The organism is Nonomuraea typhae (assembly GCF_009760925.1).
Classification (GTDB): Bacteria; Actinomycetota; Actinomycetes; order Streptosporangiales; family Streptosporangiaceae; genus Nonomuraea; species Nonomuraea typhae.
In genome coordinates this window covers 1-111,058 of record NZ_VRLV01000009.1, presented here as the reverse complement: position 1 = coordinate 111,058, position 111,058 = coordinate 1, and the positions used below count along the sequence as shown (strand labels likewise).

The following is a 111,058-nucleotide window of genomic DNA, read 5'->3' as shown; positions in this document are numbered from 1 at the left end:
TCCCGGCAGGCCGCGGCGAACCGGCGGGCGACCCGGTCGTGCCGGGCGAAGGAGAGGGCGAGGGAGAGGGACAGGGAGGGGGCGGGGGTGGGCAGCGCCCCGGAGCCTGGACGGTGCCGCGCCGGATCGGCGACGGGCTCGGGCGCGAGGGCCGGGCCGCGGGGAACCCATCGGGGCGTGGCCAGCAGATCCAGGCAGATGCCTCCCGCGGTCCGCGTCAGCCAGGCGCGCGGCACCGCGATGCCGGCGCGTTCGTCGTCACCGAGGGCGTACCAGCGGCGATAGGTCTCCTGGACGACGTGCTCGGCCGTGCTCTCCGAGCCGAACATCCACGCGGCGATCTCGAGCAGGTGCCGCCGTTCGTCGAGCATCTCCGCCAGCGACTCGGCGCCCGCCTCACTCACGGCCTGCCGCCGTCGAGCTGCCAAGCGAACGCTTCCCAAGCGAACGGTTCCCAAGCGAACGGTTCCCAAGCGAACGCCTCCGAACGGAACGCCTCCCAAGGCAACGCTTCCGAAAGGAACGCCTCCAGACGGGAACGGCCGGCGCGGTCGTCGGCCAACCAGGTGATCCGCACGATTCCTCTGTTCCTTCGATGTCAACAGGTAAGACCGGTCAGCCCGCCGAGGTGTGACACCGGGTGCGCGAGCGTGCGTACGCCTCGACCTTGTCCGGGTTGACGATCCACATGAGGTGATGGATCCCGTACGGCGACGCCTCGATGGCCAGCAGCGTGACCCCGCCCCGGCCACGGGGAACGAGGAGCCCGGTGTGCCCGTTCAGCTCGACCCACGCGATGTCCGAACCGGGCCAGAACCGGGGCGCGAACGCGGTCATGAACCTCGCCACCCGGTTGCGGCCCAGCAGGGGGAACCGCGCCGCCCCTCTGAGGCCGTTGCCGTCGGAGGAGCTGACGACGTCGGCGGCGAACAGCTCTTCGAGGGCGGCGACGTCGCCCGTCTGGGCAGCGTCGAGGAAGGCTTTCAGGAGCCGCCTGTGCTCGAGCTTGTCGATGGGCTCACGCCGTACCGCGGTCAGGTGTTTGCGGGCCCGGCTCACGAGCTGCCGGACGTTGACCGGGCTGAGCTGGAGGATCTCCGCGATCTGCGGGTACGGGTAGTCGAACGCCTCGCGCAGCACGTATGCGGCGCGCTCGTTGGGGGTGAGCCTTTCGAGCAGGAGCAGGAGGGCGAGTTCGAGCGCTTCGCCGCGTTCGGCGCCCAGGGCGGGGTCGAGGCTGGTGTCGACGGGTTCGGGCAGCCACGGCCCGATGTACGCCTCGCGGCGGGAGCGGGCGGACTGGGTGACGTTGATGGCCAGGCGGGTGGTGATCAGGGCGAGGAAGGCCGGCGGGTTCTCGATGGCCGTGCGGTCGGTGTCCTGCCAGCGCAGCCAGACCTCCTGCACGACGTCCTCGGCCTCGGCCACGCTGGCGAGCATGCGGTAGGCGATGCCGAACAGCCGCGGCCGCAGCTCGGTGAACACCGACGCGGCGCGCTCGAGCCCCCCGGCCTCTCCCGGGTGTTCGGCATGCATGTCTACCTGCGCTTTCACTGCTTTGGCCGCACTCTACCCGCGTTCCTCACGGAAGCCGATCTCCCGGTGGGTGCCGTCGCACAGCGGCTTGTTGCCGGACTGGCCGCAGCGGCAGAGCGTCATCCGGTTGCGGTCTCCGGCGGCCGGCCGTCCGATCGCGTGACCGGGACTCCCCCGGTCACCCACAGTGCGCCGGCCAGGCCGTCCTCCTCCTCCAGAACCGAGATGGCCCGAGGAAGGTCGGGGTTCTATCGTGTCGCCGCCGCGTTCGAGGGCGTAGGTGTAGGAGCCGGAGGGGCAGTGGTGCGGCTCGCCGGTCTTCCAGGTGAGCGCGTCGTTCCCGGCGGAGACGATCTTGCGTTTGCGCCGGAGGGGGACGCGGCCGTACACGATGTATGGGCCGTCGCGGAGCACGACGATCCGCTGGTGGTCGCCGGAGCTGGCAGCATCTCGGGCGTGTCCAGCCGTGGATGGCCGCCGACTGCGTTGAGCAGGTTCGCGGCCGGCGCCAGATGCAGCATCTCCTCGGCGAAGACGCTGCCGACCACCTGCACGGCTTCCGGGTTGCGGCCGGGGTCCAAGGAGTACAACGCGCACAGGTACGGCGGCAGCGTCGCGTGTTCCAGTTCGATCGCCCATTGCAGGGGCTCACGAAGGCTCTCGAGCGTGTCGATGCGCGCCTCAGGCAACGTCGCCGCCGGGCGAGCTCGTTGAGAAACTCGTGCTCGCCGCTTGGGGCGCTCATGTCTCCTCCATGGGATGTCCGGGGGCTGCCGACTAAGACAGGGCAGCCTCCGGACTTGTGACACGGCTACTCGACGAGTTTGCCGACGGTCGAGACCTCGCGCATGAGCGCCGCGATCTCAGCGGGAATCGGCGGGATGGCTTCGCGCTGCACCGATCCGGGGCCGGACCACACGAAGTTGACCTGCAGCGCGGGGTCGAGTTCCGGGTAGTCGGAGCGGTTGTGGCAGCCGCGGGTCTCGCGGCGCTCCAGCGCGGTCTCGATCGTCGCCCGTGCGGCGAGCGCCGCGGACTTCAGGTCGAAGGCGTGCGCCAGGTCCTGGTAGCCGGCGATGTCCGGGTGCACGCCGACGGCGGCGATGCGCGCCTCGACCGCGTCCAGTTCGGCCAGGCCCTTCCGCAGGCCGTCCTCGTCGCGGACCACGCCGGCGTACTCGGTCATGATGTCGCGCAGCGCTCGCTGCAGCGCCCGCACGTTCTCCGGGCCGTCGGCGGCGAGGAGCGCGTCCACCTCCGCCCGCGCCGCGTCGAGCGCCTCGGCGGAGCGGCGCTGGGCGTCCAGGCCCGCGGAGTAGGCGGCCGCCGCCTGGCCGACGATGCGGCCGAAGACGAGGAGCTCGATGAGGGAGTTGCCGCCCAGGCGGTTGGCGCCGTGCAGGCCGCTGGCCGCCTCCCCGATCGCGTACAGGCCGTCGACGCCCGTGCCGTGGTCCTCGGGCCGCACCCAGACGCCGCCCATCGAGTAGTGCGCGGTAGGCGCGATCTCGATCGGCTCCTTGGTGATGTCGAGCATCTGCAGTTCCAGGAGCGTCTGGTAGACACGCGGCAACCGCTTCATGATCGTCTCGCGCGGCAGGTGGGACACGTCCAGCCAGACGCCGCCGGCCGGGGTCCCGCGCCCCTCCTTGATCTCCGTGTAGGCGGCCAGCGAGACACGGTCGCGGGTGGACAGCTCCATCCGCTCCGGGTCGTAACGCGCCATGAACCGCTCGCCGAGGTGGTTGCGCAGGATCCCGCCCTCGCCCCGGGCGGCTTCCGAGACGAGCGTGCCGGCCGCGTTCTCGGGTGCGATGAGCCCGGACGGGTGGAACTGCACGAGTTCGGGGTCGCGGATACGGCACCCTGCGAGTACGGCGAGGCGGAACGAGTCACCGGTGTTCTCGTCACGCCGGGAGGACGTACGCCGCCAGATCCGCGTGTGGCCGCCAGCCGCCAGGATCACCGCGTCGGCGTGGATGACGTAGCGGCGGCCGTCAGCGAGGTCGAACCCGTACGCGCCGAAGACCGCGTTGTCGCGGACGAGGATGCGCGTGATGTAGACGCTGTCGAGGATGGGGACGCCGAGTTGGGCGGCCCGGTTGATCAGCGTGCGCTGGATCTCGAGTCCGGTGTAGTCGCCGGCGAAGGCGGTGCGCCGGAAGGTGTGGGCGCCGAAGAAGCGCTGGGAGATCCGCCCGTCCTGTTCTCGCGCGAACGGCATGCCGTACCGCTGGAGGTCCTCGATGCCCCGCGCGGCTCCTTCGGTGACGATGCGCACGGTCTCGGGGTTGGCGAGGAGGTAGCTCTCCTTGAGGGTGTCCGCGGCGTGCTGCTGCCAGGAGTCCTCGGGGTCCATCGTGGCGAGGGCCGCGTTGATGCCCCCGGCCGCGAGCGAGGTGTGCGCATCCGCTTTCGGGCGTTTTCCGACGGCGAGGACGTCAACGCCGCGCTCGGCGAGTTCGATCGCGGCCCGCAGCCCGGCTCCTCCCGTCCCGATGACCAGGACGGACGTGGCGATCCGGTTCTCTGGCGCGTGCATGGTGCTCCTCCGGCCCATCGACGACTGCTATCCAGCAATAAGACGGGACAAGGGGGCGATTTTGTGACATCAGGGCCAGGAGGAGTCCTGATCGGGGTCGCCGCCCTCGGACAGGAGGCGGAGGTCGGATTCGACCATCATGGCGACCAGCTCGTCGAAGGAGACCGTGGGTTCCCAGCCGAGTTGCACGCGCGCCTTCTTGGGGTCGGCGCACAGCAGGTCCACCTCGGCCGGCCGGTGGAGGGTCTGGTCGCCGACCACGTACCGCTCCCAGTCGAGCCCGGCGGCGGTGAAGGCGGCTTCGACCAGTTCGCGGACGGACTTCATGCGGCCGGTGCCGATCACGTAGTCCTCGGGGGTGCCGGCCTGGAGCATGAGGTGCATGGCGCGGACGTAGTCGCCGGCGAAGCCCCAGTCGCGGCGGGCCTCCAGGTTGCCGAGGCGGAGTTCGGCGGCCAGGCCGAGTTTGATGCGGGCGGCACCCAGGGTGACCTTGCGGGTGACGAACTCGGCGCCGCGGCGTGGGGACTCGTGGTTGAACAGGATGCCGGAGACGGCGAACATGCCGTACGACTCGCGGTAGTTCTGGGTGAGGAAGTGGCCGTACGCCTTGGCCACGCCGTACGGCGAGCGGGGATGGAAGCCGGTGCGCTCGGTTTGCGGGGTTTCGGCGACCTGGCCGAACATCTCAGAGGACGAAGCCTGATAAAAGCGGATCTGGCCGGTGGAGCGGACCCCTCCGCCCCTGGAGACGCCCGAGCACACCCTGATGGCCTCCAGCATGCGCAGCACGCCCATGCCGGTGACCTCGGCCGTCAGCTCGGCCTGCTCCCAGGACATGGGAACGAAGGAGATGGCGCCCAGGTTGTAGACCTCGTCGGGCTGAACGCGTTCCACCGCCGAGATGAGGGAACCCTGGTCCAGGAGGTCGCCTCTCACCACCTGGACGTCGGCGAGGAGCTTGCGCATGCGCGACACCCGCGGGTTGGCCTGGCCCCGGGCCAGGCCCCAGACCTCGTACCCCTGGGCGAGCAGATGCTCTGCCAGATAGGAGCCGTCCTGGCCGGTGATGCCGGTGATCAGAGCGCGCCTGGCCAACGGGTCCTCCAACTATCGCAACCGCGTCCGTTGGGACGGGAATGTACAGCTATGCACTTGGAACAGCACCACGTCGACTAGAACAAGTTCCACCGAACTACGTTCGGTCACGACAACGTCGCAGTTGGCGAGCCCTGTACGGCCGGGTAGGAACAATTCCAGATGACCTACCGAATGGTAGCCTTTTCCAACTAAGGTCATCTTTCACGGTACACGCCCGACTCAGGTGTCTACCGGCGGAGAAAGGGGTGTCCGTGAATGACACGCTACGGATCGCGCTGCTGTCCTACCGCAGCAAGCCGACCTGTGGTGGGCAGGGCGTCTACCTTCGCCACCTGAGTCGCGAACTGGTCGCCCTCGGGCACCATGTAGAGGTCTTCTCCGGCCAGCCGTACCCGGAACTCGACGAGGGCGTGATCCTCAACAAGGTGCCGAGCCTCGACCTGTACCGCGACGAGGACCCGTTCCGTACCCCCAAACTGCACGAGTACCGCGACTGGATCGACTGGCTCGAGGTCGGGACCATGTGGACCGCGGGCTTCCCCGAGCCGCTGACCTTCACCCTGCGCGCCTACCGGGAGCTGAAGAAGCGCGTGGGCGACTTCGACGTGGTCCAGGACAACCAGACCCTCGGGTACGGCCTGCTCGGCATCCAGAAGCTCTTCCCCGTGGTCGGCACCATCCACCACCCGATCAGCGTGGACCGGCGCATCGAGCTGGAGGCGGCCCAGGGCGCCAAGAAGCTGAGCATGCGACGCTGGTACGGATTCGTGAAAATGCAGGCCAAGGTCGCGCCGCGGCTGAGCCCGATCCTGACCGTGAGCGAGTCGTCCCTGGCCGACATCCACCGCGACTTCAACGTGCCGCAGGCCAACATGCGCCTGATCCCCCTGGGCGTCGACACCCGATATTTCCACCCACGCCCCGAAAAATCGCGGAAAAAGGGTTCGATCGTTGCCGTCGCCTCCGCCGACTCTCCCATGAAGGGCGTGGCCACGCTCCTCCGGGCGGTCGCCAAACTGGCCACCGAACGCGACGTCACCCTCACCGTCGTCAGCAAGCCCACCCCGGGCGGCCCCACCGAGCAGCTCGTCCAGGAGCTCAGCCTCCAGGACCGGGTCCGCTTCGTGCACGGCATCTCCGACGACGAACTGGGCGAGCTGATCGCCACCTCCGAGATCTCGGTCGTCCCCTCGCTCTACGAGGGCTTCTCCCTGCCCGCCGTGGAGCACATGGCCTGCGCCACCCCGCTGGTGGCCAGCCGTACCGGAGCGCTGCCCGAAGTGGTCGGAGACGCGGCCATCCAGGTCAAGCCCGGCGACCCGGAGGAACTCGCGGCCGTGCTGCGGCGCCTGCACGACTCCCCCGAGGAGCGCGCGGCGGTCGGCGAGCGCGGCTACGACCGGGTCATGGAGCGCTACACCTGGCACGTGGTCGCCAAGAGGACCGTCGAAGCCTACCGAGAAGCCATCAATGCAAACCCAAGCGCAGGAGCTCGGCCGAAGAGAGCGAGGAACGAAGCCAACGGAGGCCGAAGCGGGCGCGACAATCAGAATGGAGCGCGCTGACCGTGCTGACCGTCGACTTCGCCAAGCTGCCCGTCGGCCCCGGAGTTCGCGTTCTCGACCTTGGCTGCGGCGGCGGCCGGCACGCCTTCGAGGTGCTGCGCAAAGGCGCCGACGTGGTCGCCTTCGACATGGACCAGGCCGAACTGGACAACGTGGCCGCCATGTTCGTGGCGATGGACAAGGCCGGCGAGGTACCGGTCGGGGCCACCGGTGAGACCGTCCAGGGCACCGCGCTCGGCATGCCGTTCGAGGAGGCCAGCTTCGACCGGGTGATCGCGGCCGAGGTGCTGGAGCACATCCCGGACGACATGACGGCGATGGCGGAGATCTTCCGGGTGCTCAAGCCCGGCGGCACGGCGGCGATCACGGTGCCGAGCTTCCTGCCGGAGCGGATCTGCTGGGCGCTGGACGAGGACTACCACACGGCCCCCGGGGGACATGTCCGGATCTACACCCTGGCCGAGCTGAGCGCCAAGCTGAAGTCGACCGGCTTCGAGATCGGCCCCCACCACCACGCCCACGGGCTGCACGCGCCCTACTGGTGGATCAAGTGCGCCGTCGGCGTCAACAACGACGAGCACCCGCTGGCCAAGGCATACCACGAGCTCCTGGTGTGGGACATCATGAAGCGCCCCGCCGCCACCCGCCTCGCCGAGGCCCTGCTCAACCCGATCATCGGCAAGAGCGTGGTCCTCTACGTGCGGAAGCCGGCGGCGTGACCATCGGACACGGCATCACCTGGGAGCAGGTGGTCCAGACGGCCGAGAGCATCGCCGCCATCCAGCAGGAGGACGGCGGCGTGCCCTGGCCCGAGGGGCACGTGGACGCGTGGAACCACGTCGAGTGCCTCATGGCGATGGCCGTCGCCGGTCTGCACGAGCCGGTCGCCAGGGGCTACGACTGGCTGGCCCGCCACCAGCGCCCCGACGGCTCCTGGGCCATGAAGATCCAGGACGGCACGCCGGTCGAGCGCGGCGGCGAGTCCAACCACGCGGCCTACATCGCGGTCGGCGTCTGGCACAACTACCTGGTCACCGGCAAGGACCCCGGCCGCCTGTGGCCCACGGTCAAGCGCGCGCTCGACTACGTGGCCGGCCTGCAGACCGAACGCGGCGAGATCGTCTGGGAACGCGACGCCCGGGGCGTGCCCGCCACCTACGCCCTGCTGACCGGCTGCGCCTCGATCCACCAGGGCCTGCGCTGCGGCGTCCTGCTCGCCGACCATCTGGGCGACCCGCAGCCCCATTGGGAGCTGGCCGCCGACCGGCTGGCCCACGTGCTGACCACGCACCCGGAGGCGTTCGCCGACAAGAGCCGCTTCTCGATGGACTGGTACTACCCGGTCCTCGGCGGCGCCGTCCGCGGCCAGGCCGCCAAGGAGCTGATCGAGCGCGAGTGGGCGACGTTCGTGGTGCCGGGCCTGGGCATCCGCTGCGTCTCCGACCAGCCGTGGGTGACCGGCGCGGAGACCTGCGAGCTGGTCCTCGCCCTGGACGCGCTGGGCGAGCGCGACCGCGCGCTCGGCCTGTACGCGGACGTGCAGCACCTGCGTCACGAGGACGGCTCGTACTGGACGGGCTGGCAGTTCGCCAACCGCAAGCACTTCCCGCACGAGCGCAGCGGCTACACGGCCGCCGCCTCGATCCTCGCCGCCGACGCGCTCCACGACTTCACCGCGGGCGCGGGCATCTTCCGCGACGTCCACACTCCCGCCGTCCGTTCCTTCACCCCCGTATGCGGCTGCAGCCTGTACGGCACAGCCCAGGTCACGCCACCCACCGACGTGCGCTGACGCAGGTCGGGGGGATCGCTTCTCACGTCGGACGAACGCGCCGCCGCAACGGCCCCCGCATGACCGGCCGACCGCAAGCGGTTTTGCCGACTCTTTGGCTGCCCATGCGGAGCGGCGGCGGGGAATGCCGCATTGGGCTCACTAGCTTCGGGAGTGGCCGTACGAGGCGTCTTCGGGGGAAGCGTGGGCGACACGGGCACAACTTCGTTCTTGGATCAGGTCAGGACCGAGCAGACACCCTCCCCGGCACGTGGCCTGTGGAGGTTTCTGGAGAAGGACCCCATCGAGGCGGATCTGGGGCGGCGGCGGTTCCGTCTGCGAGCCGGGCAGGCGCCCGGGGTGCTGACGGCGGCCGAGAAGTCGTACGTTCTCGGGTTCAACGCGGTTCTCTCCCAGGAGATCCATGTGGTGGGCCGCCTGCCGTACGAGCAGCAGCCCTTTGGCTGGGAGGGCGCGGCGGCGGCGGCCACCGCGCTCGACCTGATCACTCTGACCCGGGGCCGGCGCCTACACGAGCTACTAGCCGGCCCCGCCCAATCTCACCCGTATGCCGCCCATGTGGGGGCCGGGCGGGCGCACGCGTTGCTGCGGCTGCCGCCTACCTGGGGCCTGCGGCGGGCGCATCCGCTGCTGCGCTGGCTGGCGATCGACGGGTACGGGTTCCAGCGCAGCATGGTGAAGGCCGATCTCATGGTCGGCGAGCGGGCCATGCCGGAGCTGGCGCTGCGGGCCCACTGCGCGATCTTCGACCAGGGGCTGGGGCGGCTGCTGTGGTACCACGACTGCGCCTCGCCGGACGACGTCGCGGCGCGGGTGGCCGCGTACCCGGTGCCGCGCCGGGCCGATCTGTGGAGCGGGATCGGCTTCGCCGCCTGTCACACCGGAGGCGCGGAGGCCGACGAGCTCGAGCAGTTGGCGGTCTACGCGGGTGCGGACGGGTTCCGGCAGCACCTGGCGCTGGGGGGCGCGTTCGCGTGCGCCGCCTGGATGGCGGCCGGTGTCCTGCCCGAGCACGCCGAGGTGGCGGCGCCCATCCTGGCCGGGGCTCCGGCGGAGGAGGCGGGCACGTGGCCGGATGCCGCCCTGGTCGCCCTGGGCCATGATCCGCACACGCACGACGACTTCCTGAGCTGGCGAGCGCAGACCCGTCGCGTGTGGGCCCGCCGCCACCGGCTCGACGCGCCTGACTAGGGAATATACCCCTGTAGGGTAGATGTTGCTCGACGCAGGAGGTTGAGCACATGTATGACGTGCACGTGATCGAGACGTCCGGGCTCGGTGACCGGAGCTACCTGGTCACCGACGGGACGGTGGCGGCCGTGGTGGATCCGCAGCGGGACGTGGACCGGGTCCTCGCGCTGGCCGGGGAACTGGGCGTGCGGATCACCGCGGTGGCCGAGACCCACTTGCACAACGACTACGTCTCCGGCGGCCTGGAACTGGCGCGGCTGACCGGGGCGGTGTACGCGATGGCCCGGGACGACGAGGTGGCGTTCGACCGCCTGCCGCTCGGGGACGGGGACGTGCTGGAGGTCTCCCCCGCTCTGCGGCTCCGGGCCCTGCACACGCCCGGCCACACCTTCCACCACCTGTCGTACGTCCTCGAGCACGAGGGGGCGCCCGTCGGCGTGTTCACCGGCGGCTCGCTGTTGTTCGGCACCACTGGGCGGCCCGACCTTCTCGGCCACGAGCACACCGAGACCCTCGCCCGCCACCAGCACGCCTCCGCGCACAGGCTCGCCGACACGCTGCCCGACGGCGCGGCGGTCTGGCCCACGCACGGCTTCGGCAGCTTCTGCGCCGTCGGCGCCGCTGCGACACCGGCCCGGGAGAGGACGCTGGCCGGGGAGAAGCTGGCCAACCCGGCTCTGCGGCTGGCCGAGGACGCCTTCGTGGCCGGCGTGCTGGCCGGTCTGGACGCCTACCCCGCCTACTACGCCCACATGGGCGCCGTCAACGCCGCCGGCCCCGCGCCCGTGGACCTGCGCCTGCCCACGCCCGCCGACCCGGCGGAACTGGCCCGGCGCCTGGACGCCGGCGAGTGGGTCGTGGACCTGCGCTCCCGCACCGCCTACGCCGCCTCCCACGTGACCGGCACCGTCAGCCTGGGCCTGGACGGCAGCATGGCCACCTGGCTCGGCTGGCTGACCGAACGCGGCGCGCCGATCACCCTGCTCGGCGCCACGCGGGACGAGGTGTCCCGGGCCCACCGCGAACTGGTCCGCATCGGCATCGGCCAGAGCGCCGTGGCCGTCGGCACCCCCGAGGAACTGGCCCCGGACCGGCTGAGCTCGCTGCGCCGCGTGACCTTCACCGATCTGGCGAAGGCGCTCGCCGGCCCGGACGCGCCGGTCGTGCTGGACGTCCGGCTCGGCGGCGAATGGCGGGACGGGCACGTGGACGGCTCGATCAACATCCCGCTGCCGGAGCTGACGCGGCGGGCCGCCGAGATCCCGCCGGGCGAGGTGTGGGTGCACTGCGGCACCGGCTACCGCGCGACGGCCGCCGCCTCGCTCCTGGCCCGGGCGGGGCGCCCGGCCGTGGTCATCGACGACACCTTCGCCACCGCCGCCGACCAGGGCGTCCCCTTGTCCGCATGACGATCGGGAGGAGTCAGACGCGTTCGAGGATCCGCAGCGACCCCTCGGCCCCGACCTCCTTGAACTCCCCGGAAGCCAGCGCCCGCACATACACCTGGTACGGCGCCTGCCCCCCATCGGCCGGATCCGGGTAGATGTCATGAAAAACCAGCGCCCCGCCCGCCATCACGTGCGGCGCCCACCCCTCGTAGTCCGCGGTGACCGGCGCCTCGGAGTGACCGCCGTCGATGAACAGCAGCGCCAGCGGCGTGTTCCAGTGCCGGGCCACCACGGCCGACTGCCCCACGATCGCGATCACCTCGTCCTCCAGCCCGGCCCCGGCGATGGCGGCGCGGAAGGCGGGCAGCGAGTCCATCTTCCCGAAGCGCGGATCCATGAGGGTCGGATCGTGGTGGGCCCATCCGGGCTGGATCTCCTCCGACCCGCGATGGTGGTCGACGGTGAACACGACACTCCCGGCCTGCCGGGCCGCCGCGCCGAGGTAGATCGCGGACTTGCCGCAGTAGGTGCCGATCTCACAGATGGGACCGTTTCCGGCATACTGCAGAGCCGCGCGGAACAGGGCCAGCCCTTCGGCCGGCGGCATGAATCCCTTGGCGTGCTCGGCTGCGTAGCGCAGCTCAGGCGGCATCGTCATGGAGCAGCACCCTAGTAGAACCGAACAACATTCCATTCCCCTCTTGTCGGCGAATCTGGAACCTGTTCTACTGGGCAACGTGAACCAGCGTGCGCGCATCACGATGCCGGAAGAGGACGTCACCGCCCTCATCGAGAGCTCACAGAAACTGCAGCTCGCCACGATCAACCCCGACGGCACCCCGCACCTGGTGACCATGTTCTACGGCCTCGACGAAGGCCGGATCGCTTTCTGGACCTACGGCAAGGCTCAGAAGGCGATCAACCTCTCCCGGGACCCGCGGGTCAGCTGCCTGATCGAGACCGGCGAGCAGTATGCGGAACTGCGCGGCGTCCTCCTGTACGGCGTGGCCAAGCCGGTGGACGACCCCGGCCGCGTCCTCGAGGTCGGCATGCAGATCGCCCGCAGGATGACGCCCGGCGTCCCCGACGAGGATCTCCGGCCGTTCGTCGAACTGACCGGAAGAAAACGCCTCGCTTACGTGGTCGAGCGCACCAGAGTGGTCTCATGGGATCACAGGAGGCTCACATGAAGGTCAAGGTCGACTACCTGGTGTGCGAGGCCAATGCCGTGTGCATGGGACTCGCCCCCGAAGTGTTCGAGGTGGACGAAGAGGACAACCTGCACGTCCTTCTCCCCGAGCCACCAGCCGACATGCAGGACCGGGTACGGCACGCCGTACGGTCCTGTCCCAAAGCCGCCCTCTCCCTCGAGGAGTGACTCGAGGGGCAACCCAGGAGGACACCCCCATGCGCGCCGCGATTCTGCACGCCGTAGGCGACGACAAGCTCGACCTTCGCGACGACGTGACGCTGGCGCCGGTCGGGCCGACGGACGTGCGCGTCCGGATCCGGGCGACCGGCGTCTGCCACTCCGACCTGTCGGCCATGACCGGCGTGCTGCCCCAGCCCGTGCCGCTCGTCCCGGGGCACGAGGGCGCGGGCGAGGTGGTCGAGGTGGGCGAGCACGTCACCTCGCTCCAGCCGGGCGACCACGTGATCGTCAACTGGCGCCCGTCGTGCCAGGAGTGCGACCTGTGCCTGGGCGGCCAGCCGTACCTGTGCATGAAGTACGTCATCGAGAGCTTCACCAAGGGCAACTTCCGCATCGGCGGCGACACGACGGCCTTCGGGCTGGCGGGGTGCGGCACGTGGGCCGAGGAGTGCGTGATCCCGTGGCAGGGCGCGATCAAGGTCGATCCCGAGGTGCCGTGGGAGGCGGCGGCGCTGATCGGCTGCGGCATCACCACGGGCGTGGGCGCGGCGGTCAACACCGCCAAGGTACGGCCCGGCTCCACGGTGGCGGTGATCGGCTGCGGCGGCGTGGGCCTGTCGGTGATCCAGGGCGCCCGTGTCTCCGGCGCCCGGGTGATCCTGGCGGTGGACCCGCTGACCTCCAAGCACGAGCTGGCCAAGAAGGTCGGCGCCACGCACGCGGTCACCCCCGAGGACGTTCCGGGCGCGCTGGCGGAGCTGACCGGCGGCGCGGGCTTCGACTACGGCTTCGAGGTGGTCGGCAAGGCGGCCACGATCACCAGCGCGTGGCAGATCACCCGCGCGGGCGGCGACGTGATCGTGGTCGGCGCCGGCGCCGCGGACGACATGGTGCAACTGTCCGCCTTCAGCCTGCTGTTCGAGGGCAAGAACCTGCTGTCCAGCCTGTACGGCGAGGCCGACGTGCGGCACGACTTCCCCTATTTCGCCAAGCTCTACAAGGCCGGGCAGCTCGACCTGGAGACGATGATCAGCGCCAGGATCAGGCTGGCCGACCTCAACGACGCCGTCGCGGCGCTCAAGGGCGGCGAGGTGCTCCGGCAGATCGTGGTCATGGACTGATAAATCCCGAAAAAGGGGCCGGGCCTCCCGGCCCCTTTTCACGCCCGGATAGACGTCCATCCCACCGGCCCGAGGCGATCCACCGGAACATCGTGCGCGGGACGATGCTCACCGACAAGCCCGCGACCGGCCGGGCACTTGGCGTGTGCCGCCCGAAACGACTACTCCACCACGAGGTTGACCGGGATGTTGCCGCGGGTGGCGTTGGAGTAGGGGCAGACCTGGTGCGTGGCCTCCAGCAGCGCCTGACCCTGCTCGGGGGTGATCTCGTCGGGCAGTTCCACCCGCAGCGTGACCTCGAGGCCGAAGCCGCCCTGCCCGTTGGCGAGCAGGCCCACCTCGGCGGTCACCGCGACATCCGTGACGTCGAGCTTCTGGCGCTTGCCGACGAGCTGCATGGCGCTGGCGAAGCAGGCGGCGTACCCGACGGCGAAGAGCTGCTCGGGGTTGGTGCCGGCGCCCTGGCCGCCGAGCTCCTGCGGAGGGGAGAGCTTGACGTCCAGCTTGCCGTCGGCGGTGATGCCGCGGCCGTCGCGGCCGGAAGCGGTGCCGACCGCGGTGTACAGGGCCTTGCTCATCGTGGACTCCCTCGACAGAAATGGAGACAGACAGGTCTGTCTATCTCAGGCTCGATAGTAGACAGACCTGTCTGGTAGTGTCAAGGACATGAGCAGCCCCGCCCGCACCCGCATCCTGGAGACCGCCACCCGGCTCTTCTACGCCGAGGGCATCAGGGCCGTGGGCATCGACCGCATCATCGCCGAGGCCGGCGTGGCGAAGGCCACCTTCTACCACCACTTCCCCGCCAAGGACGACCTGGTCACCGCCTACGTCGACGACCAGGCCAGGATGCAGCGCGAACTGGCCGACAGGCTCCCCGCCGCGCCGCCGCGCGACAAACTGCTCATGATCTTCGAGCGCCTGGGCGAGGCCGGCAGCAACCCCGCCTACCGGGGCTGCCCGTTCATCAACGCCGCGGCCGAGTTCCCCGACCGCGCCCACCCGGTGCGCCGGGCCGTCGCCGCCTACCGGCGCTGGTTCGGCGACCTCATGCTCGGCCTGCTCAAGGAGGCCGAGCACGCGACGCCGGAGCGGACCGCGGACATCCTCATGATCGTGCGCGACGGCGTGGCCGTGGGCTTCGACCTCGACGACCCGGCCGCGGTCCGCGCCTCCATCCGGGAGAGCGTCACCAGGGTGTTGTCAGCCTGAGGTCGAGAAGGCCGCGTCGAAGGCGGTCGCCGGCGGGGTGATGGAGTTGACCGTCCGGATGAACGCCAGCGCCTCGCGGGCGCCGTCCAGGCGGTCCATGCCGGCGTCCTCCCACTCGATGGAGATCGGGCCGGCGTAACCGATGGCGTTCAGGGCCCGGAAGCAGTCCTCCCACGGCACGTCGCCCCGCCCGGTCGAGACGAAGTCCCAGCCACGGCGCAGGTCGGCCCAGGGCAGGTGCGAGGAGAGGCGGCCCCGGCGGCCGTCGCCCACCCGCACCCGGGTGTCCTTGCAGTCCACGTGGTAGATGCGGTCGGCGAAGTCCAGGATGAAGGTCACGGGGTCGATGTCCTGCCAGACCATGTGCGACGGATCCCAGTTGAGGCCGAAGGCCGGGCGGTGGCCGATCGCCTCCAGCGTGCGCTGGGTGGTCACGTAGTCGTAGGCGATCTCCGAGGGGTGCACCTCGTGCGCGAAGCGGACGCCGACCTCGTCGAAGACGTCCAGGATCGGATGCCAGCGGTCGGCGAAGTCCCGGTAGCCGGCCTCCACCATCGAGGCGGGCACCGGCGGGAACATCGCCACCGTGTGCCAGATCGACGAGCCGGTGAAGCCGACGACCGTGTTCACGCCGAGCGCGGCGGCGGCCCTGGCCGTGTTCTTCATGTCCTCCGCGGCGGCCCGCCGTACGGACTCGGGGTCGCCGGCGCCCCAGATGCGGGCCGGCAGGATGGCCTTGTGCCGCTCGTCGATCGGGTGGTCGCAAATGGCCTGACCGACGAGATGGTTGGAGATGGTCCACACCTTGAGGCCGTACTTGTCGAGCTGGTCGAGCTTGCGGGTGACGTAACCGGGATCCTCGATCGCGGCCGCCACGTCGAAGTGGTCACCCGAGCAGGCGATCTCCAGCCCGTCGTACCCCCATTCGGCCGCCAGCCTGCACACCTCGTCGAAGGGCAGGTCGGCCCACTGTCCGGTGAAGAGCGTGACCGGTCTGGTCATGGGATCTCCTTGTACGTGCCGTTGCTCTGCTCGACCGCCTCCAGCACCCGCTGGACCCGCAGCCCGTCGGCGAACGAGGGCGAGGGGTCGGTTCCGGCGGCGATCGCCTCCAGGAAGTCCTTGATCTCGTGGGTGAACGTGTGCTCGTAGCCGAGCCCGTGCCCCGGCGGCCACCACGCGCCGGCGTAGGGATGGTCGGGCTCGGTGACCAGGATCCGGGTGAAACCGGCGCCGCCCTCGCTCACCCACAGCTCGTTCATCGCCTCGAAGTCGAAGTACAGGCTGCCCAGCGCGCCGTTCAGCTCGATGCGCAGCGCGTTCTTGCGCCCGGTGGCGAAGCGCGTGGCCTCGAACGTGGCCAGCGCCCCGCCCGACATCCGGCCGACGAACACCGCCGCGTCGTCGACGGTGACCGTCCCCATCTCGCCGGTACGGCCGGCGCCCTCGATCGGCCGTTCCTTGACGAAGGTCTCGGTCAGCCCCGTCACGCCGACGACGCGCCGGCCGGTGACGAACTCGGCGGTGTCGATGATGTGCGCCCCGATGTCACCGAGCGCGCCCGAGCCCGCCTTGTCCTTGCGCAGCCGCCACACCAGCGGGAAGTCCGGGTCCACGACCCAGTCCTGCAGGTACTGCGCCCGCACGTGCCTGATCTCGCCCAGCCTGCCCTCGGCCACCAGCCGCCTGGCCAGGGCGACCGCCGGCACCCGCCGGTAGTTGAAGGCGACCATGCTCCGGCCGGCCGACTCCGCGGCGGCGGCCGCCATCCGTGAAGCCTCCTCCACGGTGTTGGCCAGCGGCTTCTCGCAGATGACGTGCTTGCCGGCGGCCAGCGCGGCGACGGCGATCTCGGCGTGGGAGTCGCCGGGCGTGCAGATGTCGACGATGCCGACGTCGTCGCGCTCGATCACCGCCCGCCAGTCGGTCACCGCCTCCGCCCAGCCCATCCGCTCGGCCGCCGCCTCGGTCGCCTCCTTCGACCGGCCGCAGATCACCCGCATCGACGGGGTGAGCGGCAGGTCGAAGAAGGCCGAGACGTTCCGCCACGCCTGGGAGTGGACGCGCCCCATGAAGGCATAGCCGATCATGCCGACGCCGACGGTTCTTTCGGACATGCAACCCCCGATCAGGATTCGAAGCCGAGAGGCAGGTACTTCTCGACGTTCTCCTTGGTGATGGTCTCGGATGCCAGCGTGATCGACTGAGGCACTTGGTTCTCCACGAGATCGCCCATGCCCTTTCCCTGGGCGATCAGGCGGGCGAGCTTGATCGCCGAGGAGGCCATCGTCGGGCTGTAGGTGACCGTGGCCTCCAGCACCGAGCCGCCCGACTGGATCTCCTTCATGGCGTTGAGCGATCCGGCGCCGCCGACCATGAAGAACTCGGTGCGCCCCGCCTCCTTGATCGCCGCCAGCACGCCCACGCCCTGGTCGTCGTCGTGGTTCCACAGCGCGTCGATCTTCTTGTGGGCCTGCAGCAGGCTGGCCGCCACCTGGTTGCCGGTCTCGACGGTGAACTTGGCGTCCTGCTTGGCGGTGACGCTGAAGCCGTACGTCTTGAGCGCGTCGGCGAAGCCCTTGCTGCGGTCCTGCGTGAGCGGGAGGGTGGCGATGCCAATGCCCTGGATCTCCACGATGACCGGGTTCGTCACGCCCTTGTCTTTGAGCTTCTTGCCGACGTGGTGGCCGGCGGCCACGCCCATGCCGTAGTTGTCGCCGCCGATCCAGGTGCGGTAGGCGAGCTTGTCCGGGAAGACGCGGTCGAGATTGACCACCGGGATGCCGGCGTTGGTGGCCTGCAGGGCGACCTGGTTGAGCTGCTGGCCGTCGTTGGGCAGGATCACCAGCGCGGCGACCTTGGCCGCGATCAGCGACTCGACCGCGGAGATCTGGGCGTTGATGTCGTTGGTCGGCTCGACCGGCTTGAACTCGATGTCGGCGTACTGCTTGGCGGTGGCCTCGGCGTTCTTGGCGATGGCCGCGATCCAGCCGTGGTCGGCGGCGGGGGCCGAGAAGCCGATGACGACCTTCTGACCCGGCTCGTCGTTGCCGCTCGCGGCGGGGGCGGGCGCCGGAGCCGCGCTGGAGGGCGCCGCGGCGGGCACGTTCGAGGTGCATCCGGCGGCCACTAAGGCGACCCCGCCGATCAGGAAGCCACGGCGCGCGACGTTTTCTGTCATGGTGCTCTCTCCTTGAGGTTCCGCCGCTGGAGAAGGACGGCGACGACGATGATCAGGCCCTTGGCGATCAGCTGGTCGCTGGTGTTGAGGCCGTTGAGGATGAACAGGTTGGTGATGAGCGTGAAGATGAGCAGGCCGAGGATGGATCCGACGAGGGTGCCCCGGCCGCCGGTGAGGAGCGTGCCGCCGATGATCACGGCGGCGATGGCGTCCAGCTCGTACAGGTCGCCGTGGGTGGAGGAACCCGTCGTGGTGCGGGCCATGATCAGGATCGCGGCGATGCCGCAGCACAGGCCCGACAGCGCGTACAACGCCATCGTGTGCCGGCGCACGTTGATCCCGGCGAGCCTGGCCGCCTCGGGGTTGCCGCCGACCGCGTAGGTGCGGCGGCCGAACGTGGTGCGGTTGAGCAGGATCCAGCCCAGCACCACGACCAGGGCGAAGATGTAGACCAGCAGCGGGATGCCGAGCACCCGGGTGGTGGACAGCTCCACGACGGCGTGGTTGCCGCTCTGGATGAGCTGGGTCTTGCGGTCGGACATACGCTGGGCCAGGCCGCGCGCGGCCACGAGCATGGCCAGCGTGGCGATGAACGGCACCAGCCGCCCATAGGAGACCAGCAGCCCGTTGACCAGCCCGGCCCCGGTGCCGACCAGGATCGCGCAGACCGCCATGACGAACGGCCCGTACGACTGCGTGGCCAGCGTGGTCGCCCACACCGAGGCCAGCGCCATGATCGCGCCCACCGACAGGTCGATGCCGCCCCCGATGATGACGAACGTCATGCCGACCGTGATGACGCCGATCGTGGCGGCCAGCGACAGGATGCTGACCAGGTTCGAGGCAGTGGCGAAGTTGCCGGGCTTGGTGACCAGGCCGACGATCGCCAGCAGCACCAGCGCCGCGACCAGCCCGAGGTGCCGGGTCGCCCCGGCCCGCCCCAGCCACGTCTCGCGTACGGCGGCGCCGCGCGTGTCCACCTTCACGCCGCACTCCCTTCCATGATCATGTCCAGCACCCGGTGCTCGTCGAGCCCGTCGGCCGGGCCCTCGTGGATGACCCGGCCCTCGCGCAGCACCAGCACCCGGTCGGCCAGCCCCAGCACCTCGGGCACCTCGCTGGAGACCAGCAGCACCCCGATCCCCTGGTCGGCCAGCCTGCGGATGACCGCGTAGAGCTCGGCCCGCGCGCCCACGTCCACGCCCCGGGTGGGCTCGTCGAGCAGGAGCAGCTTGCGGTCGTCCAGCAGCCAGCGGGCCAGCACGGCCTTCTGCTGGTTGCCGCCGGACAACGTCTTGACCGGGCGCTCCGGGTCGGGCGGGCGGATGCCGAGGGCGTCCACCAGGCGCGCGGCGGCCTCCCGCTCCCGGGCGCGGCGCAGCCAGCCGAAGCGGGCGAAGCCGGGCAGCGTGCCGAGCGTGATGTTGGCGGTGACGCTCTGGTCGAGCAGGAGCGCCTGGGCCTTGCGTTCCTCGGGGGCCAGGCCCATGCCCTGCCTGACCGCGTCCACGGTGCCCCTGACCGGTCTGCCGCCGAGCAGAACCCTGCCGGAGGCGGGACGCGCGCCGTACACCGCTTCGAGGATCTCCGAGCGGCCGGAGCCGACCAGGCCGGCCAGCCCCACGATCTCGCCGGCGTGCACGGAGAAGGAGACCCCGGAGAAGGCGCCCGGGGCGCTCAGATCCTCGACGCGCAGCACCGCGGGGCCCCGGCCCGAGGCGCGGGGCGGGAAGACGTACTCGACGGTGCGGCCGGTCATGAGGGAGACGATCTGGGAGGTGGGCGTCTCACTGGCCGGCAGGCCGACGGCGACCGTGCGGCCGTCCTTCAGGACCGTCACCCGGTCGCCGATCTCGCGGATCTCCTCCAGGCGGTGGGAGATGTAGACGACGGCGACGCCCTGGGCGCTCAGCTCGCGGATGATGCGGAAGAGGTTGGCGACCTCGTCGTGGGCGAGGGCGGCGGAGGGTTCGTCCATGATGATCAGGCGGGCGTCGTGGGAGAGCGCCCTGGCCATGGAGACGACCTGCTTGGCGGCCGGGGAGAGCCGGCCGACCTCGGTCGAGGGGCGGATCTCCGGGTGGCCGAGCCGGGCGAGGATCCCGGCTGCGGCCCGGTGGGTGGCGGACCGGTTGACGAAGCCCGCACGGGACTTCTCATGGCCCAGCAGGATGTTGTCGGCCACGCTCAGCCCGTCCACCAGGTCGAGCTCCTGGTAGATGGTGGCGATGCCGAGCCTGATCGCGTCGATGGGGCTGCCGGGCCGTACCTTCGCGCCGTTGAACTCGATCGTGCCCGCGTCCGGCTGGTGCACCCCGGCCAGCACTTTGATCAGCGTGGACTTCCCGGCGCCGTTCTGGCCGAGCAGGCAGTGAACCTCGCCGGCCCGCACGTCGAGATCGACGCCGTCCAGCGCGCGCACGCCCGGGAACTGCTTGACGACTCCCCTGATGACCAGCATGGGTCCTCTCAGGCGTTGATGATCCGGTTGATGTTCTCTGGCGAGAGGTAGTGCTCGATCGCGAGGATGCCCGCGCCCAGCGCGGCGGCGTTCACTCCCGTACGGCTCGGCACGATCGTCAGGTGGTGGGTGGCCAGCGGCAGCGACCGGCGGTAGACGGTCTCGCGGATCCCGGCCAGCAGGTGCTCGTGCACGCGTGACAGGGCGCCGCCGACGACGATGACCTCGGGGTTGAAGAAGTTGACCAGGCCGGCCAGCACCTCGCCGATGAGCCGGCCGGCCTCTCTGACCAGGCGCAGCGCCTGGGTGTTGCCGCTCTGCACCAGGCGCACCACGTCCGCGCCGGACTCGGCGGCGAAGCCCAGCTCGGTGAGCCTGCGGGCGATCGCCGCGCCGCCGGCCACCGCCTCCAGGCAGGCGCTGTTGCCGCACCGGCAGCCCGCCTCCTCGTGGCCGCTGACCCGGATGTGCCCGATGTCGCCGGCGGAGCCGCTGGCCCCGCGGTGCAGCGCGCCCTGGGCGACGATGCCGCAGCCGATGCCGGTGCCGACCTTCACGAACAGCAGGTGGCCGGTGCCGGCGAAGGCGTTGCGGTGCTCGCCCAGGGCCATGACGTTGACGTCGTTGTCCACCAGGACGGTCGCGCCGGCGAAGTAGTCGGGGATCGGGTAGTCGTTCCAGCCCGGCATGATCGGCGGGTTGTTGGGCCGCCCGGTGGCGAATTCGACCGGTCCCGGCACGCCGACGCCGAGCGACTTCAGCGCGGTCCGCGGCCGCCCCGCCTCGCCGAGCAGCCGGTCGAGCAGCGTGTCGACGTGCGCCAGCACGGTCTCGGGGCCTTCGGCGATGTGCAGCGGGTCCTCGCACTCGGCCAGGACGCGGCCGGTGAGGTCCATGAGCGCGATCCGGCAGTGGGTGGCGCCGAGGTCCACCCCGGCGACCGTGTGGTCGTCGGTGTGCAGGCGGAGCTGCCGGGGCGGACGGCCGCCGGTGGACTCGCCGCTGTCGGTCTCCTCCACCAGGCCGCGCTCGATGAGGGCGTCGACCCGCTGGGAGATCGTCGACCGGGCCAGGCCAGTGAGCCTGGCCAGGTCCGAGCGGGTGGTGGCGGAGCCGGCGCTGATGAGGGTCAGCACGTCGCCGGGAGAGCCGGGGGGTGAGCTCATGCCGCCGACGATAGGAGCACTATCCCGTCAGAAGCAAGGGGGTCCGTCCAACAAACTTGGCCGACTTCCGTCGATCATCGAACAAAGTCCGATGCGCGATGCAAGGCGACGCGGCGGGGTAGTGGGAGGCATGTCGATGAAGGAGCCCAGAAATAGGTAAGGACCGTAGCCGGTTCGGGCGAATTCTGACACCGTCGATAAAGGCACTTAAAAGCGTCCTGGAGGTGGCATATAGAACAATTCCCTAATACTTTCGCTATACCGCCGCATCGTTCTGGCTTTTCATCGACTGACCCATTAGTCAGGATGTAGTCGTACATCACGCAGCGTTGCGAGAGGATGCCGGTGATCCGAACATTGCTCGCCGAGGATATGGAACTCGTCCGCGGGGCGATCGTGGCCCTCCTCGCCTACGAGGAGGACATCAAGGTCGTCGCGGAAGTGGACAGAGGTGACCTGATCCTCGAGGCCGCCCGGGCCACAAACCCCGACGTGGCCGTCATCGATCTGGTGATGCCGGGCTCCGACGGGCTGGAGGCCGCACACGAGCTCCACGAGGAACTGCCCGGCTGCGGAGTGCTGATCCTCACCGCGGTCGGCACACCCGCCATGTTGAAACGAGCCCTGGACGCACGAGTACGGGGCTTCCTGGCCAAGGACGCGCCACCCGCGCAACTGGCCGACGCCATCAGGAAGGTCGCGGCGGGCGGGAGCGTGGTGGACTCCTCGCTGGCCATCGCCGCCATGACCACGCCCAGGGCGCCGCTGACCTCACGGGAGCTGGACGTACTCAGCGCCGCGGCCGACGGCTCGTCGGTCTCGGAGATCGCGGGTTCGCTCTTCCTGGCCGAGGGCACCGTACGCAACTACCTCAGCCGCACGCGCTCGAAGCTGAGCGCGCGCAGCAGCATCGACGCCATCCGCATCGCACGGGAGTCGGGCTGGATCTGAGGGCTGGATCCCAGAGGTGGATCCTGGAGCTGGATCGGAGGATGAACCTGAAGGCGCAACCTGAGGGCCGGATCTGGGGGGCTGCATCAGGGGGCTGGATCCGGGCCCGTCAGGAAGGCGGAAGGGGCAGGCCCGTGTGCTCGGCGAGGAAGGCCAGCGCGTCCGCGGCCAGGACCACCGATCGGCTCACCGCCCGCGCGCCGTGGCCGACGTCGCTCTCGTGGCGCAGCACGATCGGCCGTTCCCCGATGTCCGCCCACTGCATGGCCGCGCACATCTTGCGCGCGTGCAGGGGGTCGACCCGGGTGTCGGCGCCGAACACCGTGAACAGGGTGGCCGGGTAGGCCGTTCCCTCCGCGACCCGGTGGTAGGGCGAGTAGGCCAGCATCCAGGCCAGTTCCTCCGGCACGTCGGCGGTGCCGTACTCCTGCGACCAGGACGCCCCCAGGCCGGAGCGCTCGTAGCGGGCCATGTCGAGGATCGGCGCCGAGCAGACCGCCGCCGCGAACAGGTCCGGGCGCTGGGTGAGCATCGCGCCGATGAGCAGGCCGCCGTTGGACTCGCCCCAGATGCCGAGCCGGTCCGGCGTGGTCCAGCCGTCCGCGACGAGTTTCTCCGCCGCGGCGATGAAGTCGTCGAAGACGTTCTGCTTGTTCTCGCGCATGCCCGCGCGATGCCACGCCTCCCCCTCCTCGCAGCCGCCGCGCAGCCCCGCCACGGCGAGCACGCCGCCGGCCTCGATCCAGGCGACGGAGTCCGCCGCGTAGCCGGGCATGAGGGATCTGCCGAAACCGCCGTATCCGGTCATGATGCACGGCCGGGGACGCCCGTCGCCGGGCTTGGCGATCACGGTCATCCGCACGTCGGTGCCGTCGCGCGAGGTGAAGGTGATCTGCCTGCTCTGCACGCCGGACACGGGGAGGCTGGCCTCCCACACGCTGAGCGCGCCGTCGCGGGCGTCGTAGCGCCACACGCCCGCCGGGGTGACGGCGTCGGTGTAGAAGAACCACGCCTCGTGCCCGCCCTCGGGCCGCGTCGTCAGCGGGCCGATCGTCCCGGCTCCCGGCAGCTTCACCGGTACGGCGGGCCGCCCGGTGTCCAGGTCGTGCACGGTCAGCTCGGAGACCGCGTGCCGGACCCGCGAGACCAGCAGCCGGTTGCCGTCCAGGATCGTGAAGGCGGCCAGCACCGACTCCGGGTCCTCCGGCACCAGTTCCTTCCACGCATCCGGCGTGGCCGGATCGGCGGTGCACAGGCGCCTGCGCGGGGCGTCGAGGTCGGTCAGCACGTACAGGCGGCCGTCACGGCCGACCGCCGCGGCGCTCCTGGCCAGTCCGCCGGGCTGTATCTGACGGCGCTCGCCGGTGGTCAGGTCGTCGAGCCACAGCTCGTTCGGGGTGCCGGGTCCGGGCGCTGAGGCCACGATGAGCCAGCGCCCGTCGGCGCTCAGGCTCACGGCGTAGGAGGCGAGCCCGGTGAGGACCTCCTCGTCGGTGTCGTTGCCGAGATGGTGCAGGTAGACGCCCGCGCGGGAGCGCACGTAGTAGAACGCCCGGCCACCGGGCAGCCACGCGACCGGGGAGTAACGGCAGTCGGAGAGGGGGCCGTCCACGTCCTCGCCGGTGCGGACGTCCATGACGCGCAGCTCCGCCCGCTCCTCGCCGCGCCGGGACAGCTGATAGGCCACCAGGCGCCCTTCGGGGTCGGGCTGCCATTCGTCGAGCGTGGTCAGGCCGGTCGGGTCCAGGCGCATCGGGTCGAGAAGGACCTCGTCGTCGCGGTAGAGCACGGGGTGCTCCTCCCCTGCCGCCCGGCGCAGCACGAAGCAGTGCTCGCCGCGCCAGACGGGCGGGTTCACGCTGCCGGTACGGCTGAGCTCGGTGAGCCGGGCCAGCATCCGGTCACGCCACGGGAGGGTGGCGGCGTGGTCGCGCCAGAGGGTCTCCTGTTCGGCGAGCCAGGCGGTGGTGGCCGGGTCCGCGGCGTCCTCGAGCCAGCGGTAGGGGTCGGGGACCTGGTGGCCGTGGAGGTCGTCGACGAGCGGCAGCCGGTGTGCGTCCGGATATTTCATGAAAGCTGAGCCTCCTCGGGCTCCCAGTGGCCGACCAGGTCGGCGTAGAGCGGTGCCGTGGCGATCAGTTCGTCATGGGTGCCGGTCGCGGCCCGGGCCCCGTCGAGCAGCAGAATGCGTCCCGCCCGCCGCGCCGACGTCAGCCGGTGGGCCACGACGACGAGCGTGCCGCCCCGCCGGACGAACGCCTGCTCCACCCGCGCCTCCGCGGCCGGGTCGAGATGGCAGGTGGCCTCGTCCAGGATGACCAGCCGGGCAGGCGCGAGGTAGGCCCTGACCAGGGCGATGAGCTGCCGCTCCCCCGCCGACAACGCCCCGGGGTCCAGGTCCGCCGCCAGGCCGCCGAGCCGGTCGACCAGCTCACCGGCGCCCAGGTCCTCGGCCGCGGCCAGGATGTCGCCGCCGGGGGCGTCGGACAGGTACGCCAGGTTCTCGCCCACGGTGCCGCGGAAGACGTACGCCTCCTGAGGGATGAGCACCCGGGCGGCGGGGTCGGCCAGATGGGCGGGGACACCGCCCACGCGCACCTCGCCGGTGTCCGGGCGGAGCATGCCGGCGGCCAGCGCGGCCAGCGTGGACTTGCCCGTGCCGCTCGGGCCCACCACGGCCAGGTGCTCGCCCTCCTCGATGACCAGGTCCAAGGCGTCGACGACCGGTTCGGCCCGCGTGCCGTACGCGAACCCGGCGCCCGCGAAGACGACGTCCGGCGCCGACGGGACGGACCCGCGCTCCGGCGCGGCAGGGGACGGGGTCGTGTGCAGGATGCGGCCGAGGGAGGCGAGCAGGCGTACGCCGCTGACGCCGACCCCCTCGACCAGGCCGCCCAGGGCGGGGGCCAGCGACTGCGTGACGTAGGCCAGGGCACCGATGATCACGCCGGCGCCCAGCGTGCCGCCCGCCACCCACGGGCTGCCGACCAGGATCAGGGCGACCGGGGCCCAGGCGCCGACGCCGAGGGTGGCGCTGCGCAGGGCGGTCATGCCGGCCAGGCGGCGGGCGGCCCGCGCCTGCTCGGCGACGCGTTCGCCGGTCATCGTGGCGATCCGGTCCTCGGCGCCGCAGGCGGTGATGTCGCGCAGGCCGCCGGTGACGGTGGTGAGGGTCTGGGCAGTGGCCTCGTCGGCCTCGAGGTAGGCACGCTGGCGCCGGTACAACGCGGGCAGGGAGGCGGTGAACAACACCACCCCGAGCGCGAACGGCGGCACCACCAGCACGGCCAGCGCCGGATGCAGGGTGAGCAGCCCGAGCACCGCACCCGCCGCGGTGAACGCGAACCCGCGCACCACGGTGACGACCGCGGCGAAGGCGTCCCTGGCCAGCTCGACCTGCAGGTTGACCCGGGCCACGGCCACGCTGGCCACCTCGGGCGCGCCCGCGACCCCCGCTTCTCCGCCACGGAGCGCGCCGCGTACGGCCAGCGTCAGCAACTCGTCGCGGAACGGCTCGGCCACGGCGGCCACGGCCAGGACCACCTGCCGGGCGGCGACGGCCGCCACCAGCCAGACCAGCCCGAGCGCGGCCAGCCAGAGCAGTCCCGTGTCCACCCGCCCGGCGGCGAACCCGTCGTCGATGGCCCGCGCGATCGCGTGCCCGATCAGGAAGGCGGGCGCCACCTCGACCAGCGACCAGGCCATGATCCTGGCCAGCGCACGCGGCCGCGACCGCAGCGCCGCCCACACCACCTTGCCCGCGCCCAAAGGACCGCTGCTCAGGGGACCCCTGGTGGTGGGTCCGCCGGTCGTGGGTCCGCCGGGGGTGGGTCCGCCGGTCGTGGGTCCGCCGGGGGTGGGTCCGCCGGTCGTGGGTCCGCCGCTCATGGGGCCGCCTCTGGTACGGCCCGCGGTTCGGGTACCGCGTCCTCGACGGTCATGGTCTGAAAGACGGCCCGGTAGGCGGGATCCTGCCACAGGACCCCGTGGGGCGCGTGGCCCCGCACGCGCCCGCCGTCCAGCCAGATCACCCGATCGGCGCGCGCGGCGGTGGCGGCGCGGTGGGTGACGACCAACCGGGTGCGCCCGCCGAGCTCTCCGGTGAGCGCCTCGCCCACCTGCCGCTCGGTCAGGGTGTCGAGCCCGGAGGTGGCGTCGTCCAGCACGAGGAAGCGCCCGCCTTGGGCGAAGGCGCGGGCCAGGCCAACCCGCTGCCGCTCGCCCCCCGACATGGGCGCGGCCTCCAGCGCCGTACGGAACCCGTCGGGCAACCGCCGCAGGAACCCGTCGGCGCGAGCCGCCCGTGCCGCCCCCTCCACCAAGCTCATGTCTTCGCGCAGCCCGAGGCCGACCGCGTCCCCGACCGTCCGCCCGAGCAGCACCGGCCGCTCGAAGGCATAGGCGACCGCCTGCCGCAACACCCCCGGCGACAGGTCACGCAAGCTCACCCCGTCCAGGCGGATCGCCCCTTGGTCGGGATCGGCCAGCCGCCCGGCCAGCGCCGCCAGCACGGACTTGCCCGTCCCCGACCGCCCGACCACGGCCGTGACCGACCCGCCGGGCAACACCAGATCTCCCACGTCCAGCCCACCGGCACGCACTCCGCGGAACTCGACGGTCCCGCTCCCCGGCGGCAACTCCCGAGTGCCGGACTCGAGCGCGGGCTCGGCCAGCACCTCGGCGACTCGGTGGGCCGCGGACCTGGCCCTGGCCAGCCGGGCCACGAATCCCAGGCCACCGCTCAACGCCGCGCCGAGCACGGCATAGCGTGCGGCCGCGTACAGTTCGCCGACGGTCAGCTGCCGGGAGGCCAGGAGCAGCCCGCCCACCGCCAGTACCGCCACTTCCAGCACCGGGACCATGAGCCCGGCCCGGACTCCGGCGCCGGCGGTCGCCCGCCACAGGGCCAGCCCGTGCCGGCGCAGTCGCGGCAGCGGATCCAGCACCCGCTCCACCTCGCGCTCGGCGGTCCCGGCGGCCGCGATCGTGCGCGCACCGGCCAGGGCGTCGACCAGCCTGGTGGCGATCTCCCCCTGCGTCTCCTGGTAACCGGCGGCGATCTCCCCGCTGGTCCGCATGAACGCCCGCAACACCAGCATGATGACGACCAGCCCGGCGGCGAGGGCCAGCGTGAGCCGGGGGTCGATGAGCGTGAGCGCCACGAGGCCGCCGAGGGTCGGCACCAGCAGCGAGACGACGCTGACGAACGCGTCAGGGGCGCCGCCCAGTTCCTCGGCGTTCAGCCCGGCGCGGGTGACCAGGTCGCCTTGCCCGAAGCGGCGGGTCATGCCCGGCCCCACCCCGAGCACACTGCGCATGAGCGCCAGCCGTCCCCTGGCCGCCACGGCGGCGCCGCTCATGCCGCGGGTCCAGACGGCCAGGCTCTCGCAGGCCATGATCGCCGCCACCGCGCCGATGGCGGCGGCCAGCCAGGTCGCGCGATCCTGACCGTCGATGGTCCGCCCGATCAGGTACGGCAGAGCCAGCTGGGCCCCGGCTCCGGCCGTCGCGGTGAACGCCAGCAGCGCGGGCCACGGCCCGCTGCGCCGTACCACGTCCACCACCAGCCGATCACCGGGCCGCACGGTTCTCCCCTTTTTCTTCCTGCCGGACATATGTGGTGCCGGGACGTCGTTCGCAGACGCCCCGGCACCCTTTCACTTCATCAGTGGCACAGCAGAACACTGAGGTTGCTCGGCTTGTGGGATTCACAGCCCAGGATGGTGAGCGAGCTGCCGCCGGTGGGGGCCTCGCTGCTCGCGGGAGCCTCCATACCCTGAAGGTCGAGGAGAGTCATGTGGTCTACACCTCCTTCCCATGCTCGTCGCGGGTTGGTGACTCCAGGAAGGGGAGGTGGGCCCGCGGCTCCGGCACCGCCGTTGCCAGAGCAAGCAGGACACCTGCACTTCCTGTAGCCAGATCCATGGACAGCCGCAGCAGCTGGTCACCGGGGAAGGCCAGGCCCCCGCCGTACGGCAGGGCGTGCCAGCGCAGGTCGCGCACGCCCTTTCCGAAGGCGGCGAGGATGCCGGCGCGGCCGGTGAACAGGCCCGACTGCACGAAGAAGCCGGATCGCGCGACCAGCCGCAGCTTGTCGAGCTCGGGGGCGAGCTCGGAGGCGGGCCGGTGGCGCAGGTAACGTTCGAGGACCATCGCGATCCCGGCGGAGCCCTCGTCCAGGTAGGGCAGCAACCGCCAGCCCTGGTTGACCTGGAGGGATCCGTCGTCGGCGGTGAGGCAGCGTCGCAGGTCCAGGCGGAGGGCGGTCTCGGCCAGGTCGAGCATGCCGGAGTCGCCGGTGCGTTCGTAGGCGTGGACGAACAGCAGGGCCGGTCCGCTGAAGCCGTGCATGAGCCCCGCGCGCGGGTTGGTGCCGCCGCTGATCTCGGGCAGCACCACGTCGAGGCGGCCGGCGCACAGCTCCACGGCCGTGCTGGCCGATTCGGTCAGGCCCAGGTGGAAGAGGTTGAGCCCGATTCCGGCCAGGCCGGAGAAGAGTGAGACCCCGAGTCCTTCCCACTTCTCGCGCAGGACGATGTCGGCCACGTCGAGGGCGTCCTGGCGGTGGCCGAGGAGGTCGAGCACGTGGGCGATGCCGTGCAGGCCGTCGTAGAGGCCGAGGCCGGAGTTGGCCACGGGCTCGGTGGCCCGCCGGCGCAGCCAGTCCTCGTGCACGGGCTCGCATCCGGCCTGGTGGAGGGCGTAGAGCACGCCGGCGGCGCCGTAGGCGAGGCTGAGGCCGCCGCCGGGCTTGAACTGGGCGGGGTCGCCGGGGAAGAGCCGGTCGTCGCGCTCGGGGGTGGCGCTGGCGGTGATGGCCTTGGCGATGGCGTCGCGCACCACGGGCCAGGATTCCTGGCCGGGCATCGGGGGCGCGTTCCAGCTCGCGTCACCGGCGATGGTCTCGATCGCCGGGCCCAGGTCGGCGCCGAAGGTCTCCCGGACGATGGCGCCCAGATGGCGCACCTTGCCGTGGTTCATCGGCTGCATGATCGTGCACTGTGGCGCGAACAGGGCCATGCGCAGGCAGGCCAGCGCGTACTCGTCCACCTGGACGCCGCTCCGGTCCTGCGGCGCGACGAAGGCGGGGTGGGCCAGGGCGGCGCGGGCGCCGTCCTCGGCGAGCGTGGCCACCTCGTAGTCGATGAGCACGACCCGGCCGCTCTCGGTGAGCAGGACGTTGTCGGGATGCAGGTCGCCGAAGACCACGCCACGCCCGTGCAGCGCGTGCACCGCCCGCTCGACGCTGTCGAGGGTCTCCAGCGCCCAGCTCGCGTACTCCTCGAGGTCGGCCCGGGTCGACGTGGCCTTGGTCAGCGGATACCGGCGCACCAGCCGCCGCTGCAGCGTGGTCCCGTCGACGAACTCCTGCACGAGGAAGTGGTGCTCGCCCAGCTCGAAGTACTCGATGAGCGCGGGTGCCGCGTCCAGCCCGGCGAGCCTGGTCAGGATGTCCCGTTCGTGCCCGAGCCGCGCGACGGCGTCCCGGCCCGCCGCGTCCAGCCCCGCGTACGGCCTGGCCTCCTTGAGGACGACCCGCGCTCCGGTCCGCAGGTCCTCGCCCAGGTAGACGCCGCCGCCGTTGGAGAAGTGCAGGACACTTTCGATCCGGTACGGCAGGCCGTCCAGCTTGACCGCGTTGCGGGCGTCGAGGTGCGGCTGGAGGAAGTCGGGCAGCGTGGTCCACGCCGGCACCGAGAAGACCGCGTTCCGCACGTCGGGCACGAGTGCGCCCGTCCCGTCCTCGACGGCCAGCACCCGCTCGCCGGACTCCGACAGCGTGTGCCGCTCGGCGAAGCCGCCGTAGCGCACGAACAGCGGGCCCTCGCCGTACCGGAGGTCGCTCAGGATGTAGGGGCCCTTGACCTCGCGCAGCAGCTCGTTGAGCTCCTTCAGCACCAGTTCGAGCTGGGCCTCGTCCCGTGGGTAGATCGTGACGAGCTTGCCGCTGGAAGCGCGCGAGGCGGCCTTGGATCCGAGCATCACCAGCACCGGCAGCCCGCGCAGGAACTTGAAGGCCACGCCGCGGGGCACGCAGTAGTCCCAGACCGCGGCCAGGGCGCGCTCGGCGTCGTCCACCCGGGCGGAGATGTGGATCTTCCATCCTTGGAGCGGCAGGGGCTCTCCGCCTACCGGCGTGTAATACATCCACGTGTCGGTCGCGTGGTGGGCCCATCCTTCGGGCACCGGGCGGCGGGCGACGGAAAAGAGAGCGTCCGGCGACTTCCGCTCATCCAGGACGTCATAAAAGTCCGGATGCGCCAGACAATACATCTCGTACTGCTCCATCAAGCCCGCCTCCCCGCTGGGATCACTCCTAGAGAATGCGAGGTTGTGAGGGCTTTCGTCTAGTTACACGAATCATCACCAAGAAGGAGGAGCACACAGGGGTTTAGTGATGATTTAACAATCGGTTGATTAAACTTCCCCCGAATAATTTGGTTTTTCTGGAATATAGGCCGACATGCGGAATCGGCCATGGTGCATGACCCTGGCCTCGAACCAGCCGCCGTACTCCACCACCCGCTCCCGGAGATTGCGCAGCCCCAGGCCAGGAGGCTTGCGCGCCTTCCTGACGCCGTCGTTGAGTATCGACAGCAGCACCATGCCGCCCTCTTCGAGCACCTGGATCGAGCACTCACGCGCGGTAGCGTGCCGCAGAATATTGGTGATTCCCTCGCGCAGAACATGCGTGAGCACTTGTACGGCCGGCTGCGGGAGCGCTCCAACGACGACGTCGAGCCGGCACGCCACCCCGCCCGACTCCAGCACCGAACAGGCCGACTCCAGCTCGGTCTCCAGCGAGTAGCGCTGTCCCAAATGGGCCACCGAGCGCACGTCCTCGGTCACTCCGCGCACCAGGTCCAGGGCCTCGTCCAGTTCCTCACGCCCCTGGCCGCCGCCCTTCTCGAGCTGCCGCTGGGCCAGCTCGATGCGCAGGATCAGCAGCGTCAGCCGGTGGCCGACCAGGTCGTGCAGGTCACGCGTGAGCCGGTGGCGCTCCTGCTCCACCGCGCGGCAGACCTGGTCGGTGAGGACGGCGCGCAGCGAGTGCGCCCGCACGGTCAGGCTGATCACCGCGTACTCGGCGAACCCCAGCGCCGGCGCGGCCATCAGCCAGGGGTCGCTCACGAGCAGCACCATCAGCGGCCCGCAGCACAACGCCGTCAGCACCAGGCCCCAGGACCGCAGCCGCTCGGCCACCACCAGCAGCGACCCGGTCAGCAGGATGGCGACCGGCGTCCACCCCGCCCAGAACCCCATGGGCGCCAGCGTCAGCGCGACCTGCCCGAGCAGCGGCACCCACGGCGGGCGGCGGGTACGCAGCACCGAGAGCACGGTCCAGGCGTGCAGTCCCGCCACCGCGACGAGACAGCCGAGCCGGACGGCCAGCGCGCCCGGGCCCGAGGACTGCGCGCTCAGCACACCGTGGACGACCAGCCCCACGACCCCCGGAGCCAACACGAACGCGCAGAGCAGCAACGGGGATAAGGCGGCGATCCCTAACGAGCGCAGCCTGGACGGAGGCTCCATGAAAACCCTTCACGTGCAGCCGGGACGTGGCTGTACCTGCCGAGGCTAAGTCTTCCTCGAATCAGCTTCTTCTAACGGAACAACCTTCCAGCTCGCCCCGGCCGCAAGCGGACTAGAGCATCGCCTTCATCGAGTCGCCGGCCGTCAGCACGTAGGGCTGCTCCGCCATGATCGCCTCCCAGTTGCCGGCGATGGCCTCGGGCGTGAATTCGTCGGACTTCCAGCCGGGCCCCTCGGCCACGAACACCCGCGCCACCCGGCCGCCGCCCACGCTGAAGACCTCGCCCGACGCCTCGCACGACTCGTGCACGAGGTAGGCGACCAGCGCGCTGACCCGCTCCGGCGTGAACCTGGACTGGAACTCGGCCGGCAGCAGCGCCTCGGTCATGCGGGTCCAGGCGATCGGCGCGATGGCGTTGGCCTTGATGCCGTTGCGCGCGCCCTCGATGCCGAGCGTCTTGGTCAGGCCGACCAGGCCCATCTTGGCGGTGGAGTAGTTGGCCTGGCCGAAGTTGCCGAACAGCCCGGCCGGCGAGGAGGTGTTGACGATCCGCCCGTAGCCGGCCTCCTTCATGTACGGGTAGGCCGCCTTGCTGACCAGATAGGAGCCGCGCACGTGGACGGCCAGCACGCCGTCGAACTCCTCCACCGACATCTTGCCGAACGACCTGTCGCGCAGGATGCCGGCGTTGTTGATGACGACGTCCACCCGGCCGAAGTCGTCGACCGCGGCCCGCACGATCGCCTCCGCGCCCTCGGGGGTGGCCACGTTGTCGGTGTTGGCGACGGCCTGGCCGCCGTTCTTCCTGATGAGCTCGACCACCTCGGCGGCCGGGCCGGCCGAGGCTCCGGTGCCGTCCAGCGCGCCGCCCAGGTCGTTGACCACGACCTTGGCGCCCCGTTCGGCCAGCAGCAGCGCGTGTGATCTGCCCAGGCCGTGTCCGGCCCCCGTGACGATCGCGACCCTGTCATCGAACCGAAGCATCGAACCTCCACCTCGTCGAAAGAGAACAACATTCTAGTACGCACCCCCTCTCCTGATTCCAGACCACCGCTCACCGTTCCAAGAGCCCCGTTCGCCGAGCAAGGCCGCCTGATCGTCGCAGATAGTGATCAGGTTGTTCATTTTCTGCTAGAGTTCTTGGCCTTCCGCTCGTCCTCCAATCGGTGATGGAGGCCCCTCATGCCCGCAATCCGCGTGGTCCAATGGGCCACCGGCGCTGTCGGCCGCTATGCGCTGCGCAGCGTGCTCAACCGGCCCGAGCTGGAGCTCGCGGGCGTGCTCGTCTACGACCCCGACAAAACCGGCAAGGACGCCGGAGAACTCGTCGCCCTCCCCCACACGGGCGTCATCTGCACCGACGACGTCGAGCGCATCCTGGCCACCGAGGCCGACTGCGTCCTGCACATGCCGCTGCCCGCCTCCTACTTCGGCATCGACCACTCCGCCGACCTGGAGGCCATCTGCGCGCTGCTCGCCTCGGGCAAGAACGTCATCACCACCACCGGCTTCGTCTACCCCAAGTCGTACGGCCCCGGCGTCGTCGAACGCATCGAGCAGGCGTGCGCGGAAGGCGGCTCCTCGCTCCACGGCACCGGCGTCAACCCCGGCTTCATGAGCGACTTCCTGCCGCTGGCGCTCAGCGGACTGTCCTCGCGGGTCGACCACATCTACGTACGCGAGTCGTCCGACTTCCGCGGCCACCCCTCCCGGCAGATCGTCGTGGACCTGATCGGCTTCACCCGCTCGGCCAAGGACTACACCGCCTCGGTCCGGCCGTACCGCAACTTCCAGCGCGCGTTATTCGCCGAGAGCGCCCAGCTCGTGGCCGACGCGCTGGGCGTGGAGCTCGACGAGGTGGCGGAGAGCGACGAGTTCGAGCTGGCCACCGAGGAGTTCGAGATCGCCGCCGGGGTGGTGCGCCCCGGCACCGTCTGCGCCTCGCGCTGGGTCTTCAGCGGCCTGGTGCGCGGGCGGCCGTTCATGACCATCGAGGTCGTCTACAAAGCCGACGCCGCCCAGGCGCCGCGCTGGCCGGATCCCGGCTTCTCCATCCACATCGAGGGGGTGCCGCAGATGACGGTGGTGGTGGAAGAGGTCTCCCACGGCCTGGCCGCCGCAGCCGCGCACGCCGTCAACTCCATCCCCGCGGTGGTCTCCGCCGAACCCGGCATCCGCACCCTCCTCGACCTTCCCCTCCCCACCGCCAGAGGTCTGGTACGGCTGGCCTGACCACCCGGCCCAGCCCGCCGCCCTGACCCGGATTCCCCGCCTCAGCTCGCCGGGTTGCCTCCGCCCTGGCCAGCCGGGATACCCGGTTCTGGTGGGCCTGTCGGGGTGAGGGGTTTGGGGGTGGAGTGTGCTGAGGGGCCGGTCGCCAGCCTTCGTCCGGCCCCTCAGCCCGCCCGGCTCTCGGGCGGAGTTCTCCGGATCACCTCCCTAAGGTTTCCCCCCATCGGGCAGGGCACCGATCCGACGTGCCACCCCAGCACGTCGCCGGGCCCGTGCCCCGGACAGCTCCTCACCTCTCCGGCTGCCTCACCTCCTCCCCAGGTCGGCTTCCCTTCCCGGAAGGCCCTCCGCCGGTACGCCCCCTCGGGTGACGCCCGCGGCCGGGCCGTATGTCAGTGCGGGAGAAAGCGGCCATACCTCCCGCGGTGGTAGAGCAGCGGCCGTTTGACCCCGGTCGCGCACTCCACCACCAGCCCGACCACCAGCGTGTGGTCCCCGATGTCCACGGTGGTGTGCGGGCGGCAGACCAGATGGGCGGCCACGTCGTCCAGCAGCGGCGTGTCGTGCGGGCCCTCGTGCCAGCGGGTCGGCCCGGCGAAGCGGTCGATGCCCCTGCGGGCGAAGCGGGTGGCCAGATCGTGCTGGTCCCCGCCCAGCACGTTGACCGCGAAGTGGTCGGCCAGCCGCAACCAGGGCCAGGTGGTGGAGGAACGGTCGACGTAGAAGGAGACGAGCGGCGGGTCGAGGCTGACCGAGGAGAACGAGGTCGCGGTCAGCCCGACGGGCACGCCCTCGGGCCGGGCGGTCACGATCACGACGCCGGCCGCGTGCTGGGCCAGCGCGGAGCGGAACCCGTCGGCGTCCACTCCGTACTCGTAGGCGTGGGCCGTCATCTGAGCGCCCCTTCTCTGGTGACGATCTGCGGGCTGACCAGGTCGGCCCAGCGGGCGATGGCGTCGGCGCCGGGCAGTTCGGACTCCAGCAGCGCGAGCCCGGGCGTGGGCACGCGGGCGCCCAGTTCAACCAGGAGCGGGCGGAAATGGGTTTCGACGGCCAGCGCGTGCCGCGGGTCGCCCATGACGAGCACGGGCAGCGCGATCCGGCCGGCCAGCGCGTTCGGCGGGAAGCGGTCCACGAAGGACTTGAGCAGGCCGGTGTAGGTGGCCTTGTAGGTCGGGCTGGCGAAGACCGTGATGGAGGCTTCGGCCACGAGCTCCAGCGCGACCTCCAGGGCCGCGTGCTGCCCGGGGTCGAGCAGGACCGGGGCCAGCGCGGACAGATCCACGACCGCCGGCCCGGATGCGTCGAACGGCTCCCCTCCCACCCGTTCGGCGATCGCGTTGGTGGCCGCCACGGCGGCGCCGTACGTCCTCGAGCCGGCGCGCGGGTTGCCGACCACGGTCACGATGCTCATGAGACTCCCGCCAGGGACAGGCCGTAGCGCTCGCGCAGCGTGCGCCCGTCGTATTCGGTGCGGAACAGCCCGCGCACCTGCAGTTCGGGCACGACCAGGTCGACGAAGTCGGCCAGGCCGCCCGGGAGGTGCGGGGGCATGATGTTGAAGCCGTCGGCGGCGCCGTTCTGGTACCACTCCTGCAGTTCGTCGGCGATCTGCTCGGGGGTGCCGGCGAGGACGCGGTGGCCGCGGCCGCCCGCCAGCCGGGCGATGAGGCCGCGCAGGGTGAGCCCCTCGCGTTCGGCCAGGTCGCGCACGAGCTTGACCCGGCTCTGCTGGCCGTCGGGGTTGGGCGGCAGCGCGGGCAGCGGGCCGTCGAGCGGGTAGCCGGTCAGGTCGGCGCCGAGGATGTGGGAAAGCTGGCGCAGGCCGTACGCGGGGATGATGAGGTCCTCCAGCTCCTTCTCGAGCTGCAGGGCCTCGCGCTCGGTGGAGCCGATGATGGGCGAGATGCCGGGGAGGATCTTGAGGTCGTACGGCGAGCGGCCGTAGGCGGGAAGACGGCGCTTGAGGTCGGCGTAGAACTCCTGGGCGTCCTCGAGCGTCTGCTGGGCGGTGAAGACCGCTTCGGCGAACCTGGCGGCGAACTCCTTGCCGTCCTCGGAGGATCCGGCCTGCACGAGCAGCGGTCGCCCCTGGGGTGAGCGCTGGATGTTCAGCGGGCCTTCGACCTTGAAGTGCTGTCCATCATGATTAATCGGCTCAATACTCGATTTATCGGCATAAATCCCGTTCACCCGGTCGTTGACCACCGCCCCTTCACCCCAGCTCTCCCACAGGGCGTTGACCACCTCCAGGAACTCCTCCGCCCGGTGATAGCGCACGCTGTGGGCCGGCCGCTCCAGGCCGAAGTTCCTGGCCTCCGACTCGCCCGCGGAGGTCACGATGTTCCACCCGGCCCGGCCGCCGCTGATGTGATCCAGCGAGGCGAACTTCCTGGCCACGTGGAACGGCTCGTTGTAGGTCGTGGAAACGGTGGCAATGAGTCCGATGTGCTCGGTCACGGTGGCCAACGCCGACAGCAAGGTCAGCGGCTCCAGCGCGCCGAGGGCGTTGTGGGTGACCTCGCCGCGCAGGGCCAGCCCGTCGGCCAGGAAGAGCGAGTCGAGCTTGCCGCGCTCGGCGATCCTGGCCAGTTCCTCGTAGTGGCGGATGTCGGTGATGCGGCCGGAGTCCGTCAGCGGGTGCCGCCAGGCGGCCTCGTGGTGGCCGACTCCCATCAAGAAGGCGTTCAGGTGCATGCTCAAGGTGTCCTCCGGGTGGTGCTCGTGGCGGTGCCGTACTCCTCTTCCGCCCCGAGCGCGGCGGGGACGTGTGCCCAGCCGTCGTCGTCGAGGGATGAGGTGGCCAGGCCGGGCGCGCCCGGCGAGGGCCTAGGCAAGGGAGACCGCCCGTTCGCGTTCGCCCAGGGACACGATCCGGCCGGGCGAGGAGGTCATGATGGCCACCCTGCTGCCCAGGTAGGCGGCCTCGTCGAGGGAGCGGGTGGCGAAGACGACGGTCAGGCCGGTCCGTTCCCAGATGGACAGCATCTCCTCGCGCAGCGCCTGCCGGGTGCGGGAGTCGAGCGTGGCGAACGGCTCGTCGAGGACCAGGACGCCGGGGTCGAAGGCGAGGCTTCTGGCGATGGCGATCCGCTGGCGGGCGCCGCCGGACAGCTCGTGCGGGTAGCGCTCGCCGGCCGAGCCCATGCCGACGAGGTCGAGGTAGTGGCGGGCCAGCTCAGCCCGCTCGCGGGGGCGCAGTTCCCTGGGTTCCAGGCCGAACTCCACGTTGGCCAGCGCGGTGCGCCAGGGGAAGAGGGCGTGCTGCTGGAAGACGACGCCCGGGGCGAGGCCGGGGCCGCGCACCGGCGATCCGTCGATGAGGACCTCGCCGGCGTCCGGCACGAGCAGGCCGGTGATCAGGTCGAGCAGGGTGGATTTGCCGCATCCGCCGGGGCCGGTGATGGTCAGGAAGTCGCCCTGCCGTACCTCGAGCGAGATGTCCGACAGGACGGTGAGAGAGCCGAAGTGTTTGGTGACGTGGTTGATCTGGATCTTCATCGAGCGCCCTCCCGAGGCGATCGAGGGTCAGGGAGCGAAAGATCGTGATCACTGACACTGGGCGCTGACGACGCGGCAGAAGTCGACATGCGCGCGCCGGGTCAATACCTGGCTCATGTGCTCGACGCTACGCGGGCGATCGCGCTTAGTCAACATTCCCTACTGGGTTTACATGAAATCACGTGCGCCCCACAGGTCCACCTCGCCGGCGACCCGGCGCACCCGCCCCCGCGCCTCCAGCCACACCAGGTGCGCCAGCGTCTCGTTGTTGGCCGCGCGCCGCATGAACGCCGGGATCGTCTCCCACGGCCGCGACCAGGTCAGCCGGGTGGCCACGGCCCAGCAGGAGATCCCCGAGGCGGCGCCCGCGACCACCGTCTCGATCTCGGCCAGCCGCTCCTCGTGATGGGCCAGCACGTGATCGACCCGCTCGGCCAGCTCCAGGAAGCGGTACTCGTGGGCCGGCAGCACCTCGTCCACGTCCCATTTGCGCACGGCGGCCAGCGAGTCGAGGTAGTCGGCCAGCGGGTTCGGGCTCGACTGCGGGTGCACCGCCACGATCGGCGTGATCCTGGCCAGCACGTGGTCCCCGGAGAAGAGGACTCGCCGCGACGGCGAGACGAAGCACAGGTGACCGGGCGAGTGACCCGGCGTCCAGATGGCGCGAAGGTCCCAGCCGGACAGGTCCAGGCTCTCGCCGTCGGCCACCAGGCGGTCGGGCCTGGCCATGGAGACCATGTGGCGGATCATCATCGAGGCCCCGGCCAGCTCCTCCAGCGTCGCGTCGGGCACGCCGGAGCGCACCAGGAGCCGCCGCTCCTTCTCCACCAGCAGGTCGATGGCGCCGTCGTCGTAGCGGTCGTGCAGAAGGGCGGCGTCCGCCGGGTGCAGGGCGATCCAGGCGCCGCTGTCCTCGCGGACGCGGCCGGCCAGGCCGTAGTGGTCGGGATGGATGTGGGTGACCAGCACGCCCTTGACGTCGGCGATCGTGTACCCGGCCACGGCCAGGCCGGCGGCCAGCGCCTGGTACGCCTCGTCGGTGTTCCAGCCGGCGTCGATGATCGCCACGCCGCCGGGCAGCTCCAGCGCGTAGACCAGCACGTATCGCAGGGGGTTGACCGGAATCGGCACCGGGATGGACCACAGGCCGGGCCGTACCCGCTCGACCTGGGGCATCGCCGTCCTGCTCTGCCAGGCCGCGTGTTGTTCCTCGCTGGCGGGCGTCACCGCAAATGTTGCCATGCGCCCCATTGTTACAGAATCAAATTCTAGTCCCGCATGGCCGATCCGTGCAATCCGCATGTGCCGTTTGCACGCTTATGCCCGGACCGTGGAAGCATGCCTACAATCTCGCCCGTGCACGCACGCCTGCGCCGAGCCCGGATCGTCACCCTGGCGACGCTGAGCACCACGGTGCTGTCCAGCCTCCTCCTGCCGGGCATCGGGCTGTTCCGCGAGCCGGACCCCGTCCGCGCCGCGCTGGGCGGCCTCGGCATCGCGCTGTTCGCGCTCGCCCAGGCCAGCGTGCTCTACGCGGCCGTCACCCCTGCCGTCTCCCCCGCCGTCCACCGCAAACTGACCTGGGCGTACGGCACCGCCGCCGCGGCCTCCGTCCCCCTCGTCGGCCCGCTGGCCGGACCCGGCTGGGAGTCGTGGGCCTGGATCGGCGCCGCCGTCCTGGCCACCTCCCCCGTCCTCGGCCGCCGCCCGGTCGCCGCCGCCGCCATCGCCGCCACCGTCGCCGCCGCGGCGGCCCTCGCCTGGTGGCACGGCGACCTCGGCTACCTGACCATCACCATCGCCGTCGGCCTGTGCATCATCGCCATGAACGGCCTGCACCTGTGGCTGTGGACCCTGCTCGTCGAAGCCGACGAGGGCCGCCAGGCCCAGGCCAGGCTGGCCGCCGCCGAGGAACGCCTGCGCTTCGCCCGCGACGTGCACGACCTGCTCGGCCACGACCTGTCCGTCATCGCGCTCAAGGCCGAACTGGCCGAACGCGACCCGGCCCGCGCCGCCGCGGAAGCCGCCGACCTGCGCCGCCTGGCCGCCGCCGCGCTGACCGACCTGCGGCGGGCCGTCCACGGATACCGGGAGGTGGACCTGCGCGCCCAGATCACCGCGATCGAGCAGGTGCTGCGCTCCTCCGGGATCCGCTGCACCGCCACGCTGCCCGGCACCGACCTCCCGCAGGACGCCGCCGCCCAGCTCGCCCCCGTGGTGCGCGAGGCGGGCACCAACGTGCTGCGCCACAGCCGGGCCACCTGGTGCACGATCGAGGTGACCCAGGACGGCATCACGATCGCCAACGACGGCGCGGGCCAGTCCAGCGCCGACCCCCACTCGACCGGCCTGCGCGGCCTGGCCGACCGGCTCGCCGAATCCGGCGGGACCCTCCGCACCCGCCTCGACGGCGGCGTCTTCACTCTGGAAGCGACCCTCAGGTGATCAAGATCCTGCTGGCGGACGACGAGGAGCTCATCCGCACCGCCCTGGCCGCGCTGCTCGGCCTGGAAGACGACCTGGAGGTCGTCGCCCAGGCGCCCGACGGCCGCGCCGCCGTCCAGGCCGCGCTCTCCCACCGCCCGGACGTGGCCGTCGTCGACCTGGAGATGCCCGCCCTGGGCGGGCTGGAGGTCAGCGCCGAGCTGGCCACCGTACTGCCGTCCTGCAAGGTGATCATCCTGACCGGGTACGGCAGGCCCGCCCTGCTCAAGCGCGCCCTGGAGGCGGGGGCCAGCGGCTTCCTGCCCAAGGGCGCGCCCGGCGGCGCCCTGGCCGACGTGATCAGGAGGGTCCACGGCGGCGCCCGCTACGTCGACCCCGAACTGGCCGCCGACGCCCTGACCGCGCCCGAGTGCCCGTTGACCCCGCGCGAACTGGACGTCCTGCGGCTGGCCGAACTGGACACGCCGGTCGCCGTCATCGCCCGCCGTACACACCTGTCGAACGGCACCGTCCGCAACTACCTAGCCGCCGCCGTCACCAAGCTCGGCACCGCCACCCGCGCCGAGGCGTACCAGCTCGCCAAGCGCCACGGCTGGCTCTAGCGGCCGGCCTCCAGCGTTCGGCCTCCAGCGTTCGGCGTTCAGCGTTCGGCGTCTAGCGTTCGGCGTCTAGCGTTCGGCGTCTAGCGTTCGGCGTCTAGCGTTCGGCGTCTAGCGTTCGGCGTCTAGCGTTCGGCGTCTAGCGTTCGGCGGGAACCCTCACCGGCAGCCTGACCAGCAGCAGCGCCGAGGCCAGTACCACCGCCGCCACCAGCCACCAGGCCGCCGAGACGCCCAGCGCCATGGCCAGCGGCGCCAGCGTCAGATTGGCCAGCGCCGCGCCTCCGGACCCGGCCAGCGAGGAGGCCGAGGCCATCGTGGCCCGCTCGGCCGAGGTCACCCGGTGGTGGCCGAGCTCCGCCCGTAACACCCCGTGCGCGCCCAGCCCGGCGAAGAACACCAGGTACGGCAGGCCCGCCAGCACCACGCCCCGGACTCCGCCACCGGCCACCGCCGCGGCCAGCGCCAGCCCGGCCAGCGCGCCTCCCGCGACGAGCAGCCCCGCCGCGGTCCCGCGCACCGACCCGCCCAGCCGCCGCGCCAGCGCCGGGGCCAGCCCGCTGCCCAGCGCGCCGCCGGCGAACCCGACGGCCGACACGACGGCGTAAGCCGTGGCGCCCAGTTCCGCCGAGCCGGTCACCCCGGCCAGGTGCCCGGGGACGAGAAGTTCGACACAGGTCAACGCCACGCCGATCACCGCCGCGACCAGCACCAGCCGGCGCAGCACGCCGTCGCGCGCCGCCAGCCGTACCCCGGCGGCCACGGTGACCGGCACCCCGCCCAGCACCTCCCTCAGGGAGACCCGGGCTCTGGGCGGCTCCGGCATCGCCACCAGCACGACCACCAGCCACACCAGCGCCGCCACCGCCCCGAGCAACGCGGGTACGGCCAGCGGCACCAGCCAGCCGGGCAGCGGGGTGCCCAGGCCCAGCGGGGCCGGCCAGCCGGGCGGCGCCGTACCCGGGCCCGGCACCCCGAACGCGACCGGAGCGAAGCCGCCCGCCAGCACGCCCACGCCCAGCGCGACGTCCTCCATGACGTGGCCGCGCGACAACCCGGGCCGCAGGTCGGCGTCGTCCCCTTCGGCGGCGTGCAGGGTGTCCACGAACCAGGCTTCCGCCGGACCGCTGGACAGCGCCCGGGAAACCCCCAGCACGGTCGCGGCCGCCACGAACGCCCAGAAGGACGTGGCCACCATGAGCAGGGCCAGCGCGAGGGCGGTGCACCCGGCGGCCACCGCGAGCACCACCCGCCGCCCCGCGACGTCGGCCAGCCCGCCCGTGGGCAGTTCCAGGGCGGCGATGACCAGGGAGTACACGGTCATGACCACGCCCACCTGGACCAGCGTCAGCCCTCTGTCCAGCATGAGCAGCACCAGCGGCGCGATCATGAGCCCGGCGGGCAGCCAGGTGAGGAAGCTGACCAGTGCGTACCGCCGCCGGGCCGACGCCCCGCTCACGCCGCCACCCTGACCGGCATGCGCACGAACAGCAGGCTCGCCGCCAGCACGAGCACGGCGACCAGCCCCCAGGCGGCCGAGACGCCCGCGCCGGCCGCCAGCAGGCCGAGGGCCAGGTTGGACAGCGCGCCTCCTGCCTGCAGAGACAGGGAACTGATCGAAGTCACGGTGGTGCGCTCGGCGGCGGTGACGGCCTCGTGCGTCATCGTCGTGGTGAACAGGCCGGCGGCGCTGATCCCGGCGAACATCAGCACGTAGGCGGCGCCGGCGGTGACCATGCCCGGCGCTCCGGTCAGCCCTGCGGTGGCCGCGAGGACGCCCAGGGAGAGCGCCGCCGCGGCGACGCCGAGGATCGCGCCCCGCGTGTTGCCGCCCGCCGCCCTGGCCAGGCCGGGCGCGAGGGCGTAGCCCGCCGAGCTGCCCAGGAAACCGGCGGCGGCCACGAGGGCGTAGGCGGTCGTGCCGAGCTCCGCCGTACCGGCGAGTGCGGCCAGGCGGCCGGGGGTGAGCAGCTCGACGGCGGTGAGCGCCACGCCGTTGGCCACCGCGTAGAGCATGAGGCGGCGCAGCACCGGACCGCCCGTCGCGAGCCGCACGCCGGAGACCACGGTCTGCGGCACCTCGCGCAGCACGGCCGCCAGGGAGGAGCGGCGGGCGTGCGGCCGCTCGGGCAGGGCCGGGGAGCGGGGTGCGTGCGGCCGCTCGGGCAGGGCCGGGGAGCGGCGGGCGTGCGGCGGCTCGGGGAGGGCGAGCACGACCACCACGAGCAGCACCGCCGCGGCCAGCGAGGCGAGCAGGGCCGGCGCGGCGAGCGGGAAGATCAGCGACGGCGGCACGACCAGCGGCACGAACCCGCCGGTGAGTATGCCGGCGCACAACGCGACCGAGCCGAGGGCGCTCCCCCTCGCCAGGCCGGGTCTGAGGTCGGCGGCCGGGCCCTCCAGGGCGTGGAGGGTGTCGACGTACCACGCCTCGGCGGGGCCGCTGGACAGCGCGCGGGCCACGCCCTTGAGCACGGCGGCGGCCGCGAACGCCCACAGCGTGGTGGCGAAGGCGAGCGTCGCCATGGCGACCACGCTGACGGCGGCGGAGGCGGCCAGCACCAGGCGGCGGCCGATCACGTCCGACAGCCCGCCCGTGGGCAGTTCCAGCGAGACCGTGACCACGGAGAAGACCGTCACGGTCACCCCGACCTCCGGCAGGCTCAGCCCGCGCTCGGTCATCAGCAGGACCATCGGGCCCATCATCAGGCCGGGCGGCAGCCAGGTGAGGAAGCTGACGAGCGCGTAGCGGCGGCGCGCGGACAAGGGCGTCACGGGGACTCCTTCTTGCGCGGGTAGCCGGCCAAGAAGACCGTGGTCAGCTCGTTGTCCCGGTGGCCGGCGTACCGTTCCTCCAGCTCGCGCACGAGCGCCTCGGCGCGTTCGTGGAACTCCTTGATCCCGGCCGGCGGCAGAGTGGCCAGCAGATCGGACATGCCGGCGGCGTCCGCCCACTCCTCGGACCATTCGCCCTGCTCGAAGCCCTCGACCGCGCGGCCGACCGCCTCCACCTGGCGCATCCTGATGATCTGCAGGGCTTCGCGGCCCTCGGGCGTGGCGCCCATCTGGACGTTGTCCCAGCTGGTGTACAGGTGGCGGCTGCGCCAGCGGCGTTCTCTGCCGTCCTCTGAGGGGTCCTCCTCGATGAAGCCGTATTTGGCCAGTTCGCGCAGGTGGTAGCTGGTGGAGCCGGAGCTCTCGCCGACCTTGCGGGCGAGCTGGCTCGCCGTCGCCGGGCCTTCCGCACGCAGCATGCCGAGCATCCGCACCCGCAGCGGGTGCGCGACCACCTTGAGCACCTGGGGATCGGTGATCCGGTACGCCTCTTCCATGCCTTCACGGTAAACCGCAAAGGCATTTTTGCAAAGTGTTTTTTGCGATCTAGGAAGCGGCCACGACGGCGAACACCACGATGAGGAGGACGAAGAGCAGCATGGCCACCAGGATCCCGAGGAGGACGAGCTGGACGACCATCCCGTTCCACTTCTGGGGCGCCGGCCCGAGCGCGCCGGAGAAGAACACGGCCAGCGGCGCCCGGTACTCCAGGTCCAGCCGCCCCGGCGCCATCCGCAGCGGCCCCTCCACCACGCCGAAGGGGAAGAGGTAGGGCACGTGGATGCGCAGGTGGTATTGGCCGGGCGCCAGCGGGATCTCGTTGCGCCCCCATCTCACCGGCACAGCGTGGCCGTTAAGCAGCAGGACCGGCGTGAACAGCGCCAGCATGAAGGCCGACCAGTGGTATTTCATGTCGATGACGAGCATGGCCATAAGCTGCCAGACATGATGGACGACATCCAGGTGGACGAAGCGGTCTTCGCGCTCCGTCCCGACTTCGCGGTTCTGGTCATGACGGCCCACGGCATGAAGAACGGGCCGACGGACGACCGGGCGCGCGGCTGGCTGGCCGACGCCTCGGCGCAAGCCGTACCAACCGAGAAGATCGACGCCTGGAAGGACGCCTACCGCGCGTTCGGCGCCAAGCCGCAGCGCACGCGCCCGAGCGTCGACGCGCTGACCCGAAGGTTGCCGCTGCCGGAGATCAACCAGGTCGTCGACGCCTACAACTCCGTCAGCGTCCGGCACGCGCTGCCGATCGGCGGCGAGGACCTCGACACGTACGCGGGCCCGCCCCGGCTGGTCAGGGCCACGGGCGAGGAGTCCTCTGAGGAGGCGCTGGGCACGCCGGAGCCCGGCGAGGTCATCTGGCGCGACGACATCGGCGTCACCTGCCGGCGATGGAACTGGCGCCAGGTGGTGCGCACGCGGCTGACCGAGGAGACGGTCAACGGGCTGTTCCTGCTGGAGCGGCTGGAGCCGATGACGCTGGAGGAGCTCAAGGTGGCCGGTGAGGAGCTCGCGGATCTGCTGACCGAGCTCTCCCCCGGGGTCCGGATCGCCTCCAGGCTCATCTCAGCCGGGAACTAAACCTCCTGTCAGCCTGTTGATACCAAACAGTAATATTGGTTGCATCACCTGGATTGACGAGGGGGGCGTGACCTCTTTGGAGTCTCCTGAGAGGATCGGGCGAGGCGCGGTGGCCTCCCCGGCGCGCTCTGCTGGTCTGGGCGAGTAGCCTTGGACAGGTTCTCTAACATCAACGCCGATCTGCGGAAGAGGGCGATTTCCGCCGTGTCGTCTGAGTCGTCGCGGTCAAACCCGCTGGCAAGCTTCGGGCAAAATGAGTGGCTTGTCGACGAGCTGTACCAGAAGTACCTCCAGGATCCCGAGTCTGTGGACAAGGCCTGGTGGAATTTCTTCGCTGACTACAACCCTGACTACGGACCGGGCAGAACCCCGGTCAGGGAGGCGGCGAACGGCACTGCGACCGCGCCCGCCCCCGCTCCAGCACCCGCCAAGGCTCCGGCGACCCCGGCGCCCGCGGCCGACAAGCCGAAGCAGCCCACGACCGCGGTGCCCAAAGACGCCGAAGAGGTCAAGCTGCGCGGTGCCGCGGCCCGCACGGCGGCCAACATGGACCTGTCGCTCGCGGTACCCACCGCGACCAGTGTCCGGGCCATCCCGGCCAAGCTGCTCATCGACAACCGCATCGTGATCAACAATCACCTCAAGCGGGGTCGCGGCGGCAAGGTCTCCTTCACGCACCTGATCGGCTTCGCCATCGTCAAGGCGCTGAAGGCCATGCCGGAGATGAACTTCTCCTTCGCCGAGGTCGAGGGCAAGCCGACGCTGGTCAAGCCGGCCCACGTCAACTTCGGCCTGGCCATCGACGTGCAGAAGAGCAGCGGCGAACGCCAGCTCCTGGTGCCGTCGATCAAGGCCGCCGACGGCATGGACTTCCGTCAGTACTGGATGGCCTACGAGGAGATCGTCCGCAAGGCGCGCGGCAACAAGCTCGCCGTGGACGACTTCGCCGGGACCACGATCTCGCTGACCAACCCCGGCACGATCGGCACCGTCCACTCCGTCCCGCGCCTGATGCCCGGCCAGGGCACGATCATCGGCGTCGGCGCCATGGAGTACCCAGCCGAGTACCAAGGGGCCTCCCCCGACACGCTCAGCAGGCTCGCGGTCTCCAAGGTCATGACCCTGACCAGCACCTACGACCACCGGATCATCCAGGGCGCCCAGTCGGGCGACTTCCTGCGCCAGATCCACCGGCTGCTGCTGGGCGAGGACGGCTTCTACGACGAGATCTTCGAGGCGCTGCGGATCCCCTACGAGCCGGTCCGCTGGGTCCAGGACATCTCCACCTCCCACGACGACGACGTCTCCAAGTCCGCGCGGGTGATCGAGCTCATCCACGCCTACCGGGTGCGCGGCCACCTCATGGCCGAGACCGACCCGCTGGAGTACAAGCAGCGCAAGCACCCCGACCTCGACATCCAGTCGCACGGCCTGACGCTGTGGGACCTCGAGCGCGAGTTCGCGACCGGCGGTTTCGGCGGCCGCCCGCTGATGAAGCTGCGCGAGATCCTGGGCGTGCTGCGCGACTCCTACTGCCGCACGGTCGGCATCGAGTACATGCACATCCAGAGCCCCGAGGAGCGGGCCTGGATCCAGGCGCGGGTGGAGAAGGCGCACGCCTCCCCCGACCGCGAGGAGCAGCTCAACATCCTCGGCCGGCTCAACACCGCCGAGGCGTTCGAGACGTTCCTGCAGACCAAGTTCGTCGGCCAGAAGCGCTTCTCCCTGGAGGGCGGCGAGTCCCTGATCCCGCTGCTCGACTCGGTCATCAGCGACGCCGCCGAGGACAGCCTGGACGAGGTCGTCATCGGCATGGCCCACCGCGGCCGGCTCAACGTGCTGGCCAACATCGTGGGCAAGTCCTACGGCCAGATCTTCACCGAGTTCGAGGGCAACATCGACCCGCGCACGGCGCACGGCTCCGGCGACGTGAAGTACCACCTGGGCGCCTCGGGCACCTTCACCGCCTCCGGCGGCAAGACCATCACCGCGAGCGTGGTGGCCAACCCGTCGCACCTGGAGGCGGTCGACCCGGTCCTCGAGGGTGTCGTCCGGGCCAAGCAGGACCTCCTGGAGCGCGGTGAGGAGGGCTTCACCGTGCTGCCGGTCCTCATCCACGGCGACGCGGCCTTCGCCGGCCAGGGCGTCGTGGCCGAGACGCTCAACCTGTCGCAGCTGCGCGGCTACCGCACCGGCGGCACCGTGCACATCGTGGTCAACAACCAGGTCGGGTTCACGACGTCTCCGGCGTCGTCCCGTTCTTCGGTCTATGCCACCGATGTCGCCCGGATGATCCAGGCCCCGATCTTCCACGTCAACGGCGACGACCCGGAGGCCGTGGTCCGCGTGGGCCAGCTGGCCTTCGAGTACCGCCAGGCATTCCGCAAGGACGTGGTCATCGACCTGATCTGCTACCGGCGCCGCGGCCACAACGAGGGCGACAACCCCGCCTTCACCCAGCCGCTCATGTACGACCTCATCGACGCCAAGCGCTCGACCCGCAAGCTCTACACCGAGGCCCTGATCGGCCGCGGCGACATCACGGTCGAAGAGGCCGAGCAGGCGCTGCGCGACTACCAGGCCAAGCTGGAGCAGGCGTTCACCGAGGTCCGCGAGGCCGCCAAGCGGCCGCATCAGGAGAACGGCGAGCTGCGCGTGCCGCCCACCGAGGTGGTCAAGTGGTCGCACGACGACACCCCGACGGCGATCAGCGACGAGACGCTCAAGCGCATCGTCGACACCCAGCTCAACCTGCCCGAGGGCTTCACCGTGCACCCGCGCCTGTCGCCGGTGCTGCAGCGGCGCGGCCAGATGGTGGAGCAGGACGCGATCGACTGGTCCATGGGTGAGGCGCTGGCCTTCGGCTCGCTGCTCATCGACGGGCACCCGGTCCGCCTGGTCGGCCAGGACTCCCGCCGCGGCACGTTCACCCAGCGCCACGCGGTGCTGGTCGACCGGATGACCGGCGAGGACCACACCCCGCTGAAGACCTTCAACCAGGGCACCACGAAGTTCTACGTCTACGACTCGCTGCTCAGCGAGTTCGCGGCGCTGGGCTTCGAGTACGGCTACAGCGTGGTGCGCCCCGACGCCCTGGTGGCGTGGGAGGCCCAGTTCGGCGACTTCGTCAACGGCGCCCAGACGATCATCGACGAGTTCATCTCGTCCGGTGAGCAGAAGTGGGGCCAGAAGTCCGGCGTCGTGCTGCTGCTGCCGCACGGCTACGAGGGCCAGGGCCCCGACCACTCCAGCGCCCGCATCGAGCGGTTCCTGCAGGTCTGCGGGCTGGACAACATGACGGTCGCCCAGCCCACCACCCCGGCCAACTACTTCCACCTGCTCAGGTGGCAGGTCGAGTCGGGACGGCACCGGCCGCTGGTGGTCTTCACGCCCAAGTCGCTGCTGCGGCACAAGAAGGCCACCTCGAAGGCGTCCGACTTCACCTCGGGCACCTTCCAGCCGGTCATCGGCGACACCACGGCCGACCCCGCGAAGGTCACCAGGGTCGTGCTGACCTCCGGCAAGCTCTACTACGACCTGGCCAGCGAGCGGGACAAGCTCGGCCGCGACGATGTGGCCATCGTCCGGCTCGAGCGCCTCTACCCGTTCCCGGCCGACGAGCTCTCCGCCGAACTGTCCAGGTACGGCGGGCAGGTCCCGTTGTTCTGGGCCCAGGACGAGCCGGTCAACATGGGGCCGTGGCCGTACCTCACCCTGAAGCTGGCCGAGGACCCGCAGCTGCTGGGCGGCAGGCCACTCAGCCGGATCTCGCGCACCCCCAACAGCTCCCCGGCGACCGGCTCGCACGCCGCGCACGACACGGAGCTCGAGGAGATCATGCACCAGGTCTTCGGCTGATCGTCATCCCATAGGAAGGCCCCCGCCACGGCGGGGGCTTTCTGCTAGAACGGAGCATCATGTATTTCACCGATCGGGGGATCGAGGAGCTGGTCGAGCGCCGTGGTGAGGAGGAGGTCAGCATCCTCTGGCTCGGCGAGCGGCTGCGGGAGTTCGTCGATCTGAACCCGGAGTTCGAGACGCCGGTCGAGCGGCTGGCCACGTGGCTGGCCAGGCTGGATGACGACGACGAGTGAGATGGGCGAGCCGACGCGAGGACGGGTGACGCGGGCGACGCTGACGCGATACATCTTGAGTTTTCGGCAAACGCGACATATCGTGTTAATGAGGAAACCTATCGCGGAGGGGTCATGGCGCAGTGGACTATCGACGGGCCCGAGCAACTCACGTTCGGACCGGTGACGGCACTGGACGTGCGCATCGTCGCGGGCAAGCTCAACGTGCTGGCCAGCGACGGGCCACCCTCGCTCGAGGTGTCGGAGGTCGACTCGGCCTCGCCGCTGATCGTCACCTATGACGAGGACGCCAAGGAGCTCAGCGTCGCCTACAAGGACCTGACCTGGGACGGCCTGCTCGGCTGGCTGCGCCGCGACAAACGCCGCTCGGTGCTGACCCTGACCGTCCCGAAGACCTGCGCGGTCAACGCCGGCGTCGTCTCGGCGCCCTCGGTCGTCGCCGGCTTCGAGAACCAGACCCAGGTCAGGAGCGTCTCGGCGGAGATCGTGCTCGAGGGCGTGAGCGGCGACGTCAGCGCCACCACCGTCTCCGGCGACGTCGAGTCCCGGGCGATGGCCGGGGACCTGGCGTTCAAGAGCATCTCCGGCGACCTCACCGTAGCCGACGGCATGCCGCGCCGGCTGAGAGCCAACACCGTCTCCGGCCGCATCACCGCCGACCTGATGCTGCGCCCCACCGGGCACGTCACGCTCAACAGCGTCTCCGGCGGCATCCTGGTCAGGCTCCCGGAGAACGTCGAGGCCGACGTGGCCATCCGCTCGACCTCCGGCCGCGTGGTCAGCACCTTCGAGCGCCTCATCAACGAAAGCAAGCCCGGCATGCAGTCGCTGTCCGGACGTCTGGGCGGCGGCATGGCCTCGCTCACGGCCACCACGGTCTCCGGCGAGGTGGCGCTGCTCAAGGGAGAGAAAGAATGAGCCCCGTCTTCGGTCACGGCCGCCTTCGCCTGTACCTCCTCAAGCTGCTGGAGGAGAGCCCACGCCACGGGTACGAGGTGATCCGGCTGCTGCAGGACCGCTTCCTGGGCGTCTACTCCCCCTCGCCGGGAACGATCTACCCGCGCCTGGCCCGGCTGGAGGAGGAGGGCCTGGTCACCCACGAGGTCGTGGACGGCAAGAAGGTCTTCTCCATCACCGACAAAGGCCGCGAGGAACTCAACAGCCGCCTGGACGAACTCGCCGACCTGGAGCAGGAGATCTCCGCCTCCGTCCGCGACATCGCCCGCGAGGTGAAGGAGGACGTCCGCGACACCGTCAAGTCGCTCCGCGAGGAGCTGACCAAGATGGCCAAGGACGTGCGCACCGGCCAGAAGGCCGACATGCGCCGCCTCAGGGAACAGCAGAAGCGGCAATGGACCGAGCACATGTCGTCCTGGCAGGACGAGAGCGAACGGCTCAAGCACGAGTGGCGCCGCATCTGGGGCGACATCTGGACCTCGATCGGCGGCGTCCCGGGCAACCGCGTCGAACTGGACAACGAACTCGGCGGCATGCTGGCCGACTTCGTCGCCCAGGTCCGCGAGGACGCCTCCGACAGCCACCTCACCCGCGAACGCCTGGAGGAGATCCGCCGCACCCTGTCCACCGCCTCCCAGAACATCCGCGACTCGCTGCACTGAACAGCCTTCCCCGGGACACATACTGCGTTAGGCAGCGTCCTGGGGGATGTGGGTGCGGGCACCGCGGCGGGCCTGGTAGGCGATCGGCATGTACCGCAGCCTTTCCGGCAGCCGCGGCGTCACCCGGGCGATCAGCCTGCCGAGCCTGTGCAGCCGCCGCTCATCCCGTGCCGTCCACTCCAGCCCGAGCTTGTCCCGTACGGCCGGCGGCAACGTGCCCACGGTGATGAAGTGGTTGAACTCCCCCGAGGCCACCCCCACCGGCATCCACAGCCGGCGCACGGCCGCGGGCAGCCGGGGCGGCGCGGGGGTTCCGTGCAGGACCGCCAGCACGTCCACGGCCGTCGGATGCGGCTCCAGCCGATCGGTCACCATCGCGGTGAAATAGGCGCGGAAGGCGGTCATGTCCTGAGGCATCTCCCGCTCGGCGACGTGCAGGATGCGCCCGAGCTGCCGCGACTCGGCCAGCAGCCGTTCCTCCCCCTCCGGCGAGTACGGCGTGCCGAAGACCCGGTTCAGCACCAGGAACCGTTCGAACAACGACCAGTGCACCCAGGCCCACGCTTCCCCGTTGAGCGCGTGGTAGCTGCGGCCCCGCTCGTCCACGCCGCTGATCAGGGCATGGAGGTCGCGCAGCCTCCGGCCCTCGGCGGGGCCGTCGGCTCCGCCGTACACCCAGGTCTGCACGGAGGTGAGGGTGCGCTCGAGCCGTCCCCACGGGTCGGCCTTGTAGGTGGAGTGCGCGGCGACGGCGGCTCCCACGGCGGGGTGCATGGTCTGCAGGATCAGCGCGCTGCCGGCCACCAGCAGGTTGCGGTACTCGCCGGCCGTGTCCCAGTGCATCGATCCGGGGCCGAAGGGCTCAACGTCCATGACGGGGCCTCCTGGGTGATACAGCTCCCTTTTCTTTGTACCACCCAGGAATCGGACAAGTAACCCGTCACTTATTCAGGCGGTGAAGACGATCTTCCCGAAGAGGTCGCCCTCGTGCATGGCGGCGAACCCGGCCGTGGCCTCGGCGAGCGGAAGCGTCCTGTCGATGGCCGGGCGCACCCCGGTCTGCTCCAGGAAGACGGCCAGGCGCTGCAACTGGTCGCGGGTGCCCATCGTGGAACCGATCACGGACAACTGCAGGAAGAACACCCGCTGCAGGTCAGCGGAGGGAACCGCGCCGCTGGTGGCGCCCGAGACCACGATGCGCCCGCCCGGCTTGAGCGACTTGAGCGAGTGCGCCCAGGTGGCCTGGCCCACGGTCTCCATGACCGCGTCCACCCGCTCCGGCAGCCGCGCGCCGGGCTCGAAGACCTGGTCGGCGCCGAGTTCGCGGGCACGGGCCCGTTTCTCCTCCGACCTGCTGGTCGCCCACACCCGGTAGCCGCCCGCCCGGCCCAGCGCCACCAGCGCCGTGGCCACGCCACCGCCGGCGCCCTGCACCAGCACGGTCGCGCCCGGCTGCAGCCCGGCCTTGTCGAACAACATCCGGTAGGCGGTCAGCCACGCGGTGGGCAGGCAGGCCGCCTCCTCGAAGCTGATCGTCGCCGGCTTGGGCACGAGGTTGCGCCGCGGCACGGCCACCCGTTCGGCGAACGTGCCGTCGTAGTGCTCCGACAGCAGCGAGCGCTTGGGATCGAGCGTCTCGTCGGCGCCCGAGCCGATGACCGAGTGCACGATCACCTCGTTGCCGTCCTCGTCGAGCCCGGCGGCGTCACAGCCGAGCACGATCGGCAGGCGCTCCTGGCGGATGCCCACCCCCTTCAGCGTCCACAGGTCGTGGTGGTTGAGCGCGGCTGCCTTGACGGTCACGGTGGTCCAGCCGTCGGGCGCCTTCGGCTCGGGGTGCTCGCCCAGTCTCAGGCCGGCGAGCGGATGGTCGGGATCGGTCTGTGCGGCGGTTACGGCGAACATGGCCGCACCCTACTTGACCTTGATACGGATCTTGCTGACGGCCGCCTTCACGAACCACTCGGCCCCCGAGGCCGCCACCATGAAATCGCCCATGCACACGGACTCGGTCGGCCGCCCCCGCGCCCCCATCGCGTCCGGCACCTCCGGCAACGCGCACCCGGGCGTCGGCACGATCGTCAGCATGTCCCCCGACCCCCCGCCGAACAGCAACTGCGGCCCCACCGGATCCCGCCGCCGCCCGTCCCCGGGAGCCGCCAGCCGAATAGGCCCGGACGCCTTCAGCACCAGATACCCGTCCTTGGTCACCGCGCCCTTCAGCTTGGTGGCCAGCGCCATCCGCGCCTCGAACCGCAACCCCGCCGGCCGGTCGTACATCGCCATCCGCCAAGGCCCATAGGCAAACAACATGACCTGCCCCACCAGCCCCCCGCCCGGCGGCCGCGGCCAGAGCGTCACGTCAGGCGTGAACGACCGCAACGGCTTCTTCGCCCCCCGCGTGACCTCCACGTCGCCCGCGTACGGCGCCACCAGCGCCCGGTACACGGGGAACTCCTCACCCCTGATCCACATCCCCACGAACGGCCGTGACCCGAGCGCGTCCAGCTGCATCTCGGCCGGATACCGCACCTCGGCCCGCAACCCGTGCGGGAACACCACCTCGATGATCTCCTCGCCCCCCTTGACCCGCGCCTTGGCATGCAGGACGTTGGGCGCCGAGGTGACCCTCGACAGGGACGCGATCGGATCCCGGGTGGTGGGGGTGGGCGCCGGAGGCTCGACCGGCTCGGGCTCGCGGCTGGTCACCAGGCTGACGACGGGGATCGCGAGCAGCCCGACAAGCACCAGGATGCCGACCCATCGCCGGCGCCCCTTCGCGCCTGCCTCGATGACGTCGAACTGGTCGGTCACCAGCGATCCTTGCCGAGTAGTACGGCTTGCGCCCTCCGCCTCAGTTCAGTTGAGCAGTGACGTCCAATGCAACCCCTTGAACTTGGCGAAGTCCTTGTCATAGGTCACGAATTCGCAACCATGCTCGATGGCCAGCGCGGCCAGGTAAGCGTCGGCGACGAGCTTCCCCCGCGCCGGAGTCTCCTGGCACAGATTGCTGAAGATCGTCCAATGCCGCTCGCCTCCCCCGACCTTGACCGCGTGGGCCTGGTTGCGCACCTGCGAGGCGAACGCCAGCGCTATGGGGATCGGCGTCGGCCGTGGAAGGCGCCGGTCGGTGGCGTTTCGCAGGAATCCGTTGATGACGAAGTCACAGACGGCGTACGCTGTGTCACCGTTCACGAGCGAATGGACGAGAGCGATGGACTCCGGATGATGCACCGCATCCTCACGGTGCGCGTAGAGCAGGACGTTGACGTCAAGCATCTTCACTGCAGAACCTCCGGACGTACTCGAGGTCGTCCTCCAGCAGGAGTTCGGCGATCCGCTCCGGGCTGAGATCCACCTTGCCGCGGTCGGCCGGATCACCATAGGTGGGCAGTTCCACGCGGGGCCGCTGGCCCGCTTCCGTGGAACGGTTGAGTAGTTGTCGCAAAGCGTCCTCCATGACCGAGGTGAGACTGCGTCCGTTGCGTGCTGCGTACGCCTTCGCCTCGTTGAGGAGCGTTTCGTCGATGCGCACCGTGGTCCTCCGCATGACTCCAGCGTTCGCCGCTGACATAAAAATGTCAACACACGAAGGGTAGCGACTCGACTACGGCAGTGCATCGGGTTTCCCTGTCACCAATCGGCTACGTTCACGTGTCCCTCGGTGCGCAGGGTCACCGGCTGCCCCACCAGTTCCCGGGACTCGGCGTCGGCCAGCAGGTCGGCCCGCCGTACCACGGCATGGGCACGGGCGCCGCCGGGGACGTCGGCGACCAGGATCGCGCGCTCGGGGGCGCCGTCGCGGCCGTGGGCGACGGTGTAGCCGGCCACGGTGGCGGGTCCCGCGTACACCTCGCGCAGAGGCACCGGGGCCGCGGCGTACACCGGCGCACTCCCGACATCCCCGGTACCGCCCGGTTCAGTGGACCAGACGGCGTAGGCGTGCTTGGTCATGTGCATGCCCACGCCGGTGACCAGGCCGTGGCCGCCCTGGGCGCGCAGGAGGCCGGCCATGGTGGCGGTCGAGTGCAGGACGTAGTTGCTCGCCGGGCCGCCCGCGTACGGCAGGCCGCCGGTGACCGTGACGCCGCGCCGGTCCGCGAGGTCGAGGTTCAGGGCGTCGCAGGCCATCCGGACGGCGATGGCGAAGCAGGAGTAAAGGTCCAGGGCGGCCATGTCGTCGAGGGACAGCCCGGCCCGGTCGAAGGCGGCCCGTGCCGCCGCGGCGACCGCGGGCGAGCTCGCCAGCGAGGGCCGGGCGGCCACCTCCCAGGTGTCCTCGGCGTAGGCCCAGCCGCGCAGGTAGACGCGCCCTTCGCGGGGCACGCCGAGCGAGTCGGCCAGCGCGGAGCTGACCAGGATGACGGCGGCGGCCTGGTCGACCTCCAGCGTCGCGACCGTGTTGCTGGTGTACGGCCAGCCGACGAACCGGCCGCCGAGGAGGTCGTCGGGAGTGAGCTCCTCGCGGTACCAGGCGTGGGGATTGGCCGCGGCCACCTGCGACATACCCGCCATGAACACCGCTCGCTCCGACATTTCACGATTTATACCGTTTTTTCCCGTTTTGCCGCCTGACTCCCTCGAATAGCGCCGCGCCGTCTCCAGAATCGGATAGGTGTGCACAGGCAGGAACAACTCATGCGCCAATTCCGCCGGATGCGGCGGCCGGTCCCACCCGTAGGGCGGCTTCGGATGGGCTGGATGACTCCACGCCACGTGCTCGCCCGCCTTGCGATAGTGCCGCCGCGTGGCCAGCGCCTCGGCCCCCGCCACCAGCGCGCTGTCCATCTCCCCCGCCGCGATCCGCCGCGCCGCCTCACCGATGAGCAGCTGCGGCGCCGTACCGCTGACCCGGGAGTAGACGCCGTGGCGCGGCGCCGCGCCGAGCCGTTCGGCCAGCCGGTACGGCGGAGCGTCGTACTGCCAGGAGTCGGTGTACACGAGCCCGATCGAATCCAGCCGGGAGGGCGCCAGCCCCGCCTCCCGCGCCGCCTCGCGGGCCACGTGCTCCCAGAGGTCCAGGGGCTCCGGCCCCGGCTGCGAGCGGACGGTCAGCTGGGCGGCGCCGACGAGGCAGGGGGTGCGCGGGTCCATGCCCTCATCTAACCAGAACAACATTCGGTTGGCGCGGGTGTGATGTTTCTTGCCGGAGTGGGCAGCGGCCGCGCATTGCCGGAAGTGGCCACTGTTATTCATGGGGAGAATGAATTTCCGGCACCATCGGGACCTGCGCGAATACCGATTGAGAATACATGCCCAATTGCTATCTCTATAACGGAACGGAACCGGCCCAGACTTTTTCCCGTCGTTTCATGGATCCCGCCGCGCGCCATTCATTAGCGTTCCGAGCGTTTTCCTGGCCCACCGGGGCGCAGTACCCCGCTCTGGGCCGCCGAGAACTGGAAGGAGCTCCATGATTTCCCGAGCACGGCGCATCGCGATTCCCCTCGCCGCCCTCCTGGCCATGGGACTGGCCACGAGCGCGATGAGCGCCAGCGCATCCGCGACACAGGCACCCAAGGACGTCGTCTCCAGGAACGCGACGACGCCCGCAGCACAGGCCGTACAGTTCTGGACGCCCGACCGCATCCGGCTGGCCACGGACATGAAGGATTCCCTGGACATCTCCACCAAGGGAGTCAAGGGCGGCATCCAGACCCCCGACGGCCCGCCCGGATCGGTCCCGCCGGTCGGCGAGGAGAAGACCACAGCCAAGAAGAGCAAGCACGTCAACCTGCCCAACACCGTCGGACGCGTCTTCTTCACCCTGCCCGGCGCCAACCCGACCGACCCGAAGAGCTGGCGCTTCTGCTCGGCCAGCTCGGTCCAGGGCAAGTTCCGCAACCTGGTGGCGACGTCGGCGCACTGCGTCTACGACACCAAGACCGACGTCTTCTACGACAACTGGGTCTTCATCCCGTCGTACTGGGACGGCAACAGCGCATGGGAGGGCAAGGCGCCCTACGGCATCTACGCCGCCAAGACGTTCAACGCCCACGACGACTTCGTGGTGAAGGAGGACTACGACTTCGACTACGCCTTCGTCAACGTCTACAACGGCATCAAGGTCAAGTGGGAGAAGGTCGCCAACAAGTGGCAGTGGACGGTCAAGAACGTCGGCCGTCTCGGTGACAACGTCGGCGGCCAGGGCTTCACCTGGAACCGCAGCACCAAGCTGAACGTCTTCTCCTTCGGCTACCCGGCCGGCGAGCACCCCGACGGCGACAAGCCGTTCACCGGCCGCACGATGAAGTGGTGCTACGGCAAGACCAAGCCGATGCCGGAGGCGCCCAGGTACAACCTGCAGGAGCACATCGGCTTCAAGTGCTCCTTCACCGCCGGCGCGAGCGGCGGGCCGTTCATCTGGAACTACAAGAGCGCCTCACGCACCGGCTACCTGATCGGCGTCAACAGCGTGGCGTGGGACACCGACGGCAACGACCGCTACGACCACATCTCGTCGCCGTACTTCAACACCGACACCTACAAGGTCTACAAGGCCGCCGCCAACCGGTGGACGGGCAACCTGCCTCTCTGACCTGCCCGCGAGCGGAAGTCCCCGGGCCCTTCCCGGGGACTTTCCGGTCAGAACGCGAACACGGGCCCGGTGGCGGCGTTCATCTCGCACCGGTTGCCGTAGACCCCGACGAAGCGGACCAGCCGGTCCTCCCAGACGCCGGTGGCCGAGACGTGCACCGGGTTGTACTCCTTGGTGCAGAAGACCTGGGCCACCGGCAGGCGCCCGAAGTCGCCCGAGGCGCTGGACAGCGCGGCGCACGCCTCGGCGGCCCGCGGGTGCATGCTCGGCTTGCCGTCGCATACGAGAAGAACGTGCTTGGCACCGGTGGTGAGCACGTATCCGTTCTTAGGCGGAGAGTCCGGCGGAGCCGCCGCATTTGCGGCCGGACCAGCAGCGATAGCCGTACATGAAAGGACGGCGAGACACATGAGTCGCATACCCGCAGCCTTCCTCGCAGATCTTGCATCACCAACGACCGACGCGCGGGATCCTTGCCTCACATGGGCTTTATGGGACACACGTCAACCTTGATCAGATAACAAATCTCCATCCAAGCTGCCATAGAGTGAGTCGATCTGGAAAAATCCTCCCTTACGACCCCAAGAAAGGCATTTCATGATCCCCCCGGTCAGGTCTCTCGCGGCCGCCGCCCTCGGCGCGCTGCTGCTGACGCCTGCCCTGACGGGGATCGCGCACGCCGCTCCGAGCAAGGTCATGACCGTGGCGATGGCCAAGACCGAGACGGAGATGAAGAAGGTCGCGGAGTACTGGAGGCCGGAGCGACTCAAGGCCGCCGACAGCTACACGCCGGCCACGCCGGCGGGCAAGGCGCCCGCCCCCTCCTCGACCGCCGGGGGCACGTCGGGTGGATCGCGCGGCTCGGGCGGAACCTCCGTGCCGGCCGCCGCGCTGAGAGCCAAGAAGGTGACCACCGCCCCGGGCGACATCGCGCCCGCCCTGCCGAAGGGCGCCGCGACGGCCAAGACCATCGGCAAGGTCTTCTTCCTGTTCCACAACAAGGAGTTCTGGTGCACGGCCAGCGCCGTGGCCTCCAAGAGCAAGAGCGTGGTCGCCACCGCGGGCCACTGCGCCTACGACCCCCGCGAGCCCGGCGAGGCCAAGAACTGGATCTTCGTGCCGAACCCCGGCCCCGACGGCACCACCCCTGACGGCATCTACGTCGGCGCCTCGCTCAGCCTCCACGAGGACTGGGCCGGCAAGGGCGACTACGACTTCGACTACGCCTTCGTCACCGTCCACCGCGGCTTCACCTGGGAGAAGCAGAAGGACGGCTCGCTGACCATGAAGGACGTCGGCAAGCTACAGGACAACACCGGCGGCCAGGGCCTGGCGATCTCCAAGGGGTACGGCCAGCGGATCAACGCCTTCGGTTACCCGGCGGGTCCCCAGCCCGACGGCAGCCGCCCCTTCAACGGCAAGACGCTGGAGGCGTGCCAGGGCGGCACCAGCAAGACCACCGCTCCGACCAGGGAGCTCCAGTACGGCGTGCTGCTGCAGCCCTGCAACATGACGGCGGGCGCGAGCGGCGGCCCGTGGCTGTGGAAGTACCAGCCGGGAACCAAGCTCGGCTACCTCAACGGCGTCAACAGCCTGACCTGGAACCGGGACGCCCGCGGCGCCTTCGACGCGGTCTCCGCGCCCCCGTTCATCGCCACCACCGCGGAGGTCTATCGGCAGGCCGACGCGCAGGGCTCCAGCGAAAAGTGACGCAAGTCACAGGAACCGGTCGGCCCAGCTCCGTGATCAGGCACGTCATCTGTCTCGGAACGATCACACCGCGTGTTGGACCGGTTGACATGATCTACCGAAAATTCACATGACCCAAGTCAGCGCTGTAGGTTCCGGGCTGTCCTTTTATTGCTGAGTTCGTGCCCGCAGGGGCGACGATGCCAGCGCAACCTGGAGTTACCTTGAAGCGAATCCTTATCCCGGCCGGTGGCGCGCTCGTGGCGACCGGTCTCGTGGCCGCCAGCCTGTCCGGCGTCGCCCAGGCCGCCGATGACGTCGCCAAGGACCCGATGGCCACCAACACCCGCGCGGCGCACTCCGTCGCCGCGTTCTGGCTCCGGTCCAACGCCGCCGCGCTGCGCGCCGCCACGGCGTACACCTGGGACGCGGCGGACGTGAAGAAGGTCGTCCAGAAGGGTGGCTACAGCCCGGACGGACGACCCGGCCAGACCGCTCCGCAGACCGGCGGCTCCGGCAAGTCGCAGAACGTGAACCTGCCCAAGACCATCGGCAAGGTCTTCTTCGTCGACGCCTCCGGCAAGTACCGCTGGTGCTCGGCCACCTCGGTCCAGTCGAACTACCGCAACCTGGTCTCCACCGCCGCCCACTGCGTCTACGACACCGACGGCAACCGCGACGTCATGGACCGCTGGGTCTTCGTCCCCGGTTACTACCAGGGCAAGGCTCCGTTCGGGATCTACGTGGGCAAGCAGGCTTTCACCCACTACGACTTCACCACCTACGAGGACTACGACCGCGACTACGCGTTCGTCACGGTCTACAACGGCATCGGCCACGACGGCCGTAAGCTCGTCGACGCCGGCCGCCTCGGTGACAACGTCGGCGCCCAGGGCATCTCCTGGAACCAGCCCGAGGGCAAGCCGGTGCGCGCCTTCGGCTACCCGTACGCGCCGCACCCGGACGGCAACAAGGTCTACACGGGCGTGACCCCGAAGACCTGCTACGGCCCGACCACCACCAAGAAGGTCGGCGCCTCGTGGCTGAAGATCGAGGAGCACGTGGGCCTCAAGTGCGCCGTGACCCCGGGCTACGACGGCGGCCCCTGGCTGCGCAACTACAGCAACGCCAAGCGCGTGGGCTACGTCAACGGCGTCACCAGCACCTTCGCCGACCAGGACGGCAACGACCGGATCGACTACATCACCTCCCCGTACTTCGACGGCGAGACGGCCGACGTCTACAACGCCGCCAAGAACGTGTGGTCCGGCAAGGTCGTGGGCCCGAACGGCGAGCTGTACAAGTAACCACCTGACCTGAGGGGGCCCGGCACACGCCGGGCCCCCTTTTTTGCGCCCGACTTCCGGGCATATATCCCCACATGCCCGGCCACTTCCACGCCTACCTGTGGACCGGAATCGGCGAAGAGCTCCGCCTGGAAGAGGAGCGGCGCCCCGGAACCCCGGAGTTCCCCAGCTCGCCCGTGCCCCCGATACGCACCGCCGACTGGCTGGCCCGCCCCCGCCGCCAGGTGACCGCCACCTTCGAGACCCCCGCCGACGCCGTGACCTGGCTCGCCCAGGAGTACGACCTGGCCACCCGCGCCCTGCTGCACCCCGCCGACGAGGCGCGCATCGGCCGAGAGGTACGGCTGGCCAACGCGGCCGCGCTCCTCAAGGGCGGCGCCGACATCCAGTGGGGTTTCTGGCTCACGGACGGCCGATTCACCTCCGTGGGGGTCGTCTGCTGCCCCAGCCGCACCGCCGTACACCGCTGCCCGCTCATGATCGGAGCGACTTAGACGGATCGAGAGGCCAATCTGGTTCCTGTGATCTGCGTCACATTCAGGGGTTCACACCGAGTGCCCGCCCCCTTACCGCCCATTTACCCCATTCACCGTACGTCCTTCGTGGCCTGTGAAAACGTACGTTTACGATCACCGTCCGCAATGGTCTCTGACAGATAACAGCACGGTCACGGCGGTAACGACAGCTACCAGATGAGGCAGAACGGCTTTCACCTGCGAAGATCACACGGGTATGTTCCTTGCTATCCCTTTACTGACGCATGGGTCGCGTGTGGCGACTCACGACAGACCAAGGAGCAGTTCCCTTGAAGCGCATCCTCATCCCCGCCGGTGGTGCCGTCCTGGCTACCGGTCTGCTGGCCGCCGGCCTGGCCGGCTCCGCCTCGGCCGCCAACGACGTCGCCTCCGACCCGATGGCGAAGAGCGCGGCCACCGCTAAGGCCATCGCCGAGTTCTGGGCGGACAACAACGGCGCGGCCCTCCGCGCCGCCAAGGAGTCCAACGTCTGGGACGGTAAGGACGTAGCCAAGCTGCAGCAGAAGGGCGGCTACTCCGCGGACAGCAAGCCCGGCACCGCCCCCCCGATCGGCGCCGAGAAGAAGACCACCGCCAAGGTTCACAACGTGAACCTGCCGAAGACCATCGGCAAGGTGTTCTTCGTCAACGGCAAGGGCGAGAAGAAGTGGTGCTCGGCCACTTCGATCCAGTCGCAGTACCGCAACCTGGTTGCCACCGCCGGCCACTGCGTCTACGACGTGGCGGCCAACCAGGACGTCATGAACAAGTGGGTCTTCGTCCCCGGCTACTACCAGGGCAAGGCTCCGTTCGGGATCTACGTGGGCAAGCAGGCATTCACCCACTACGACTTCTCGAACTTCGAGGACTACGACCGCGACTACGCCTTCGTCACCGTCTACAACGGCGTCTCGGGCCTGACCCAGACCAAGAACAAGGTCTCGAAGTCGGACTACCTCAAGGCCACCGGCGCCAAGTTCATCGACGAGCAGCAGATCAAGGAATCCACCGACGCCGCCACCGAGGCCAAGGCGAAGGAACTGGCTTCCAAGTACAACGCTGGCGGCAACATCGAGAACGGCTACGACGCCACCGGCAAGCAGATCGAGACTGCGGGCCCGGTCGTCTCCAAGACCGTCGCCAACCCCGACGACAAGGTGGGGCACGACTACCCCGGCGCCACCAAGGTCCAGACCGAGACCTCCAAGTCCGCCTGGGAAGCCGCCAGCAACGGCCAGAAGAACGGCGACCGCTGGCAGCAGGACCTCACGCCCGGTCTCGGCAACCTCCGGGGCATCGAGCTCAAGCGGGTCACCGAGACGGAGTACAACTCGTTCGTCGCGTCCAAGAACGCCGGCAACGAGCTGGGCACCGCCTACACCAGCGCCAGCGGCAAGGTGACCTTCGCCGGCGTCGAGAAGGACTTCGCCAAGGAGCCGGGCGGCTTCTGGGTTGCCAAGTTCTACGTGAACCAGTGGTACAAGAAGTCCTCCACCACCACGTACCACTTCCGTGAGTACTACACCCTCACGAGCGCGGTGAAGGACGCCGGTCGCCTCGGCGACAACGTCGGCGGCCAGGGCTTCGCCTGGAACCAGCCCACGGGCAAGCACGTCCGCGTGTTCGGTTACCCGGCCGCTCCGCACCCCGACGGCAACAAGAGCTACACCGGCGTCACGCCGAAGTGGTGCTACGGCAAGACCTCCTCGAAGCTGGCCGCCTCCGCGGCCAAGAAGATCGAGGAGCACGTGGCGCTCAAGTGCGCGATGACCGAGGGCGCCGACGGTGGCCCGTGGCTGTACAAGTACAGCAACGCCAAGCGCATCGGTTACGTGAACGGTGTCACGAGCACCTTCGCCGACCAGAACGGCAACGACCGCGTCGACACCATCACCTCGCCGTACTTCGACGGTGAGACGGCCGAGGTCTACAGGGCCGCGGCGAAGGTGTGGTCCGGCAAGGCGTTCTAGGCGACGCTCAGCGGACGGCGCCAGCCGTTCGCACCCCTGAATAACCCGTAGGGCCCGGCGATTCGCCGGGCCCTACGGCCGTTCACGGGAAGTTGTGAGCCGTTTGGACGCACGGGACACGCGGACGGTGCCATCAATCCGATGTGATCTGCGTCACATAGCGTTGGGCCCCCCTCTCCCGGGTAACCCCTGACCACATGCGTCACTTCCGCAACACGGCTGACCTGATCTGCGAAAACAGCACAGCCGCGACTCTCCGCCCATGCCACCACAGTTCCTGCATAAACATCACGGAACGATCACAGCAGACGCGACCCTCTTTTTCCGCCCAAAGCGGGTTCCTGTTTTCAAGATCGGCGCTGTATGTTTCCAGGCATCCCTTTACTGACGCATGGGACGCAAGAGGCGTTCCACGACAGCGCAAGGAGTTACCTTGAAGCGCATCCTCCTCCCGGCCGGTGGCGCCATTCTGGCCACTGGTCTGCTGGCTGCCGGCCTGGCCGGCTCCGCCCAGGCCGAGCCGACCGCTGACGCCGCCATGCTGGCTGCCGACGCCAAGGCCGCCGAGATCATCGACTTCTGGACCAAGTCCGACAACGCTGCCCTGAAGCAGGCCACGGCCTACTACTGGGACAACAAGGACGTCAAGAAGATCGTCGAAAAGGGCGGCTACGTCGGGAACACCAAGCCCGGCATCGTCGACCCGATCGGTGCCGAGAAGAAGGTCACCGTCAAGTCCCACAACGTGAACCTGCCGAAGTCCATCGGTAAGGTCTTCTTCGAGGGTCGCGACGGCAAGCTGTACTGGTGCTCCGGTACCTCCATCCAGTCGCAGTACCGCAACCTGGTCGCCACCGCCGGCCACTGCGTCTACGACATCAAGGGCAACGACGAGGTCGTGTCCAAGTGGGTCTTCGTGCCCAGCTACTACCAGGGCAAGGCCCCTTACGGCATCTACGTCGGCAAGCAGGCCTGGACGCACTACGACCTCTCCACCTGGGAGGACTTCGACCGCGACTACGCCTTCGTCACCGTGTACAACGGTGTCGGCGGCGTGTTCAACGAGGGCACCAAGGTCTCGCGCCCGGACTACCTCAAGGCCAAGTCCGAGGGCAAGGCGGTCACCATCAAGGCGACCGAGATCAAGGAAGCGACTGACGCTGCCACCGAGGCCAAGGCCAAGGAGCTGGCGGCTAAGTACAACGCCAACGGTCAGCTCGTCGACGACAACGCCGAGAAGGACGCTGGTCCCGTTGTTCGCGTCAGCACCGCCAACGCTGACGACAAGGTCGGCCACGACTACCCCGGCGCGGTTCGCACCGACGTCGAGGTTGGCTCGGGGACGTACTCCGCGGCGGAGCTCGGCCGGAAGAACGGCGACGTCTGGTACGGTCGCGACGCGATCAAGAGCGTGATCAAGGTTCAGCCGGAGCAGGGTCGTCCCGACCGCGTTACGGCCTACGGCCTCAAGTTCGAGCCCGTTACCGAGACCGAGTACAACGCGTTCGTCGCCAAGAAGGCTGCCGGCCAGGAGCCCTACGCCGAGGCATACAAGGGCGGCGACGTAATCCCGGTTGCCTACGAGGAGGACGGTCGTCCCAAGACCGGCAAGCTCAAGCTGGCCCCCGGCGGTTACTACATCGCTCGGTTCTACGTGAACCAGTACTACAAGAAGTCCTCCACCGTGAAGTACTACCTCCGTGAGTACTTCACCGTCGGCCACAAGGTCAAGGACAGCGGTCGCCTCGGCGACAACGTCGGTGGCCAGGGTGTCGCGTGGAACCAGGGCACCGGCAAGGTCGTTCGTACCTTCGGCTACCCCTACGCCGCCCACCCGGACGGTTCGAAGCCCTACACCGGCGTTACGCCGAAGTGGTGCTACGGCAAGACCGGCCCGAAGGCGACGAAGGTCGCGAGCCTGAAGATCGAGGAGCACGTGTCGCTGAAGTGCGCCGTCACCGGCGGCTACAACGGCGCCCCGTGGCTGCTCAAGTACAGCAACGCCAAGCGCATGGGCTACGTCAACGGCGTGACCAGCGTTCTGTACGACACGGACGGCAACGACCGTTGGGACTACATGTCCTCGCCGTACTTCGACGAGGAGACCGCGGCTGTCTACTCGGCCGCCGCCAAGGTGTGGTCCGGCCCGATCACCTGGGGCCTCCCCAAGTAGTTCGGTGATCTCCTGAGTCGGGGGTCCAAACCCCGGCTCACCTCAGCTTGACCCGAAGGGCTCGGCTTTTCAGCCGGGCCCTTCGGCATTTATGCAGAACTTTTCAGGTAGATCGCTAACCAGAGTGATCAGTGGGCCGATAGGGTCCTGACATCCCTTTTGTTACTCCAGTGGAGCCCCCCGTGAAGCGCCTGCTCGTCCCCCTCGCAGCAGCCGGCCTGAGTGCCGCCGCCCTCGCCTTCCCGGCCACCGCCGAGCCCACCTGGGTCCAGGACCCCCTCGCGCCGAAACCCGCCGACGCCTACAGCAACGCCTTCTTCTGGCTGGACGGCAACGGCGCGGCCCTGAAGAAGGCCACCCAGTACCACTGGGACGCCAAAGACGTGCCGAAGCTGATGACCACCCAGGCCAAGTCCTTCGACGGCAAGCCCGGCATGACGGCGCCCATCACCTCCGCCAAGCCGGCCGCCAAGGTCAAGAACGTGAACCTGCCGCGCAGCCTCGGCAAGGTCTTCTTCCTGGACCGCAAGGGCAACTACCGGTGGTGCTCGGCCACGTCGATCCAGTCGCGCCACCGCAACCTGGTCGCCACCGCCGGCCACTGCGTGTACGAGGACGGCAAGGACGTCTACCGCAAGTGGGTCTTCGTGCCCGGCTATTACCAGGGCAAGGCTCCGTACGGCGTCTACGCGGGCGCGTACGCCTTCACGACCTACGACCTCGACGTGTACGACGACTACGACGGCGACTACGCCTTCGTGGCGGTGCACAACGGCTTCACGCTGACCGAGGAGAAAGAGGTCACGAAGAAGGATTGGGACGCCTGGAAGGGCGACAAGTGGGTCAAGAACGAGGAGATCAAGAAGGAGGAGTTCGTCGCCGGCTTCGAGAAGCACGGAGCCGCGGGACCGTACTGGTCCAAGACGACCGATCTGACTCCTGACAAGGTCGGGCACGACTATCCCGGGGAGAAGACCCTGACCAGGGTCGAGGTCACCGAGGCGGCCTACAAGCAGGCGCCGGCGAGCACCGCCGCCAACCAGAACGGCGAGCGCTACGAGCAGGTCGGCCCCGAGCCGATCACCGAATCCGAGTACAGGAAGCTGGCGGCGGAGAAGGCGGAAGGCAAGATCCTGGCCACGCTCACCGTTGACAAGGACGCCAAGGGCAACGAGATCGGCTGGTGGTCCACCCGCTTCTTCATCAAGCAGTGGGTGAAGCTCGGCAAGGAGACCAGGTACTACCGCAGCCGCTACATCATCGGCCTGGCCAAGGACACCGGCAAGCTCGGCGACGCGGTCGGTGGGCAGGGCTTCGCGTGGAACCAGCCCAAGGGCCAGCCCGTCTACGCCTTCGGCTACCCCGGCGACCCGCACCCCGACGGCGACAAGCCGTTCACCGGCGTGACGCCCAAGTTCTGCTACGGCAAGACCGGCACCAAGACCTACCAGGTCAACACGTTCCGGGTGGAGGAGCACCAGGTTCTCAAGTGCTCGATGACCGGCGGCGCCGACGGCGGCCCGTGGCTGCTCAAGTATGACAACGCCAAGCGCGCCGGCTACGTCAACGGCGTGACCAGCCTCTTCGCCGACCAGGACGGCAACAACCGCATCGACCTCATCAGCTCCGCCTACTTCGACAGCGAGACGGCCGACGTCTACAACAAGGCCACGCTCGCCGAGACGAAGTCCCTCGTGGGCCCGAACGGCGAGATCCTGTACTGAGGATCGGGCGAGTCCCGTGAACGGGGCTCGCCCGCCTTCATCCCGGGAGACGCAGCCGCGCCGGATCGGTCAGCACCTCGATCTCCGCGATGCGCCCGCCCGCGACGGTGAACCGCATGACCCGCACCGGCCGTCCCCCCTCCCTGACCACGATCGCGGGCAGCCCGTCCACGAACTCGGATGAGGCCGTGGCGAGGCGGGCGAACATGACCGCCTGCCCCGCCACCGCGACGGCCCCCCTGACGCTCGGCCCGGCGTCCGACCGGACCACCACGTCCGGCGCCAGGATCGCGCTCAGCGCGTCGAAATCGCCCTCCCCCGCCGCGGCCAGGAACGCCGCCACCGCCGCCCTGTGCGCCCTCAGATCCGCCTCCGCGACCGGGCTGAGCCCGCGCACCCGCCGCCGCGCCCGCCCGGCCAGTTCCCGCGCGGCCGCCGGCGACCGCTCCACGATGGGCGCGATCTCCTCGTACGGCAGGCCGAACAGGTCATGCAGCACCAGGGCCAGCCGCTCGTCCGGCGCCAGCGTCTCCAGCACCGCCAGCAGCGCCAGGCCCACGGAGTCGGCCAGCGCCGTCTCCTGCCCCGGCGGCAGGGGCGGCCTGGCCCGCAGCATGTCCAGGCAGATCCGCCCGACGACCGTCGTCAGCCAGCCGCCGAGGTTCCCGTTCAGCCGTGACCGCGCCTCCCGCAGCGCCGCCTGGGCCGCCTCGTCGGAGCCGAGGATGCGGAGGGCGACGGAATGCAGGTGGCCGCGGTGGGCCTCGAACTGCCTGGAGAGGAAATCACTGCTGTTCATACTGCAGTGACGGTTGACGGGTGCCGGATGTGACGTGCGGCCGGGGTCAGACGGGGGTGAGGTCGCGGGTGCGTTCGCTGAGATCCTGAACGGCCCGCTCGTACTTGTGGGGCTCGAGGCGGCGGCGGAGGTCGGCGGCGTAGGAGCGGGAACGGGCCGACTGCAGCTCGGCGCCGAGGGCCAGGGCGTCGCCCGCGACCGCGCACGACTCCTCCAGTTCACCGCACTGCAGCAGGCCCGCGCTCAGCAGCGAGAGGTTGAACATGCGGCCGCGCACGTAGCGTCCGTCCATCTGCAGGGAACGGCGGGCGTGCCGGACGGCTCGTTCGCCGTCGCCCAGGTCGCGAAAGCAGTGGGCGAACTTGGCCGACAGATACGCCTCGTCGAAGTAGCTCAGCCAGTCGGGCTCATCGCCGGGGCGGCGGGCGTCGAAGGCCCGCTCGGACTCGCTCAGGGAGGCCGCGCACGCGCGGGCGTCGCCGAGCCCGGCGTGGGCGTGGGCCTCGAGGACGTGGGTGGAGGCCAGCAGCGTCTGCACCCCGGCCCGGCCGGCCGACAGCTGGGCGGAGCGGGCCAGGTCGAGGGCGTGGGCGTGCTGGCCCATGTAGATGGCCTGATGGGCCATGCCGGCCAGGATCTCGCCGCCCAGCGCGTGGTCGGCGGCGCCCCTGGCCAGGCGGAGCGCCTGGATGAGGTAGCGCTGGGCCAGGCCGTGTTGTTCGAGGTCGTAGGCCATCCAACCGGCCAGGCGGGTGAGTTCGGCAGCCGCGGCGGCCAGGTGCCTGCCGGTGGCTTCGCCGTACGAGCCGTCCTTGAGGAGCGGCGAGACGGCGGTGTCTAGATATTTCACGACTGAGGAGCGGACCCGGCCACTGCCGAACCGGTTGTCCAGCTCCCCGAACGAGCGGGTCACCTCATGGATCGCCGCGATGTCCGCATTGCCTACCCTGCGTCCGCCCCCGCCCGTCGGCCGCCCTTCGGCGGGCGCCGACAACCAGCGCAGCGCTCCCACCGAGCCTGCCCCGATCGCGAAGGTCGAGTCGAGCAGGAACCTACGTCTCTCCACATCCGCGCGCCACAGCGCCGTCACGGTAGTGACCCCCTCCTGCCAGGTGTGCGTGAACTCCTGCCCGAGATCGAGGGGTGTGGTCATCGCAGGCATGCCGAGGTCTTCGGCGGTCACCGGCCTGCCGAGCCGGAGCGCGAAGATCTCGGCGAGGAGGCAGGGAACCGGCTCCCTCGGCCGCTGACCACCGATCCAGCGCAGGACGGAGCTGTGGTCGTACTTGAAGCCGGGGGTGCCGCGCGCTGCGCCCAGGTCGTTGAGCCGCCGGGCCAGGCCCTTGTGTGAGAAGCCCGCCTCCGCGATCAGTCGCTGGAGCAGTCGGTTGGGCTCGCGTTCCATCGCTCTCCTCGCCCAGGAGCCGGCGCCCGCCATCCTTACAGAGCGCTCCCTTTATAGCACGAAGAGTAAAGGCGGTTTCTGCTGTTCCTAAAGCGAGCCCGCCCGGGTTACGGGAGCTTGAGCTCCCACACCTTCACCGACATGGGGCGCTTGGTGTTGTCGTAGACCACGCGCACGGCCACGCGGCCCTGCTTCAGCAGGGCGTAGAGGTGGATCGGGTCGCACTTGGTCTTGCCGAAGGCGGTCTTCTTGTCGTAGTTCTCGTGCGGGTAGCCGGCGGCCCGCTTGCCGCACTTCTTGCTCACCTGCCGGAAGTCCAGGCCCTCGGTGTAGGCGATCCTGACGGGCGATCCGGTCTTCTTGTCCAGCGACCAGCCGAGCAGGCCGCTCTCCCCTATCTCGCCCAGGGTGGCCTTGTACGGGGTCAGGATGAAGTGGGCGTTGCCGGAGATCTTCGCCCAGCCGTACACGGTCTTGAGGCCGGTGGCGGCCGCGGCGGGGGTGGTGGTCACGGACAGGAGCAGGGCAGCGGTCGCCGCGCCGGCCAGAATCGCCTTCATCGTTCCTCCAAGATGGGGTGTCGGGCGATTGTGGCAAACCCTGCTTGCAACCGAATTGCGGGAGCGCCGGGCGCTCCCGCAAGGTCGTCCTAGGCGCGGGTGACGCCGTCGATCTGGGCCTGGGCGGCGACCGCGGCGGTCACGGCCGGGGCCACCCGGGGGTCGAAGGGACTCGGGATGACGTAGTCGGCGCTCAGGTCCTCGCCGACCACGTCGGCCAGGGCGCGGGCGGCGGCCACCTTCATGTTCTCGGTGATCGTGCGGGCCCGCACGTCGAGCGCGCCGCGGAAGACGCCGGGGAAGGCCAGTACGTTGTTGATCTGGTTGGGGTAGTCGGAGCGGCCGGTGGCCACCACGCCGGCGTGCTTGCGGGCGACGGCCGGGTCGATCTCGGGAGTCGGGTTCGACAGCGCGAACACGATCGCGTCCTCGGCCATGGCGGCGATCGCCGCCTCCGCCACCGTGGAGCCCGACAGGCCGATGAAGACGTCGGCCCCTGCCAGCGCCTGCTCGGTCGAGCCGCTGTGGCCCGCCTTGTTGGTGTCGTGGGCCAGCGCGGCCTTGACCGGGTTGAGGTCGGTGCGGCCGGTGTGCAGCATGCCCTTGGAGTCGGCCACGGCGATGTCGCCGATGCCGGCCTCCAGCAGGATGCGGGTGACGGCGACGCCGGAGGCGCCCGCTCCGGCCACCACGGCGCGCAGGTCGCCGAGGGCGCGGCCGGTCAGCCGGGCGGCGTTCTCGAGCGCGGCCAGCACGACGATGGCGGTGCCGTGCTGGTCGTCGTGGAAGACCGGGATGTCGAGCAGGTCGCGCAGCCGGTCCTCCACCTCGAAGCAGCGCGGGGCGCTGATGTCCTCGAGGTTGATGCCGCCGAAGGAGGGCGCCAGCCGTACCACGGTCTCGACGAGCGCGTCGACGTCGGTGCAGTCGAGGCAGATCGGGACGGCGTCGACGTTGCCGAACTCCTTGAACAGCAGGGCCTTGCCCTCCATGACGGGCATGGCGGCGGCGGGGCCGATGTCGCCGAGCCCTAGCACGGCGGTGCCGTCGGAAACCACCGCGACCACATTTGAGACCCAGGTGTAATCGTTGACCAGAGCCGGGGTGTCGGCGATGGCGGAGCAGACGCGGGCCACACCGGGGGTGTAGGCGAGGGAGAGGTCGTCCTTGTCGCGGACGGGAACGGTCGAGCGAACCTCCAGCTTTCCGCCGCGGTGCAGGGCGAAAGCCGGGTCGAGGTCGAAGGAATCGAGGGAGGTAGAAGCGGGCGTGACAGCCACAGAGACCCCAGAGTTTCATCGGACGGCAGGACAGACGCCACGAGGAGTTCCAGGCTTCTGTAGTCGCCCGGATCCCCTCGTCGATCGGTCGTCTCGTGAGGGGCACGGGGGTCACCCGTTTCATGATTGTGCCACATGGTGAGATAGATCAGGTGTCGGAGCTGACGCCGTTCTGTTGACGCATCGTTAAATCTGACCGCTCAAACCGCTACTAACCGCATTTAAACTTCACAAAACCCAACTTTCGTGGCAAATCTCATGAGGAGGCCGTCCATGGCCCTCTGGTCCTCTCGTCGCCGCGGCTACGCCGTCGGCGCGGTCGCTATCACCGCCGCCCTGGCGTTGTCCGCCTGCGGCAGCCAGTCGCCGTCGGGCACGGACACCGCCAAGCCCTCCGGCAGCGCCGCGGCCGGCGGCGTCCAGCTGGTTCAGCCCGGGAAGTTGATCACCTGTACCAACCTGCCGTACCCGCCCTTCCAATCGAAGGACTCCAGCGGCAAGGTCGTCGGCTTCGACGTGGACATGATCGACTTGGTGGCCAAGAAACTCGGCGTCACCCAGGAGATCCTGGACATCGACTTCGACTCCATCAAGGGCGGCGCCGCCCTGAACGCCGGCAAGTGCGACGTCGCCGCCGCCGGCATGACCATCACCGACGAGCGGAAGAAGAACCTCGACTTCTCCGCCCCGTACTTCGACGAGGTCCTCGGCCTGGTCACGAAGAAGGGTTCCGGCGTCACCTCCCTGGACCAGGTGAAGGCCAAGGGCCTCTCGCTCGGCGTGCAGGCGGGCACCACCAGCCTCGAGATGGCCAAGGGCGCGGGCATCGAGGCCAAGGAGTTCAAGGACTCCGGCAAGCAGCTGCTCGCCCTGCAGTCGGGCCAGGTGGACGTCGTCCTGCAGGACCTGCCGGTCGTCGTCGAGTGGACGAAGAAGCCCGGCTTCAGCGACTCCTTCGAGCTCGTCGGCCAGGTCCCGACCAAGGCGCAGTACGGCTTCGCGGTCAAGAAGGGCAACACGGCGCTGCTCACGGCGGTCAACGACGCCCTGGGCACCGCCCTCAAGGACGGCGCCTGGACCAAGTCCTATGAGAAGTGGATGGGCGCCGCCCCCGTCAGCACTCCTTCTCCCACCTCCTGATCATGGCGAAGCCGACCACGGCTGAGCCCGCGCGCAGCGGGCTCAGCCCCAGGCAGCGGCGGCGAGTGAGCCTGGGCATCCAGTACGCCGTCTTCGTCGTCATCCTGGTGGCGATCGTTCTGCTGGCCGACTGGCCGCGCATCGCGCAGAACTTCCTCAACGGCGAGGTCGCCCGGGGCATGTTCCCCGAGCTGTTCACGATCGCGCTGAAGAACACCGTCATCTTCACGATCTCGGGTTACGTCCTCGGGTTCTTCCTCGGCCTCGTGCTGGCGCTCATGCGCCTGTCGTCGGTCGGGGTCTACCGGGCCGTGGCGCTGGTCTACATCGAGATCTTCCGCGGCCTGCCCGCGCTGATCATCTTCCTGCTCCTGGGCTTCGGCCTGCCGATCGCCTTCCCCGGCTTCAAGCTGCCGGGCGACATCTACGGCACCGTCGCCCTCGCGCTGGGCCTGGTCGCCGCCGCCTACATGGCGGAGTCGTTCCGGGCGGGCATCCAGGCGGTGCCCAAGGGACAGATGGAGGCCGCCAGGTCGCTGGGCATGCGGCCCGGGCGGGCCATGATCTCCATCATCCTGCCGCAGGCGATCAGGATCGTGATCCCGCCGCTGACCAACGAGCTGATCCTGCTGTTCAAGGACTCCTCGCTGGTCTTCACCCTGGGCGTCACGGCGGCGACCACCGAGCTGACCAAGTTCGGCTCCGACGCGACGATCGACAACGCGAACAGCACACCCCTGATCGTGGCGGGGGCGACCTACCTGCTGATCACGATCCCGCTCGGCATCGTCGTGCGCCGCCTCGAGGCACGGCAGGGGAGGAAACGGTGACCCACGCTGTAGAGGTCAGGGACCTGCACAAGAGCTTCGGCGACAACCACGTGCTCAAGGGCATCGACTTCACCATCGAGCCCGGTCAGGTCGTCTGCGTCATCGGCCCCTCGGGCTCCGGGAAGTCCACGCTGCTGCGCTGCGTGAACATGCTGGAGGCCCCGACCAGGGGGAAGGTCTTCGTCGACGGGACCGAGCTGACCCACCCCGACGCCGACATCGACCGCATCAGGCGCCACGTCGGCATGGTCTTCCAGCAGTTCAACCTCTTCCCGCACCTCACGGCGCTGCAGAACGTGATGATCTCCCAGCAGCGGGTGCTCAAGCGGAGCAAGAAGGAAGCCGAGATCATCGCCAGAGAGAACCTTGACAAAGTGGGCGTCGGCGCCAAGTGCCCCGCCTACCCCTCGGAGCTCTCCGGCGGCCAGCAGCAGCGCGTGGCCATCGCCAGGGCACTGGCGATGAACCCCGACCTGATGCTGTTCGACGAGCCCACCAGCGCCCTGGACCCCGAGCTGGTCGGCGACGTCCTCACGGTCATGCGCAAGCTGGCCGAGGAGGGCATGACGATGATGGTCGTCACCCACGAGATGGGCTTCGCCCGCGAGGTGGCCGACCGGGTCGTCTTCATGGACGGCGGCGTGATCGTCGAGGAGGGCACCCCCTCCCAGGTGATCGGCGCCCCGCAGCACGAGCGGACCAGGACGTTCCTCAGGCGCGTCCTGCACCCCGAGGGCTGATGGGCACGCCGAGCAAGCGGACACCTCGTGCGGGCTCCCCGGCCCGCGCGAGGTGCCGCGCGGCGGTCTCGGCCGGGCTCGCGCTGCTGGCGCTCGCCGCGTGCGGCACGGAGCGGGTACGGCCCGGCACCCCTCCCGGGACCCTCACCATGTGCACGAACGTCCCCTACGAGCCCTTCGAGTTCGAGCGGAACGGCACCATCGTCGGCTTCGACGTGGACCTGGTCGCGCTCGTGGCCGCGGAGCTGAAGCAGCAGCTCAAGGTGGTCAACGTGGAGTTCGACGCCATCCAGGACGGCGACGCGCTGACCGACGGCACCTGTGACCTGGCCGCCGCCGGCATCACGATCACCGACGAGCGCAGGAAGCGCCTCGACTTCTCCACGCCCTACTTCGAGGCATCCCAGGCCGTGCTGGTGCGCCGGGACAGCAGGCTCAAGAAGCTCAAGGACGCCAAGGGCAAGGTCGGCGTCCAACGGGGCACCACGGGCGCCGAGTACGCCAGGAAGCAGGGACTGGAGGCCGTGGAGTACGACGACTCGCTCCAGCAGCTCATCGGCCTGCAGGCGGGGCACGTGGAGGCGCTGATCCAGGACCGTCCCGTCATCGCCCTCTGGCTGACCAAGCTCAAGCTGGGCAAGGAGCTGAAGCTGCTGGAGAGCCTGGAGACCGGCGAGCAGTACGGCATCGCCGTACGCAAGGGGAACGGCGTGCTGCTCAAGACGGTTGACGCGGTCCTGGAACGTGCCAGGAAGGACGGGACCTACGAGCGGCTGCGCGACAGGTGGCTGGGCAACCTGAGCAGCGGCCAATAGCGCAGCATCACCCGGCCGACGATGTCGTGGACCGGGCCGAAGTCCCAGCTGTCACGGCGGCCCGAGGCGCGCTGGTTGTCGCTTTCCAGCCACCAGCCGTCCTCGCCGTGCCACTGGGCCCGTTTCACGATGAGCGTCGAAGGGTCACCGGGCAGGCGGGCGACGACCAGGTCGCCGGGGTGGACCGTGGCGCCCCGCCGTACCAGCAGCCAGTCGCCCGGACGCAGCGCGGGCCGCATGGAGTCGCCTTCGACACGCACTCTCATGGGCTGTGACCCCCTCATCCTCGGGCGTTCGGGAGCCGAGTAAGGTCGGTAATGGACCAAGCTGACTCAGCATCAAGGAAGGACTTTCTGATGCTCGCACGACTGCTACGACCTAAGCACGTCGCTTCCGCTCACTGTGACCTGCCCTGCGGCGTCTACGACCCCGCGCAGGCCCGGATCGAGGCGGAGTCGGTCAAGGCGATCATGGAGAAGTACGCGGGCAACGAGGACCCCGTCTTCCGCTCCCGCGCCCTCTCCATCAAGGAAGAGCGGGCCGAGCTCGTCAAGCACCACCTCTGGGTGCTGTGGACGGACTACTTCAAGCCTCCGCACCTGGAGCAGTACCCGCAGCTTCACCAGCTCTTCTGGGAGGCCACCAAGCTCGCCGGCGCAGCGGGCGGCAAGGGCACCGTGGACGTGGCGAAGGCGGACGAACTCCTCGGCAAGATCGACGACATCTCCAAGATCTTCTGGGAGACTAAGGCCGCATAAATCGGCACATAAGGCTCTGTGTGGTACCAGCCACACAGAGCCTTTTCGTTCGTTGGCGAGTCTGAATCCGCCAAGCACCTCTCCGGGGCGGTAAGTTGCAGTCAGCGTCGAAACCGTACGGGGTCGCAGACCCGAGGGAGGATCGTGACCGAGGAAACCGAGACGCGGGCGGAAGGCGTGGCAGGCATCCGCGACGTGGTGAGCATCAGGCTCCCCGCGGCGAGCGCCTACCTGTCCGTGCTTCGTACGGCAACCGCCGGGCTGGCCGCGCGGCTTGACTTCACGCTCGATGAGATCGAAGATCTGCGGATCGCCGTCGACGAAGCGTGCGCCATGCTGCTGAGCGAGGCGGTGCCGGGCACCGACCTGACGGCCGAGTTCGAGCTGACGGGACAGGTCATGCAGGTCAGCGTGGAGGTCGCGACCGTGGGCAGTTCCGCGCCCAAACGCGATGACTTCGCCTGGATGGTGCTGACCGCCCTGGCCGACGACGTCGACGCCGTGACCGACTCCCCCGACCGCATGGCGATCGTCTTGCGAAAGCGCCGAGGCGCGGCGAGGCCGGCGTGACGGAAAGGACTGGAGCCATGGCCACCAGCGAACACGCCGTCCCCGACAGGGTGCGCGCCCGCATGCTCTTCGCCGAACTGGCCGAGCTGGGACCCGAAGAGCCGCGCCGCCAGCGCATCCGGGACGAGCTGGTCGAGCTTCACCTTCCCCTGGTCGAATACCTCGCCCGCCGCTTCCGCAACCGCGGAGAGTGGCTCGACGACCTCACCCAGGTCGCCACCATCGGCCTGATCAAGTCCATCGACCGCTTCGATCTGGCCCGCGGGGTGGAGTTCTCCACCTACGCCACCCCGACGATCGTCGGGGAGATCAAGCGGCACTTCCGCGACAAGGGCTGGGCGGTCCGCGTGCCGCGCCGCCTGCAGGAGCTGAAGCTGTCGCTGACCAAGGCGATCAGCGAGCTGTCGCAGCGCGAGGGCCGCGCGCCCACGGTGGCCGAGCTGGCCGCCTACCTGAAGATGACCGAGGAAGAGGTCCTGGAGGGCCTGGAGTCGGCCAACGCCTACTCGACGGTCTCGCTCGACGCGCCCGACTCGGGCGACGACGACGCGCCGGCCGTCTCCGACTCGCTGGGCATCGTGGATGAGTCGCTGGAGGGCGTGGAGTACCGCGAGTCGCTCAAGCCGCTGCTCGAACGGCTCCCGCCCCGCGAGAAGCGCATCCTGCTGCTGCGCTTCTTCGGCAACATGACGCAGTCGCAGATCGCCACCGAACTCGGCATCTCGCAGATGCACGTCTCCCGGTTGCTGGCCCGCACGCTCGCTCAGCTGCGCGAGGGCCTGACCGCGGAAGACTAACGCTCTTCACCGTAGAGCGCCTTGGTGGTGGGAGGCGCCAGCAGCACGCCGAGGCCGGCCAGCGCGACCGCGAGCAGCGGAATCCCGAGGGCCGGCCGATCGGCGTTGATGAGGGTGATCGCGACCGGGATCACGAAGATCTGGGCCAGCACGCTCGGCGAGCGCCCCCAGCGCTCCAGCTTGAACAGCCCGCCCCAGGCGACCCAGAGCAGCCCCGCCCCGACGAGCAGCCCGAATCCGGCTTCGGCGACGGCGCTGGTCATCGACTCGGGCCTGCCCACCGCGGCCTCGACGCCGACGTAGATCCCGAGACCGAGCGCGATCAGCCCTTCCAGCGCGACGATCACCGCGGCCACCAGCAATGTCATGGGACGCTTCACGCGGCACACCCTACCGCCGCGACGCCCTGCCCCGGCGCGCAACCAACGCACCAAGTCGGACAAAGCGCTCAGCTATTACGCTGGCTGTATGCGCGCGATGTTGCTGGTCAACCCCAAGGCGACCACCACGAACCCACGGACCAGGGACGTCCTGATCCGTGCCCTGGGCGCCGCGATCGAGCTGACCGTCGAGGAGACCGGCTATCGCGGGCACGCGGCCGCGCTGGCGGCGAAGGCGTCGGCCGGCGGGTTCGACGCGGTCGCCGTGCTCGGCGGCGACGGCACGGTGAACGAGGCGGTCAACGGCCTGCTCAGCACGGGCGCCGCCACCGCCGAGGAGCGCCCGGCGCTCATCGTGATCCCCGGAGGCAGCGCGAACGTCTTCGCCCGGGCTCTCGGCCTGCCCAACGACCCGGTCGAGGCCACGGGCGCGGTGCTGGAGGCGCTGCGTGAGGGCCGCCGGCGGAGCGTGGGCCTGGGGCAGGCCCTCTGGGAGGACGAGAGCCGATATTTCACCTTCACCTCGGGCATGGGATACGACGCCGAGGTGATCAGGGCCGTCGAGGGCATGCGCGGCACCGGCAGGAAGGCCACTCCGGCCCGCTACGTGAACACCGCGCTGCGCCACTACATCGCCACGGACAAGCGCACCCCGGCGATCACGCTCAGCGGCCCCGGCCTGCCGACCACCGAGGGCATCTTCCTGGCGATCATCACCAACACCTCGCCCTGGACCTACATGGGCGCCCGCCCGATCATCCCGACCCCGTGGGCCAGCTTCGAGACCGGCCTGGACATGCTCGGCCTCCAGCGCCTCGGGCTGCCGACCCTGCTGCCGGTCATCCGACAGATCCTCACGGAGCGTGACACCCTTCCGACCGGCCGGCACCTGGTCCAGCTGCACGACGAGGCCGAGTTCACGCTGACGGCCGAGCGACCCGTGGCCTTTCAGCTCGACGGGGACTATCTGGGCGAGCGCGAATCCATCACATTCCGGGCTACACCGAACGCGTTACAAGTTCTGGTCTAGATGGTTACATTCGGTCATTGTGTGACGCATCCGACATCCATCTCCGCCAAAACTTCCCACCAACCCCCTTGCGTGTACTCTGCGTGGCTGAAAAGCTCATGAATGACGTCGGAACGTAGGACCTTTAACCAACCCCGTAGAGGTCCGCCGTCGTTCGTGCGGGCAAACCCCCGGGTCCACAGGATTCGGGTTATGTTCGCGCGAGTTAGTGAAACTCTTCACAAACGTAGTAGCCGCACGGAGTCAACCTACGGCTCCATCCACTAAGGAGTGACGCATGGACTGGCGCCACCGAGCTGCCTGCCGTGACGTGGACCCCGAGCTGTTCTTCCCGATCGGCAACACCGGCCCCGCTCTCATGCAGATCGAGGAGGCCAAGCAGGTCTGTCGTTCCTGCTCGGCCGTCGAGAGGTGCCTGCAGTGGGCGCTGGAATCCGGCCAGGACGCCGGCGTCTGGGGCGGACTCAGCGAAGACGAGCGCCGCGCCCTCAAGCGCCGCCGCGCCCGCGCCCGCGCAACTGCCTGACGTCTCCTGCATTACGGCGTAGCCGGCCTGACGCCACCCGCCGCCATGTGCGGGCGCCGATCGTGGGGATCGCTTCTCACGTCGGACGTGGTACTCGCCGTCACGGCGCATCCTTGGCCGCCCAAGTGGTCCGACCCCTTGGGCGGCCAAGAGCGCGCCGTGGCGGCAACCTTGTTTTCCGGGCCCTTCCCCTCCGCCGAGTTTTCCGGATCTTCCCCTCCACCACCGAGTTTTCCGGATCTTTCCCCTCCACCGAGTCTTCAGGGTCTTTCCCCGCCGGCCGGGAGCGGGATCGACAGCGACACCTCCGTGCCGCCGCCCTCGCGCGGGTCGATGGACAGTTTGCCCGACAGCTCCCCCACCACCAGCGTCCTGACGATCTGCAGCCCCAGGCTGGTGGTGTTCTCCACGTCGAAGTCCCCGGGCAGCCCGCGGCCGTCATCCCAGACCAGGACGTTCAGCCGGTCCTGCGCGGCCTCCACCACCACCTGCAGGCGCTTGGGACGGCCGTGTTGCAGGGCGTTCTGCAGGAGCTCGGTCAGCGCCATGGCCAGCGGCGTCGCGATCAGCGACGGCAGGACCCCGAACGCCCCCACGCGGCGCGGGGTGACCGCCGCCTCCGGCGCCGACACCTCACCCGCCATCGCGATCACCCGGTCGGCGATGTCGTCGAAGTCCACGAACTCCTCGGGCGCGTGCGAGAGCGTCTCGTGCACGATGGCGATCGAGCCCACGCGGCGCACCGCCTCCTCCAGCGCCTCACGGCCTTCGGGCACCCGCAGGCGCCGGGCCTGCAGGCGGAGGAGGGCGGCGACGGTCTGCAGGTTGTTCTTGACCCGGTGGTGGATCTCCCTGATCGTCGCGTCCTTGGTCATCAGCTCGCGCTCGCGGCGGCGCAGCTCGGTGACGTCGCGGATGAGGACCAGCGCGCCGATGCGGCCGCCGCCCACGATGAGCGGGATCGCCCGCAGTTGCACGATCGTGCCGCCCGACTCCACCTCGGTCTCCTTGGCCGCGCGCCCGCTGGCCACGATCATGAGGTCTTCGTTGATGGGCTCGTCGGAGTAGCACAGCTGCGCCGTCACCCGGCCCAGCTCGGCGCCCACGAGGTCGGCGTGCAGGCCGAGCCGGCGGTAGGCCGACAGCGCGTTCGGCGAGGCATAGGTGACGCGGCCGGCCCGGTCCAGGCGCAGCAGCCCGTCGCCCACGCGCGGCGAACGCACCAGGATCGGCTCCTCCCCCGAGAACGGAAAGCGCCCCTCCGCCACCATCTGCGCCAGGTCGGAGGCGCTCTGCAGGTAGGTGAGCTCCAGGCGCGACGGGGTGCGGGCCGACGACAGGTTCGTGGAACGCTGGATGACGCCGATGAACCGGCCCGTCCCGTCCGGCAGGGGCCTGCGCACGGGGATCGTCTCCTCGCGCACCGGGACGCCCGTGGACCAGTCCGGGTCCCCTTCCCGGCAGATGCGGCGCTCGTTCCAGGCGGTGTCGATCAGGTGGCGCTCGCCGCGGCCGACGACGGTGCCGACGATGTCGTCGTGGTAGACGGTGGGGCCGGTGGTGGGGCGCATCTGGGCGATCGCGATCCAGCCCCGCCCTTCCAGCAGGGGCGTCCACAGGATGAGATCGGCGAACGAGAGGTCGGCCAGCAGCTGCCAGTCGGAGACCAGCGAGTGCAGCCAGTCGAGATCTGCCTCGTCAAGGGCGGTATGGCGGACGACGAGGTCGCTGAGAGTCGGCACGAGTGCATCATGCGTGGTTTCCACCGCAACAACCAAACCGGCGCGTGGTTCCGCGGGCCGACCGGGCGCCGGCCCACGCCCTCAGGGTCAACCGGGTAGTTGTGTGGGGATCCAGTGCCTGGCTTTCCGGGGGGTGACTGGTTAAATGCGCACATGGATCCGCTGGCAGGACTGCGCAGGGCCGCCGGAGAACGTGCGGCCGCGGGGCTGAGGCGTACCTTGCGCCCCCGTACCCCCGACGACGACGGCCTGCTCGACCTGGCCTCCAACGACTATCTGGGCCTGGCCAGAGATCCCCGGCTGGTCGAGGCGGCCGTCGCGGCGGCCCGGGAGTGGGGGACGGGGTCCACCGGGTCGCGGCTGGTCACCGGGTCCACGCGGCTGCACGAGGCGCTGGAGAGCGCGCTGGCGGAGCTGTGCGGGGCCGAGGGGGCGCTGGTGTTCTCGTCCGGGTATCTGGCCAATCTGGGGGCGGTCGCGGCCCTGGGCAGGGGCGGGCTGGTGGTGTCCGACGCGGGCAACCACGCGTCCATCGTGGACGCCTGCAGGCTGGCACGGGGGCGGGTGGTGGTGGCGCCGCGCGGGGACCTGGAGGCGATGGAGAAGGCGTTGGCCGGCCGTACCGAGGAGCGGGCGCTGCTCGTCACCGACGCCGTCTTCTCCGTCGACGGGGATCTTGCCGACGTCGCGGCGCTGGCGGAGCTGGCCCGCAGGTACGAGGCGCTGCTGGTCGTCGATGAGGCCCATGCGCTGGGGGTCGTGGGCGAACATGGCCGCGGCGCGGTGCACTCAATCGGGCTTTTTCGGGAATCTCACATTGTGAGAACCGTCACATTGTCCAAATCACTCGGATCCCAAGGCGGAGCAGTGCTTGGAGCCCCGGAAGTGATCGAGACGCTGATCGACACGGGCCGGTCGTTCATCTTCGACACCGGCCTGGCTCCCGCCTGCGTGGGCGCGTCACTCGCCGCGGTGGATATCCTTCACAGTCAGCCTGAGCTGCCAGTACGCACGCGCGCCCGGGCGAGCGAACTGGCCGCCGTGGTCCGCGAGCTCGGCCTGGAAACCCGTGAGCCGGCGGGAGCGGTGGTGCCGGTCGTGCTCGGAGCTCCCGAGGTCGCGCTGGCGGCTGCCGCCACCTGTGCGGAGCACGGGGTTCGCGTCGGCTGCTTCCGTCCGCCGTCGGTCCCGGAAGGACGCTCTTGCCTGCGGTTGACCGCTCGGGCCAATCTGAGTTCCGATGATCTCGCGGTGATCAGACACGCCCTCACCGCCGTGGCAGAAGTGAAGGTGAGAGCGTGACTGAGGACTCCCCTCGCGTACCCAAGTACTACGACGTCAAACGGAGCCTGCTGGAGCTGACCAAGAGCCTGCCGGCGGGCCACGCGCTGCCGCCCGAGCGGACGCTGGCCGTACGCTTCGAGACCTCCCGCACGACGGTACGGCAGGCCCTCACCGAGCTGGTGGTGGAAGGCAGGCTGCTGCGCATCCAGGGCAAGGGCACGTTCGTGGCCCAGCCGAAGGTGGCGCAGGTGCTGCAGCTGACCTCCTACATCGGCGACCTGCGCACCGCCGGTCTCGAACCGGACACGAAGATCCTCGAGATCGGCTACATCACCGCCGACGAGCCCCTCGCCCGCCGCCTGGCCATCAACCCGGGCGGCCGGGTGCTGCGCATCCACCGCCTGCGCCTGGCCAACGGCGAGCCGGTCTCCATCGACACCACGCACCTGTCGGCCCGCCGCTTCCCCAGGCTGCGGCGTGAGCTGGAGGTGCACTCGTCGTTGTACGAGACCCTGCACAACGCCTACAACGTGCGCCTGACGGACGCCGAGGAGATCATCGAAACCGTTCTGGCCACGCCGTACGACGCGAAGGCCCTCGGGGTGGACGTCGGCCTGCCCATGCTGCTGCTCACCCGGCACGCCTTCGACGCCGACGGCAACCCGGTCGAGTGGGCGCAGTCGCTGTACCGGGGCGACAGGTACAAGTTCGTCACCAGGCTCCGCCGCCCATGAGCGTCGTGGTGGTGACCGGGACCGACACCGGAGTGGGCAAGACCGTCGTGACCGCGGCGGTCGCCGCCCTCGCCAGGCGGCGCGGGGCCGCCGTGGCCGTGGTGAAGCCCGCGCAGACCGGCGTACGGCCCGGCGAGGCCGGCGACCTGGACGAGGTCATCCGGCTGTCGGGGGTCACCAACACCTTCGAGTTCGCCCGCTACCCCGACCCGCTCTCGCCGGCCGCCGCCGCCCGCGCCTCGGGGCGGCCCCCGGTGTCGCTGGCCGAAGCCGCGGCCCGGATCGGCGAGCTGGCGGGCTCCCATCAGCTCGTGCTGGTCGAGGGCGCCGGCGGGCTGCTGGTGCGCTTCGACGAGGACGGCACGACGCTGGCCGACCTGGCCAGGCTGCTGACCGCGCAGGTGCTGGTGGTCGCCAGGGCCGGGCTCGGCACGCTCAACCACACCGCGCTGACGCTGGAGGCCCTCGCCCATCGCGGGCTGGACCTGGCCGGGCTGGTGATCGGGTCGTGGCCGGACGAGCCTGGGCAGGCAGAGCGCATGAACGTCGCCGACCTGGAGATGCTCGCCGCGCGCCCCCTGGCCGGAGTGCTGCCGGAGAACGCCGCCGCCCGCCCGGGCTTCGCCGATCTGGCGCACGCCGGGCTGGGTCCCACGCTGGGCGGCGGGTTCGACCCGGCGCGCTTCCGGGAGACGTTCGAACTGCGTGCCGGCTAGCAGCGGGCCTCGGGGAGCCGGCACACCTGGGCGGCCATCGTCCTGGCCCGCTCGACCAGCGGGCGGAAGTCCTTGACCGGCAGGCGGCGACCGGCGGCGCCGGTCTCCATGTAGATCATGACGGCCGCCCCCTTGCGCACGGCCACGAAGCGCACCGCGCTCTCGAAGCCGCCCTGGCCGGCCCTGATGCCCTCGTCGCCGACCTTGAGCGGACGGCTGGCGTAGGTCACCCGCGAGGGGCCCGTGCCCCGGTCGGCGCAGCGCCGGAGGTCGGCGCGGAAGCGCTTCATGACCGCCCGGGCGGCCTTTTCGTCCCGGTAGAGGGCGACCTGCTCGCCCTGCATCTCCACCTCGACGGTCTTGACGATGGTGCGCGCCGCGATCCGGCCCCGGTCGAGGGCCTTCCGGCCCGACCAGTACCGGTGCTCGCACGGGTCGAGCAGCAGGCCGGTGGTGCGCTTCTCGCTGATCGCCCACTGCTCGTAGCTCTTGTGCGGCCCCCTGGCCGCCTCCTCCATCTGCAGGAACCCCTCGGGCAGCACACTCGCCGCCAGGGCCGCCACAACCATCGCCGTCACGTTCATCCCGCATCGCCTCCCTCGCAAGATGAGATGCCGAGCCTGCCCAGGTTGTTCGCGGTGGCGGGGGTGGGGTTAACTCCACCCTGACTCCGCCCAGCAGGCCCCTGTCGAGCACCTGTGAGCAGTCCGTAGGTTTGAGGTCATGAAGGTCCCCCGCCCGTGGTCGGCCCGCACCTGGCTGGACACGGCGCATGTCGCCTCCGGCGTGCCGGTCGCCGCGGTCCTGGCGTGCCTGACGCTGGCCATGGCCGTGCTGCCGCCGCTGCTGCGCCGTAACGTGCGCCGGCTCACCGCGGTGCAGCGCTCGCGGCTGCGGGCCTTCGCGGGCTTCACGCTGCCTCCCGTGCCGCGCAGCGCCACCTGGCGCGACCATCGGTTGTGGCGGCAGATCGGCTTTCACCTTCTCGCGCCGGTGCTCAGCGCGTTCGCGGTGACGCTGGTCTTCGGGTTGTGGGGCGGCGGCGTGGTGGGACTGACCGCGTTCCTGCACCCGGTGCTGCAGCCGCCGCCCGGCGTGTTCCCCATCGACCTGCGCGAACCGCTCGTGTCGATGATCGTTACGCTGGCCGGGCTGGCGTTCTTCATGCTGGCGCCGTTCGCCGCCAGGGCCATGGCCGCGCTGGAGATCTCGATCGCGCGCGGACTGATCGGCCCCAGCCTCGCCGAGCTCGGCGAGCGCATCGAGACCCTCACGGAAAGCCGGGCCGGGGTGATCGACGCCGCCGACGCAGAACGCCGCCGGATCGAGCGCGACCTGCACGACGGGGCCCAGCAGCGGCTGGTCTCGCTCGCCATGAACCTCGGCCTGGCCCGCGCCACGCTCACCGACCTGCCGGAGCCGGCCAAGGAGGCGATCGCGCAGGCGCACGAGGAGGCCAAGCAGGCGCTGCGCGAGCTGCGCGACTTCGTGCGCGGCCTGCACCCCGCCGTCCTCAACGACCAGGGCCTGGACGCCGCGCTGTCCGGCGTGGCCGCCCGCTCGCCGGTCCCCGTCCGGCTCAAGGTGGACATCTCCCAGCGGGTCTCCCCCACGGTCGAGGCCGTCGCCTTCTTCGTGGTCTCGGAAGCGCTGACCAACATCGCCAAGCACGCCCACGCGCGCAGTGCTGAGATCAAGGTACGGCGGCGCGACGGCCGCCTGCTGCTCACCGTGGTGGACGACGGCAAGGGCGGCGCCAGCATGCAGGGCGGCACCGGGCTGCGCGGCCTGGCCCAGCGCGTCCGCTCCGTCGATGGGACGCTCAACCTTGAAAGTCCGCTCGGCGGGCCTACGATGATCGATGTGGAGCTACCGTGCGAGTAGTGCTGGCCGAGGACTCCGTCCTGCTGAGGGAGGGGCTCATCCGGCTGCTCGAAGCCTCCGGCATGCGGGTGGTCGCCACCGCCGGCGAGGCCGAGGGGCTGCTGAGGGCCGCCGAGGAACACCGCCCCGACCTCGTGGTGACCGACGTCCGGATGCCGCCCACGCACACCGACGAGGGCCTGCGGGCCGCGCTGGTGCTGCGCCGCCAGCAGCCGGAGCTGGCCGTGCTGGTGCTCTCGCAGTACGTCGAGGAACGCTACGCCGCCCAGCTCCTGTCCTCGGCCGCGGGCAGCGTCGGCTATCTGCTGAAGGACCGGATCGCGGACGTGACCGACTTCATCGACGCGCTGCGCCGGGTGGCGGCCGGTGGCACGGTCCTGGATCCCGAGGTCGTCTCCCAGCTCCTGCTGCGCGGCTACAACGATCCCCTGGAACGGTTGACCCCGCGCGAGCAGGAAGTGCTGAAGCTGATGGCGGAAGGCCGCTCCAACGCCGGCATCGGCCAGGAGCTGGTGCTCAGCGAGGGGGCCGTCGGCAAGCACATCGGCAACATCTTCACCAAGCTCGACCTGACCCCCGCCGAAGGCGACCACCGCCGGGTGCTGGCCGTCCTGCACTTCCTCAAGATCCGGAACCAGGCATGAGGTCGGTCTGGCTGGCCCTGGGCGCTCTCACCACGGTCATCGCCTTGATGGCAGGCTCCACCGTGGTCTGGGAGATCTTCGCCCACGCCCGCCCGCCCACGGTCCAGACCAACCGGACCATCCCGTTCAACGGCAAGCAGCTCACGGTCGAGGCCCGTGACAACGTGGGCGTCTCGATCGTCCCGGGCAACGCCGGCGAGGTGCAGCTCAACCTCCGCATGCGCTGGTCGCGGACGCGGCCCAAGGTCTCCGAGGACTGGACCGGCGGCAAGCTGACGCTGTCGGCCACGTGCCCGGGCGCCGAACCGGCCGACCACGAGACGATCTGCGAGGCCGACTACACCGTCTTCGTTCCCACCGAGACCACGCTCGACGTCGCCGTCGCCTCCGGTGAGCTGCGCGTCGGCGACCTGTACGGTGACCTCGCGATCTCCTCGGTCTCCGGCAACGTCGTGGTCACTCAGACCGTCGGCAAGCTGCATGTCAGGAGCGGATCGGGCGACATCACGGCCAACGCCCTGCGCGGGGAGTTCACCGACGTGGAGACCGGTGAGGGCGCCATCGAGCTCAGCTACCAGCGCCGGCCCATGAACGTGACGGCGGTCGTCCGTACTCACGGCAACATCCGCGTCTACGTGGAGAACGGCGCCTACGACGTCACCGTCCAAAGCGATAAAACGGACGTTGACGTGGTTCACGACCCTTCTTCCCCCCGCAAGATCACCACCCGCACGCAGGATGGTCAGGTGGACATCTGCTGCGGTTAAGCAGAGTCTGTTTACCGGGTAACCGATTAGGTAGGTTCCCGGCATGGAGTCTGTGAAGCATGCAGGTGACGCGGCCGTCGCCGTATCGAAGGCGTATGGCATCGAGACCATGTTCACCCTGTCCGGAGGTCACGTCTTCCCCCTGTACGACGGCGCCGTGCACGAGGGCATGCGGATCCTCGACGTCCGCCACGAGCAGAGCGCCGTGTTCGCCGCCGAGGCGACGGCGCGGCTGACCCGCCGGCCCGGGCTGGCGGTGCTGACGGCGGGCCCCGGCATCACCAACGGCGTCAGCGGCGTGGCCACCGCGCACTTCAACGGCTCGCCGCTGGTGGTCATGGGCGGCCGGGCGCCGCAGTCGCGCTGGGGCAGCGGCGCCCTGCAAGAACTGGACCATCCGCCCTTGCTGGCCCCGATCACCAAGCTGGCCTTCACGGCGACCGGGCCCGAGTCCATCGGCCAGGACGTCGAGCTGGCCTTCCGCACGGCGATCGCGCCGCACCGCGGGCCGGTGTTCATCGACTTCGCCATGGACCACCTGTTCGCGCCCTCGCCCGAGCATCCGGCCGACACCCAGACGCCCTCGCCGCTGGAGCCGGACCCCGACGGCGTGGCCACCATCGCCCGGCTGATCGGCGAGGCGGAGCGGCCGGTGCTGGTGCTGGGCTCCGACGTGTGGATGGACCGGGCGGAGGAGGCGGCCCGCGACTTCGCCGAGGCGTGGAAGCTGCCGGTGATCCTCAACGGCCAGGGGCGCGGCATCCTGCCCGCCGGTCACGAGCTGCTGGTGACGCGGGCGCGCGGGCAGGCGTTCGGCGAGGCGGACCTGGTCGTCGTGGTCGGCACGCCGCTGGACTTCCGCCTCGGCTACGGCTGGTTCGGCGGCAAGAACGACAAACCGCTGGCCCGCGTGGTGCACATCGCCGACGCGCCCTCGCAGCTGGCCACGCACATGCAGCCGGCCGCGTCCGCCGCGGGCGACCTGTCGGTGGTCTTCTGGAGCCTGAACACGGCCTGCGGCGAGGCGAACGTGAAGCCCGGCCGGTACGCCCCCTGGACCGCCCGCCTGGCCGAGGCGTCCCGGGCGGCCATCGCCGCCGACGCCGAGCTGCTGTCCGCCGACACCGACCCGATCCACCCGATGCGCATCTACGGCGAACTGGGCAAGGTCCTGGCCGACGACGCGGTGGTGATCGGCGACGGCGGCGACTTCGTCTCCTACGCCGGCAAGTACGTCGAGCCGAAGCAGCCCGGCAACTGGCTCGACCCCGGCCCGTACGGCTGCCTGGGCACCGGCCTCGGCTACGCGATCGCCGCCCGCCTGGCCCGCCCCTCCTCCCAGGTGGTGCTGCTCCTGGGCGACGGCGCCGCGGGCTTCTCGCTCATGGACGTCGACTCCCTGGTACGGCACGGCCTGCCCGTGGTCATGGTCTGCGGCAACAACGGCATCTGGGGCCTGGAGAAGCACCCCATGCAGATGCTCTACGGCTACGACGTGGCCGCCGACCTGCAGCCGCAGACCCGCTACGACCAGGTCGTGACGGCGCTGGGCGGCGGCGGCGAGCTGGTGACCCGGCCGTCGGAGATCGGTCCGGCGCTGCGCAGGGCCTTCGCCGCGGGCGTGCCGTACATGGTGAACATCGCGACGGACCCGCAGATCGCCTACCCGCGCAACACGACGGGAGTGTGAGCGCTACTGCTTGGGCGTCGCCGACGGCGTGAGCGCCGGCGGCGACGTCGGGCACAACTCGGTGTTGACCAGCGTGAGCAGGACCGGCTTCTTGAGCTCCAGCTTGGTGCCCGACCCCGGGTTCTGCTCGACCACCGTCAGGCAGCGCTCGGGGAAGGCGCCGCGCTCCTGGTCGTCCACGCGTACGCCGAAGCCCGCCTCCAGGATGATCCTGCGCGCCTCCGGGTACTTCATGTTGACCACGGCCGGGACCACCCTCTTCTCCACCGTGGGTGTGGGGGTGGGCGACGGCGACTTGGTGGGCTTAGGCGTGGGCGAGGGGGACTTGCTGGGCTTCGCCGGCTCCTCGGTGGGCTCGTCCGTCGGCTCCTGTGTCGGGAGGTCCCGGGTCGGCGTGGGGGTGTACGTGGGCGTGGGCCGCGGCCGGGCGGTCTTGGGCGGCTTGGTCGTGGGCGGCTTGGAGGTGACGTCGTCCTCGATGCCCGCGGGCTTCCCGGTCACCTCCGGCTCGCCGCCCGTGGTCATGCCGGTGATCGCGACCGCGCCCGCCCCCGCGCCGAGCACCAGGGCGATGGCGATGGCCGCGACCAGCCCGCCGCGGCGGGGCGCCTTGGCGGCACGGCGACCGCCACGCGGGGCGGGCACCGTCTGGTTGTCGTCGCCGGGCGGGCTCGGCATCGCACCGGTCGGGTACGGCACCTGCCCCGTGCCGGTCTGGTGCGGGCCCTGCCCCGTCTGCTGCGGCGCCTGTCCGCTCTGGTAGGCCCCGGGAACGACTCCGGTCTGGTACGGCTCAGCGGGCGGCTGCGCCGGAGCGGCGGCCACTTCGTCGGGCAGCTGACCGGCGGCGGCCTGGCGGGCGGCGCGGCTCATGTCGGCCGCGCTGGCGAAGCGCCGGGCCGGGTCCTTGGACAGCGCCGTCTCCACCAGCGCGCGCACGGGCGCCGGGATCTCGGCGGGCAGCGGCGGCGGCGCTTCCCTGATGTGCTTGAGCGCGATCGTGACAGCGCTGTCGCCGTCGAAGGGGCGCTGGCCGACCAGGCATTCGTAGGCGACCACGCCGAGCGCGTAGATGTCCACGGCCGGGGTCACGGGCGCGCCCTCGGCCTGCTCGGGCGCGCAGTAGGCGGCGGTGCCGAGCACCATGCCGGCGTCGGTGAGCCGGTTGGCCAGGTCGGAGCGGGCGATGCCGAAGTCGGTGAGCACGAGTGTGCCGTCACGCTGGACGAGCAGGTTGCCCGGCTTCACGTCGCGGTGCACGATGCCCTGGTCGTGGACGGCCTGCAGGGCGGAGGCGGCCTGCGCGATGAGCTCCATCGCCGGCTCGGGGGCGATGCGGCCGAGGCGGCCAAGCAGTTTGTCGAGCGATTCGCCGTCGACGAACTTCATCACCAGGTAGACGGTGTCGCCACTGACTCCGTAGTCGTAGACGTCGACGACGCCCGCGTGGTTGATCGTGGCCATCGCCCGGGCCTCGCCCTGGAATCGGGCGAGAAAGCCGGAGTCGTCCATCCGTCCGGGGAGCAGCACTTTGACGGCGACGGTCCGCGCGAGGACGATGTCCTCTCCGCGCCAGACCTCGCCCATGCCACCGGCGCCGATGCGGGTGTCGAGGCGATACCTCCCCGCCAGCGTCGTCCCTTGCGCGACCATGTCTCCCCCGGTACCCCCTGACTCTCCAACCCCGGTTTTACCAAAGCGGATCAGTGTCGCAGTGGGGTAACGCAGAGGTCACGGAACTTCGAGAGTGTATGACCCGGGCGCCCCATACGCCACTCATATGCCACCAAGCCGTATAAACCCTATCCTGCGGCCTTGCAGTGGACCTTGTCCGCGTTTCCCGAAGATCAGCCCCCAGTAGGGTGAAAGCCATGACGCTCACTCCCGGCCTCAGGGCACAGGTGCTGATCATGGTCGAGCGGGAGGACACCGCCGCCGAGGTCGGCAGCGGCGACGTCCCGGTGCTGGCCACGCCGCGGCTGCTCGCGCTGGCCGAGGCGGCCACGGTGGAGGCCGTGCGCCCGCACCTGGCCGACAGTGAGACCTCCGTCGGCACCCGCGTCCAGCTCGAACACCTCGCCGCCAGCCCCGTGGGCGCGCACGTCGAGGTCAGCGTGGAACTGATCGAGGTCGACGGGCGGCGGCTGGTCTTCAGCTTCACCGCCCGCGACCGGGCCAAGACCGTCGGGCAGGGAACCGTGGAGCGGGTCGTGCTCGACCGCGCGAAGTTCCTGGAGCGCGCTACTCGATGACGGCGAGCAGATCGCCTTCCTGGACGACGTCCCCCTCGGCGACCTTCACCGTCACGACCCCGGCGTCTTCGCTGAGGACGGGGATCTCCATCTTCATCGACTCGAGAATGACGAGCGTGTCACCGTCGTCGACGGTGTCGCCGCTGGCGACGACCACCTTCCAGACGTTCGCCACCATCTCCGCGCGTACTTCAGCCACGGTTTGAACTCCTCTTCCTCACGATTCCAACGATGCCATGCGCGCTAGGCGCGCATCCGCCCGACCAGGCCCGTGTCGTAATCACCACTGACAAACTCCGCATTCTCCAGCAGTTCCCCGCAGAATGGGAGATTGTTTTTCGGGCCCTCGATGGCAAACGCGGCGATCGCGCCCTTGGCCTGCGCGATGGCCTCCGCGCGGCTTTCGCCGTACACGCAGAGCTTGGCCATGAGCGGGTCGTAGAACGGAGTGACCGTGTTGCCCTCGACGTAGCCGGAGTCGATCCGGACGTCGGCCGGCTCCCGCCAGACCGTGATCTTTCCAGGTCCGGGGAAGAACCGCTTGGGATCCTCGGCATAGACGCGGAACTCGATGGCGTGGCCACGCGGCTCGGCCCGCACCCGCGGGCTCTCCCCGGCGGCCACCCGCAGCTGGAGCTCGACCAGATCGAGACCGGTGACGAGCTCGGTGACCGGGTGCTCCACCTGCAGCCTGGTGTTCATCTCCAGGAAGACGAAGTCCTGATGGTCGGCGTCGACCAGGCACTCGACCGTGCCGGCGCCCAGGTAGCCGACCGCCTCGCCCGCGCGCACGGCCGCGGCCAGCATGCGCTCACGCAGCTCGGGCGTGATGCCCGGCGACGGCGACTCCTCCACGACCTTCTGGTGGCGGCGCTGCACCGAGCAGTCACGCTCGCCCAGCGCCACGACGGTGCCGTCGGGCAGGCCGAGGATCTGCACCTCGACGTGGCGGGCCCGCTCGATGTAGCGCTCGAGCAGGATCGCCGGCCCCGCGTCCGCGTCGCCGGCGAAGCGCGCCGCGGCCCTGGCCGCCTGCTCGAACGCCTTGGTCAGGCCCTGCTCGTCGTGGGCGACGCTCATCCCGATGCCGCCACCGCCGCCGGCGGTCTTGACCATGACCGGGTAGCCGATCTCGGCCGCGGCCGCCACCGCCTTCTCCAGGTCGGTGACCGGCTCACGGGTGCCCGCCGCCACCGGCACCCCGGCGTTCTCCATCAGGTTGCGGGCGTTGATCTTGTCGCCCATCTGCTCGATCGCCTCGGGCGCCGGGCCGACCCACACCAGCCCCGCCTCGACGACCGCGCGGGCGAAGGCGGCGTTCTCCGCCAGGAAGCCATACCCCGGATGTACGGCCCGCGCCCCCGTCTGCCGGGCGGCCGCGAGCACCTTGTCCACGTCCAGGTAGGACTGAGCGGGATTGGCCGGGCCGAGCAGCACCGCCTCGTCGGCCTCCGTGACGAACGGCAGATCGGCGTCGGCCTCGGAGTACACCGCCACGGCGCGCAGCCCCAGCCGCTGGACCGAGCGGATGATCCGCCGCGCGATCTCCCCGCGGTTGGCGATCAGAACGGGTCCCAGGGTCTCAGTAAGCACGCCGCCCACCCTACGACCGCCGCCGGTGCCACCCCTTTCTCCCGAAACCACCGATCAGAGGGGGACGTTCTGTAGGAACCCCACAAAGAGGAACGGCCGGAAACGCGCTATCGACCGCTCAAACCCCCGACTCTTTGTATTGCGCGGGAAACCCCCCTAACTTCTCCCCCACCACCCCGGATCTACAACCGGTAGGCGGGCGCCCGGTCGACGACCCTGGCCAGCGCCGTGATGCAGGCGCCGTCGTACTGCGAGCCGGTGGCCAGCCGCAGCCGCTCCAGGGCCGCCCCGGCACGGTCGCGGTCGGTGGAACCCCCGACCAGGTCGTCGTAGGCGTTGGCCGCCTTGATGATCCGGCTCGACAGCGGCGGATCCTCGTCGATCGGGTCACACTGGCGGCGCACCACGTCGGCCACCCGGTCCAGCACCCCGGTCTGCCTGATCACCTCGGCGCCCAACTCGGCGATGCGCCTGGCCTGGTCCGGTTCGGTCAGCACGGTCGCCCCGCCCGGGATCGGGTCGCGCAGCGACAACTGCCCGATGTCGTGCATCAGCGCCGCGTACTCCAGCTCCAGCAACTCGGGCTCGGACATGCCCAGCTCCCGCCCGATCGCCACCGCCAGGCGGCTGACCCGCCGCGAGTGCCCGGGCTCGACGTATCCGCCCACCTCGGTCACCCGCGACAGCGCCCGCACGGTCTGCAGGTACGTGGCCCGGATCCCGGCGTACTTGCGAAAGGCCACCTGGGTGACCAGCAGCGGCGCGGCGAAGACCACCAGCGCCACCAGATCCATGCTGTGCGAGGCCAGCGCGAGCAGCACCCCGGAGGCGGCCACCGCCGCGCCCAGCGGGAAGGCCATCCGCAGCTCGTCGCGGACCGCGACCTTGAACGCGGTGCGCACCTGCTCGGCCCGCAGCATCGCCGCGATCAGCATGTCGATGCCCAAAGTGAGCGCGATCAGCGCCACCATCACCGTCAGCGCCGGCCACCAGGTGCCCCGATCCCCCAGCGTCAGCTTGTGCAGCGTGTCGGCCAGCGGCCGGAAGGCGAAGGCGAGCAGCGCGCCGGTCAGCAGCCGTCTGGCCATCGCGTCCAGGCGCGGCGGGCGGCCCACCGCGAGATGGGGCAGGGCGCCGGCCACCATGCCGACCGCGATCACCGCCACCACCTGCAGCGCCGAGTGGCGCAACGGGTTCGTGGCCAGGTCGAGCAGGACGGTGTACCCCAGCGCCGCCGCCGCGCCGATCGGCGCGACCTCCCGGTTGCCCGGCATCGTCAGCCGGGCCAGCTCGCCCACCGCGATGAGCGCGCCGAAACCGATCGCCACCTCGGGCCGCTCCAGCCCGACGGCCGCGGTGTGGGCCACGCCCGCCACCGCCACCAGCCCGGCCGCGCAGATGAGCAGCAACTGCCCCGAGTCGAGCCCCCGGAAAGGTTTGCTCACTGACCCGTCACCACTTGGATCGGCATCGTCGGATCGTCGTGGTCCTTGACGGCCGTGGCCTCCTCGGGCGGCGGCTCGACACGGCGCTGCGGCTGCCACGGGTTGCGTTCGAGCGCCTTGATGAAGGCGGCCACCATCACCGGGTCGAACTGGGTGCCCGCCCCCCGCTCCAGCTCCGCCACCGCCACCGCCACCGGGCGGGCGCCGCGGTAGGAGCGGTCGGAGGTCATCGAGTCGAAGGCGTCGGCCACCGCGATGACCCGGGCGAACTCCGGGATCTCCGCCCCGGCCAGCCCCATCGGGTACCCCTTGCCGTCGTGGCGCTCATGGTGGTGCATGATCCCGGCGAACGCCTCGTCGAGGAAGTCGATGCCGCGCACGATCTCCAGCCCCCGCATCGGATGCAGCTGAATCGCGGCGAACTCCTCCTCGGTCAGCGGCCCCTCCTTCTGCAGCACCTTCGTGGGCACGCCCAGCTTGCCCACGTCGTGGAGCATCCCGGCGTAGCGGATCGCGCGCAGCCGGTCCATGCCCATGCCGATCTCCTGCGCGATCATCGTGGAGGCGAGCGACACCCGCGTGCAGTGACCCCGGGTGTAGTAGTCCTTGGTCTCGACCGCCTGGCACAGCGCGGCCATCGTCGCGTCGTAGGAGCGCTGCTGCGCGTGATACTGCCCGAACGCCCAGCGCGCCACGAACAGCGGCAGCAGCACCAGCACCGCCGAGATCGACTGGATCGTGGCCCACAACCCCGCCACCAGAAGGCCGAACGTGCCGTAGCCGAGATAGGTCAGCAGGAACTGCACCATGCCGCGCATCGGCACCTCCACCGCGCCGACCTTCGTGGCCAGCGAGATCATGGTGAGCGTCAGCACGATGTTGAGCGGCACGAAGACCGCCGTGGCCACGGCGTAGGGGCCGATGAGGTCACCGAAGGCGTTGACCTGCGGCACGCCGGAGACTCCGCCTAACTGCTGGTAGACCCAGCCGGCGGCATAGCCGCAGAGCGCGAACTGGGCGCCGTTGAAGAGCCGCTTGATCAGCGGCAGGCCGGGCCGTACGCTCAGCACCGCCGTGAGGCCGACCAGCGCGGCGCCCTCCATTCCGATGAGCACGACCGCGGCCAGCGCGGCGGAGAAGCTCACGGAGACGGCGAACTGCTCCACGTTCAGCAGCGTCGGCATCGACTCGCAGACCAGGAACAGCAGAGCGAGCACCAGCAGAATGCCGAAACTCTCCCGGGCGACCAGCCACCCCTTGGTGATCAGGCTGTTGGCGAAGAGCGCGGCGGCCGCCCCGATGACGGCGACCAGATAGACCTTCGCAGGCCACGAAAGATCACGCATTGCGGCCCCCTTCGGGCGTCAGGTCCAGGAGACCCCGGGCGGCAGGGCGCCACCGCCGCCGCTGGCCGCGAAAAGAAGGACCACCGGTGTGATCAGCAGAGCTGCGGTGATCAGCCGGGCGGTGAGAACCTTCAACATCCACTTCCTCCACGTCGGATTCTGTGATTCACGCTACAGAAGTTGACGTGCGGAAACGGGTGGAGTCGAGAATCGCAAGCAAAGCGTAATCAAGCCACTACCTGCGGCAACTCTCCCGCGCCCACGCGACGGTGGCGCGCAGGCCGGAGGCCAGGTCGGTGGCCGGCTGCCAGGACAGTCCGTCGTAGGCGGGCACCGGATCGACGGCCATCGCCGGCAGGTCACCCGGCCGGGGCGGGGCGAAACCGGGCTTGTCCTGAGCGCCCACCGCGTCGGCGATGAGCGAGTGCAGGCGCCGGTCGGTGGTCTGGATGCCGGTGCCGAGGTTGAACCGGCGCCCGTTGCCGTCGCCGCCGCAGGCGCGCACGAAGCCGTCGGCCACGTCCTCGACGTAGACGTAGTCACGGGTCTGGGTGCCGTCGCCGTAGAGCACGGTGGGCACGCCGTTGATCAGCGCGTCGGTGAAGATCGCGACCACGCCGGCCTCGCCGTCGGGCGACTGGCGCGGGCCGTAGACGTTGGCGAGCACCAGCGTGGTGTACTGCAGGCCGTACAGCGCGTGGAAGGTCGAAAGGTAGGTCTCGCCGCTGAGCTTCGAGGCGGCGTACGGCGAGCGGGGGTCGGCCGGGGCGTCGCCGGGGACCGGGATCGCGGGCGGCCGGCCGTACACGGCGACGGACGAGGCGAAGACCACCTTGCGGCTGCCGCCCTCGCGCGCGGCGGCCAGGACGGAGGCGGTGCCCTCGACGTTGACCCGGGCGTCGTGCACCGGGTCGGCCACGCTCTTGCGCACGCTGATCTGGGCGGCCAGGTGACAGACGACCTCCGGCCGCCACTGCGCGCCCAGCTCGATCATGGCCGGGTCGCGGATGTCCAGCTCGCGCAGGTGGAAACGGTCGTTCTCCAAGGCCGCTGCCAGGTTGGCCCGGCCTCCGGAGGACAAGTCGTCCACCGCGAGCACCTCGTGGCCGTCGGCCAGCAGACGATCGACGAGGGTGGATCCGATGAACCCGGCTCCTCCGGTCACCAGCACGCGCATGGTGAAGATCTTAGTCGGAGAGCTCGGCCCTGACCTGTTCGATCCGGCCAAGAACCTTGGAACGAAGGTCGGCCGGGACGGGGTCGCAGCCGCAGTGCTTGGCCACGAGCTGCTTGACGACCTTGTCCAGGTCGTACTCCTTCAGGCACGGGCCGCACTCGTCGAGGTGTACCCGGATGTCGACGCAGTCGCCCTCGCCGAGCTCGCCGTCGAGGTAGGCGTAGACCTTGTCCAGCACTTCACGACAGTCGGTGTCGTGCGGGTTCCCACAGCTCATTTCGTCCCCTCCACCGGGACCAGGCCACGCTCGCGAGCATAGTCCTCGAGCAGGCTCCGCAACTGCCGCCTGCCGCGGTGGAGCCTGGACATCACGGTACCGATCGGGGTGCCCATGATGTCGGCGATCTCCTTGTACGGGAAGCCCTCGACGTCGGCGAGGTAGACCGCGATCCTGAACTCCTCCGGCAGGGCGGCCAGCGCCTGCTTGATGTCACCGTCGGGCAGGTGCTCCAGCGCCTCGGCCTCGGCGGACTTCAGGCCGGAGGAGGTGTGCGACTCGGCGCGGGCGAGCTGCCAGTCCTCGATCTCCTCGGTGCCCGACTGCTTCGGCTCCCGCTGCTTCTTGCGGTAGCTGTTGATGAAGGTGTTGGTCAGGATCCGGTAGAGCCACGCCTTGAGGTTCGTGCCCTCCTGGAACTGGTGGAACGAGGCGAACGCCTTGGCGAAGGTCTCCTGTAGCAGGTCCTCCGCATCCGCCGGGTTCCGGGTCATCCGGAGCGCGGCGGAGTAGAGCTGTTCGAGGTACGGCATGACGTCGCGCTCGAACCGTTCACTTCGCTGCTCCAGAGTCTCCGCGCCTGTCGCGGGCACCGGACCCACCCCCCTAAGATCACCGGTGGCCGGCTGTGGCGGTACACCGTACTCAGGGGAGAATACCTGCTTGCCACCAAGCCGCCGGTCACGGGGGGCAGGAGGCGGTATCTGGAGGCGACCTGCGGAGCGGTCGAGACCATCGGCTACTGCGAGCATGCCCCGCACAACACCCCCGCGCCCGCGTCTGTTCCCGCAAGATAGAAGGTGACGAACGACCCGGTGCGGGGAAAAAGAATACGTACCGGCTGGTAGCCCAGAACCCAGGAGTCGCGTGTGCTGCCCATTCCGGCCGAGGAACTGAACGGCTCGGGGACGCTCGGGCCGTACTGGACGTTCTATCGCGCGGTCGTCGCGGAACAGTTGAGCAGATGGCTTCCGGCCCAGCCGTCGGTGATCCTCGACCTGTCGGGCGGCCGGGGCCGCTGGTCCGGTCAGGCCGCGCGGGCCGGTCACAAGGTGATCGAGGTCGTCGACTTCCGCCGGACTGCCGACCAGTCCCGGCTGCGTGACATCCGGGTCCGTCAGGTGCGCTCCGACGACCTGTCCTTCCTGCCCGACGAGAGCGTCGACGCGGTGGTGGCCGAGGAGCGGGCCATGTCGGTGGAGCTGATGGCCGAGTCGGCGATGTCGGACGTGGCCCGGGTGCTGCGTCCCGGCGGGCGGGCGTTGCTGTGCGTGGACTCGCTGGTGCTGGGCATGGCGATCCTGGCCGAGCAGGGCCAGTGGCAGCACCTGCGGCAGACCGGCGAGGTCATGCTCGTGCCGTGGCCCGACGGCGGCATCACCCGCTGCTTCAGCAGCGGGCAGTTGCGCGAGCTGCTGATGGGCGCGGGCCTGGAGGTGGAGTGGGTACGGCCGCGCACCGTCCTTTCGCCCTCGACGGTGGACCACGTGCTGGGCTCCGACTCCAGGTCGCTGGCCTGGCTGGTGCGCACCGAACTGGAGGCGCACCCGGACGACGACGACACGGTCGGCATCCACCTGGTGGCCAGCGCCCGGAAGTCGGCCTAGCGGCGGCGCTCCTGTTTCGCCTGGCAGTGCACGCAGCGGGCGGCCTCGGGCCGGGCCTCCAACCGGCCGTCCGGCACGGGTTTGCCGCAGTCGACGCACTGCCCGTACGAGCCGTCGTCGATGCGTTTGAGCGCGGCGCTGACGGCCCTGCGTTGCGCGACGGCCACGTCGAGCATGGCCTGGACGCGGTCGGCGTCGGTCAGATCGGATCCGGCGTCGGCCGCGGAGCGCTCACGCACGGCGACGGGATCACCCGTCAGGACCCTGATCGAGCGGTCAAGCTCGGCCTGCATGCTCTCAAGGCGCTCCCGAGCGGTCGTGTCGTCCACGAATCCGCACCTCCGGGTGGGTGTGGGGAGCCGGACGAGACTCCCCGGCGGTCCCGCCCAGCGCAGTGGGGGTGGATGTGCGGTGACACCGAGTCATCGCTTTCCTCACCGGATGCCCACTAAGGGTGCTTCTTACACCTTCTAGAAAAGCGCGCTTTCCCCCTCCTCAGGGAGAGGTTTGATGAGGTCCGGCCCGTTGTTACGGACATTATTGACATCTGTGGACACCGGGGAGGCAACCAGTCGCCCCGACTGCGCCGGAACCAGCAGCCCCTCGGCCGTCCGGGTGTCGGTCAGCTTCGGATCGAGCCACTCGGCCCACCGCTCGCGCTCGATCATCATCGGCATCCGGTCGTGGATGTGCCCCAGCTCGTCCTCGGCCTGGGTCGTGATGACCGTGCACGTGACCAGCCACCTGAGCGGGTCGTCGTCCTCGCGCGTCTTGTCCTTCCAGAACTCGTACAGCCCCGCCATCGCCAGCACCCCGCCGTCCTCGGGATGGATGAAGAAGGGCTGTTTCTTCTTCTTGTCACCCTCGACCGGCATCCACTCGAAATACCCGTCCGCGGGAATGAGGCAGCGCCGCTTGGCGAACGCCTGCTTGAACGACGGCTTCTCGGCCAGCGTCTCCGCCCGCGCGTTGATCAGCCGCGACCCGATCGACGGATCCTTCGCCCAGACCGGCACCAGCCCCCACTTCACCACCCGAAGCTGCCGGACCGCCCGCTCGGCCTCCTCCGGCACCCTGCTCAGGACGGCGTAGACCTGCTTGGTCGGCGCCACGTTGTAGTCGGGGCTCAGCTCCTTGTCAGGCTCGGCGTCCAGCTCGACCTGGAACTCCTCCAGCAGCTCGTGCTTCTTCCGCGCCGAGGCGTATCTCCCACACATGTCCCCACACTGCCACGTACGGCTTTCGCCCGCACACATCGGCTGCGGCCCGCCGTATCGGCTGCCAGTAGGCTTTGAGCATGTCCGCTCAGCACTGGCCCGCCCCGGTCGCGGCCGCTCCCGTCGCCGCCGCCGTCGCCCTGCCCGGCTCGAAGTCGGTGACCAACCGCGCGCTGCTCCTCGCCGCGCTCGCCGACGGCCCGGGGCTGGTACGGCAGGCGTTGCGCAGCCGTGACGCCGACCTCATGGTGGCGGCCCTGCGGGCGCTCGGCGCCGGGTTCGAGGCGGTGCGGGAGAGCGCGGCGGGCGTCGACTGGCGGGTCACCCCTGGGCCGATCGTGGCCGGTGCGCAGATCGACGTCGGCCTGGCCGGGACCGTGATGCGGTTCGTGCCGCCGGTGGCCGCGCTGGCCGACGGGCAGGTGCGCTTCGACGGCGACGCCCACGCGCGCAAGCGGCCGATGGGGCCGATCCTCGACGCCCTGCGCGCCCTGGGCGCCACGGTGGACAACCACGCCCTGCCGTTCACCGTCAGCGGGCCGCTGAGCGGCGGCGAGGTGACGATCGACGCGTCGGGGTCGTCGCAGTTCGTCTCGGGGCTGATGCTGGCCGCGGCGCGGTTCGAGAAGGGCGTGACGATCAGGCACGACGGGCCGCCGGTGCCCTCGCAGCCGCACATCCTCATGACCGTGCAGATGCTCAGGGACGCCGGCGTGCACGTCGACGACGGCGAGCCCGACGTGTGGCGGGTGGCGCCGGGGCCGATCGCGGCGCGGGAGACGACGGTCGAGCCCGACCTGTCCAACGCGGCGCCGTTCCTGGCCGCGGCCATGGTCGCGGGCGGCAGCGTGAGCATCCCCGGCTGGCCGCCGAGCACCACCCAGCCGGGTGACGCGCTGCGGCGGCTGCTGGCCGAGATGGGCGCGACGGTCGAGCTGACGCCCACCGGCACGCTCACGCTCACCGGCACCGGCACCTTCAACGGCATCGACGCCGACCTGCGTGATGAGTCCGAACTGGCGCCCACGATCGCCGCGCTGGCGGCGCTGGCCACCACGCCGAGCCGGCTGCGCGGCATCGCGCACATCCGCGGCCACGAGACGAACCGCCTCGAAGCACTCGTCACCGAGATCAACCGCCTCGGCGGCGACGCGGAGGAGACCGACGACGGGCTGATCGTGCGCCCGCGCCCCCTTCACGGCGGTGTCTTCCACAGCTACGCCGACCACCGCATGGCCACCGCGGGCGCGGTCATCGGCCTGGCCGTTGCGGGCGTCGAGGTGGAGAACATCGCGACCACGGGTAAAACCCTTCCGGAATTCACCCGCATGTGGGGGGAGATGCTACGGGGAGAAGTCCGCTGAAGCGGCGCGAATACGACGAGGACGACGTCAGGGTCAGGCCGGGGAAGGGTTCACGGCCGCGGACCCGGATTCGCCCTGCCCACGACGACGCCGTCGAGGGCTTCGTGGTCGCGGTGGACCGTGGCCGCTACACCTCACTGGTCGAGGCGCCCGAGGGCGGGCGGAAGAAGCGGGCCAAGCCCAGCCGCCGGCTCGTGGTCGCGATGAAGGCCCGTGAGCTGGGCCGTAAGGGCATCATCGTGGGCGACCGGGTGGCGCTGGTCGGCGACGTCTCCGGCGAACCCGACACGCTGGCTCGCATCGTCCGGGTCGAGCCGCGCACCTCGATGTTGCGCCGCTCGGCCGACGACACCGAGGACACCGACGGCATCGAGCGCCCGGTCGTGGCCAACGCCGACCAGCTCGTCATCGTGACCGCCCTGGCCGAGCCGCCGCCGCGCCCCCGCATGATCGACCGCATCCTGGTCGCCGCCTTCGACGCCGACATCGAGCCGCTGCTCTGCCTGACCAAGTCCGACCTGGCCGCTCCGGACGAGCTGCTGGCGCTGTACGAGCCGCTGGGCGTGCCGCACGTGGTCGTGCATAAGGGCGGTTCGCTGGACGCGCTGCGCGAGCACGTGGCCGGGAAGGTCAGCGTGCTCGTCGGCCACTCGGGGGTCGGCAAGTCGACGCTGGTCAACGCCCTGGTCCCGGATGCCAACCGGGCGGTCTCCCACGTGAACGCGGTCACCGGCCGCGGCCGCCACACCTCGACCTCGGCCGTCGCCCTCGAGCTGCCCGAGGGCGGCTGGATCATCGACACGCCCGGGGTGCGCAGCTTCGGCCTGGCCCACGTGTCGGTGGAGACCGTGCTGGCCGCCTTCCCCGACCTGATCGAGGGCACCGTCAACTGTCCCAAGGGCTGCACCCACCGCGGCCCCGACTGCGCGCTCGACGCCTGGGCCGCCGAAGGCCACGCCGATCCGGCCCGTCTCGACAGCCTGCGCCGCCTGCTCGCCACCCGCGATCCCGACCCGTCCGCGGAGTAGGTCAGCGGTTGGGCCGCAGGGTCCACGAGACGGTCATCTCGCTGACCAGCGTGCCCTCGGCGTTCTTGATCTCCACGCCCACCTCGAACTCCGGCCGCTCCCCCGCGTCCAGCCGGGCGACGACCTCGTCCCGGTCGGCAAGCAGCCGCGCCTCGGCGGTGACCTCGCCCTTGGCCAGCTTGCGGTAGTGGATGACGGCGGTCGTGGCCAGGGGTACCGCCCGGGACAACTGGTCGCCCAGCGCGGACAGCATGGCCGCCCCCGAGGCCGACTCCGCGAGCGTGAACAGCGCCCCGGCGTGCGGCCCCTGAACGTGGTTGTGCAGGTCGGCCCGGTCGGGGAGGCGGCAGGCGGCGTACCCGTCCTGCACCTTGTCGAACTCGACCCCGATCGTGCCCGCGAACGGCACGGTCTGCAGCAGGAATGCGCCCACATCAAAAGACATGACCCCAATGCTACTCGTGAGTAACCAGACTCCCGGGAGGCATGGGAAAGAAAGGGGCAATCGACCTCTGATGCGTCGCGTGCCCGGCACGGTAGCGTGGCTCCTCGTGACGGGTTACATCGACGATCTACGCCTCGCACACGTCATGGCGGACGCCGCCGATGACCTGACCATGCGGCGGTTCAAGGCGGTTGACCTCAAGGTCGAGACCAAGCCGGACCTCACCCCGGTCAGCGACGCCGACCGGGCGGTCGAGGAGGCGATCCGCGGCACCCTGCGCCGGGCGCGGCCGCGCGACGCCGTCGTGGGCGAGGAGTTCGGCAAGACCGGCTGGGGCGCCCGCTCGTGGATCATCGACCCGATCGACGGGACCAAGAACTACGTCCGCGGCGTACCCGTCTGGGCCACGCTGATCGCGCTCATGGACCACGGCGAGGTCGTCGTCGGCCTGGTCTCGGCGCCCGCGCTGGGCCGCCGCTGGTGGGCGGCCAAGGGCGGCGGCTCCTGGACCGGCAAGAGCCTCACCAAGGCCAGCCGCATGCAGGTCTCGGCCGTGCGGGAGCTCAGCGACGCCTCGTTCTCCTACTCCAGCTTCGGCGGCTGGGAGAAGCAGGGCAGGCTCGGCGACTTCCTCGACCTGAGCCGCGCCTGCTGGCGCACCCGCGCCTACGGCGACTTCTGGTCGCACATGATGGTCGCCGAGGGCTCCGTGGACCTGTCGGCAGAGCCCGAGCTGTCCCCGTGGGACATGGCCGCGCTGACGGTGATCGTCGAGGAGGCCGGCGGCCGCTGGAGCGACGTCGCCGGCGCCGCGAGCCTTGAGGGCGGCAGCCTCGTCTGCAGCAACGGCCTCCTTCACGAGACCGCGATCGACCACCTCAACGCCCAGTCCCAGTAGGTCAGCCCAGCCGGAGGACCCGTTCCACCGCGCCCATCAGCTGTCCCCGATACCCGTCGCCGTAAAGCACGACATGCACCAGCAACGGGTGCAGCTGATGCAGGGGCACCCGCTCCCGCCACCCGTCCGCCAGCGGGCACTCCTCCCGGTAGGCGCCGAGGATCCGGTCCAGGTACGGCGTGCCGAACAGGTCGAGCATGGCCAGATCCGTCTCCCGATGCCCGCCGTGGGCGGCCGGGTCGATGAGCACGCCGGTGCCGCCCGACCACATCACGTTGCCGCTCCACAGGTCGCCGTGGATGCGGGCAGGCGGCTCGGCCGGCCCGGAAATTTCCGGAAATTTCGCGACCGCAGCCTCCACCTGAGCCACCTCCCCCGCCGACAACACCCCGGCCTGCCGTACGAAGGGGAGAACGCGGCGAGAAGCGTAGAACGCCGGCCAGTCGGACGCGGCCGCGTTGTCCATCGGCAGCTCGGCGATGAACCCGGGCCAAGGCGCCCCGAACCCGTCGGCCCCGGCGCGATGCATGCGCGCCAGCATCCGCCCGAACCGCTCGGCCGCCACCGGGGTCGGCCGCTCGGCCTCCACCCACGACAGCACCAGCCGATCCGCGTCCACGTCGATCACCTCGGCGGCCTCCGCCGCCTCCCCCAGCCAGCGCAGCCCCGCCGCCTCGGAAGTGAACAAAGCGGAAACAGCACCGGTCTTGACGAAGACCTCCCGCCCGTCGTCGAGCACCCCGCGCTCCAGCCGCCAGGCGTGTGAGGCGCCGAGGTGCTGGACCACCTTCACCGGAGCTCGGCGGCCAGCTGTTTGGCCAGCCCCTCCGAAGCGGCCCTGACCTGCCGCAACACCTCGTCGAAGCCGTCCTGGCCACCGTAGTAGGGGTCCGGGACCTCGGCGTCGGCCGGCGCGGCGGGGTCGTACGAGCGGAACAGGCGCACCTCCCGCCCCGCGGGGGCGAGCGTGCGGAGGGCGCGCAGATTGCCGGAATCCATCACGAGGACCAGGTCAAACCGGTCGAACCACTCCCGGGTGAACTGCCTGGCCCGATGCGCCGAGCCGTCGTACCCGCCGGCGGCCAGCGTCTCGGCGGCCCTCTGGTCCATGGGCCCGCCCACGTGCCAGTCTCCCGTCCCCGCGCTCTCCACGACCACGCCGGCCAGGCCGTTCTCGGCCAGCGTGGCCCGCAGCACCACCTCGGCCATCGGCGAGCGGCAGATGTTCCCCATGCACACCAGGCATACGCGATACGTCATGGGGTCCAGCATGCCGCTTGAGGAGCTATTCACACGAGGCGCGGCACGACTTCCGACACCGGTCACGACTCGTTTCATTTCCGTTCACTTTTCCCCAGTTTTATCTGTCTCGTAGAAAGCATGGATCTCCGTACGAGAAGGACACAAAACCGTGACCAGTGGACAGCGCCGCCTGAGCGCGGTGGCGACGGCCGCCTTCGTCGTTTCCTTCGCGGCGGCCTGTGGCGGCGGCGGTAGCACTGCGGCCAGCCCCGAAGCCTCCGCCCCGGCGGCCAGCAACAGCGCCTCCGAGCCCGCCGCCGGTCTGAGCGGCGAGATCAAGATCGACGGTTCCAGCACCGTCGCCCCGCTCATCTCGGTGGCCAGCGAGGCCTTCGGCGAGGAGCAGCCTACGGTCAAGGTTCCGGTCGGCACCTCCGGCACCGGTGGTGGCTTCGAGAAGTTCTGCGCCGGCGAGACCGACATCTCCAACGCCTCCCGCCCGATCAAGGACGAGGAGAAGACGGCCTGCGAGGGCAAGGGCATCAAGTTCACCGAGCTGACGGTGGCCACCGACGCCCTGACCGTGGTCGTGCCCAAGGAGAACACCTGGGCCAAGTGCCTCACCACGGCACAGCTCAAGAAGATGTGGGAGCCCGCCGCCGAGGGCAAGGTCAAGACGTGGAAGGACGTCGACGCCAAGTTCCCGGCCGAGGCGCTGAAGCTGTACGGCCCCGGCGCCGACTCGGGCACGTTCGACTACTTCACCGACGAGATCAACGGTGAGGAGGGCGCCAGCCGCAAGGACTACAGCCCCTCCGAGAACGACAACGACATCGTCACCGGTGTCGCCGGCGCCAAGGGTGGCCTGGGCTACTTCGGGTTCACCTACTACGAAGAGAACATGGACAAGCTGACCGCCGTCGAGATCGACTCCGGCAGCGGCTGCGTCGCCCCGAGCGTCGAGTCGGCCCAGGGCGGCAAGTACACGCCGCTGGCCCGCTCGCTGTTCGTCTACCCCTCGACCACGGCCGCGAAGCGCCCCGAGGTCGCCGCGTTCCTCGACTACCTGGCCGCCAACATCGGCTCCCTGGCCAAGGAGGCGAAGTTCATTCCGCTCAACGCGGAGCAGGAGGCCAAGCTCAAGAGCGACATCACGGCGCTGAAGGCGAGCTGATGGCTGCGCAGCCCGAAGCGACCGCTCCGGGGACCGGCAGGTCCCTGGCGCGGTCGCGCCCGCGTTACGGCGAAGCTCTGATCAAGGCGCTGCTGCTGGCGGCGGCGCTGGTCTCGATCGCGACCACGCTGGGCATCATCTACTCCCTGGTCGAGCCGACGATCGAGTTCTTCCAGGCGGTGAACATCGGCGAGTTCTTCGGCTCGACGAACTGGGGCCCGCTGATCAAGCCGGCGACCTTCGGCGTCTGGCCGATCGTGGTGGCCACGCTGGAGATCACCCTCATCGCGGTCATCGTGGCGGTCCCGCTGGGCCTGGCCGCGGCGATCTACCTCTCGGAGTACGCCAAGCCCGGCGTGCGCAAGTTCTTCAAGCCCGTGCTGGAGATCCTGGCCGGCGTCCCGACCGTCGTCTTCGGTTACTTCGCGCTGACCTTCCTCACGCCGCTGCTGAAGAACATCTTCCCCTTCCTGAACCTGGAGGCGAAGAACGCGCTGTCGGCCGGACTGCTCGTCGGAATCATGATCATCCCGATCGTTGCCTCCCTGTCCGAGGACTCCATGGCCGCCGTGCCGAACGGCTTGCGCGAGGGCTCCTTCGCGCTGGGCGCCTCGAAGATGCTGACCTCGGTCCGGGTCGTCGTGCCCGCCGCGTTCTCCGGCATCGTGGCCGCGACCATTCTGGCCATCTCCCGCGCCGCGGGCGAGACGATGATCGTGGCGGTCGCGGGCGGCTTCAAGTCGATCTTCACCTTCGACCCGACCAACGAGATGGCCACCATGGCCGCCTTCATCGCCCAGGCCGGCGCGGGCGACCTGTCCACCGGCTCGATCCCCTACAAGACGATCTTCGCTGTGGGCTCGCTGCTGTTCATCATCACCTTCGCGATGAACTGGTTCAGCGCCCGCATGGTGCAGAAGTACCGCGAGGTGTACGACTGATGGCAATCCTGTCCACACCTGCCTCGACCGTACGGCTGGCCAGCCAGGGCAGGCCGCTCAAGGAACACCTGTTCCGCGTCGCGCTGCTCTCCAGCCTGGCCATCGCCATGGTCTTCCTGGCCGTGCTGCTCGTCTACGTGGTGAGCCAGGGCTGGCACCGGCTCGACCTGAACCTCCTTCAGAACTTTCCGTCGCTGCGCACGGCCAACGCCGAGACGGCCGGCGTGCTGTCCGGCATCATGGGCACGCTCTGGGTCGTCGCGCTGACCGCGGTCATGGCACTGCCCACGGGCGTGCTCGCGGCGGTCTACCTGGAGGAGTACGCCGACAAGACCAAGTGGTACAACCGGCTGATCGAGCTGAACATCGCCAACCTGGCGGCCGTTCCCTCGATCGTCTACGGCATCCTCGGCCTCGGCGTCATCTCCCGCGGCTTCGGCCTGGGGCCCAGCGTGATCACCGGCGCGATCACCTTGTCGCTGCTGGTGCTGCCCATCGTGATCATCGCGGCCCGCGAGGCCATCAAGTCCGTGCCGCCCTCGATCCGCGAGGGGTCGCTGGCGCTCGGCGCCACCCAGTGGCAGACGATCTGGCGGCAGGTGCTCCCCGCATCGGTGCCGGGTATCGCCACCGGTTCCATTCTGGCGCTGTCTCGCGCGATCGGCGAGGCGGCGCCCTTCCTGCTGCTCGGCGCGGCCACTCTGGTCCGCTTCAACCCCGACGGGCTGAGCAGCAGTTTCTCCGTTCTGCCGGTCCAGATTTACAACCTGATCACCAACTCCAGGCCCGAGATCCAGATCATCGGCGCCGCCGCGATCGTGGTTCTGTTGGCGATCCTGCTGCTGATGAACTCAGTGGCCATCTGGCTCCGTAACCGCTACCAGAAGCGGTGGTAAGGAAGAAATGACCGAGATCATGCCGAACATCACCGTCCGCGGCCCAGAGGCCCCCCGCAACATCGAAGCCTTGGATCCGGTGTTCACCGTCGCGAACCTGAGCGTCTACTACGGTGACTACGAAGCCGTCCGCAACGTCGACATGACGATCGGCAACCGTGAGATCACCGCCATGATCGGCCCGTCCGGCTGCGGCAAGTCCACGGTGCTTCGCTGCTTCAACCGGATGAACGACCTCATCCCCGGAGCCCGCGCCGCCGGCACGATCACCTACCACGGCGAGGACCTCTACGGCGACCACGTCGACCCCATCGAGGTGCGCCGCCGTATCGGCATGGTCTTCCAGAAGCCGAACCCCTTCCCCAAGTCCATCTACGACAACATCGCCTACGGCCCCCGCGTCAACGGCATGAAGGGCAAGATGGACGACCTGGTCGAGCAGGCGCTCACCCAGGCGGCCCTCTGGGACGAGGTCAAGGACAAGCTCAAGCAGAACGCCCTGTCCCTGTCCGGCGGCCAGCAGCAGCGCCTGTGCATCGCCCGCGCGATCGCGGTGAGGCCCGAGGTCATCCTCATGGACGAGCCCTGCTCCGCACTCGACCCGATCGCCACCACCAAGATCGAGGACCTGATGCAGGAGCTGTCGCGCGATTACACGATCGTGATCGTGACGCACAACATGCAGCAGGCCGCGCGCGTCTCCGACCGCACGGCGTTCTTCACCGCCGACGTCGACGAGCAGCAGGTACGGCACGGCCGCCTGGTCGAGTTTGACGAAACCAGTCGGATCTTCACCAATCCCTCCGACAAGCGCACCGAAGACTACATCACCGGACGATTCGGCTGATGGCCCACCAGCAGACGGCATCCGAGGTGCACGGGGACACTCGTACGGCGCCCGTGCTGCTGGTGGCCGACCCCGACGAGAGCATCGTCCAGGAGCTGGCCACCGCGCTCGAACGCGAGGGCGTGACGGTCGCCGGCGTCGGCGACGGCGCGCAGGCGCTGCTCCAGGCCGGGGCTTTAAGGCCCGATGTGGTGCTGGTCGCCGCCACGCTGCCGGTGATCAGCGCCGTGGAGTTCGTGCGCGCGGTACGGCTCGCGCGAGCCGTACCCGTGCTGCTCGGCGTCGGAGAGGGGCATGCCGAACAGGCGGTGCAGGCTCTGGCGGCGGGTGCCGCGGCCTGTGTGGCCCGGCCGTACCGGGTGCTGGAGTTGCTCCCGTTCGTCCAGGCCGCCTCGCCGGAGTCACGGTCGCTGCTGCGCGTGGGTGAAGTGGAGCTCGACGTACGCGCCTACCAGGTCAGGGTCGGCGGCCACGCCGTACACCTGCCGCTGCGCGAGTTCGAGCTGCTGCACTACCTGATGCGCAACGCCGACCGCACGGTCACCCGCGAGCAGATCATGCGCCACGTATGGAACGCCACCGACGCGACCTCCACCAACACCATCGCCGTCCACGTCAAGAGACTGCGCGCCAGGCTCGGCGACGAGGACGACCAGCTCATCCAGACGGTCAGAGGAGTCGGCTATCGCCTCGTCACGCCCTAGCTAGCACCTAGCCGCACTTCCTGAACGACCTGAGGATGCGGGTGACCACGCCCTCGACCGTGGCGATGCCGTCACCCACGTCCGCGCTGCCCTCGGACAGGACCGCCACCGCGAACCTCCTGCCGATCAGCCCGGTGCTGACCACGGCCCAGCGCTTGGTCGAGACCCGCTTGAGCCAGCCGTTCTTCAGCGCCACCTGGTCGCCCTTGCACGCTCCCGCGCGCACGCCCCAGTTCTGGCCGTCGGCTACGCCGCGCATCAGCGTGAGCACGCGCTCGCGGTCCTTCGCCGGCAGCGGGCTCTTCTTGGACACCAGCGCGCTCATCAGCCGCACCTGGTCGTCGGCCGAGGTCTTGGTGATGCCCCAGCAGAACAGGTCGAGGCAGTCGCCCGGGACGCCCTGCGTGTGCCGCAGGCCGAACGCCTTCGCGGCCCTGCTGAACCCCGCGGCGCCACCGATCCGCGTCCACAGCCGGTCGGCCGCGTGATTGTCGCTGTAGCGGATCATGATGTCGGCGTCGTGCCGTGCCGCACGGTCCAGTTCGCGCCAGGGGGTCTTCCGCAGCAGGGCCATGAGAATGAGCGCCTTGGCGGCGCTGGCCGTGATGAGCCGTTCGTGGCGGTGGTAGCGGTAGATCCGCCCGGTGACCAGATCCCTGACCGTGGCCGTCACCGGCCCCGCCCGCCCTGCCAGGAAGGCGTCGAGCCGCCGGGTGATCTCCTTGGATTCGAGTTCGGGCGCCTTGACCGGCGCGGTTCTGGCCGGGCCGTACACCTCGCCGGCGGTCTCCCGTACGGCAGGCGAGGTGACCCGTGCGGCACGTACGGGCAGGACGCCTATCCCTCCGGGCAGCATGAGGACGGTAGCCAGGAGCACCCGTCCCCACACCTCACTAGCCCTTCCCCATGATTTCTCACGCATTATGGTGAGAAATCATGAAGACTGCTAGCCGCGCGTAAGCTCCGCGATCGACTCGTCGTCACAGGTCGCCCAGAAGCCGCCGACCACGTCCTCCAGGTGCTGCATCGACTCCGCCCGGAACAGCACATCCTGGTATTTCGTGATGTCGTACTCCGTCTGCCCCATCTCCCGCAGATCGAGCGGCAGGATCCGCATCCCCCGGAACTCCTCGATCTCCCCATAGGACGACAGAATCCCCGCCCCGTAGGCCCGTAGTTCCTCGCCCTCGGCCATCACGCCGAACTCCAGCGTGAACCAGAACACCTTCGAGACGAACTCCAGCGCCGCATCGCTCTCCACCCGCCGCGCCGCCTGCCCCGCAAGCCGGTACAACGCCGCGAACCGATCGTTGGCCAGCGCGTTGGCATGCCCGATCACCTCATGGATGACATCGGGCTCAGGCGTGTAGAACGGCACCGAATGATGGCGGATGTACTGCGTGGAGTGGAAATACCCATCATCCAGCACCCCGTAGAAGTCCCGCAGCGGCACCAGCCCCGCCGCCGGAAGGTACCGGAACCCGGTGAGCGGCTCCAGCAGCTCACTCACCTCTTCGAGCTGCGGAATCCGGTCGTACGGCAGGCCGAGCCGGGCAGCGCCGTCCAGGTACTCCGCCGTGGCATACCGCTTGTGCTTGACGGCCAGTTCGCCGGCGACCAGCGCCCAGATGCCGTGCTCTTCCTCGGTGTACTCAGCGGCCGGAATCGGCATTCCCCGCCGATGGTTCACCGCGAGCCCCGCGATCGCGTTGCGCCGGGCCCGATACACCGGGTCGGCGAACCCCGGGTGCGAACGCGACAGCTCGACCACGACCGAGCCGTCCCCCTGCGTCGCCACCGGGGCGAAGTACTGTGCTTCCTCGAACATGAGGAAATGACAGCAATTCCAGCTTTCGCTGGCAAGAGCGAGCAGTTCTCCTGCCCGATCCGCTCAATATCGCTTGCCGTGGACGTGAGACACTGGTCGAATCGCCCAGTTCTGAGGGAGACATCCGATGGATGCATTGGACGCCCGGCTCCTGGCCACCATGCGTGCACACCCGCGCATCGGCCTGACCGAGCTGGCCCGGCTGCTGGGCGTCGCACGCGGCACCGTCCAGGCCCGTGTCGAGAAGCTGACCGCGCGCGGCGTCATCGTCGACTTCGGCCCCACGATCGACCTCACCAGGGTCGGCTACCCGATCCTGGCCTTCGTCTGGCTCCAGATCGCCCAGGGCCGGCTGACCGAGGCCGTGGAGGCCCTCCACGCGGTCCCCGAGATCCTGGAGGTCCACGGAACCAGTGGGCAGCACGACCTGCTGTGCCGGGTGGCGGCGAAAAGCACCGAGCATCTCCAGGACGTCATCGCCACGATCCTGGCCTCGCCGGCCGTCCAACGCACGGACTCGACGATCGCCCTGTCCACACAGATCCCGTTCCGTGTGGAGCCGCTTCTTGGCGCATAAACACAGAAAGGGCCACCCCGTAGCGGGGTGACCCTTCCTGATCAATATTTGTGCGGCGGCGACCTACTCTCCCACACCCTCCCGAGTGCAGTACCATCGGCGCAGAGAAGCTTAACTTCCGGGTTCGGAATGTAACCGGGTGTTTCCTTCCCGCCATAACCACC

The 111,058-nt window shown here is 70.0% G+C and carries 113 protein-coding genes, 1 rRNA gene and 1 pseudogene (1 of these 115 cut by a window edge); 52 read left to right on the top strand and 63 right to left on the bottom strand.

The window, feature by feature from the left end; all coding sequences use genetic code 11:
* The 7 genes and pseudogenes from FVE25_RS31380 to FVE25_RS31350 form a co-directional block, all read right to left on the bottom strand.
* A protein-coding gene (locus FVE25_RS31380) for a sigma factor (protein ID WP_157250732.1) crosses the window boundary here: on the bottom strand, window positions 1-404 show its 5' portion. The gene continues 313 nt to the left of window position 1, outside the view; the window shows 404 of its 717 coding nt (coding positions 1-404); the start codon lies at window positions 402-404; its stop codon lies beyond the left edge, outside the window.
* A complete protein-coding gene (locus FVE25_RS31375; protein WP_157250731.1) occupies window positions 401-577 on the bottom strand; it encodes a hypothetical protein in 177 nt (58 codons plus the stop codon). Before FVE25_RS31375 ends, FVE25_RS31380 begins: the two co-directional genes overlap by 4 nt.
* A gap of 38 nt (window positions 578-615) precedes the next feature.
* Window positions 616-1,536, bottom strand: a complete 921-nt coding sequence (locus FVE25_RS31370; RefSeq protein WP_157250730.1) for an RNA polymerase sigma-70 factor — start codon at window positions 1,534-1,536, stop codon at window positions 616-618.
* 33 nt (window positions 1,537-1,569) lie between these two features.
* Window positions 1,570-1,950 carry a CDGSH iron-sulfur domain-containing protein gene (locus FVE25_RS55530; RefSeq protein ID WP_246267704.1) on the bottom strand — a complete coding sequence of 127 codons (381 nt, stop codon included), beginning with the start codon at window positions 1,948-1,950 and terminating at the stop codon, window positions 1,570-1,572.
* Between the two features lie 26 nt (window positions 1,951-1,976).
* A pseudogene (locus FVE25_RS57105) lies at window positions 1,977-2,345 on the bottom strand (ferritin-like domain-containing protein); the annotation flags it as partial.
* Between the two features lie 2 nt (window positions 2,346-2,347).
* Window positions 2,348-4,078 (bottom strand): L-aspartate oxidase, encoded by a 1,731-nt coding sequence (locus FVE25_RS31355; RefSeq protein ID WP_157250728.1) that lies wholly within the window; start codon window positions 4,076-4,078, stop codon window positions 2,348-2,350.
* A gap of 69 nt (window positions 4,079-4,147) precedes the next feature.
* Complete coding sequence (locus tag FVE25_RS31350; RefSeq protein WP_157250727.1) at window positions 4,148-5,176, bottom strand: GDP-mannose 4,6-dehydratase; 1,029 nt, start codon at window positions 5,174-5,176, stop codon at window positions 4,148-4,150.
* Window positions 5,177-5,430: 254 nt separating this feature from the next.
* On the opposite strand from FVE25_RS31350, the gene FVE25_RS31345 reads away from it, so the two are divergent.
* The 5 genes from FVE25_RS31345 (at window position 5,431) to FVE25_RS31325 (ending at window position 11,136) form a co-directional block, all read left to right on the top strand.
* Window positions 5,431-6,744: a glycosyltransferase family 4 protein gene (locus FVE25_RS31345; protein ID WP_425489515.1), complete on the top strand. Its 1,314-nt coding sequence runs from the start codon at window positions 5,431-5,433 to the stop codon at window positions 6,742-6,744.
* Window positions 6,745-6,746: 2 nt separating this feature from the next.
* Window positions 6,747-7,463, top strand: coding sequence for a class I SAM-dependent methyltransferase (locus FVE25_RS31340; RefSeq protein WP_157250726.1), 717 nt, complete (start codon window positions 6,747-6,749; stop codon window positions 7,461-7,463).
* Entirely contained in the window at window positions 7,460-8,536 is a 1,077-nt protein-coding gene (locus tag FVE25_RS31335; RefSeq protein ID WP_246267698.1) for a prenyltransferase/squalene oxidase repeat-containing protein, read from the top strand. Before FVE25_RS31340 ends, FVE25_RS31335 begins: the two co-directional genes overlap by 4 nt.
* Before the next feature lie 210 nt (window positions 8,537-8,746).
* Complete coding sequence (locus tag FVE25_RS31330; protein ID WP_157250725.1) at window positions 8,747-9,727, top strand: DUF1702 family protein; 981 nt, start codon at window positions 8,747-8,749, stop codon at window positions 9,725-9,727.
* A 50-nt stretch (window positions 9,728-9,777) separates the two neighbouring features.
* Window positions 9,778-11,136 (top strand): MBL fold metallo-hydrolase, encoded by a 1,359-nt coding sequence (locus FVE25_RS31325; RefSeq protein WP_157250724.1) that lies wholly within the window; start codon window positions 9,778-9,780, stop codon window positions 11,134-11,136.
* 13 nt (window positions 11,137-11,149) lie between these two features.
* On the opposite strand, the gene FVE25_RS31320 is transcribed toward FVE25_RS31325, so the two are convergent.
* Window positions 11,150-11,767 (bottom strand): class I SAM-dependent methyltransferase, encoded by a 618-nt coding sequence (locus tag FVE25_RS31320; RefSeq protein ID WP_157250978.1) that lies wholly within the window; start codon window positions 11,765-11,767, stop codon window positions 11,150-11,152.
* A gap of 85 nt (window positions 11,768-11,852) precedes the next feature.
* On the opposite strand from FVE25_RS31320, the gene FVE25_RS31315 reads away from it, so the two are divergent.
* From FVE25_RS31315 to FVE25_RS31305, 3 genes are read left to right on the top strand one after another with little or no spacing between them, the layout of a single operon-like run.
* Window positions 11,853-12,305 carry a pyridoxamine 5'-phosphate oxidase family protein gene (locus FVE25_RS31315; RefSeq protein ID WP_157250723.1) on the top strand — a complete coding sequence of 151 codons (453 nt, stop codon included), beginning with the start codon at window positions 11,853-11,855 and terminating at the stop codon, window positions 12,303-12,305.
* A complete protein-coding gene (locus tag FVE25_RS31310; protein WP_157250722.1) occupies window positions 12,302-12,493 on the top strand; it encodes a ferredoxin in 192 nt (63 codons plus the stop codon). Before FVE25_RS31315 ends, FVE25_RS31310 begins: the two co-directional genes overlap by 4 nt.
* 29 nt (window positions 12,494-12,522) lie before the next feature.
* Window positions 12,523-13,608: a Zn-dependent alcohol dehydrogenase gene (locus tag FVE25_RS31305; protein WP_157250721.1), complete on the top strand. Its 1,086-nt coding sequence runs from the start codon at window positions 12,523-12,525 to the stop codon at window positions 13,606-13,608.
* A gap of 161 nt (window positions 13,609-13,769) precedes the next feature.
* Here the strand turns inward: FVE25_RS31305 and FVE25_RS31300 are convergent, their stop codons facing one another.
* Window positions 13,770-14,186, bottom strand: coding sequence for an organic hydroperoxide resistance protein (locus FVE25_RS31300; RefSeq protein WP_157250720.1), 417 nt, complete (start codon window positions 14,184-14,186; stop codon window positions 13,770-13,772).
* Between the two features lie 88 nt (window positions 14,187-14,274).
* On the opposite strand from FVE25_RS31300, the gene FVE25_RS31295 reads away from it, so the two are divergent.
* The gene (locus FVE25_RS31295) at window positions 14,275-14,820 is read left to right on the top strand and encodes a TetR/AcrR family transcriptional regulator (RefSeq protein ID WP_157250719.1); all 546 of its coding nucleotides are present in this window, start codon (window positions 14,275-14,277) and stop codon (window positions 14,818-14,820) included.
* On the opposite strand, the gene FVE25_RS31290 is transcribed toward FVE25_RS31295, so the two are convergent.
* The 6 genes from FVE25_RS31290 to FVE25_RS31265 are packed head-to-tail and all read right to left on the bottom strand — an operon-like array spanning window position 14,812 to window position 21,628.
* Window positions 14,812-15,822, bottom strand: coding sequence for a sugar phosphate isomerase/epimerase family protein (locus FVE25_RS31290; protein WP_157250718.1), 1,011 nt, complete (start codon window positions 15,820-15,822; stop codon window positions 14,812-14,814). The genes FVE25_RS31295 and FVE25_RS31290 overlap by 9 nt on opposite strands.
* Complete coding sequence (locus tag FVE25_RS31285) at window positions 15,819-16,937, bottom strand: Gfo/Idh/MocA family protein (protein ID WP_157250717.1); 1,119 nt, start codon at window positions 16,935-16,937, stop codon at window positions 15,819-15,821. Before FVE25_RS31285 ends, FVE25_RS31290 begins: the two co-directional genes overlap by 4 nt.
* 11 nt (window positions 16,938-16,948) lie before the next feature.
* Entirely contained in the window at window positions 16,949-18,001 is a 1,053-nt protein-coding gene (locus tag FVE25_RS31280) for an ABC transporter substrate-binding protein (protein ID WP_157250716.1), read from the bottom strand.
* The gene (locus FVE25_RS31275; RefSeq protein ID WP_157250715.1) at window positions 17,998-18,987 is read right to left on the bottom strand and encodes an ABC transporter permease; all 990 of its coding nucleotides are present in this window, start codon (window positions 18,985-18,987) and stop codon (window positions 17,998-18,000) included. The genes FVE25_RS31280 and FVE25_RS31275 overlap by 4 nt, the downstream gene beginning before the upstream one ends.
* Complete coding sequence (locus tag FVE25_RS31270; RefSeq protein ID WP_157250714.1) at window positions 18,984-20,462, bottom strand: sugar ABC transporter ATP-binding protein; 1,479 nt, start codon at window positions 20,460-20,462, stop codon at window positions 18,984-18,986. Before FVE25_RS31270 ends, FVE25_RS31275 begins: the two co-directional genes overlap by 4 nt.
* An 8-nt stretch (window positions 20,463-20,470) precedes the next feature.
* The gene (locus tag FVE25_RS31265) at window positions 20,471-21,628 is read right to left on the bottom strand and encodes an ROK family transcriptional regulator (protein WP_157250713.1); all 1,158 of its coding nucleotides are present in this window, start codon (window positions 21,626-21,628) and stop codon (window positions 20,471-20,473) included.
* A 345-nt stretch (window positions 21,629-21,973) separates the two neighbouring features.
* On the opposite strand from FVE25_RS31265, the gene FVE25_RS31260 reads away from it, so the two are divergent.
* Entirely contained in the window at window positions 21,974-22,579 is a 606-nt protein-coding gene (locus tag FVE25_RS31260) for a response regulator transcription factor (RefSeq protein ID WP_157250712.1), read from the top strand.
* Window positions 22,580-22,688: 109 nt separating this feature from the next.
* Here the strand turns inward: FVE25_RS31260 and FVE25_RS31255 are convergent, their stop codons facing one another.
* The 7 genes from FVE25_RS31255 to FVE25_RS31225 all read right to left on the bottom strand — a co-directional run bounded on the left by FVE25_RS31255 (window position 22,689) and on the right by FVE25_RS31225 (window position 33,098).
* Window positions 22,689-24,650 (bottom strand): prolyl oligopeptidase family serine peptidase, encoded by a 1,962-nt coding sequence (locus tag FVE25_RS31255; RefSeq protein WP_157250711.1) that lies wholly within the window; start codon window positions 24,648-24,650, stop codon window positions 22,689-22,691.
* Entirely contained in the window at window positions 24,647-26,467 is a 1,821-nt protein-coding gene (locus tag FVE25_RS31250; RefSeq protein ID WP_157250710.1) for an ATP-binding cassette domain-containing protein, read from the bottom strand. The genes FVE25_RS31255 and FVE25_RS31250 overlap by 4 nt, the downstream gene beginning before the upstream one ends.
* Complete coding sequence (locus FVE25_RS31245; protein ID WP_157250709.1) at window positions 26,464-28,164, bottom strand: ABC transporter transmembrane domain-containing protein; 1,701 nt, start codon at window positions 28,162-28,164, stop codon at window positions 26,464-26,466. Before FVE25_RS31245 ends, FVE25_RS31250 begins: the two co-directional genes overlap by 4 nt.
* Before the next feature lie 80 nt (window positions 28,165-28,244).
* Window positions 28,245-28,376: a SapB/AmfS family lanthipeptide gene (locus FVE25_RS31240; RefSeq protein WP_157250708.1), complete on the bottom strand. Its 132-nt coding sequence runs from the start codon at window positions 28,374-28,376 to the stop codon at window positions 28,245-28,247.
* Window positions 28,377-28,381: 5 nt separating this feature from the next.
* On the bottom strand, window positions 28,382-30,868 hold the full coding sequence (gene lanKC, locus FVE25_RS31235) for a class III lanthionine synthetase LanKC (protein WP_157250977.1): 2,487 nt from the start codon (window positions 30,866-30,868) through the stop codon (window positions 28,382-28,384).
* A 129-nt stretch (window positions 30,869-30,997) separates the two neighbouring features.
* Window positions 30,998-32,113 carry a sensor histidine kinase gene (locus tag FVE25_RS56475; protein ID WP_157250707.1) on the bottom strand — a complete coding sequence of 372 codons (1,116 nt, stop codon included), beginning with the start codon at window positions 32,111-32,113 and terminating at the stop codon, window positions 30,998-31,000.
* A 112-nt stretch (window positions 32,114-32,225) separates the two neighbouring features.
* Complete coding sequence (locus FVE25_RS31225; RefSeq protein WP_157250706.1) at window positions 32,226-33,098, bottom strand: SDR family oxidoreductase; 873 nt, start codon at window positions 33,096-33,098, stop codon at window positions 32,226-32,228.
* Window positions 33,099-33,296: 198 nt separating this feature from the next.
* Between FVE25_RS31225 and FVE25_RS31220 the strand changes: the two genes are divergently transcribed.
* Complete coding sequence (locus FVE25_RS31220; RefSeq protein WP_157250705.1) at window positions 33,297-34,346, top strand: NAD(P)H-dependent amine dehydrogenase family protein; 1,050 nt, start codon at window positions 33,297-33,299, stop codon at window positions 34,344-34,346.
* A 392-nt stretch (window positions 34,347-34,738) separates the two neighbouring features.
* On the opposite strand, the gene FVE25_RS31215 is transcribed toward FVE25_RS31220, so the two are convergent.
* The 6 genes from FVE25_RS31215 to FVE25_RS31190 all read right to left on the bottom strand — a co-directional run bounded on the left by FVE25_RS31215 (window position 34,739) and on the right by FVE25_RS31190 (window position 39,089).
* Window positions 34,739-35,239 carry a flavin reductase family protein gene (locus tag FVE25_RS31215; protein ID WP_157250704.1) on the bottom strand — a complete coding sequence of 167 codons (501 nt, stop codon included), beginning with the start codon at window positions 35,237-35,239 and terminating at the stop codon, window positions 34,739-34,741.
* Complete coding sequence (locus tag FVE25_RS31210; RefSeq protein WP_157250703.1) at window positions 35,236-35,760, bottom strand: NADPH-dependent FMN reductase; 525 nt, start codon at window positions 35,758-35,760, stop codon at window positions 35,236-35,238. The genes FVE25_RS31215 and FVE25_RS31210 overlap by 4 nt, the downstream gene beginning before the upstream one ends.
* The gene (locus FVE25_RS31205; RefSeq protein ID WP_157250976.1) at window positions 35,757-37,043 is read right to left on the bottom strand and encodes an LLM class flavin-dependent oxidoreductase; all 1,287 of its coding nucleotides are present in this window, start codon (window positions 37,041-37,043) and stop codon (window positions 35,757-35,759) included. Before FVE25_RS31205 ends, FVE25_RS31210 begins: the two co-directional genes overlap by 4 nt.
* Before the next feature lie 2 nt (window positions 37,044-37,045).
* The gene (locus FVE25_RS31200) at window positions 37,046-37,183 is read right to left on the bottom strand and encodes a hypothetical protein (RefSeq protein ID WP_157250702.1); all 138 of its coding nucleotides are present in this window, start codon (window positions 37,181-37,183) and stop codon (window positions 37,046-37,048) included.
* Entirely contained in the window at window positions 37,176-37,847 is a 672-nt protein-coding gene (locus FVE25_RS31195) for an ABC transporter ATP-binding protein (RefSeq protein WP_157250701.1), read from the bottom strand. Before FVE25_RS31195 ends, FVE25_RS31200 begins: the two co-directional genes overlap by 8 nt.
* 168 nt (window positions 37,848-38,015) lie before the next feature.
* Window positions 38,016-39,089: an MBL fold metallo-hydrolase gene (locus FVE25_RS31190; protein ID WP_157250700.1), complete on the bottom strand. Its 1,074-nt coding sequence runs from the start codon at window positions 39,087-39,089 to the stop codon at window positions 38,016-38,018.
* Between the two features lie 114 nt (window positions 39,090-39,203).
* Between FVE25_RS31190 and FVE25_RS31185 the strand changes: the two genes are divergently transcribed.
* Both FVE25_RS31185 and FVE25_RS31180 read left to right on the top strand, forming a co-directional pair.
* On the top strand, window positions 39,204-40,292 hold the full coding sequence (locus tag FVE25_RS31185) for a sensor histidine kinase (RefSeq protein WP_219825717.1): 1,089 nt from the start codon (window positions 39,204-39,206) through the stop codon (window positions 40,290-40,292).
* Entirely contained in the window at window positions 40,289-40,894 is a 606-nt protein-coding gene (locus FVE25_RS31180) for a response regulator transcription factor (protein WP_157250698.1), read from the top strand. Before FVE25_RS31185 ends, FVE25_RS31180 begins: the two co-directional genes overlap by 4 nt.
* Before the next feature lie 136 nt (window positions 40,895-41,030).
* Here FVE25_RS31180 and FVE25_RS31175 read toward each other — a convergent pair whose 3' ends face one another.
* The 4 genes from FVE25_RS31175 to FVE25_RS31160 are packed head-to-tail and all read right to left on the bottom strand — an operon-like array spanning window position 41,031 to window position 44,653.
* Window positions 41,031-42,350: an MFS transporter gene (locus tag FVE25_RS31175; protein WP_157250697.1), complete on the bottom strand. Its 1,320-nt coding sequence runs from the start codon at window positions 42,348-42,350 to the stop codon at window positions 41,031-41,033.
* Window positions 42,347-43,666, bottom strand: a complete 1,320-nt coding sequence (locus FVE25_RS31170; protein ID WP_157250696.1) for an MFS transporter — start codon at window positions 43,664-43,666, stop codon at window positions 42,347-42,349. Before FVE25_RS31170 ends, FVE25_RS31175 begins: the two co-directional genes overlap by 4 nt.
* A complete protein-coding gene (locus FVE25_RS31165) occupies window positions 43,663-44,223 on the bottom strand; it encodes a helix-turn-helix domain-containing protein (protein ID WP_157250695.1) in 561 nt (186 codons plus the stop codon). The genes FVE25_RS31170 and FVE25_RS31165 overlap by 4 nt, the downstream gene beginning before the upstream one ends.
* A 49-nt stretch (window positions 44,224-44,272) precedes the next feature.
* The gene (locus FVE25_RS31160; protein ID WP_157250694.1) at window positions 44,273-44,653 is read right to left on the bottom strand and encodes a hypothetical protein; all 381 of its coding nucleotides are present in this window, start codon (window positions 44,651-44,653) and stop codon (window positions 44,273-44,275) included.
* Between the two features lie 18 nt (window positions 44,654-44,671).
* Here FVE25_RS31160 and FVE25_RS31155 point away from each other — a divergent pair, with 18 nt between their 5' ends.
* From FVE25_RS31155 to FVE25_RS31140, 5 genes are all read left to right on the top strand, one after another.
* Window positions 44,672-45,316, top strand: a complete 645-nt coding sequence (locus FVE25_RS31155) for a B3/B4 domain-containing protein (protein ID WP_157250693.1) — start codon at window positions 44,672-44,674, stop codon at window positions 45,314-45,316.
* 204 nt (window positions 45,317-45,520) lie between these two features.
* The gene (locus tag FVE25_RS31150) at window positions 45,521-49,174 is read left to right on the top strand and encodes a multifunctional oxoglutarate decarboxylase/oxoglutarate dehydrogenase thiamine pyrophosphate-binding subunit/dihydrolipoyllysine-residue succinyltransferase subunit (RefSeq protein ID WP_157250692.1); all 3,654 of its coding nucleotides are present in this window, start codon (window positions 45,521-45,523) and stop codon (window positions 49,172-49,174) included.
* A gap of 59 nt (window positions 49,175-49,233) precedes the next feature.
* Window positions 49,234-49,410, top strand: coding sequence for a DUF6104 family protein (locus FVE25_RS53990; RefSeq protein WP_181019768.1), 177 nt, complete (start codon window positions 49,234-49,236; stop codon window positions 49,408-49,410).
* Window positions 49,411-49,524: 114 nt separating this feature from the next.
* The gene (locus tag FVE25_RS31145; RefSeq protein WP_157250691.1) at window positions 49,525-50,328 is read left to right on the top strand and encodes a DUF4097 family beta strand repeat-containing protein; all 804 of its coding nucleotides are present in this window, start codon (window positions 49,525-49,527) and stop codon (window positions 50,326-50,328) included.
* Window positions 50,325-51,029 carry a PadR family transcriptional regulator gene (locus FVE25_RS31140; protein WP_157250690.1) on the top strand — a complete coding sequence of 235 codons (705 nt, stop codon included), beginning with the start codon at window positions 50,325-50,327 and terminating at the stop codon, window positions 51,027-51,029. The genes FVE25_RS31145 and FVE25_RS31140 overlap by 4 nt, the downstream gene beginning before the upstream one ends.
* Window positions 51,030-51,056: 27 nt before the next feature.
* Here the strand turns inward: FVE25_RS31140 and FVE25_RS31135 are convergent, their stop codons facing one another.
* From FVE25_RS31135 to FVE25_RS31110, 6 genes are all read right to left on the bottom strand, one after another.
* Window positions 51,057-51,902 (bottom strand): oxygenase MpaB family protein, encoded by an 846-nt coding sequence (locus tag FVE25_RS31135; protein ID WP_157250689.1) that lies wholly within the window; start codon window positions 51,900-51,902, stop codon window positions 51,057-51,059.
* A gap of 75 nt (window positions 51,903-51,977) precedes the next feature.
* Window positions 51,978-52,934 carry a zinc-binding dehydrogenase gene (locus FVE25_RS31130; RefSeq protein ID WP_157250688.1) on the bottom strand — a complete coding sequence of 319 codons (957 nt, stop codon included), beginning with the start codon at window positions 52,932-52,934 and terminating at the stop codon, window positions 51,978-51,980.
* A gap of 9 nt (window positions 52,935-52,943) precedes the next feature.
* Window positions 52,944-53,843 carry a hypothetical protein gene (locus FVE25_RS31125; RefSeq protein ID WP_157250687.1) on the bottom strand — a complete coding sequence of 300 codons (900 nt, stop codon included), beginning with the start codon at window positions 53,841-53,843 and terminating at the stop codon, window positions 52,944-52,946.
* A 45-nt stretch (window positions 53,844-53,888) separates the two neighbouring features.
* Window positions 53,889-54,308: a type II toxin-antitoxin system VapC family toxin gene (locus FVE25_RS31120; RefSeq protein WP_246267763.1), complete on the bottom strand. Its 420-nt coding sequence runs from the start codon at window positions 54,306-54,308 to the stop codon at window positions 53,889-53,891.
* Window positions 54,301-54,564, bottom strand: coding sequence for a hypothetical protein (locus FVE25_RS31115; RefSeq protein ID WP_157250685.1), 264 nt, complete (start codon window positions 54,562-54,564; stop codon window positions 54,301-54,303). Before FVE25_RS31115 ends, FVE25_RS31120 begins: the two co-directional genes overlap by 8 nt.
* Window positions 54,565-54,662: 98 nt before the next feature.
* Window positions 54,663-56,123, bottom strand: a complete 1,461-nt coding sequence (locus FVE25_RS31110; RefSeq protein ID WP_157250684.1) for an acetyl-CoA synthetase — start codon at window positions 56,121-56,123, stop codon at window positions 54,663-54,665.
* 319 nt (window positions 56,124-56,442) lie between these two features.
* On the opposite strand from FVE25_RS31110, the gene FVE25_RS31105 reads away from it, so the two are divergent.
* Window positions 56,443-57,567, top strand: a complete 1,125-nt coding sequence (locus FVE25_RS31105; protein ID WP_157250683.1) for a trypsin-like serine peptidase — start codon at window positions 56,443-56,445, stop codon at window positions 57,565-57,567.
* 47 nt (window positions 57,568-57,614) lie between these two features.
* On the opposite strand, the gene FVE25_RS31100 is transcribed toward FVE25_RS31105, so the two are convergent.
* Window positions 57,615-57,884, bottom strand: a complete 270-nt coding sequence (locus tag FVE25_RS31100) for an SSI family serine proteinase inhibitor (protein ID WP_157250682.1) — start codon at window positions 57,882-57,884, stop codon at window positions 57,615-57,617.
* A 280-nt stretch (window positions 57,885-58,164) separates the two neighbouring features.
* Between FVE25_RS31100 and FVE25_RS31095 the strand changes: the two genes are divergently transcribed.
* The 6 genes from FVE25_RS31095 (at window position 58,165) to FVE25_RS31070 (ending at window position 66,945) form a co-directional block, all read left to right on the top strand.
* Complete coding sequence (locus tag FVE25_RS31095) at window positions 58,165-59,277, top strand: trypsin-like serine peptidase (protein ID WP_157250681.1); 1,113 nt, start codon at window positions 58,165-58,167, stop codon at window positions 59,275-59,277.
* Between the two features lie 203 nt (window positions 59,278-59,480).
* Window positions 59,481-60,563, top strand: a complete 1,083-nt coding sequence (locus FVE25_RS31090; protein ID WP_157250680.1) for a trypsin-like serine peptidase — start codon at window positions 59,481-59,483, stop codon at window positions 60,561-60,563.
* A 74-nt stretch (window positions 60,564-60,637) separates the two neighbouring features.
* Window positions 60,638-61,057 (top strand): hypothetical protein, encoded by a 420-nt coding sequence (locus FVE25_RS31085; protein ID WP_157250679.1) that lies wholly within the window; start codon window positions 60,638-60,640, stop codon window positions 61,055-61,057.
* 311 nt (window positions 61,058-61,368) lie between these two features.
* Complete coding sequence (locus tag FVE25_RS31080) at window positions 61,369-63,048, top strand: trypsin-like serine peptidase (protein ID WP_157250678.1); 1,680 nt, start codon at window positions 61,369-61,371, stop codon at window positions 63,046-63,048.
* 433 nt (window positions 63,049-63,481) lie between these two features.
* Window positions 63,482-65,221: a trypsin-like serine peptidase gene (locus FVE25_RS31075; protein WP_157250677.1), complete on the top strand. Its 1,740-nt coding sequence runs from the start codon at window positions 63,482-63,484 to the stop codon at window positions 65,219-65,221.
* A 182-nt stretch (window positions 65,222-65,403) separates the two neighbouring features.
* A complete protein-coding gene (locus tag FVE25_RS31070; RefSeq protein ID WP_157250676.1) occupies window positions 65,404-66,945 on the top strand; it encodes a trypsin-like serine peptidase in 1,542 nt (513 codons plus the stop codon).
* A gap of 37 nt (window positions 66,946-66,982) precedes the next feature.
* On the opposite strand, the gene FVE25_RS31065 is transcribed toward FVE25_RS31070, so the two are convergent.
* The 4 genes from FVE25_RS31065 to FVE25_RS31050 form a co-directional block, all read right to left on the bottom strand.
* A complete protein-coding gene (locus tag FVE25_RS31065; protein WP_157250675.1) occupies window positions 66,983-67,744 on the bottom strand; it encodes a sigma factor-like helix-turn-helix DNA-binding protein in 762 nt (253 codons plus the stop codon).
* A gap of 46 nt (window positions 67,745-67,790) precedes the next feature.
* Window positions 67,791-69,149, bottom strand: a complete 1,359-nt coding sequence (locus FVE25_RS31060) for an NsdA family TPR-like regulatory protein (RefSeq protein ID WP_157250674.1) — start codon at window positions 69,147-69,149, stop codon at window positions 67,791-67,793.
* 107 nt (window positions 69,150-69,256) lie between these two features.
* Window positions 69,257-69,709: a hypothetical protein gene (locus FVE25_RS31055; RefSeq protein ID WP_157250673.1), complete on the bottom strand. Its 453-nt coding sequence runs from the start codon at window positions 69,707-69,709 to the stop codon at window positions 69,257-69,259.
* A gap of 89 nt (window positions 69,710-69,798) precedes the next feature.
* The gene (locus tag FVE25_RS31050; RefSeq protein WP_157250672.1) at window positions 69,799-70,989 is read right to left on the bottom strand and encodes an NAD(P)-dependent malic enzyme; all 1,191 of its coding nucleotides are present in this window, start codon (window positions 70,987-70,989) and stop codon (window positions 69,799-69,801) included.
* A gap of 273 nt (window positions 70,990-71,262) precedes the next feature.
* On the opposite strand from FVE25_RS31050, the gene FVE25_RS31045 reads away from it, so the two are divergent.
* Genes FVE25_RS31045 through FVE25_RS31030 form a run of 4 tightly spaced genes read left to right on the top strand, consistent with a single transcriptional unit; the run spans window position 71,263 to window position 74,514 of the window.
* Window positions 71,263-72,129, top strand: coding sequence for an ABC transporter substrate-binding protein (locus tag FVE25_RS31045; protein WP_157250671.1), 867 nt, complete (start codon window positions 71,263-71,265; stop codon window positions 72,127-72,129).
* Window positions 72,130-72,131: 2 nt separating this feature from the next.
* On the top strand, window positions 72,132-72,959 hold the full coding sequence (locus FVE25_RS31040) for an amino acid ABC transporter permease (protein WP_157250670.1): 828 nt from the start codon (window positions 72,132-72,134) through the stop codon (window positions 72,957-72,959).
* The gene (locus tag FVE25_RS31035; RefSeq protein WP_157250669.1) at window positions 72,956-73,699 is read left to right on the top strand and encodes an amino acid ABC transporter ATP-binding protein; all 744 of its coding nucleotides are present in this window, start codon (window positions 72,956-72,958) and stop codon (window positions 73,697-73,699) included. Before FVE25_RS31040 ends, FVE25_RS31035 begins: the two co-directional genes overlap by 4 nt.
* Window positions 73,699-74,514 carry an ABC transporter substrate-binding protein gene (locus tag FVE25_RS31030; protein ID WP_157250668.1) on the top strand — a complete coding sequence of 272 codons (816 nt, stop codon included), beginning with the start codon at window positions 73,699-73,701 and terminating at the stop codon, window positions 74,512-74,514. The genes FVE25_RS31035 and FVE25_RS31030 overlap by 1 nt, the downstream gene beginning before the upstream one ends.
* Here the strand turns inward: FVE25_RS31030 and FVE25_RS31025 are convergent.
* Window positions 74,463-74,780: a S24 family peptidase gene (locus FVE25_RS31025; RefSeq protein ID WP_157250667.1), complete on the bottom strand. Its 318-nt coding sequence runs from the start codon at window positions 74,778-74,780 to the stop codon at window positions 74,463-74,465. The genes FVE25_RS31030 and FVE25_RS31025 overlap by 52 nt on opposite strands.
* Before the next feature lie 90 nt (window positions 74,781-74,870).
* On the opposite strand from FVE25_RS31025, the gene sodN reads away from it, so the two are divergent.
* From sodN to FVE25_RS31010, 3 genes are all read left to right on the top strand, one after another.
* Window positions 74,871-75,272, top strand: a complete 402-nt coding sequence (sodN, locus tag FVE25_RS31020) for a superoxide dismutase, Ni (protein WP_157250666.1) — start codon at window positions 74,871-74,873, stop codon at window positions 75,270-75,272.
* A gap of 144 nt (window positions 75,273-75,416) precedes the next feature.
* Complete coding sequence (locus FVE25_RS31015; RefSeq protein ID WP_157250665.1) at window positions 75,417-75,842, top strand: ATP-binding protein; 426 nt, start codon at window positions 75,417-75,419, stop codon at window positions 75,840-75,842.
* A 17-nt stretch (window positions 75,843-75,859) separates the two neighbouring features.
* On the top strand, window positions 75,860-76,639 hold the full coding sequence (locus FVE25_RS31010; RefSeq protein WP_181019767.1) for an RNA polymerase sigma factor SigF: 780 nt from the start codon (window positions 75,860-75,862) through the stop codon (window positions 76,637-76,639).
* Here the strand turns inward: FVE25_RS31010 and FVE25_RS31005 are convergent.
* On the bottom strand, window positions 76,636-77,007 hold the full coding sequence (locus tag FVE25_RS31005) for a hypothetical protein (protein WP_157250663.1): 372 nt from the start codon (window positions 77,005-77,007) through the stop codon (window positions 76,636-76,638). The two genes, FVE25_RS31010 and FVE25_RS31005, sit on opposite strands and share 4 nt — an antisense overlap.
* A gap of 100 nt (window positions 77,008-77,107) precedes the next feature.
* On the opposite strand from FVE25_RS31005, the gene FVE25_RS31000 reads away from it, so the two are divergent.
* Together FVE25_RS31000 and FVE25_RS30995 are read left to right on the top strand one after the other, a co-directional pair.
* The gene (locus FVE25_RS31000; protein WP_157250662.1) at window positions 77,108-78,049 is read left to right on the top strand and encodes a diacylglycerol/lipid kinase family protein; all 942 of its coding nucleotides are present in this window, start codon (window positions 77,108-77,110) and stop codon (window positions 78,047-78,049) included.
* A 277-nt stretch (window positions 78,050-78,326) separates the two neighbouring features.
* On the top strand, window positions 78,327-78,575 hold the full coding sequence (locus FVE25_RS30995) for a WhiB family transcriptional regulator (protein ID WP_157250661.1): 249 nt from the start codon (window positions 78,327-78,329) through the stop codon (window positions 78,573-78,575).
* 260 nt (window positions 78,576-78,835) lie between these two features.
* Here the strand turns inward: FVE25_RS30995 and FVE25_RS30990 are convergent, their stop codons facing one another.
* Entirely contained in the window at window positions 78,836-80,317 is a 1,482-nt protein-coding gene (locus tag FVE25_RS30990; RefSeq protein WP_157250660.1) for a PAS domain-containing sensor histidine kinase, read from the bottom strand.
* 153 nt (window positions 80,318-80,470) lie between these two features.
* On the opposite strand from FVE25_RS30990, the gene FVE25_RS30985 reads away from it, so the two are divergent.
* From FVE25_RS30985 to bioD, 3 genes are read left to right on the top strand one after another with little or no spacing between them, the layout of a single operon-like run.
* Window positions 80,471-81,619: an 8-amino-7-oxononanoate synthase gene (locus FVE25_RS30985; RefSeq protein WP_157250659.1), complete on the top strand. Its 1,149-nt coding sequence runs from the start codon at window positions 80,471-80,473 to the stop codon at window positions 81,617-81,619.
* Window positions 81,616-82,335 carry a GntR family transcriptional regulator gene (locus FVE25_RS30980; RefSeq protein WP_157250658.1) on the top strand — a complete coding sequence of 240 codons (720 nt, stop codon included), beginning with the start codon at window positions 81,616-81,618 and terminating at the stop codon, window positions 82,333-82,335. The genes FVE25_RS30985 and FVE25_RS30980 overlap by 4 nt, the downstream gene beginning before the upstream one ends.
* Window positions 82,332-83,051, top strand: a complete 720-nt coding sequence (gene bioD, locus FVE25_RS30975) for a dethiobiotin synthase (protein WP_157250657.1) — start codon at window positions 82,332-82,334, stop codon at window positions 83,049-83,051. The genes FVE25_RS30980 and bioD overlap by 4 nt, the downstream gene beginning before the upstream one ends.
* Here bioD and FVE25_RS30970 read toward each other — a convergent pair.
* Entirely contained in the window at window positions 83,048-83,635 is a 588-nt protein-coding gene (locus tag FVE25_RS30970; protein ID WP_157250656.1) for a hypothetical protein, read from the bottom strand. The genes bioD and FVE25_RS30970 overlap by 4 nt on opposite strands.
* 139 nt (window positions 83,636-83,774) lie before the next feature.
* On the opposite strand from FVE25_RS30970, the gene FVE25_RS30965 reads away from it, so the two are divergent.
* Genes FVE25_RS30965 through FVE25_RS30950 form a run of 4 tightly spaced genes read left to right on the top strand, consistent with a single transcriptional unit; the run spans window position 83,775 to window position 88,036 of the window.
* Window positions 83,775-84,935, top strand: coding sequence for a sensor histidine kinase (locus FVE25_RS30965; protein ID WP_157250655.1), 1,161 nt, complete (start codon window positions 83,775-83,777; stop codon window positions 84,933-84,935).
* Window positions 84,926-85,579 carry a response regulator transcription factor gene (locus FVE25_RS30960; RefSeq protein WP_157250654.1) on the top strand — a complete coding sequence of 218 codons (654 nt, stop codon included), beginning with the start codon at window positions 84,926-84,928 and terminating at the stop codon, window positions 85,577-85,579. The genes FVE25_RS30965 and FVE25_RS30960 overlap by 10 nt, the downstream gene beginning before the upstream one ends.
* Window positions 85,576-86,346, top strand: coding sequence for a DUF4097 family beta strand repeat-containing protein (locus FVE25_RS30955; RefSeq protein ID WP_157250653.1), 771 nt, complete (start codon window positions 85,576-85,578; stop codon window positions 86,344-86,346). The genes FVE25_RS30960 and FVE25_RS30955 overlap by 4 nt, the downstream gene beginning before the upstream one ends.
* A 43-nt stretch (window positions 86,347-86,389) precedes the next feature.
* On the top strand, window positions 86,390-88,036 hold the full coding sequence (locus FVE25_RS30950; protein ID WP_157250652.1) for an acetolactate synthase: 1,647 nt from the start codon (window positions 86,390-86,392) through the stop codon (window positions 88,034-88,036).
* A gap of 3 nt (window positions 88,037-88,039) precedes the next feature.
* Here the strand turns inward: FVE25_RS30950 and FVE25_RS30945 are convergent, their stop codons facing one another.
* Window positions 88,040-89,689 (bottom strand): serine/threonine-protein kinase, encoded by a 1,650-nt coding sequence (locus FVE25_RS30945; RefSeq protein WP_157250651.1) that lies wholly within the window; start codon window positions 89,687-89,689, stop codon window positions 88,040-88,042.
* A 218-nt stretch (window positions 89,690-89,907) separates the two neighbouring features.
* Between FVE25_RS30945 and FVE25_RS30940 the strand changes: the two genes are divergently transcribed.
* Window positions 89,908-90,288: a thioesterase family protein gene (locus FVE25_RS30940; protein ID WP_157250650.1), complete on the top strand. Its 381-nt coding sequence runs from the start codon at window positions 89,908-89,910 to the stop codon at window positions 90,286-90,288.
* On the opposite strand, the gene FVE25_RS30935 is transcribed toward FVE25_RS30940, so the two are convergent.
* The 7 genes from FVE25_RS30935 to FVE25_RS30905 form a co-directional block, all read right to left on the bottom strand.
* Window positions 90,278-90,487, bottom strand: coding sequence for a biotin/lipoyl-binding carrier protein (locus FVE25_RS30935; protein ID WP_157250649.1), 210 nt, complete (start codon window positions 90,485-90,487; stop codon window positions 90,278-90,280). The two genes, FVE25_RS30940 and FVE25_RS30935, sit on opposite strands and share 11 nt — an antisense overlap.
* Window positions 90,488-90,531: 44 nt before the next feature.
* Window positions 90,532-91,881 carry an acetyl-CoA carboxylase biotin carboxylase subunit gene (locus FVE25_RS30930; RefSeq protein ID WP_246267696.1) on the bottom strand — a complete coding sequence of 450 codons (1,350 nt, stop codon included), beginning with the start codon at window positions 91,879-91,881 and terminating at the stop codon, window positions 90,532-90,534.
* Between the two features lie 182 nt (window positions 91,882-92,063).
* Window positions 92,064-93,326 (bottom strand): HD-GYP domain-containing protein, encoded by a 1,263-nt coding sequence (locus FVE25_RS30925; RefSeq protein ID WP_157250648.1) that lies wholly within the window; start codon window positions 93,324-93,326, stop codon window positions 92,064-92,066.
* The gene (locus tag FVE25_RS30920) at window positions 93,323-94,672 is read right to left on the bottom strand and encodes an HD-GYP domain-containing protein (RefSeq protein ID WP_157250647.1); all 1,350 of its coding nucleotides are present in this window, start codon (window positions 94,670-94,672) and stop codon (window positions 93,323-93,325) included. The genes FVE25_RS30925 and FVE25_RS30920 overlap by 4 nt, the downstream gene beginning before the upstream one ends.
* 235 nt (window positions 94,673-94,907) lie before the next feature.
* The gene (locus FVE25_RS30915) at window positions 94,908-95,849 is read right to left on the bottom strand and encodes an NAD-dependent epimerase/dehydratase family protein (RefSeq protein ID WP_157250646.1); all 942 of its coding nucleotides are present in this window, start codon (window positions 95,847-95,849) and stop codon (window positions 94,908-94,910) included.
* Window positions 95,850-95,859: 10 nt separating this feature from the next.
* A complete protein-coding gene (gene rsrA, locus FVE25_RS30910; protein WP_157250645.1) occupies window positions 95,860-96,126 on the bottom strand; it encodes a mycothiol system anti-sigma-R factor in 267 nt (88 codons plus the stop codon).
* Window positions 96,123-96,728 (bottom strand): sigma-70 family RNA polymerase sigma factor, encoded by a 606-nt coding sequence (locus FVE25_RS30905; protein WP_157250644.1) that lies wholly within the window; start codon window positions 96,726-96,728, stop codon window positions 96,123-96,125. Before FVE25_RS30905 ends, rsrA begins: the two co-directional genes overlap by 4 nt.
* Before the next feature lie 267 nt (window positions 96,729-96,995).
* On the opposite strand from FVE25_RS30905, the gene FVE25_RS30900 reads away from it, so the two are divergent.
* Window positions 96,996-97,733, top strand: coding sequence for a class I SAM-dependent methyltransferase (locus tag FVE25_RS30900; protein WP_157250643.1), 738 nt, complete (start codon window positions 96,996-96,998; stop codon window positions 97,731-97,733).
* On the opposite strand, the gene FVE25_RS30895 is transcribed toward FVE25_RS30900, so the two are convergent.
* The gene (locus tag FVE25_RS30895; RefSeq protein ID WP_157250642.1) at window positions 97,730-98,062 is read right to left on the bottom strand and encodes a TraR/DksA family transcriptional regulator; all 333 of its coding nucleotides are present in this window, start codon (window positions 98,060-98,062) and stop codon (window positions 97,730-97,732) included. The two genes, FVE25_RS30900 and FVE25_RS30895, sit on opposite strands and share 4 nt — an antisense overlap.
* A 141-nt stretch (window positions 98,063-98,203) precedes the next feature.
* Window positions 98,204-98,950 (bottom strand): SOS response-associated peptidase, encoded by a 747-nt coding sequence (locus FVE25_RS30890; protein ID WP_157250641.1) that lies wholly within the window; start codon window positions 98,948-98,950, stop codon window positions 98,204-98,206.
* A gap of 80 nt (window positions 98,951-99,030) precedes the next feature.
* Between FVE25_RS30890 and aroA the strand changes: the two genes are divergently transcribed.
* Both aroA and rsgA read left to right on the top strand, forming a co-directional pair.
* Complete coding sequence (aroA, locus tag FVE25_RS30885; protein ID WP_181019765.1) at window positions 99,031-100,314, top strand: 3-phosphoshikimate 1-carboxyvinyltransferase; 1,284 nt, start codon at window positions 99,031-99,033, stop codon at window positions 100,312-100,314.
* Window positions 100,311-101,342, top strand: a complete 1,032-nt coding sequence (rsgA, locus tag FVE25_RS30880; protein ID WP_157250974.1) for a ribosome small subunit-dependent GTPase A — start codon at window positions 100,311-100,313, stop codon at window positions 101,340-101,342. The genes aroA and rsgA overlap by 4 nt, the downstream gene beginning before the upstream one ends.
* Before the next feature lies 1 nt (window position 101,343).
* Here rsgA and FVE25_RS30875 read toward each other — a convergent pair whose 3' ends face one another.
* Window positions 101,344-101,787 carry a DUF4442 domain-containing protein gene (locus FVE25_RS30875; protein ID WP_157250639.1) on the bottom strand — a complete coding sequence of 148 codons (444 nt, stop codon included), beginning with the start codon at window positions 101,785-101,787 and terminating at the stop codon, window positions 101,344-101,346.
* A gap of 106 nt (window positions 101,788-101,893) precedes the next feature.
* Between FVE25_RS30875 and hisN the strand changes: the two genes are divergently transcribed.
* Window positions 101,894-102,685 (top strand): histidinol-phosphatase, encoded by a 792-nt coding sequence (hisN, locus tag FVE25_RS30870; RefSeq protein ID WP_157250638.1) that lies wholly within the window; start codon window positions 101,894-101,896, stop codon window positions 102,683-102,685.
* A gap of 1 nt (window position 102,686) precedes the next feature.
* Here the strand turns inward: hisN and FVE25_RS30865 are convergent, their stop codons facing one another.
* Window positions 102,687-103,478 carry a fructosamine kinase family protein gene (locus tag FVE25_RS30865; protein WP_157250637.1) on the bottom strand — a complete coding sequence of 264 codons (792 nt, stop codon included), beginning with the start codon at window positions 103,476-103,478 and terminating at the stop codon, window positions 102,687-102,689.
* Window positions 103,475-103,945, bottom strand: a complete 471-nt coding sequence (locus FVE25_RS30860; protein WP_157250636.1) for a low molecular weight protein-tyrosine-phosphatase — start codon at window positions 103,943-103,945, stop codon at window positions 103,475-103,477. Before FVE25_RS30860 ends, FVE25_RS30865 begins: the two co-directional genes overlap by 4 nt.
* Before the next feature lie 151 nt (window positions 103,946-104,096).
* Here FVE25_RS30860 and FVE25_RS30855 point away from each other — a divergent pair, with 151 nt between their 5' ends.
* The 5 genes from FVE25_RS30855 to FVE25_RS30835 are packed head-to-tail and all read left to right on the top strand — an operon-like array spanning window position 104,097 to window position 108,489.
* Window positions 104,097-105,101, top strand: coding sequence for a PstS family phosphate ABC transporter substrate-binding protein (locus tag FVE25_RS30855; RefSeq protein ID WP_219825716.1), 1,005 nt, complete (start codon window positions 104,097-104,099; stop codon window positions 105,099-105,101).
* Window positions 105,101-106,042: a phosphate ABC transporter permease subunit PstC gene (gene pstC / locus FVE25_RS30850; RefSeq protein ID WP_157250635.1), complete on the top strand. Its 942-nt coding sequence runs from the start codon at window positions 105,101-105,103 to the stop codon at window positions 106,040-106,042. The genes FVE25_RS30855 and pstC overlap by 1 nt, the downstream gene beginning before the upstream one ends.
* Window positions 106,042-106,938, top strand: coding sequence for a phosphate ABC transporter permease PstA (gene pstA, locus FVE25_RS30845; RefSeq protein ID WP_157250634.1), 897 nt, complete (start codon window positions 106,042-106,044; stop codon window positions 106,936-106,938). The genes pstC and pstA overlap by 1 nt, the downstream gene beginning before the upstream one ends.
* Window positions 106,939-106,957: 19 nt before the next feature.
* Window positions 106,958-107,785, top strand: a complete 828-nt coding sequence (gene pstB, locus FVE25_RS30840; protein ID WP_219825735.1) for a phosphate ABC transporter ATP-binding protein PstB — start codon at window positions 106,958-106,960, stop codon at window positions 107,783-107,785.
* Window positions 107,785-108,489, top strand: coding sequence for a response regulator transcription factor (locus FVE25_RS30835; RefSeq protein ID WP_157250632.1), 705 nt, complete (start codon window positions 107,785-107,787; stop codon window positions 108,487-108,489). Before pstB ends, FVE25_RS30835 begins: the two co-directional genes overlap by 1 nt.
* Window positions 108,490-108,496: 7 nt before the next feature.
* Here the strand turns inward: FVE25_RS30835 and FVE25_RS30830 are convergent, their stop codons facing one another.
* Together FVE25_RS30830 and FVE25_RS30825 are read right to left on the bottom strand one after the other, a co-directional pair.
* On the bottom strand, window positions 108,497-109,366 hold the full coding sequence (locus tag FVE25_RS30830) for a serine hydrolase (protein WP_246267694.1): 870 nt from the start codon (window positions 109,364-109,366) through the stop codon (window positions 108,497-108,499).
* 69 nt (window positions 109,367-109,435) lie between these two features.
* A complete protein-coding gene (locus tag FVE25_RS30825; RefSeq protein WP_157250631.1) occupies window positions 109,436-110,317 on the bottom strand; it encodes a phenylalanine 4-monooxygenase in 882 nt (293 codons plus the stop codon).
* A gap of 127 nt (window positions 110,318-110,444) precedes the next feature.
* On the opposite strand from FVE25_RS30825, the gene FVE25_RS30820 reads away from it, so the two are divergent.
* Window positions 110,445-110,894: an Lrp/AsnC family transcriptional regulator gene (locus tag FVE25_RS30820; RefSeq protein ID WP_157250630.1), complete on the top strand. Its 450-nt coding sequence runs from the start codon at window positions 110,445-110,447 to the stop codon at window positions 110,892-110,894.
* Window positions 110,895-110,944: 50 nt separating this feature from the next.
* On the opposite strand, the gene rrf is transcribed toward FVE25_RS30820, so the two are convergent.
* A 5S ribosomal RNA gene (gene rrf / locus FVE25_RS30815) occupies window positions 110,945-111,058 on the bottom strand; the annotation flags it as partial.

Bases quoted from the DNA above. Each gene is read 5' to 3' on its own strand.
- FVE25_RS31370 (WP_157250730.1), bottom strand. From the start codon at position 1,536: ATGCATGCCGAACACCCGGGAGAGGCCGGGGGGCTCGAGCGCGCCGCG.
- FVE25_RS31355 (WP_157250728.1), bottom strand. From the start codon at position 4,078: ATGCACGCGCCAGAGAACCGGATCGCCACGTCCGTCCTGGTCATCGGG.
- FVE25_RS31325 (WP_157250724.1), top strand. From the start codon at position 9,778: ATGTATGACGTGCACGTGATCGAGACGTCCGGGCTCGGTGACCGGAGC.
- FVE25_RS31320 (WP_157250978.1), bottom strand. From the start codon at position 11,767: ATGCCGCCTGAGCTGCGCTACGCAGCCGAGCACGCCAAGGGATTCATG.
- FVE25_RS31310 (WP_157250722.1), top strand. From the start codon at position 12,302: ATGAAGGTCAAGGTCGACTACCTGGTGTGCGAGGCCAATGCCGTGTGC.
- FVE25_RS31305 (WP_157250721.1), top strand. From the start codon at position 12,523: ATGCGCGCCGCGATTCTGCACGCCGTAGGCGACGACAAGCTCGACCTT.
- FVE25_RS31300 (WP_157250720.1), bottom strand. From the start codon at position 14,186: ATGAGCAAGGCCCTGTACACCGCGGTCGGCACCGCTTCCGGCCGCGAC.
- FVE25_RS31295 (WP_157250719.1), top strand. From the start codon at position 14,275: ATGAGCAGCCCCGCCCGCACCCGCATCCTGGAGACCGCCACCCGGCTC.
- FVE25_RS31290 (WP_157250718.1), bottom strand. From the start codon at position 15,822: ATGACCAGACCGGTCACGCTCTTCACCGGACAGTGGGCCGACCTGCCC.
- FVE25_RS31285 (WP_157250717.1), bottom strand. From the start codon at position 16,937: ATGTCCGAAAGAACCGTCGGCGTCGGCATGATCGGCTATGCCTTCATG.
- FVE25_RS31280 (WP_157250716.1), bottom strand. From the start codon at position 18,001: ATGACAGAAAACGTCGCGCGCCGTGGCTTCCTGATCGGCGGGGTCGCC.
- FVE25_RS31270 (WP_157250714.1), bottom strand. From the start codon at position 20,462: ATGCTGGTCATCAGGGGAGTCGTCAAGCAGTTCCCGGGCGTGCGCGCG.
- FVE25_RS31265 (WP_157250713.1), bottom strand. From the start codon at position 21,628: ATGAGCTCACCCCCCGGCTCTCCCGGCGACGTGCTGACCCTCATCAGC.
- FVE25_RS31255 (WP_157250711.1), bottom strand. From the start codon at position 24,650: ATGAAATATCCGGACGCACACCGGCTGCCGCTCGTCGACGACCTCCAC.
- FVE25_RS31250 (WP_157250710.1), bottom strand. From the start codon at position 26,467: ATGAGCGGCGGACCCACGACCGGCGGACCCACCCCCGGCGGACCCACG.
- FVE25_RS31240 (WP_157250708.1), bottom strand. From the start codon at position 28,376: ATGACTCTCCTCGACCTTCAGGGTATGGAGGCTCCCGCGAGCAGCGAG.
- lanKC (WP_157250977.1), bottom strand. From the start codon at position 30,868: ATGGAGCAGTACGAGATGTATTGTCTGGCGCATCCGGACTTTTATGAC.
- FVE25_RS56475 (WP_157250707.1), bottom strand. From the start codon at position 32,113: ATGGAGCCTCCGTCCAGGCTGCGCTCGTTAGGGATCGCCGCCTTATCC.
- FVE25_RS31225 (WP_157250706.1), bottom strand. From the start codon at position 33,098: ATGCTTCGGTTCGATGACAGGGTCGCGATCGTCACGGGGGCCGGACAC.
- FVE25_RS31220 (WP_157250705.1), top strand. From the start codon at position 33,297: ATGCCCGCAATCCGCGTGGTCCAATGGGCCACCGGCGCTGTCGGCCGC.
- FVE25_RS31215 (WP_157250704.1), bottom strand. From the start codon at position 35,239: ATGACGGCCCACGCCTACGAGTACGGAGTGGACGCCGACGGGTTCCGC.
- FVE25_RS31210 (WP_157250703.1), bottom strand. From the start codon at position 35,760: ATGAGCATCGTGACCGTGGTCGGCAACCCGCGCGCCGGCTCGAGGACG.
- FVE25_RS31205 (WP_157250976.1), bottom strand. From the start codon at position 37,043: ATGCACCTGAACGCCTTCTTGATGGGAGTCGGCCACCACGAGGCCGCC.
- FVE25_RS31195 (WP_157250701.1), bottom strand. From the start codon at position 37,847: ATGAAGATCCAGATCAACCACGTCACCAAACACTTCGGCTCTCTCACC.
- FVE25_RS31190 (WP_157250700.1), bottom strand. From the start codon at position 39,089: ATGGCAACATTTGCGGTGACGCCCGCCAGCGAGGAACAACACGCGGCC.
- FVE25_RS31165 (WP_157250695.1), bottom strand. From the start codon at position 44,223: ATGGAAGAGGCGTACCGGATCACCGATCCCCAGGTGCTCAAGGTGGTC.
- FVE25_RS31160 (WP_157250694.1), bottom strand. From the start codon at position 44,653: ATGCTCGTCATCGACATGAAATACCACTGGTCGGCCTTCATGCTGGCG.
- FVE25_RS31155 (WP_157250693.1), top strand. From the start codon at position 44,672: ATGATGGACGACATCCAGGTGGACGAAGCGGTCTTCGCGCTCCGTCCC.
- FVE25_RS53990 (WP_181019768.1), top strand. From the start codon at position 49,234: ATGTATTTCACCGATCGGGGGATCGAGGAGCTGGTCGAGCGCCGTGGT.
- FVE25_RS31145 (WP_157250691.1), top strand. From the start codon at position 49,525: ATGGCGCAGTGGACTATCGACGGGCCCGAGCAACTCACGTTCGGACCG.
- FVE25_RS31140 (WP_157250690.1), top strand. From the start codon at position 50,325: ATGAGCCCCGTCTTCGGTCACGGCCGCCTTCGCCTGTACCTCCTCAAG.
- FVE25_RS31135 (WP_157250689.1), bottom strand. From the start codon at position 51,902: ATGGACGTTGAGCCCTTCGGCCCCGGATCGATGCACTGGGACACGGCC.
- FVE25_RS31130 (WP_157250688.1), bottom strand. From the start codon at position 52,934: ATGTTCGCCGTAACCGCCGCACAGACCGATCCCGACCATCCGCTCGCC.
- FVE25_RS31120 (WP_246267763.1), bottom strand. From the start codon at position 54,308: ATGCTTGACGTCAACGTCCTGCTCTACGCGCACCGTGAGGATGCGGTG.
- FVE25_RS31110 (WP_157250684.1), bottom strand. From the start codon at position 56,123: ATGGACCCGCGCACCCCCTGCCTCGTCGGCGCCGCCCAGCTGACCGTC.
- FVE25_RS31105 (WP_157250683.1), top strand. From the start codon at position 56,443: ATGATTTCCCGAGCACGGCGCATCGCGATTCCCCTCGCCGCCCTCCTG.
- FVE25_RS31095 (WP_157250681.1), top strand. From the start codon at position 58,165: ATGATCCCCCCGGTCAGGTCTCTCGCGGCCGCCGCCCTCGGCGCGCTG.
- FVE25_RS31085 (WP_157250679.1), top strand. From the start codon at position 60,638: ATGCCCGGCCACTTCCACGCCTACCTGTGGACCGGAATCGGCGAAGAG.
- FVE25_RS31065 (WP_157250675.1), bottom strand. From the start codon at position 67,744: ATGAACAGCAGTGATTTCCTCTCCAGGCAGTTCGAGGCCCACCGCGGC.
- FVE25_RS31060 (WP_157250674.1), bottom strand. From the start codon at position 69,149: ATGGAACGCGAGCCCAACCGACTGCTCCAGCGACTGATCGCGGAGGCG.
- FVE25_RS31055 (WP_157250673.1), bottom strand. From the start codon at position 69,709: ATGAAGGCGATTCTGGCCGGCGCGGCGACCGCTGCCCTGCTCCTGTCC.
- FVE25_RS31045 (WP_157250671.1), top strand. From the start codon at position 71,263: ATGGCCCTCTGGTCCTCTCGTCGCCGCGGCTACGCCGTCGGCGCGGTC.
- FVE25_RS31040 (WP_157250670.1), top strand. From the start codon at position 72,132: ATGGCGAAGCCGACCACGGCTGAGCCCGCGCGCAGCGGGCTCAGCCCC.
- FVE25_RS31030 (WP_157250668.1), top strand. From the start codon at position 73,699: ATGGGCACGCCGAGCAAGCGGACACCTCGTGCGGGCTCCCCGGCCCGC.
- FVE25_RS31025 (WP_157250667.1), bottom strand. From the start codon at position 74,780: ATGAGAGTGCGTGTCGAAGGCGACTCCATGCGGCCCGCGCTGCGTCCG.
- sodN (WP_157250666.1), top strand. From the start codon at position 74,871: ATGCTCGCACGACTGCTACGACCTAAGCACGTCGCTTCCGCTCACTGT.
- FVE25_RS31010 (WP_181019767.1), top strand. From the start codon at position 75,860: ATGGCCACCAGCGAACACGCCGTCCCCGACAGGGTGCGCGCCCGCATG.
- FVE25_RS31005 (WP_157250663.1), bottom strand. From the start codon at position 77,007: ATGACATTGCTGGTGGCCGCGGTGATCGTCGCGCTGGAAGGGCTGATC.
- FVE25_RS31000 (WP_157250662.1), top strand. From the start codon at position 77,108: ATGCGCGCGATGTTGCTGGTCAACCCCAAGGCGACCACCACGAACCCA.
- FVE25_RS30995 (WP_157250661.1), top strand. From the start codon at position 78,327: ATGGACTGGCGCCACCGAGCTGCCTGCCGTGACGTGGACCCCGAGCTG.
- FVE25_RS30985 (WP_157250659.1), top strand. From the start codon at position 80,471: ATGGATCCGCTGGCAGGACTGCGCAGGGCCGCCGGAGAACGTGCGGCC.
- bioD (WP_157250657.1), top strand. From the start codon at position 82,332: ATGAGCGTCGTGGTGGTGACCGGGACCGACACCGGAGTGGGCAAGACC.
- FVE25_RS30970 (WP_157250656.1), bottom strand. From the start codon at position 83,635: ATGAACGTGACGGCGATGGTTGTGGCGGCCCTGGCGGCGAGTGTGCTG.
- FVE25_RS30965 (WP_157250655.1), top strand. From the start codon at position 83,775: ATGAAGGTCCCCCGCCCGTGGTCGGCCCGCACCTGGCTGGACACGGCG.
- FVE25_RS30955 (WP_157250653.1), top strand. From the start codon at position 85,576: ATGAGGTCGGTCTGGCTGGCCCTGGGCGCTCTCACCACGGTCATCGCC.
- FVE25_RS30950 (WP_157250652.1), top strand. From the start codon at position 86,390: ATGGAGTCTGTGAAGCATGCAGGTGACGCGGCCGTCGCCGTATCGAAG.
- FVE25_RS30945 (WP_157250651.1), bottom strand. From the start codon at position 89,689: ATGGTCGCGCAAGGGACGACGCTGGCGGGGAGGTATCGCCTCGACACC.
- FVE25_RS30940 (WP_157250650.1), top strand. From the start codon at position 89,908: ATGACGCTCACTCCCGGCCTCAGGGCACAGGTGCTGATCATGGTCGAG.
- FVE25_RS30920 (WP_157250647.1), bottom strand. From the start codon at position 94,672: ATGCGTGATCTTTCGTGGCCTGCGAAGGTCTATCTGGTCGCCGTCATC.
- FVE25_RS30915 (WP_157250646.1), bottom strand. From the start codon at position 95,849: ATGCGCGTGCTGGTGACCGGAGGAGCCGGGTTCATCGGATCCACCCTC.
- rsrA (WP_157250645.1), bottom strand. From the start codon at position 96,126: ATGAGCTGTGGGAACCCGCACGACACCGACTGTCGTGAAGTGCTGGAC.
- FVE25_RS30890 (WP_157250641.1), bottom strand. From the start codon at position 98,950: ATGTGTGGGAGATACGCCTCGGCGCGGAAGAAGCACGAGCTGCTGGAG.
- aroA (WP_181019765.1), top strand. From the start codon at position 99,031: ATGTCCGCTCAGCACTGGCCCGCCCCGGTCGCGGCCGCTCCCGTCGCC.
- FVE25_RS30875 (WP_157250639.1), bottom strand. From the start codon at position 101,787: ATGTCTTTTGATGTGGGCGCATTCCTGCTGCAGACCGTGCCGTTCGCG.
- FVE25_RS30860 (WP_157250636.1), bottom strand. From the start codon at position 103,945: ATGACGTATCGCGTATGCCTGGTGTGCATGGGGAACATCTGCCGCTCG.
- pstC (WP_157250635.1), top strand. From the start codon at position 105,101: ATGGCTGCGCAGCCCGAAGCGACCGCTCCGGGGACCGGCAGGTCCCTG.
- pstA (WP_157250634.1), top strand. From the start codon at position 106,042: ATGGCAATCCTGTCCACACCTGCCTCGACCGTACGGCTGGCCAGCCAG.
- pstB (WP_219825735.1), top strand. From the start codon at position 106,958: ATGCCGAACATCACCGTCCGCGGCCCAGAGGCCCCCCGCAACATCGAA.
- FVE25_RS30835 (WP_157250632.1), top strand. From the start codon at position 107,785: ATGGCCCACCAGCAGACGGCATCCGAGGTGCACGGGGACACTCGTACG.
- FVE25_RS30825 (WP_157250631.1), bottom strand. From the start codon at position 110,317: ATGTTCGAGGAAGCACAGTACTTCGCCCCGGTGGCGACGCAGGGGGAC.
- FVE25_RS30820 (WP_157250630.1), top strand. From the start codon at position 110,445: ATGGATGCATTGGACGCCCGGCTCCTGGCCACCATGCGTGCACACCCG.